This is a genomic window from Promicromonospora sp. CA-289599 (assembly GCF_050936155.1).
Lineage (GTDB): Bacteria > Actinomycetota > Actinomycetes > Actinomycetales > Cellulomonadaceae > Promicromonospora.
Genome location: NZ_JBNJNI010000001.1, coordinates 855,934 through 967,021 on the forward strand (window position 1 = coordinate 855,934; position 111,088 = coordinate 967,021).

Below are 111,088 nucleotides of genomic sequence, written 5' to 3' on the forward strand. Positions count from 1 at the left end.
CAGCTGACCTCGCCCTTGCCGAGGTAGAACCCTGGCGAAGCAGAACTGCAGCGCACCGACGATCGGTGCGCTGCAGTTCTGCTTCGCCAGGGTTCTACCTCGGCAGAGTCCTAACGCGGCCGGGTCTGCTCGGCTGCGGCGATCGCCTTCTCCAGCTCGGCCCGCAGCGGCCTGACCGCCTTCGAGTCCGGGTGCATCTCAAGTGCCCGCAGGTGCTGCCGGGCCTCGAGCACCCGGTCGGCCTCGAGCGCGGCGAGCACCAGGTGCTTGCCGACCACCGGCGAGTGCTCCTTGACACGCCAGTGCCCGATACCCAGTCCCAGGGCCTCCACGGGCATCCCCGCGTCCCGCAGGATTGCCAGGCCCTCCACCAGCGCTCGACCGTCGGGATCACGTTCGGCAGCCGTGGTGAACCGCCGGACGGCGCCGTCCGGGTCGTCGGAAAGCGACAGCCGACCCAGCTCGATCAGCGGGTACCAGCCGCGCGGATGCCCGGCCAGCTCCTCGGCCAGCGCCCAGACCGCGAGGTCCGCCTCGCGCTGCTTGGACTCGGGGATCTCGTCGGAGTCCCGCAACGGGTCCTCCAGCGTCGGGTCCTCGGCGGCACGGCGGCGCACGATCTCTGCCAGAGCGCCGAAGGCCTCTTCGTTGTTCGGATCGTCGGTCAGCTGGGCGCGCAGCGCGTCCTCGTGTCCCGCGTCCCCTCGTCGGGGCGCCGACGGCGACGGGCGGCGAGCGCCGACCGTGGACGCAGACAGGGGCCGACGGATGAGGCGGCGGAGCCGATGCATCAGGGCCATACCTCGACCCTACAGTTTTCCTCCCCTCCGCACTGGGATCACCCTGCCTTGAAAGTCCGTTTGTGGACTCCCCACAACTCGGACTCGTATGCTGCCGGGGTGCCAGCAACTCGACGGGGCGCGCGAACCAGCGCTCAGAAGACCGACCGGGAGGCCGGGCCGGCAGCCGACCGCGGCGGCAGCCAGGCCCCTGGCCAGGACGCCCCGACGCCCGTGACCTCGACGCCCGAGCCGGAGCCCGCCCCGGAGACTGCCGCGACCGACCCCGCCGGGTTCCCGATGAACCTCCAGCGGGTCCGCGAGGCCAGCGGCCTTCTCACCGCCGCCGCGATGCAGCGCCTGGACCAGGACCTCAACTGGTACCGCGAGCTCCCCGCCGAGGACCGCTCGTACGTGGGCCTCGTCGCGCAGGCCGGCATCAACGCCTTCACCTCCTGGTTCACCGACCCCGACCGGCCACCGCACGGCGTCAGCGAGATCTTCGCCGCGGCACCCACCGAGCTGACCCGCTCCATCTCGCTCCAGCACACCCTGCAGCTCGTGCGCGTGGTGGTCGACGTCGTCGAGACGCACTCCGACCGGATCGCCGCGCCCGGCGGCGAGCGCGACCTGCGTGAGGCGGTACTGCGCTACTCCCGCGAGGTCGCGTTCTCCGCGGCCGAGGTCTACGCCCGTGCCGCCGAGTGGCGCGGCGCCTGGGACGCCCGCCTCGAGGCCCTCGTGGTCGACGCGCTCGTGCGTGGCGACGGCGACGACTCCCTCCGCTCGCGCATCTCGGCCCTCGGATGGAGCGGCCGCGGCAACGCGCTCGTCGTCGTGGGCCTCGCCACCGAGGAACTCGACGAGATCCGCACCGCCGAGATCCGCCGCGTCGCCCGGCGCGCCGCGGGCGACGCCCTCGTCGGGATCCACGGCGACCGGCTCGTGCTCGTCCTCGGCGGCGAGGGCGACCTCGTCGCGGCCGCCACGTCGCTCCTGAGCCGCTTCGGCATGGGCCCGGTGGTGATCGGCACCCAGGTGCCCAGCCTGACCGACGCCGCCCGGTCGGCCCGGTCCGCGCTCGCGGGCCTGACCGCCGCACCGGCGTGGCCCCAGGCACCCCGCCCGGTCATGGCCGACGACCTCCTGCCGGAGCGCGTCCTGACCGGCGACTACACCGCCCGCGCCACGCTGATCGCCCAGGCTTTCACCCCGCTGCAGGACGCCGGTGGCGCCGTGCTGGAGACCCTGTCGGCCTACCTGGGCACCGGGCGGTCGCTGGAGGCCGCGGCGCGTCATCTGTACGTTCACCCCAACACGGTGCGCTACCGGCTCCGCAAGGTGTCGGAGATCACAGGGTGGGACCCGCTCGACGCCCGCGAGTCGTTCGTGCTGCAGGTGGCCCTGGCGCTGGGCCAGCTCGGCCGCGGCTGACCGACTTGTCCGGACTCTTCGCCGAGGTCAACTCCTTGTAGGTTCCCCACAAGGGGCCTCTACCAGGTTGGTACGGGTCGCGACGTCCCGCGAGCGCTCCGGGTTGGCAGAGTGGACGCGTGCTCGCCGTCGTATGCCCTGGACAGGGCTCTCAGACCCCCGGGATGCTCAGCGACTGGCTCGAGCTGCCCGGAACCGAACAACGCCTCGCCGCAGCGTCCGAGGCCTCGAACCTGGACCTGGTGGCGCACGGAACGACGTCGGACGCCGACACCATCCGCGACACCGCCGTGGCCCAGCCCCTGATCGTCACCACCTCGCTGCTCGCGCTGCGCGCGCTGCTGGACGGCCGTGCCGCCGCCGAGGTCGTCGACATCACCGCTGGTCACTCCGTCGGCGAGCTGTCTGCGGCCGCGGTGGCCGGCGCCCTGTCGGACGACGGCGCGGCCGGCCTGGTCGCACGCCGCGCCCGGGCGATGGCCACGGCGGCAGCCGCCGCGCCGTCGGGCATGAGCGCCGTCGTGGGCGGCGACCCCTCCGAAGTACTCGCCGCGATCGAGGCCGCGGGGCTGTGGCCCGCCAACGTCAACGGCGCGGGCCAGACCGTGGCGGCCGGCGCCCTGGAGGACCTCGCCAAGCTGGCCGAGAACCCGCCGACCCGCGCCCGGGTGATCCCGCTGCAGGTCGCCGGCGCTTTCCACACCCCGTTCATGGACGCGGCGCGCGCCGAGTTCGAGCCGGTGGCCCTCGGCTGGGACGCCGCCGACCCGACGCTGCCGTTCCTCGCCGACCTCGACGGCACCGCCTACACGGGCGGCGCCCACGGCCACGGCACCGGCGCCGACGTGCTGCGCAATATCGCGGGCCAGGTCACGGCCCCGGTGCGCTGGGACCTGATCATGACGAGCCTCGCCGAGCGCGGCGTGACCGGCCTGCTCGAGCTCGCCCCCGGCGGCGTCCTGACGGGCCTCGCCAAGCGCGGCCTCAAGGGCGTGGAGACCGTCGCGGTGAAGTCGCCCGCCGACCTCGATGCGGCCCGTGCGCTCATCGCGGCACACAGCACTGTCCTTTCCAGCGGCACGAGCGCGACCGGAGCAGACCAGTGACCATCCTCCAGCAGTCCCAGCCCACGCAGTTCTCGCGGATCCTCGCGATCGGCGGGGAGCGCGGCGAGCTCGTCGTGACCAACGACGACATCGCAGGCCCCATCGACTCCTCGGACGAGTGGATCCGCCAGCGCACCGGCATCGTCACGCGCCGCCGCGCGGGCGCCGACAAGGACGTGCTCGACCTGGCCGAGGCCGCGGCGAACAAGGCGCTGGAGGCCGCCGGCCTGACCGGCGCCGACATCGACGCGATCATCCTGTCGACGATCACGCACATGCACATGACGCCGTCGGGCGCCGCGATCCTCGCCGAGCGCATCGGCGCGACGCCGGCCGCCGCGTACGACGTCTCGGCCGCGTGCGCCGGCTACGCCTACGGCATCGGCCAGGCGGACGCCCTCGTGCGCTCGGGCCTGGCCCGGCACGTGCTGGTGATCGGCGCCGAGAAGCTCAGCGAGATCATCGACCCGACCGACCGCTCCATCTCGTTCCTGCTGGGCGACGGCGCGGGCGCCGCGATCGTCGGCCCGTCGGACACCCCGGGCATCGGCCCGACCGTATGGGGCTCGGACGGCGCCAAGGCCACCGCGATCCGTCAGACGCACTCCTGGACCGAGCTGCGCGAGGACCCCTCGCTCGGCTGGCCCACGCTGCGCCAGGACGGGCCTACCGTGTTCAAGTGGGCGAGCTTCCAGATGGCGCCCGTCGCGGAGAAGGCGATGGCCGAGGCAGGCGTGACCGCCGAGGACATCCAGGTCTTCATCCCGCACCAGGCCAACATGCGGATCATCGACCAGATGAAGAAGCAGCTCGGCCTGCCGGATACCGTGGTCATAGCGCGCGACATCGCCGAGACCGGCAACACGTCGGCGGCGTCGATCCCGTTGGCCGCAGAGCGCCTCCTCGCGGAAGGTCAGGCCAAGTCGGGCGACCTCGCCCTCCAGATCGGGTTCGGCGCGGGCCTCGTCTACGCCGCGCAGGTCGTGGTGCTGCCGTAGCCGTGTGCGACGGGTCGTGAGGAAATGACCCGTTGTGCAATCCGGTCGCGAGATACGCCAAGATCTGACCAGCAAGACTCCGGTGCCCGACGGCGCCGGTGACCGTTACGAAAGATAAGGAAGTCCCATGGCCAACACGGACCAGGAGATCCTCGAGGGCCTCGCCGAGATCGTTGCCGAGGAGACGGGCCTCGACAAGGCCGACGTCCTGCTCGAGAAGTCCTTCCAGGACGACCTCGACATCGACTCCCTGTCGATGATGACCATCGTCACGCACGCCGAGGACAAGTTCGAGGTTCGCATCCCGGACGAAGAGGTCAAGAACCTCTCGACCGTCGGCGACGCAGTGAGCTTCATCAAGGGCGCTCAGGCCTGAGCCGCCCCCCGACGGCGGTAGCGCGGCCCCTGTTCCACCGGGCCGATGCCGCCGTCGGGCACTCGCTGCCCACGAGGTAGCACCTTTTCGCACCTGCCCCCTTCGTCCCACCACTCCCGGGAGCATCATCATGTCCTCCGCACGCGAAGTCGTCGTCACCGGCCTCGGCGCCACCACACCCCTCGGCGGGGACGTGGCATCCACGTGGGAGGCCGCACTCGCCGGTGTGTCGGGTGCGCGCACCCTCGAGAACGACTGGGCAGAGAAGTACGGGATCCCCGTGACCTTCGCCGCCACCATCAAGGTGGACCCGGCAGAGGTGCTCTCCCGCCCCGAGACCAAGCGCATGGACCCGTCCGCGCAGTACGCGATAGTCGCGACGCGCGAGGCCTGGGCCGACGCGGGCAGCCCCGAGATCGACGGCGACCGGCTCGGCGCCGTGGTGTCGTCCGGCATCGGCGGCATCCAGACCATCCTGGACGGCTGGGACACGCTCCGTGAGCGCGGCGCACGGCGCATGCTGCCCATGACCGTCCCCATGCTCATGCCGAACTCCCCGTCGGCCTACGTGTCCCTCGAGCTGGGCGCCCGGGCCGGCACTCACGCGCTGGTGTCCGCGTGTGCCTCGGGCGCCGAGGCCGTGGGCTACGCCGTCGACATGATCCGCTCCGGCCGCGCCGACGTCGTGGTCGCCGGCGGCACCGAGGCGTCGATCCACCCGATGCCGCTCGGCGCGTTCGCGGCGTCGCGCACGCTCTCGCTCCGCAACGACGACCCGCAGCGCGCCTCGCGCCCCTACGACGTCGACCGCGACGGCTTCGTGCTCGGCGAGGGCGCGGCGGTCCTGGTGCTGGAGAGCGCCGAGCACGCCGCCGCCCGGGGAGCCCGTGTCTACGCCAAGGTCAGCGGTGTGGGCCTGTCGTCCGACGCTTACCACATCACCTCCCCCGACCCCGAGGGCAGGGGTCAGGTCGCGGCCATGCGCTTCGCGATGCAGGACGCCGGGGTGACCGCCGCCGACATCGTGCACGTCAACGCGCACGCCACCTCCACCAAGGTGGGCGACCTCACCGAGACGGCCTCCATCCGGACGCTGCTGGGTTCCGAGGCCGACCATGTGCTGCTCTCGGCGACGAAGTCCATGACGGGCCACCTGCTGGGTGGCGCGGGCGCCATCGAGTCGCTGTTCGCGGTCAAGGCGATCTCCGAGCGGCTCGCCCCGCCGACGATCAACGTGGACAACCCGGACCCGGAGCTGCAGGTGCCGCTCGTGCGCGACGAGCCGGCGAAGCTGCCCGGTGGCGACATCGCCGCCATCAACAACTCCTTCGGCTTCGGCGGGCACAACGTCGCCCTCGTGATCCAGAACAACTGACCCCAGCCGCGGGTCAAGCACGTGTCAGGCGCTCAGGTCACCCAGGTGACCTGAGCGTCTGACACGCGTGCGGTCGGTCGGGCCTGCCTCCGGTGGTCGAGCCTGTCGAGACCGAACGCCACGCGAGTCCGCCTGCCCGCGCCCCCTCCGTCTGACATGGGAGAATGTCCGCATGGCAATGCGTGAGATCCGTGTGGTTCCCGACCCAGTACTGCGCACCCCGTGCGACACCGTGACGACCATCGACGACCGCGTCCGCAGCTTGGTCGCGGACCTCGTCGACACGGTGGACGACGAGGGGCGTGCCGGACTGGCCGCCAACCAGATCGGCGTCTCGCTGCGGGCTTTCTCGTGGAACATCGAGGGCGAGATCGGTTACGTGATCAATCCGCGCATCGTCGAGCTGGGCGAGGAGCAGCAGGACGGCGGCGAGGGCTGCCTGTCCGTCCCGGGCCTCTGGTACCCCACCGTGCGGGCCAACTACGCCAAGGTCGAGGGCATCAACCTGGACGGCGAGCCGATCACCGTGGAGGGCACCGGGATCATGGCTCGCTGCCTCCAGCACGAGTGCGACCACCTGGACGGCATGGTCTATCTGGACCGTCTCCAGAAGGAGACGCGCCGCGCGGCGATGCGGGAGCTTCGCGCACGCCTGTGAGGGTCTGACGGCCCTGTTTGATACACGCCACGCCCTGTGGGATCAATCTCAAGAAAGTCCTAAGGGGCACTAGTGTTGGCGCGCCTTTTTAGGCAAGAATGTGCCGCACGAACTCGTCGTACCTGGTGATTCTTTCGATACCTGCACACCGTTTCGCCTCGCATCTCGTCGGCGGATCGGGCAGGATGTGGTCCGAAGCACCGCTGTGCAGCCGACCACAGCGTCACCGCCCTGGTGAGGACGTAGGGGAAGACGTACCTCGACCCAGGGAGGAAGACATGGCCGGTGTCATCACGCGGGGTGTGCTTTTTGTGCACTCGGCGCCTCGTGCCCTGTGCCCCCACATCGAGTGGGCCGCGGGGAACGTACTTGGCGTGCGCGTATCCATGGACTGGACCGCGCAGCCCGCGGGACGCAGTCTGTACCGTGCCGAATACTCGTGGCAGGGCCTGCAGGGCACGGGCGCCAAGCTCGCGTCCGCCCTACGTGGCTGGTCCCACCTCAGGTATGAGGTCACCGAGGACGCGAGCAACGGGGCCGACGGCGCACGCTGGTCGCACACCCCCGACCTCGGCATCTTCCACGCCATGACGGACGTACACGGCAACGTGGTGGTCCAGGAGGACCGCGTTCGTGCGGCCCTGGAGCTCGCTGACCCGCGTGCCATGCGGGACGCCCTCGACCTAGCCCTGGGCGCCGCATGGGACGACGAGCTCGAGCCGTTCCGCCACGCGGGCCTGGGCGCCCCGGTCCGCTGGCTCCACCAGGTCGGCTGACTACCAATCGACGAGAACGGGGTTGTGTTCGCCAGGAGTCCCCTGACGAACACAACCCCGTTCTCGTCCGCAGGTTGACCAGTGGTCAGCCCTTGACGCAGAGCACCGTGCGGAGCCGGGCCACGACCTCCACGAGGTCGGACTGCGCCGCGATCACCGCGTCGAGGTCCTTGTAGGCGCCAGGGATCTCGTCGAGCACTCCCCGGTCCTTGCGGCACTCGACACCCTCGGTCTGGGCGGCGAGGTCGTCGAGCGTGAACTCCCGCTTGGCCCGGGTCCTGGACATCCGCCGGCCTGCGCCGTGCGACGCCGACCAGTACGACTCCGGGTTGCCCAGGCCGCGCACCACGTACGAGCCGGTGCCCATGGACCCGGGGATGAGCCCCAGGTCGCCCTTACCGGCCCGAATGGCGCCCTTGCGGGTGACGATCAGCTCCTCGCCGTCGACCCGCTCGCGCGCCACGTAGTTGTGGTGCACGTTCACGCCCTCGTCGAAGGTGAGCTCGCGACCGCCGTCGGACATCGCCGCGAACTCGTCGCGGACCGCCTGGACGGTCAGGGCCATCATGACCGCGCGCGACCGGGCCGCGTACTCCTGGGCCCACCAGAGGTCGTTGAGGTACGCGTCCATCTCGGGCGTGCCGCCGAGGAACACGGCCAGTTCACGGTCGACGAGGCCCACGTTGTGCTCGAGACGCTTCGCGATGCCGACGTGGTGCTCCGCGAGCTCCTTGCCGATGTTGCGGGAGCCGGAGTGGAGCTGGAGCCACACCTGATCGGACGAATCCAGACATAGTTCTACAAAGTGATTGCCCCCACCCAGTGACCCGAGCTGCTTCCGCGCGCGCGTCTCGAGCTGACGGACCTTCGGGTCCAGCGTCTCGAACCTGTCCCAGAACGCCTGCTCGCCCCGCAGCCGCTCCTGGCCGCCCGAACCCTTCACGGGCCGCAGGCGGCGCAGGTCCACCTGCTCACCGTGGGAGTGGAACCCGACGGGAATAGCGGCCTCGATGCGCGCCCGGAGGCGGGAGAGGTCGTCCGGCAGGTCGGCGGCGGTGAGCGAGGTGCGGACGCCGATCATGCCGCAGCCGATGTCGACGCCGACGGCGTTCGGCGAGACGGCGTCGCGCATCGCGATGACGGAGCCGACGGTCGCACCCTTGCCGAGGTGGACGTCGGGCATCACGCGCACGCCGGCCACCCACGGCAGCGCCGAGATGTTCCGCAGCTGGTTCAGCGCGGCGTGGTCGACGTCGTGCTCGTGCGCCCACATGAGGGTCTGTGCCCGGGCGCCCGACAGGGCGACCGGGAAGTTCGAGGACATGGCAGTGCTCCAGTTCTTTGGGGTTGGCTCGCAGAACCTAAGGGCGGACGCCGAGGGTGCGCCAGGACATTTCCGCCCGCTGGTGTCCACGGCCGCGTGCGTGGGCCTGCATTCCCTGCCCGAGGCAGTAAGATCCTCCCGCGGCTTCGTGCTGCGGACCGGCCCCGTTAGCTCAGTTGGTCAGAGCAGGAGACTCATAATCTCTCGGTCACAGGTTCAAGTCCTGTACGGGGCACAAGAGGCCCGGAATCCCGCCGATTCCGGGCCTCTCTCTATCTGTCGGCACTGAGTGCACAAGAGCATTACTGGGCTCGTAAAAACGCCGACGGCTGCGGGTGGCTTCCTGGGATGCGTCGTCGCATTCTTCGGAAACCACCCGCAGCCGTCGGCCGCCCGTCAGGTCACAGGTTGACGGCGGTGCCTCCGATCGTCACCACGAGGCGCCCGTCGGACGCGAAGGACCAGTTGAGGGAACCGGAGTACTGCGAGCACCGGGACCCGTTCGAGCCGGCGTACCACTGGTTGCCGCCCGCGTCGTTGCCGATGATCCGGTCGTTCGACCCACTGTTGCAGGACGTGTTGTTCCGGAACGTCGAGGAGCCGCCGTCGAAGTTGAAGTTGCGTTCCGTGCTGCCGATGCTCAGGTTGTTCTCGACGGTCAGCGAGCCGAGGTTCCGGTTGTAGCCGAACCCGTGCTTGCCGTTGTCGAAGGCGATGCTGCGCTTCACGGTGTGGTTCACCGCGATGTCCTCGCCGCCGAGCTTGTAGCCGTTGCGGTCGCCGTTGCCGGCCTGGCCGCCGTTGGACAGGGTCCCGTTCTCGTACGAGAGCGAGTCCTCGATGGTGACCGCACCGATCGCACCGGTGTCGGACTTCGTGTACAGGTCCCAGCCGTCGTCGATGTTGTTGTGGGCTACGGTGTACCGGAAGACATTGCCGGAGCCCACGGTGAGCTTCGGCGCGAACCCGTCGGCGTCCTCACCGTCGGAGTCGACGTTGTCGTGCGACTCCGAGGACACGATGAGGTTGTTCGCGGGCCACTCGGCCCGGGGCGCCCCCGCGGTGTAGCGGGAGAGCTGGAGCCCCGAGTCACGGTTGTGCCGGGTCACCACCCGCTCGATGATGTTGTTGTCGCCACCGAGCAGGATTCCGTTATCGCCCGCACGCTCGACGACGATGCCGCGCAGGTGCCACCAGTCGCCGCCGATCGCGAGGCCGCGGTTGGCCGAGTCCTCGCTCTGCGCCGAGAAGTTCAGCACCGGCCGCTCGCCGGCGTACGCGAAGATCTCGGTGCGGTTGCCCGACAGGCCGTTCTTCCCCGGCGGGATCGCGATGGTCTGCGAGTAGTTGTAGGTGCCGCCACGCAGGTAGATCGTGCCGCCGGCGGCGATCCGGTTGATCGCCGACGTCAGCGTCGTCGGGTTCGCCAGGGTCCCCGCGGCGCTGTCCGTGCCACCGGGCGCCACGTACAGCGCGTCGGCGGTGGGCTCCTCGCCCGGTTCCTCCTCGTCCGGCGGATCGGTGGGGTCGCCGCCGCCCGCCGTCGTACCGGCATAGGTCTCGAACTCAGCCACCCGGGGCGTGCCGCTCGAGCTGGTGATCTCGAAGTTGATCTTGGTCAGCGAGGTCGCCGCGAAGCTGATGACCCCGGCACCACTGCCGGTGGCGAGGACTGCGCCGTTGCTGTTGTTGACGACGCGCCACGAGCCGATGTTGCCGACGGCGCCGGAGGCCTCCCGGATGTTGACGCTCGAGACCGTCTGCGCGGAACCCCACTTGACCGAGACACGTCCCGTTGAGCCCGAGGGCGACCAGTAGGTGCTGGCGTTGCCGTCGATCACGTTGCCGTAGCTGGTGCCGCTGGCCTTGCTGGAGCCGTCGGCGCCCGCGCCCAGGCTCAGGTTGGTTCCCGTGGGCGGATCCGTCGGGTCCGTCGGGTCAGTCGGGTCCGTGGGGTCCGTGGGGTCCGTCGGAGTCGGGTCCGGGTCGGGGTTCGTCGGCGTGCAGCTGCCGTCCGAGACCCGGTTGCCCTTGTTCGCGCCCGCCGTCTGGCTCACGACCGACGGCACGCAGTTCGCGGCGTCCATCGGGTAGGAGTAAGGGATGCTGACCGAGGTGTTCGACGTCGGGTTCGGGCCGGCCGGGTTGTTGTCGCCGCTGCGGGCGGACCACGTCACGTTGTCGAAGATGTTGCCGGCGACCTGCCAGTAGCCGGCCTGGTCGGTGTAGAACGTGCCGAGAACGTCCTTGGAGTCCTCGAAGTAGTTGTTGTCGACCTTCGCCCTGCCCCCGGCCCGCGAGTTGATGCCGGACTCCACGATGCCCGTGTAGTGGTTGTTGTAGACGTGCGCGATACCGCCACGCAGCAGCGGAACCCGGGAGTTCAGGTTCTGGTACAGGTTGTGGTGGTACGTGATGAAGCTGTTGGAGACGTCGCTCTCGCTGGAGCCGACCAGCCCGCCGCGCTCGGAGTTGCGCATGATGCTGTAGGAGAGCGTCACGTACTTGGTGTCGTTCTTCATGTCGAAGAGGCCGTCGTAGCCCTCCGACTCACCGCCCGAGGCGATCAGGTTGACGTGGTCGACCCAGACGTTCCGGACCCCGCTCTCCATGCCGATGGCGTCGCCGCCGTTGGACGTGGGCGAGCCCGACTTCTTGACGTTCTGCACCGTCACGTTCTGGATGATGATGTTGCTGGCCTCGCGGATGTGGATGCCGATCTGGTCGAAGACCGCGCCGCTCCCCACACCGATGATCGAGACGTTGCTGATCTGCTTGAGCTCGATCACGCCGTCGGAGGTGTTGCAGCTGCCGCCGGACACCTTGCTCGTGTTGCCGTGGTTGATGGTGCCCGAGACCTCGATGACGATCGGGGTGCTGCTGCTGGCGCGGTTGCACAGCGCCGTGTGGATCGCGGTCCCGGTGCTCGCCCGTACCGTCTGCCCGCCGGCTCCGCCGGTGGTGCCGCCGTTCTGGGTGGCGAAGCCCGTTGCGCTACCGGTGGCGGCGGCCGCGTCCGGGACCGACTGCGCGGTCACCCCGATCGTGACCGCGAGGGTCATGGCTGCCACCGCCGACAGGAGCTGCACTGCTCTTGGTCTTCTCATCGTCGTTGCCTCACGTTCGTCGTTGAAAGCGGGACGTTGCTGTGGTTCTTCGTGTGACGTGGAGCCCGGGGGCGCTCTCACCCCGACTCTGGAGCGATACGCCGGGTGATACTGACCCCACATGGGTAACCGGTTTCCCGGAACCTAGCAACCGGTTTCTCAGATGGCAACCCCTTGGGGCGTGCGATCTGGGAATCACCTGGAACTCAGTGGTGGGGCGTCACGGCCCTGCACGTACGAGGACCGACTCCCAGTGCCACGGCTCCGGCATCCGCCCGTTGGGCCCGGCCCAGTCCGGGTGGGTCCAGCCGTAGGTTTCGGCGTGCTGCTGGAGCCAGTTGTGCTGCTGGGTGCCGAACGCCTGGACCCCACCGCCGATGTCCACCGCGAGCCCCAGGCCGTGGGTGGAGCAGCCCGGCGGCGCGGCGGTCGGCGATGCCGGGTCGTACAGGGAGTCCTGCGACTCGTACGTGCGGTAGGACGAGTTGATCGTCAGGTGCTCGCCGAACGCCTCGCTGTAGGCGGCGTCGAGGTCGACGAGATCCTGCAGCACGTCGGCGCGCACGAGGTGCTCGGGCGCCCACGGGATCGCCGCCAGCGCGGAGCTCGGCACCTTGCCGCTGTCCGGGTCCCACACCTGGTCCGGCCAGGGGCAGGTGATCGCGTCCTGCGCGTCGGTCAGCGACTGCGTGGCGAGGGTGAGGACCGAGCGGTTCGTGCTCAGGTCGGTGGCGGCCTTCTCGAGCTGCGTCAGGTCCGCACCGGCGAGGGCGTCGCTCGCGGCGGCGTCGACGGCAGCGAGCGTGTCGAGGGCGGCCTGCAGCTGCCCGCGGACGACGTCGTCGACGCCCAGGCCCTCCGTCGCCGCGTGAACCTTCTCCGCGCGGGCCTGAGCGCTCGTGATGCCCGTGCGGGCCGCCTCGACCTGGCCGCGGGCGAACTCGACCATGGACGCCTCGACGGCGTCCGAAGCGGCCCCGAGGGAGTCCCGGGCGTCACCGGTCCCGGTCCGGAGCCGGGTGAGGACCGGTTCGGCCAGGACTGTCTCGGCCTCGGCGATCTGCGCGGAGAGGTCGTCGCGCGTCGTCTCCTCGGCGACCTTGCCGTCGGAGGCGACCAGGAGCTGCTTCGCCGTCGTGTTCTGGGTGGCGAGGTCCGCGGTCACCTCCGCGGCGTACCAGGCGAGACCGCCCCCGCCCATCGCGAGCACGACCGCGAGCGTCACGATGATGACCGTCCGCAGGCTCTGGCGACGGCGGACCTTTGCCTCGCGCCGCTCTCTCGCGGTCCCGCCGGGCCTCACGTCAGGGGGATCGACATGAGGCATGGTGTTCGTCGAGGTCACGAGGCCAGAACTTACGTCACTGAACGGGTGCGGGCTGACCGAGCAGCGGGTGAAGTATGGGATAAGTCGGACCCGGCCGAGCTTCCCGCGACCTGCCTCGTTCGTCTGCCCGGTCTGCGGCACTACGGTGGAGGCATGGGGTTCCGATCGTGGTTCGGGCACGGCCCGCAGCAGGCCGTCCGCCGCGCCGTCCACTCGCACCGCACCGGGCCGGTCCTGGCCCAGGCGGCGCTGGTCACGTCCACCGGCGAGGCGTGGGCGTTCGCGACGCGCGCCGAGCTGCTGATGATCTCCGCCCCCGAGGCGGTGAGCGGTCAGGACGACGCCGAGTCGCGGGGCGCGCCGTCCGTCGTCGTGCAGCGCGAGTGGTCCGACGTCGACCGGGCGACCTACGACACGGAGTCCAACGTCATCCAGGTGCACTGGGTCGACGGCGACGAGCCGACGCCCCTCCCCCTCGACGGCCGGCGCTCCGTGCTGCCGCAGGTGCTGCGCGAGCGGGTGCAGTGGTCGGTGGTGCTCGCGGAGCCGGTCAAGCTCCCGGGCGGGCGTTCCGCCCGCGTGGCGGTCCGACGTCGGGCGGACGGCGAGCTGTTCTCCCAGGTGATCGGCGGAGGCGACGTCGACCTGGCCGATCCGGGCACGGCCGGCGCGATCGACGCGGCCGAGGCCCGGGTGCGCAGCGCGGCGGGGCTACCTGCCTGAACCCGCGCGCAGGGTGGCCGGGTCGCCCTCAGGCAGCTTCTTGCGCCGCCGGGGCGCCCTGGGGGCGGTCTCGAGCGGCTCGGCGGTGAGGTCGGGCGTCCCCATCCGGACCGACAGGAACGGCCGGTTCGACGGCACGCCCTCCGGGGTCTCGAGGAGTCTGCGGGCGAGCACCAGCGCACCGTCCAGGGGCTCCCCCGCGGCGTCGACCACCTCGACGTCGGGGCGGACCTCGGTCACGTGCGACATGACCAGGGCGCGCAGCTCCGGGACCTTGGCCATGAGCTTGCCCGTCGTCGCGACCCGGGGCTCGACGCCCGGGTGGCTCAGCGCCGCGCGCAGGGTGTCCGCCAGGCCTCTCGCGGCCGCCGCGCGGATGGCGACGCTCGTGGGGTCGCCGGCCCGTGCCGCGGCCAGCACGCTTCGCGCGAACCCGGCCAGCAGGCTGAGGGCGTCCGGAGTGCTGTCGAGGGTGATCCCGTGCCGCTGACGGCCGAAGTGCCGCTCGGAGGCCCGCAGCAGGACCTGCGAGGCGCCGTCCTCGCGTCCGTCGCGAGCCTTGTTCGCGGCAGCGAGCCCCTCGCGGCCGATCCATCCGCCGCTGCCCTGGTCCCCGACCAGGTATCCCAGCCCGTCCGCGAGGTACCAGCGAGCGTACTCGTCGACGGCGACGCCGACCGCACCCGTGCCCACCACGAGCACGGCACCGCCACGCCCGCCGAGGGCGCCCAGGTGCGCCGTCACGGCGTCGGTCGACACGGCGGTCCGTTCGGTGCCCAGGCTCTGGGCGAGGACGTCGTGGAGAGCGTACGGATCCAGGCGACCGGCCCGGTCCATGGCCATCATGCCGCGGAGGCCCACGGCGGCAGCCGCGATGCGGGGCACTCCGGCACCGGCGTGTGCGGCGTCGAGCTCACGCATCAGGTCCTGGCAGAGCCCGCGGACGACGTCGGGGGCGTCGGAGCGCCCGTCCACGACATGGAGCGGCGGGCCTTCGACGCGGATGTGCGGTCGGCCGGGCCCAGGGCTCGCCACGGCGCGCGAACCCGTTCCGCCGAGGTCCAGGCCGACTACCCAGGTGTCCTCAGGCGGAGGATCGGTCACCCTCTGGGTGTCTGCTGCCCGCACCCGAAGATGGTGGCACAACACGGCGTCGAACGACATGGGAGATCCCTCGATCTCGGCCAGGATCGGCGTGTTGTCCGGCATGTCGACGGGGTGGGTCCGTCCGCCGACGCCGACGGGTCGCCGACCTGTGACCGAGCCCTCCGAAAACACGACAGGACTACCAGCCAGAACCTGTTAGAGTTTTCACCGGTCGCCCTCCCGGTGCACGGGACTGGGGCAGACGTATTCCCGCGTAGCTCAGCTGGCAGAGCATCCGACTGTTAATCGGACGGTCGTTGGTTCAAGTCCAACCGCGGGAGCCGGAACGAGGCCCTGAACACCCAGTTGACCTGGGAGTTCAGGGCCTCGCTGTTTCATTACCAGCCCTGGTCAGAACGGCTACCCGGCGGTCGAGGTCTCCACCCCTGGGCGGTCCGGGGGTTCGCGCGTCGTCGAGACTGCGTGAGTGGCTGTTCAGGGCTGGTGCCTGGCTCAGACGGTCGGGACGGTGCCGCCGTCGATCACGTACTCGGCGCCCACGATCGCCGAGGCGCGGTCCGAGACAAGGAACCCGACCAGGTCCGCGATCTCCTCGGTGTTCGCGAATCGTCCAAGGGGTACGCCGCCGAGGGAGTCGTAGATCGTCTGCTTGGCTGCTTCACGTGTGAGCCCGTTGCCCTCGGCGATCCGGTCCACGAACCGTTCGTAGGCTTCGGTCTCGATCCCGCCGGGGCTGATCGCGTTGACCCGTACGCCGCGCGGCGCGAGCTCGTTGGCAAGCCCCTTGCTGTACGTGCGCAGCGCGGCTTTCGCTGCTGCATAGGCCAAGGACGCGTCGTACAGGGGCAGCTCACGCTGGATCGAGGTGAAGTGCAGCACCACGCCCGAGCCCGCCCCGATCATCGTCGGGAGAAGAGCTCGATCCAGCCGTACTGCGCCAAGGAAGTTGAGGTTCAGCTCGGTGAGCCACTGGTCATCGGTGATGACCGCGAATCCACCGGACGGCGTCGACGCCCCTCCGACGACGTGCACCAGGATGTCGAGCGCGCCGGCCTCTGCGATGCGAGCGGCCACGGCGTCGGTGCCTTCTGCTGTCAGGATGTCTGCTTCGATGAACCGGTCAGGGTGCTCGTACCCGTCGGGCATGGTGCGCGCCGTCACGTACACGTCGGCACCCATCTCTCGCAGTCTGTCGGCGACGGCCTTGCCCGAGCCCTTCGAGCCGCCCGTGACCAGTGCGCGGCGACCGTCGAGACGATCGCGATCCGAGATAGACATCTCTCTCCTTGAAGTTCGAGGTGGTGCGGGTTCGGTCAGGCTGGGTGGTTGGCGATGACGAGTTCGGCGACGAGGCCGTCGCGCAGCGCGAACCGGTAGTCGAGCTTGGCGACGCCACCGGGGAAGGTGCCCTCCAGCCGCAGGGTGACCACCCAGTGGGTGTCGTCGACGCGGTGGGCGCCGACCTGCTCGGTCGTGTACTCGAACTCGGACCCGGCGTCCCGCAGGAACGCGTGGACCACCTCTCGTCCGCGGAAGGTCTGGTCCTGGTCGACGATCACCGCGTCCTCGGTGAGGAACGACGAGGCGGTGTCGGCGTCGTAGGCGATGTGCGCGGTGAGGAAGTCGCGCACGGTGGTCGGGAGCGGGTAGGACGGGATCTCGGTGTGCTGTGTCATGAGCCCACCGTGTGGCCTCGCGGCGCGGGAGGGTCAAGCGGTGGACTCTCCCCCAGGGGGAGCGTTCACAATGAGGGGGTGCTGACCATCGGGGAGTTCTCGCGGTTGACCCACTTGAGTGTGCGGACGCTGCGTCGGTATCACGAGGCGGCCCTGCTGGATCCCGCTGTGGTGGACGAGACCACCGGTTACCGCTACTACAGCGTCGAGCAGATCCCGACCGCGCAGGTCATCCACCGGCTGCGCGAGCTCGACGTTCCCCTGGGCGATGTGCAGCGGATCCTGCGGACCCCTGACCCGGGTGTCCGCGCGGCCCTGATCACGGACCATCTGCAACGCCTCGAGCACGAGCTCGACCGCACGCGGGCCGCGGTCGTGTCGCTGCGCCGCCTGCTCAGGCCCGATCCCGCGCCGATCGACGTCGAGCTGCGTGCGGAGCCCGCCCGGACGGTCGCGGCGGTGGAGGCCGTCGTCGGGCATGGTGACGTCGAGGCCTGGTTCGCAGGTGCGATGGCCGAACTGGAGGCGGCTGTCGGTACCGCCGCGACCGGGCCACCAGGCGGAACCTACGACAACGCCCTGTTCGAGCAGGAGCGCGGTCACGTGCTCGTCTACCTGCCGACCCCTGTGCCACCTCTTACCGGACGCGTGCACCCCGTGACCCTGCCGGCCGCGGAACTGGCCGTCACCACGCACGTCGGTGAGCACGACGGCGTCGAGGTCGCGTACGGCGAGCTCGGGAGATGGGTGGTGGAGAACGCGATGTCGGTGGCCGGACCGGTACGGGAGGTCTACGCCGTCGGCCCCCGTGACACGAGCGATCCCGCTGCATGGCGCACGGAGATCGGCTGGCCGGTCTTTCGTGTCACCTGAGGGCAACGCGCGAAGCCGATGCGCTACCGTGCGTCCCTGATGTCCAGCTCAGGAAGATCCGTGACCTCGACCGCCGTGCGCGACGACCTCGGGCTGCGGCCCCACGTCGAAGCCCTGGCGCACCTCCTCACGGCGCGCACGGCACCGCCGTCGTACGCCGTGGCCGTCCTGGGCGAGTGGGGCGGCGGCAAGTCCGCGTTCCTGCGGCGCCTGCAGATGCAGATCGAGGCGCGGGCCGCCTCGGGCGACCCGGAGGCTGTGGCGTCCGTGCGGGTCGTCCGGTGGAACGCCTGGGCACACGGTGAGAGCTCCGTGCTGGTCGGGATCGTCGCGAAGGTCGTCGCCGCGCTGCCCGGTGAGGACGTGAGAGGACGCCGTCGCGGGCCTCTCGACGCCAAGCTCCGGGCCCGGCGACGCACCGCGACGACGAACCGGGCCGAGCGCATGCGTGCGCGCGCCGTCCGGCTCGGCCGCCAGATCGGGACCGCCAAGGACGCGAGCTCCCTGGTCACCGCCCTGCACCAGGCCCGGGTGCTCCTCCTGCTGCCGTGGGCGCTGCTGCGCAGCGGGTGGCGCCAGGCGCTGCCGCTCGTGGTCGTGCTCGTGGTCGCCGGACTGGTCGCCGCCGGGCTGGCGCTGCTGCCCGTCGTCGCGCCCGACGTCGCAGCCTGGCTCGCCGAGTCGGGAACCTGGGTCAGCGGGCTGCTCGCCTCGTCGGGCGTCGTGGCGGCGCTGACGGCTCTCGTCGCCGGCTACCGCAGCCGTGTGGCCGAGCTGGACCCGGCACGCACCGGCGTGGTCGGCACGTTGTCGCAGCTCGTCCTCATGACGTTCGACCAGGAGCGGGCCAAGGCGGAGACGCGCCTCGCCGAGCTCGACGCCGACGACGCCATCGACGGTCTGTCCGCCCTCCTGCACGACGACGACCACCAGGACCGCCTGGAGCGCGCCCACGGGTTCGTCGGGAACCTGCGGGACGACCTCGGGACCTTCGCCGACCAGCTCGCCCAGGCCGAGGAGTACCTGCGGCGCCCTGGCGACACCGACGCCGACGGCCGGGTCGAGCGGATCGTGCTCCACGTCGACGACCTCGACCGATGCCCGCCCGACCGGGTCGTCGACGTGCTGCAGGCCGTCACGCTGCTGCTGTCGACGAGCCTGTTCGTCATCGTGGTGGCCGCCGACCCCCGGACCCTGCGGCACGCCCTCGAGCAGGACGCCGCGGCGGCCACGCACCTGGAAGGCCGCGCGGCCCGCGCGCTCGACCACCTCGACACCCTCTTCCAGGTGCCCTACGCGCTCCCTCGGCTCGTGCCCCCGGTCAGCGGCCGCTACCTGCTGCGGACCGCCGCCGACCAGGGTCTCCTACCGCACGACCTGGCTCTTGACCCGGGTGAGGACGACGCCTTGGCCGTGCGTCCGGCGTCGGGCACCCTGAGCGCCCAGGAGGCGGGGCTCCTCGCGCTGGTCTGCGAGGCCGTGACCACGCCGCGGGCGGCGAAGAAGCTGCTGACGCTGTACCAGCTGGTCCGGTACGCGACGGGGCCCGACGACGACCTGCGTCCCGCCGCCCTCCTGCTGGCCCTGCTCGTGGGCGCGCCGGAGCAGACCTCACAGCTTCTTCGCGAGCTCGACGACCACGCCGACGCGGTGCACCTCGCCGCCGCGATCGAGACCCTGGGCGCCAGGCACGCGGCCGCGGACCACGACCGGTGCGCCGCGTGCGCGGCCTGGCGGCGGATGCGCGACGTCACGGAGCGCGCGGTCGCCGCGGGCGTCCCCGCCGAGGTGGGCAGCCACCGGGTGTGGGCGCGGGAGGTGGCTCGGTTCAGCTTCCACCTGACGGAGCGGCACTGACCTGGCGAAACCTCGTCGCGAGGCGGTCGAACGCCGCCGCGAGCTCGTCTCCCTCGATCACCTCGATGTCGACGTCGAGCTGTGCGATCCACAGTGCGAGCTGGTCCGGGTCGTCGGCACCCAGCACTACACGGCACGTGGACTCGTCGGCCGCCTCGATGTCGACCGGGATCTGTATCTTCGCGGCGACCTCGGCGGCGGGGGCGTGCACGAGGATCCGGGCGCGATACTTCCAGGACCCCTTGCTGACGCGTCGGACGACGTACTCGACAACCTTGTCCTCCGGGATCACACGCGGCGCGAACCGCGCACCCGTCGGCGCGTGGAGAGCCATGCGGTCGACGCGGAAGACCCGCCAGTCGTCGCGGTCGAGATCCCAGGCGAGCAGGTACCAGAGCGGTCCCCAGCTCACCAGTCGCTGCGGCTCGGTATGGCGCGCCGCTTGGCTGCCCCCGGGCTTCGTGTACCCGAACCTGAGCCGTTCATGGCCGCGAATCGCGGCAGCAACTCCGCCGAGCACCGGGAGGTCGAGCGGCGGTTCGGCTCCCGGGACGGCGCTCGTCGCCTCACGTACCGCCTCGACGCGACGGCGCAGACGCGAGGGCAACACCTGCTCCAGCTTCGCGAGCGCGGTGAGCGACGTCTCCTCGACGCCGATCCCCCGGGTCGCGACCGCGCCGAGCCCGACCGCGACGGCGACCGCCTCGTCGTCGTCGAGCAGCAGCGGGGGCATCGCCGTCCCGGCGACCAGCCGGTACCCGCCCGCGACGCCGGGGCGCGCATCCACGGGATAGCCGAGCGACCGCAACTTGCCGATGTCGGCGCGCACGGTCCTCGTGCTCACATCGAGCCGGGCGGCGAGCTCGGAGCTCGTCCAGTCGCGCTTGAGCTGGAGCAACGACAAGAGCTCGAGCAGGCGGGCCGAGGTCTCCAACATGTTGTCGATGATTCCAGCAATCGCGGAAGCTAACCTGCCGCATTGCCTTGGATCGTCAGAGTCATGAACGAGAACAACGCACTCACACCCTTCCGCGTCGACATCCCGCAGGCCGACGTCGACGACCTGCGCAGCCGGCTGGCACGCACTCGCTGGCCGCTCCCGGTGCCGGGCCGGGACGACCGCACGGACTTCAGCCGCGGCATTCCCCAGGCCTACCTCACCGAGCTCGCCGAGTACTGGCGCGACGGATTCGACTGGCGCGCGCAGGAAGCGGCACTCAACGAGCACGAGCAGTTCACCACCGTCATGGACGGCCAGACGTTCCACGTCGTCCACGCGCGTTCGGCGAACCCCGAGGCGACGCCGCTGATCCTGTGCCACGGCTGGCCGGGCTCGTTCGTCGAGTACCAGCGTCTGATCCCGCTGCTGACCGACGACTTCCACGTGGTCATCCCGTCGCTGCCCGGGTTCGGGTTCTCAACCCCGCTGTCCGGGACCGGCTGGGAGCTGGCACGCACCGCCGAGGCGTACGCCGAGATCATGACGCGGCTCGGCTACGAGCGGTTCGCGGCCCACGGCACCGACATCGGGTCAGGCATCATCGGCCGGCTCGCTGCCATCTACCCGGAGCGCGTCATCGGCACGCATGTCGGCGCGGACGGCCGGTTGCTCGGGTTCGTCGGCGACAAGTTCCCGTACCCCGAGGGCCTGTCCGACGACGAGATCGCCCAGGTCGAGGCCGCACGAACCGAGATAGCAGCCGACCGCGGGTACCTCGAGATGCAGAACCACCGTCCCGACACGATCGGGGCCGCGCTCACCGACTCGCCCGTCGGTCAGCTCGCGTGGATCGCCGAGAAGTTCAGGACCAGGACCAGCGGCGGGTACAGGACGCCGGGCGAGTCGGTCGACCGTGACCAGCTCCTCACGAACGTCAGCCTCTACTGGTTCACGCGTGCCGGAGCGTCGAGCGCGCAGTTCTACTACGAGGGCGAGCACGCGGGGCTCGGCTGGGCCATGGCCGCCGACGTGCCATCAGGGTGGGCTGTGTTCGACACCCACCCCCTCGTGCGCCGCGCGATCGACCCGTGGAACGCGATGAGCCACTGGAGCGACTTCACCGAGGGCGGTCACTTCCCCGCGATGGAGGAGCCGAAGCTGCTCGCTGACGACATCCGCGCGTTCTTCCGCGGTATTTCCTGACCCGCGTCGGGGTCGGCCGGACCTCGAAGACCAACTCCAGGCTCGCAAGGTTTCAAGCCTGCTTCACTCCTGCCTCTTGACGAAGGCGAGCACGGCACGGACTATGGCCAGGTTCAGAGTTTTCGAGCAAAGGGAGACCGACATGCGCGCACGCTTCCTCGGCAAGGACCCGGAGTCGGACAACGACGGGTCGCCTACCCTGTTCGCGACCGACCGAACGGACCGCAAGACCTATATCGCCCAGGGCTGGCGAGTGGCCGACGAGCAGACCCTTGCCGACGTCGGCGAGATCCCCGACCACGAGACGATCATCGAGATCCCCGAGGACGTCATCAAGATGTGGGTCCTGCGCTACCAGGAGGAGCAGGGGGACCAGTCCTGAGCGAGCTGCTTCCGATCGGGCCCGAGTGGCGTGATCTGTTCGCCACGTTCGAGCACACGGCATATCGGCTGGAGCTTCGGGACCGCTACAACTCCCCCGACAACCAGAAGCCGGTTCGCGACTACACCACGACGGGCACGGCAGAACTCGGTTGGCTCGATCCTTGGCTCGACAAGGTCCGCGCCGCCTCAGCCGCTGGTCGCTCGTACCGGAGGGTTCGTGTTGTGTCGGCTCCGCTGACCGAGTACGCCCGGTACAGCCTGTGGGTCTCACAATTCAACGTCGAAGCCGGGGAAGACATCCGATACCTGCCCCGAAGCGACATCCCCGATAACCTGGTCGACTTCGACTACTGGCTGTTCGACTCCCGGACCGCCGCTCGGATGCACTTCGACCCCGAAGATGTCCTGCTTGGCTTCGACCTCGTCACCGATCCGCAGACGATCGTCGAGCTCAACTACTGGCGCGACGCCGCTTGGCACCACGCCGTCACGAGAGACGAATTTGCCACGCAACACCTCGATCAACGCTGACATCCGCGACGCCCGCAACGAGCTGGGCGCCCGACTGCGGGAACTGCGGCGAGCTGCTGGTCTCAACGGCCAGCAGCTCGCTGACGCTCTGTCCTGGCAAGGGTCAAAGGTCTCCAAGATCGAGCACGGCAACCAGACCCCGACCGATGACGACGTGCGGGCATGGTGTCGCACAGCCGGCGCCGAGCAGGAGGTCGAGTCCCTGCTCGCAGACCTGCACACGCTGGAGACACGGCACGCAGAGTGGCAACGGCAGGTGCGCGGTGGCCTCGCTCGGGTCCAGGAGTCGGTCGCCCAGCGTGAGTCGGCGACCCGGATCCTGCGCACCTTCCAGTCCACGTTCGTCCCTGGGCTGCTCCAGACACCTGGATACGCTCGGGCTCGCCTCGAGCAGAGCGCGAATGTCTGGGGCAGACGGGCCGACGTCAACGAGGCAGTCGCGGCCCGAATGGCCCGGCAGGCGGTCCTGTACGAACCAGGGCGAGGATTCCACTTCGTCATTGCCGAGTCGGTCCTGCTGTTCGCGCTCTGCCCGCCGGAGGCGATGCTGGCGCAGATCGATCGCCTCATGTCGCTGGCGATGCTCTCGAACGTGCGCCTCGGAGTCATCCCGTTCGATACGAGCTATGTCGTCGCGCCGACGCACGGGTTCTCGCTGCTGGACGATCGTCTCGTCACGGTCGAGACGTTCACAGCGGAACTCAACCTGGCACAGCCACAGGAGATCACGATGTATCGGAAGGTGTTCGACTCCATGGCCCTCGCGGCGGACTACGACCGCAAGGCGCGTACTCATCTCCACCGAGCCGCCGAACAGATCGAGCAACGGAACAACGCGCGCGAGCAACCTTGAGCAAAGACCTCGCCCCGGCCCGTCGGCGTCAATAATCTCCAACGCATGACCTCGACAGCGCCCCAGCCGATCGCCCAGACGATGGACGGCTTCGGCCCCCTCCTCATCGCGTGCGACATCGATGGGACCTTGCTTCGCACGGGGCGCCCGATCAGCGCCGAGGTGCACGACGCCGCCGTAGCAGTCACTGCCGCAGGCCACCACCTCGTCCTGGCGACCGGCCGGTCCCTGACCGGCGCCCTACCCGTTGCCGAACAGCTCGGCCTGGCGGACGCCTGGATCGTGAGCTCCAACGGAGCCGTGACCGCACGGGTCACGAACGGCACGGTCGAGATCGTCGAACGGCACGACCTCGACGCCGAGCCCGCCGTCCGCGTCGCCGTCGCAGCAGCGCCCGGTGTCCGGATCTCCGCCGAGATCGTCGGTGTCGGATACCGCATCAACATCCCGTTCCCCGACGGGGAGCTGAACGGCACCCAGTACGACGTGCTGGACCTCGAAGGACTCTGGGCCACCCCGACGCCCCGCCTGGCCCTGCACCAACCGGGGATCTACCGCATGGCACCCGCGCTACGTGCGCTCGGCCTCACCGCGATATCGACCCGGTCCGACTGGATCGACGTCACCGCCCGAGGCATCTCCAAGGCCACCGCGCTGGAGAAGGTGCGTACCGGGCTCGGCATCCAAGCCCACGCCACGATCGCGATCGGGGACGGCGAGAATGATCTCGAGATGCTGGCGTGGGCCACGGCGGGGTTCGCCATGGCCCACGCACCCGTGCCGGTGCTGGCCGCCGCCGACCACGTCACCGGCACCATCGACGACGACGGCGCCGCCACCGCACTCCGCTCACTGCTCACCTGACACCGCAGACGCGGCCCGAGGTGCCGACGGTCAGCAACCCGCCGCGAGCGCCCGCATGAGCCGCCCCGGATCCTCGGCGGCAGGTAAGTCGCTCACCTGTCCGTCACCGACCTCGATCACGCGCCACACCCCGTCGGACCGTAGTGCGAGGTCCGTGGTCACGAACGGGGCGCCCAGCGTACGTACGCTCGCGCCGACGGCATCGCACACCGCCGTCGGAACATCGACAGTGGTGCCGGCGGGCGCGTCAGGGTGCGGCGTGATCAGTACCGCCGATCCCGCGACCCACCAGATCCGCGCCTCCAGGCTGCGCCCGTCGCCGTCTTGCGTGAACTGCTCGAAGGCGCGCACGACGATCCCGCCGGCCAGGTCGTCCCCCTGCAGCTCGACCATCCTCCCGATCACGCGGGTGGCGGCCGTGACGTCGGCAAGGTCAGGGACGAAGCACGCCTCGTGCCATTCGTACTTGCGGGACTTCACGTAGTCCTTCACGACGCCCGGACCACCGCCCAGTGTTCTGGTCAGCGCTCCGACGTCCGCGATGGCCGGCATCCGGCCCGCCTCCCACGGCGACCAGACACTCGCGGGAGTCAGGTCCGCGAACGTGTTGTACCAGCCGGGCAGCTCGTGCGCAGACCGGTACGCCGCGGAGTCGGTAAGCAGTCGCACTCCGCGGGTGCCCAACCCGGCGTCGAGCAGTGAATATGCGGCGAACGGCATCATCCACCCTCGGTAGCAGGCGGCCTGTTCGCCGTCGGACGCCGGAATGCGACGTACTGCCGCCCGGACGTCGCCGCCGAGGAGCGCGTCGTGGTCCACCACCGCGACCTTCATGCCCGCCTGCCGCGCGGCGTCAGCCTCACGCATGAAGTGCTCATCCGGCACCCGCGGGGCGAGGGGGTCGGACGGGACCAGGAGCAGAGGCGAGGCCATGCGTGGACGGTACCGGCCTCCGCGCCCCTCGCACCGAACCAATATCCCCATGCAAATCGATTAGTTTCGCCCGGGGTCTTGACCTGGGCGGTGCGAGCGCTATCTTAAATCAGACATTGTATCGATTCAGGTCGATCCGATCTCCACTGGTCAGCAACGAGGCGACCAACTTTTCTGCAGGGCTCAAGGCCGGGGGCGACGCCGCTCCGATCCGGCGAGCGAGCCATCCCAACCGAAGGAGCATGCCGTGCCCTCTTCTTCCTACCGGCGAAGGAACCCTCTGCGATGGATCGCTGCCGCTCTCGGTGCGGTCCTCGTCCTGACGGTCCTTCCCGGACTAGCACCCACGGCCACCGCAGCCGTCATCCCAGGCAACTGGTACGCGATCTCCAACCAGCACTCCGGGCTCGCGGTCGGCATCACGGGCAGCTCGACGACGAACGGGGCCCTGGCACAGCTGCAGACCCGCACCGACGCGACCAACCAGCAGTTCCGCTTCATCGACGTCGGGAGCGGCTACTACCGCATCGAGACCCGGCACAGCGGTCAGGTGCTCGACGTCAGCGCGAAGAGCACCGCCAACGGCGCCGACGTCGTCCAGTGGCCGAACAACGGCGGCACCAACCAGCAGTGGCAGGTCAACGAGCAGTCCGACGGCTCCTACGAGATCGTCAACCGCAACTCCGGCAAGGCCCTCGACAACTGGGAAGGGGCCACCACTTCCGGCAGCCGCGTCTCGCAGTACACCCGTAGTGGCTCGGCCGTGCAGCGCTGGCGGCTGATCCCGATCGGCACCAGCCAGGCTGGTGACGGTTCGGTCACCGACTCGAACCTGCAGTACTACGGCCGCTGGGCGACCGACGGTTCATGGCGCACCATGGGCTGGGCCGGTGGCTACGTCGAGGCCGCCTTCACCGGCTCCTCGATCGGCGTCACCCTGCGGAACTCCATCGACATGTACTACTCGGTCGACGGCGCACCCGAGCAGTGGCGGCGGAACGTCTCTGGAAACGTCACGATCGCATCGGGTCTCGGCGGCGGCACGCACACCGTCCGCATCGGATTCCGCGAGCGGGCCGGGTCGTACAGAGGTGACCCGGCGTTCGGCGGCTTCCGCCTCGCCTCGGGTGGTGCGACGACGTCGATCGCGCGCCCGGCGAACTTCATCGAGTTCATCGGCGACTCGATCACCGTGGGCCAGCCCAACGGGAACCGGCCCTTCACCGCCTATCCGTACCTGGTGGGCGAGGACCTCAACGCGGGCCACACCCAGGTTGCCCAGGGCGGCGCCTGCCTGGTCAGCACCTCGGACGGCTGCTACGGAATGATGAACTGGTTCCGCCGCTCGTCGGCCTGGGTGAACAACGACGACTGGAACTTCTCGACCTACCAGGCCACCGCCGTAGTGATCAACCTGGGCACCAACGACATCGGGCACGGCGTCTCCACCGTCGACTTCAACCGGAACTACGTAGTGATGCTGGAACATGTCCGCCAGGCCTACCCGAACGCCCACATCTTCGCGATGGGCGTCTTCAGGAACCGGTACGTGACCGAGACGCGGAACGCGGTCCAGACGCGCGTCAACGCCGGGGACACCAGGGTCCACTTCGTCGACACGACCGGTTGGGTCGACCCGGCAACCGACACCAGCGACAACGTCCACCCGACCGATGCCGGCCACCGGAAGATCGCCAACCGGCTGATCCCGATCATCGACCAGTACATCTGACACGAGCGCGATTCCTCTGGTGGGCCTCGGCGACGGCGCCGAGGCCCACCACCCACCCACCTGGAGCACAGATGCGCAATCCCGAATCCTCCGGCCCGCTCGGTGCAGGACTCACCCGTCGGTCGCTGTTCGGTCTCGCGGCCGGAGCCGCCGCGGCTGCCGGCGGCCTCCTCACCGCCGCCCCTGCGTACGCGGCGTTCGTCCCCGGCACCTGGTACATCCTGCAGTCCCGCCACTCCGGCCTGGTCTTCCAGATCGAAGGCGGGTCGACGGCAACGGGCGCGAAACTGGTGCAGGGCACCCGCACCGACGCGACCCACCAGCAGTTCCGATTCGTCGACGCCGGTGGCGGCTACTACAAGATCCAGGCCCGCCACTCGAACATGCTGCTCGACGTCTCCGCCAGGAGCACCGCGAACGGTGCCGAAATCATCCAGTGGAGCGACACCGGCGGCACCAACCAGCAGTGGCAGATCCTCGACGACGGCACCTACCTGCGCTTCGTCAACCGTAACTCCGGCAAGGCCCTCGACGTGTGGGAGCGGTCCACCACCCCCGGCGCCCGCATCTCGCAGTACGACTCCAACGGCGGCGCCAACCAGCAGTGGCGAGCCCTCGCGGTGGGTGCGCCGCCGGCGGACGGGACGCCGACGATCTACATCGCCTCGGACTCGACCGCCCAGACCTACAACTCCGGGTACTACCCGCAGATGGGCTGGGGCCAGAAGCTCGCGAACTACTTCGACGCGAACACGACCGTGGCCAACCACGCCATCGGCGGGCGCTCGTCGCGCTCGTTCATCGAGCAGGGGCGCCTGAACACGATCCTCAACGCCATCCAGCCGGGCGACTACCTGTTCGTCCAGTTCGGGCACAACGACGCCAGCTCCGGCAACCCCGAGCGGTACACGTCGCCCACCGACTACAAGCGGTACCTGCGCGACAACTACATGGCCGGTGCGACCGCGCGCGGTGCCACACCCGTGCTGCTCACCCCGGTCTCACGGCGCGACTACGACTCGAACGGTCAGTTCCGGGTCTCGTTCCCCGACTACGTCAACAAGGTGTACGAGCTGGTCAACGAGACCGGCGTCGCGATGATCGACCTGTCGGCGCGCTCGCGGGCGTACCTCAACTCGATCGGTCCTGAGGCCGCCAAGGGCGTGTTCCTCCACACGAGCCGCGGCCAGTATCCGGCCTTCCCCAACGGGGTCGCCGACAACACGCACTTCCAGGAGCACGGCGCCGACCAGATGGCGCGCATCGTCTCCGAGGGTGCGGCAGCACTCCCCCTGCCGATCGCGGGCCACGTGCGATAGATATAGATAGAGCCGGGACGAGGCCCTGGATCCCCTTCCGCACCGGGGATCCAGGGCCTCGTCGTCTCCTGTCGGCAAGACTGGACCCATGCCGACGACGAGCGCGGGCCTCCTGCCCTACCGACGGCTGCCCGGCGGCGGGCTCGAGGTCCTGCTCGGCCATATGGGCGGACCGTTCTGGGCGCGCAAGGACGCGGGCGCCTGGACCCTGCTCAAGGGCGAGCTCGACCCCGACGAGGAACCCCACGCCGCGGCGCTGCGCGAGGCGAGCGAGGAGCTCGGGATGGCTCTGCCGCCGCCGTCAGCCCCCGATATCGAGCTCGGGGAGGTCCGGCAGCGCTCGGGCAAGAAGGTCCTCGCCTGGGCGCGCGCATGGCCCGAGGACGGGCCCGATCTCGCGCAGATCGCCGGCAACACCGTGGAGATCGAGTGGCCTCCGCGGTCGGGGCGGCGCATCGAGGTGCCCGAGATCGACCGCGTCGCCTGGCTCCCGCCCGACGACGCGCGACGTCTCGCGGTCAGCGCACAGGCCGCGTTCGTCGACCGGCTGGAGGAGGCGCTCGCCCCCCCCTGTGGATATCTGACGCTCCCCCTGGGGCGAGTGTCGGTGGTCCGAGGCAGCATCGGTACAGACAACCGATCTCCGAACGGTCGAGGTCGTCGGCCATCCAGGACCCGTTCGGCGCCGAACTCGTCCTGGCCCCGTTCGACCCGCCGGAGGGGTTCCTAGAGGCGGAGGAGCGGGCCGGGAAGGGCTGACCGGGCTCCCTCGATTATTGCTTCCTGTGCTTGAATGTAGCCTGGCTAGTTAAATCGACGAGGAGGGCACGTGCCGCCAGAGAGAGTCGTCCTGCTGGACGAGGACCGCGTGCCGGTCGGGACACAGCTCAAGCACCTCGTGCACACCGCGGAAACCCCGCTCCACCTGGCGTTCTCGTGCCACGTACTGAACGCTGAGGGCCAGGTGCTGGTCACCCGGCGGTCCCTCGGCAAGCGCGCCTGGCCAGGGGTGTGGACCAACTCCGTCTGCGGGCATCCGCAGCCGGACGAGCAGATGGAGGACGCCGTCGTCCGTCGCGCCCGGGACGAGCTCGGGCTGGCCGTTCGTGAGATCCGGTCCGCGCTGCCCGACTTCCGCTACCGAGCCACCGATGCCTCGGGAGTCGTGGAGAACGAGGTGTGTCCCGTCTACGTCGCGTTCGCCGACGAGGAGCCGGTGCCCAACCCGGACGAGGTGATGGACCTGCGCTGGGTGGACCCAGCCCGGCTGGGCAGCGCCCTGCGGGCGACGCCCTGGGCGTTCTCCCCGTGGTTCGTGGGCCAGGCACAAGACATGGAGCTCTACGCGCCGTCGGACACCGGGACGGCCCCCACCGAAGGAGCGCCGCGATGACCGAGACCCTCCCCCGTGAGGCGGTCGACACCGTCCTGGCCGAGTTCTTCGAGGACCGGATCAGGCGCGCCACCCCGCTCGCGGAGCACTACGCGCTGCTGTGGCGGCGGCTGGCGCGCTCCAGCGAGGGCGGCAAGCGTCTGCGGCCCCGCCTGCTGCTCGACACGCACCGGGCGCTGGGCGGCACGAACATCGAGGACGCGACGGTCGCCGCCGCCGCGTTCGAGCTGCTGCACACGGCCCTGCTGCTGCACGACGACGTCATCGACGGCGACCTCAGGCGGCGCGGCCGTCCCACCGTCACCGCCGAGTTCGCCGACGACGCGCTGACCAGCGGACTGCCGGAGCGGTCCGCGGCAGCCTGGGGGCAGGCGTCGGGAATCCTCGGCGGCGACCTGCTGCTCAGCGCCGCGCACTCCCTCGTCGCGCGGGTCCACGGGTCCGCACGCGAGGAGCTGACCGACATCGTCGAGGACTGCCTGTTCCACGCCGCCGCGGGCGAGCACGACGACGTCGCGTTCGGCCTGGGCACCGCCTCCGACTCCCCCGAGCAGCTGCTGCGGATGATGGAGAACAAGACCGGCGGCTACTCGTTCGCCGCACCGCTACGGGCCGGCGCCGCACTGGCGGGGGCGGACGACCGCACCAAGGCCGAGCTCGAACGGGTCGGGACGGCGCTCGGCGTGCTCTACCAGCTTCAGGACGACATGCTCGGCGTCTTCGGGGACGCCCACCGCACGGGCAAGAGCACCACCAGCGACCTGCGCGAACGCAAGCGGACCCTGCTCGTCGCGTTCGCCGAGGAGCACCCCGCCTGGAACGCGGTGCGGTACCTGTGGGGCGACCCGAACCTGGACGAGGCCGGCGCGGACCTGCTCCGCGACGCGCTGATCACCAGCGGCGCCCGCACGGGGATGTCGGAGCTCATCGAGACCAGGCGGGAAGAGGTCGCCGCCGCCATCGGCCGGACGGCGCTGCCCACCGGCCTCCAGCAGGACCTCACCGGCCTCGCCGACCAGCTCGCGGGGCGTGCGGCATGAACCCGTCCTCGTCCCTCGCGCTCTACACCGACACCGCCCACACCGCGGCGGCCCGCGTGCTCGGGGCCTACTCGACGTCGTTCAGCCTGGCCACCCGGCTGCTGCCGCCCGCCACCCGCGCGATGATCGAGGACATCTACGCGCTGGTGCGGGTGGCCGACGAGGTGGTGGACGGCCCGGCGCACGAGGCGGGCCTCGCACCCGCCGAGTGCCGCAGCACCCTCGACGGCCTCGAGACCGAGACGTACGCGGCGCTGCGGAGCGGGTTCAGCGCGAACATTGTGGTCCACGCCTTCGCCGACACGGCACGGACCGTCGGCATCGACGACTCGCTCGTGCGCCCCTTCTTCGCCTCCATGCGCCGCGACCTGGACCCGATGGCCGCGCTCAGCGTCGGCGAGTTCCACGCCTACGTGCACGGCTCCGCCGAGGTCGTCGGACTCATGTGCCTGCGCGCCTTCCTGCACGGCCACCCCGTCCTGCCCGCGACGCGCGCCGAGCTCGAGGAGGGCGCCCGCCGGCTCGGCGCGGCGTTCCAGAAGATCAACTTCCTGCGCGACCTCGGCGACGACGAGGACCGCCTGGGCCGCTCCTACTTTCCGGGCACGGGCCCGGACCACCTGGACGACGAGCACAAGGCAGTGATCATCAAGGACATCGACGCCGACCTGGCCGCCGCCCGCGCCGTCGTCCCGCTGCTTCCCGCGGGCCCGCGTCGGGCGACGGCGCTCGCCGCGGGCCTCTTCGCCGAGCTCAACGACCGGCTGCGGCACATCCCCGCCGCCGAGCTGCGCGGGCACCGGGTGTCCGTGCCGACGGCCGTCAAGCTGCGCATCGCCGCTACGGTCCTCGCCACCACGCATGGAGGACGGGCATGACCGGCGACCTTCGGGACCGGCGGGTCGTCGTCGTGGGCGGCGGTATCTCGGGCCTGGCGACCGCGGCCCTGCTCGCCCAGGACGGGGCGGAGGTCACGCTCCTGGAGGCCCGGTCGGAGCTCGGCGGCCGGGCCGGACGGTGGGAGCGCGACGGGTTCCGGTTCGACACCGGACCCTCCTGGTACCTGATGCCGGAGGTCTTCGACCACTTCTTCCGCATGCTCGGCACCAGCGCCCGCGAGGAGCTGGACCTGGTGCGGCTCGACCCGTCCTACCGGGTCTTCGTCGAGGGCGACCCCGAACCGTTCGACCTGCCCGCCGAGGGCGCCCGCGAGGCGCTGCTGGCGCTCGACCCGCCGTCCGCCCGGAAGCTGGACGCCTACCTCGACTCGGCGGGCGAGACCTACCGGATCGCCACCGAACGGTTCCTGTACGCGACGTACGCGTCGCTCGGGCCGCTGCTCGACCGGGACCTCGTGCGCCAGGCGCCACGCCTGGCGCGCCTGCTCGGGGAACCGCTGGACCACTTCATCGCGCGCCACACGACGGACGACCGGGTACGCCGCATCCTCGGTTATCCGGCGGTCTTCCTCGGCACGTCACCGAGCGCCGCGCCCAGCATGTACCACCTCATGAGCCACCTCGACGTGACCCAGGGCGTGCTGTACCCGCGCGGTGGCTTCGGCGCGGTGATCGACGCCGTCGCCCGTGTCGCCCAGCGCGCGGGCGCCAAGCTGCTCACCGGGCAGCGCGTGCAGCGGATCACGGTGGCGGACGGCGCGGTCAGCGGCGTCGAGGTCGACGACGGCACCGGCCGCACCCACCAGCTGGAGGCGGACGTCGTGGTGTCGACCGCCGACCTGCGCGTCACCGAGCACGAGCTGCTCGGCCCAGCGCACCGCAGCCACAGCGACCGCTGGTGGCAGCGGCGCGACCCCGGCCCGGGCGCCGTGCTGGCGCTCCTCGGGGTACGCGGCGAGCTCCCGGCGCTGGCCCACCACTCGCTGCTGTTCGCGCAGGACTGGCAGCGGGGGTTCGACGCGATCTTCGGCGACCACCGGTCCGTCCCGTCGCCGGCGTCGCTCTACGTCTGCCGCCCGAGCGCCACCGACGACGTCGCACCGCCCGGGCACGAGAACCTGTTCGTCCTGGTCCCGGTACCCGCCGACACCACGATGGGTGCGGGCGGCGTCGACGGCGCCGGGGACCCGGGCGTGGAGCAGGTGGCCGACCAGGCCATCGCCCAGATCGCGCAGTGGACCGGCACGCCCGACCTCGCCGAGCGCGTGGTGGTCCGGCGCACCATCGGCCCGGCCGACTTCGAGCGCGACCTCGGCGCCTGGCGCGGTGGCGCCCTCGGCCCCGGCCACACGCTGCGGCAGAGCGCGATGCTCCGCGGCAAGAACGTGTCCTCCCGCGTCGACAACCTTTTGTACGCCGGCGCGACGACCATCCCCGGGATCGGCCTGCCCATGTGCCTCATCAGCGCGGAGCTGGTGCTCAAACGGCTCCGCGGCGACACCAGCGCCGGCCCCCTGCGGGAGGACCGATGAGCTTCGCCTACCTCGCCGTGCTGCTGTTCTCGGCAGCCGGGGTGCTGCTTCTCGACGCCCGCCACCGGCTCTTCTGCTGGCGGTCGCCCCGGCGCGCGGCCGCCGTCCTCGCGGTCGGCACTGCGTTCTTCCTCGCGTGGGACCTCGCGGGCATCGGGCTCGGCGTGTTCTTCCACGGCACCGGCCAGTACATGACGGGGCTGATGCTGGCCCCCGAGCTACCGTTGGAGGAGCTCGTGTTCCTGCTGTTCCTGTGCGAACTCACGATGGTGCTCGTCCTGGGCGCGCAGCGCGTCCTGGAGCGCGCGGAGGCCCGGCCATGACCTACCTCCTGCTCGCGCTCGCCTTCCTCGCGCTCGCCACGATCGTCGCCCTCGTCGCGCGGCGGACGGCGCGGCGGTCCGGCAGGCCCACGGCCCGATGGCGCGCCCTCGCACTCGCCGCCGGCGCCCTCCTGCTCCTGACCGCCGTGTTCGACAACGTCATGATCGCGAGCGGGCTGTTCGCCTACGCGGACGCGCAGATCTCCGGGGCCCGGATCGGCCTGGCGCCCGTCGAGGACTTCTCCTACCCGCTGGCCGCCGTCATCCTGCTGCCGGCGCTGTGGTCCCTGTTCGGGGACAGGGTCGGGGACAAGGTCGGGAACAAGGTCGGAGGCCGCGATGATCGCTGACCTCGCACGCGCCTCACGGCCGCTGAGCTGGATCAACACCGCCTACCCGTTCGCGGCTGCCTACCTCCTGACCACGGGCGACGTCGACGCCTCGTTCGTCATCGGGACGCTGTTCTTCCTCGTGCCGTACAACCTCGCGCTCTACGGCATCAACGACGTGTTCGACTACGCGTCCGACCTGACCAACCCCCGCAAGGGCGGCGTGGAGGGCGCCCTGCTCCCGCCGGCACGGCACCGCGCCATCCTCGTCGCGTCCGTGGTCACCTGCGTCCCGTTCGTCGTGGCGCTCGTGCTGCTCGGCCCGCCGCTGTCCTGGGTGGCGCTCGCGGTGAGCCTGTTCGCGCTCGTCGCCTACTCCGCGCCGCCCTTCCGCTTCAAGGAGGTGCCGGTGCTCGACTCGCTGACCTCCAGCGTCCACTTCGTCAGCCCGGCGGTCTACGGGCTCACGCTGGCCCAGGCCTCCCCGACACCCGGGACGTACGCGGTGCTCGGCGCCTTCCTCCTGTGGGGCATGGCGAGCCACGCCTTCGGCGCGGTCCAGGACATCGTCCCCGACCGCGAGGGGCGCATCTCCTCGGTCGCCACCGCGCTCGGTGCCGCCCGCACGGTGCGCCTCGCCCTCGCCGCCTGGACCGCCGCCGGCCTCCTCATCGCGACGACGGGCTGGCCCGGCGCACTCGCCGGCCTTCTCGCGCTCCCCTACCTCGCCCTGGCGCTGCCCTACGCGCGGCTGCGTGACGAGGACTCCGCCCGGGCGAACGGCGGATGGCGGCACTTCCTCTGGGTCAACTACGCGGTGGGCACCGCAGTGACCATGATCCTCATCCTGTACGTCCTACGGAACGGAGGGCTGCCATGACGCTGGTCAAGCCGCTGACCTGGTCGAGCGTGGTCGCCTACCCGCGCGCCGAGGTCTTCGCCTGGCACGAGCGCCCCGGCGCGGTCCTGCGGCTCACGCCGCCGTGGGCACCGCTGCGGGTCGTCCGGGAGGCCACGTCCCTGGCCGACGGCGAAGCGGTGCTGGGCCTCCCCCTCGGGCTGCGCTGGGTGGCCCGGCACTCGGACTACGAGCCGCCGGAGCGGTTCGTCGACGAGCTGGTCTCCGCGCCGCTGCGCTGGGGCGTGCGGTGGCGGCACGTGCACGAGCTGCGCGACGAGGGCCTGCGCACCCGCATCACCGACACCGTGCACACCAACGTGCCGTCCGGAGCGCTGCGCGCCATGTTCGCCTACCGGCACCGGCAGCTCCGCATGGACCTGGCGGCCCAGGCCACCGCACGAAACAGCGGCGACCAGCCGATGGTCATCGCGATGACCGGCAGCAGCGGATTCGTCGGCAGCGCTCTGGCGCCGTTCCTGACCACCGCCGGCCACCGCGTGATCCGGCTGGTCCGCGGCCGACCGCACGGCCCCGACGAACGCCGCTGGGACCCGGCGGCCCCGGCCGACGACCTGCTCGCCGGCGTGGACGCGGTCATCCACCTCGCGGGCGCCTCGATCGCCGGCCGGTTCACGCCCGCGCACCGCGACGCGGTCCGCGACTCCCGGATCGGGCCCACCAGGGCGCTCGCCGAGCTGGCCGGACGCACCCCCGACGGACCGAAGGTGTTCGTCTCGGCCTCCGCGATCGGGTACTACGGCCCGGACCGCGGGGACGAGATGCTCGACGAGTCCGCCGCGCGAGGCGACGGCTTCCTCGCCGACCTGGTCGCCGACTGGGAGCAGGCGACCGTCGTCGCCGCCGACGCGGGGCTGCGGGTGGTCAACGTCCGCACCGGCCTGGTGCAGTCGCCGCGCGGCGGGACGCTGCGCCTGTTCTACCCGCTGTTCGCGGCCGGGCTGGGCGGCAGGCTCGGCGACGGCCAGATGTGGCAGTCGTGGATCGGCATCGACGACCTGGTGGACATCTACCACCGCGCGCTCTACGACGACGGGCTGTCGGGCCCGGTCAACGCCGTCGCACCCGAGCCGGTGCGGAACGCCGCCTACGCGAAGACCCTGGCCAGGGTGCTGCACCGGCCGGCGCTGCTGCCCGTGCCCGGCTTCGGTCCGCGGCTGCTGCTCGGTGCGGAGGGTGCGACCGAGCTCGCCGAGGCCAGCCAGCGGCTGTACCCGGCGGCCCTGCTCGGGCGCGGCCACCGGTTCCGGCACCCAACCCTCGAACCCGCCCTTCGTCACCTGCTCGGCAGGGACGGCCGCGGCTCGGGCTGATCAGGCCCCGGGTACCCAGTCCTGGTCGTCGCGCACCCACACCGCGCCGTCCGCACCTGGCCGGGCGTCGTCGGAGAGCCAGTAGGTCTCGTCGGGGTTCCATCCGGCGATGACGCTCGCGATGTCGTCCGCGACCGGGACGACGGTCCCGGCCGCGGTGAGGTACGCGGCGGCGGTGAGGTGGACGGCGTCATGGTCGACGGCGACCGCGGCCCAGTCGGGCAGCAGCCAGCGTCCGTAGCGCCCGGTGGTGCTGTACCAGTCGTGCCGCTTCTGCTCGGTCACCTCCAGCGGGTACGCGCGGCACAGCGCGGCCCACGCGTCGGAGCCGTCGATCTCGTAGACGCGAGCGTCGGCCGGCGCAGCTACCCGGTGCGTGACCGCGCGCTCCCAGCCCATGTCGTCCTCGACCAGCCAGACGCCGACGGGCCCGGACTCGCCGAGGCTCCTGGTGGTCCGGACGAGGTCCGACGGCGGGGACGACCACCACTCGCCGCTCCAGGACGCCTCCGGGTCGGCGAGCCGGTCCGCCCGGGCGCGCGCCTCCTGGACCGCGAGGTCGGCGCGCCACCGGGCCAGCCGGTCCGCCGCGAGCGGCCCCTGCTCCCCCTGGCCGCCCTCCCAGGTGACGGCGTGCTGGTCGGCGAGGTCGAGGGGCGCGCTCCACCAGTCGATGCCCGTCACCGAGCCGGCGACGTGCCGGGCGACGCGGCCCAGGGCGGCACGCACGACGGGCGTGCCGGCGAGGACGTCGCTGCCGTCGGGCTCCTGCCAGTAGCGGGCGTTGGCCACGGTGTCGGCGAACACACGCAACGTCGCACCCTGGTCGACGTCGGCGAGGCGGACCGTCTCCAGCAGGGACGCCACGGATTCGGCGGTCGCGGCCGGCGGCATCTCATGCGGGCCGGGACCGGAGGACGACACGAGCAGCTGGCCAGGGTCGGGGTCAAGGGCGTGGGCCGCCGACCACACCGCCAGCGCGAGCGGCGTATCGGTCGCGAAGCGGTCCGCGGGAAAGGCCTCGGCGGCCAGCGCGAGCTCCAGCAGGAACCGGCGCCCGCGCCATCCGTTCAGCAGCGCCTCTGGCGTGATCACCGGACACCGGCCGTTCTCCGGGACAGCTCCGGCACGCCGTCGCCGCTCAGGTCGTCGAGCACCGCGGGCCGGCCCGCCATCGCCAGGACGAGGGAGAGCAGCGGCCCGCCTACCTCGGGGCCGGAACCCGACCGGAAGTCGGCGTCTGTCGCGATGAGGCGCAGGCCCTTGACCAGCGACCGGCTGTTGACCGCGAAGTCCTTGGCGGCGAAGAACCGGGCGACCGCGAGGAGCCCGTCGGCGTCCGGCTCGTGCCGGAGCCCCAGCGGGCGGCGGATGTCCTCGGCGTGGACGACCAGCTCGCCCAGTCCCGCCGGGCTCTCCTTGCTGGGCAGGCCGATGGGGCCGGTCTCCGCGAAGCGTTCGAGCGTGGCCACCGGCGTCGCGCCGCGGAACTCCTCGAGGCGCCGCTGGTTGTGCACGTCGGTGTCGAACCGCGCGCCGACGATGCTGCGGATCCAGCCCCAGGTCGAGAGCATCGACGCGGCTCCGAGGTGCGCGACGACGTCCTCCACGTCCCACGTGCCGCACAGGGTCGGCGAGCGCCACTGCTCGGACGTCAACGTGCGCAGGTCGTCGAGGAGTGCCGAACGCTCACGGTCCTGGATCTCTGACAGGCTGGTCACGGTGCGACCTTACCGAGGTCGTGACCAGTTGCCGGGTCTGTCGCGCGATCGTCGGCCAGGTGACCGGCGGCAGGTCGTGGCCGATGCCGTCGAGGACCACCAGCTTCGCGCCGCGGATCTCGCGGGCGACGGCGCGGGCCGCCGACATCCGGATGAGCGGGTCGTCGGCGCCCTGCAGCACGAGGGTGGGTGCCTGGATCTGGCGCAGCCGTGCGCCCTGCCATCTCGCGTGCAGCTGGCGGCCGATCCCGGCCATGTCCCTGGGCCCGGTCTCCAGCCCGCGCACTATCCGTTCCAGGGCGGCGGTCTCGTCGCACGGGTTCGCGGGAGATGCCATCCGCTTGGCGATGGCCAGCGACGCTGCGACGTCGCCCGCGTGGCCCGCGGGGTGGCGTTTCGTCACGTTGCGTGCGACCAGCCCGAACCGCAGGTAGCGCAGGGCGCGGTACCCGACCGCGTCGCTCGGCGGGGCGTCGCACGAGACCAGCGCGCGCACCCGGTCCGGGTGGCGCAGCGCCACCCGTTGCGCGACGACGCCGCCCAGCGAGTGCCCGAACACCACCGCACGGTCCCAGCCGACGGCGTCGAGCACCGCGACGGCGTCGTCCGCCAGGTCCTCGGCCGTGTACGCGCCCGCCCCGGGGCGCAGCATGCGCCAGTGCCCGTGCCGCACGGTGTGGCTGAACCTGGTGGACGCGCCGGTGTCGCGCTGGTCGTAGCGGACGACGTCGAACCCCTGGTCCGCGAGGGCCTGGCAGAAGCCGTCCGGCCACCAGAAGCGGGAGATCGCGAGGCCCATCATGAGCAGGAGCGGGACGCCTCCGCGCTCCCCGAAGCGGTCGTAGGCGAGTTCGACGTCGCCGCTGCGCACGTACGTGGTCGGCGACCAGGTGTCTGTGTCGGTCACCCGAAACATTCTCGTCCGGGACCGTCCTGCTCGCCCGAGTTCGTGGCGCCGGCGGTGTGGTCAGTGCGTCAGCTTGAGCCCGATGACGCAGCCGATCAGGCCGAGGATCAGCAGGACGCGGACGACGGAGACGGGTTCGGCGCCGGTGGCCATGGCCCAGACGACGGTGGTCGCGGCCCCGATGCCCACCCAGACCGCGTAGGCGGTCCCGACGGGCAGGTCGCGCAGGGCGAACGCGAGGCCGCCCATGCTGGCGACGAGGGCCACCCCGAAGACGATGCTCGGCCCGACGTTGTGGAACCCGTCGGAACGGCTGAGGGCGGTGGCCCAGACGGCCTCGAGAAGGCCGGAGACGACAAGGACGATCCACGACATGATGTGCTCCTTGAGTTGCCGTCTTTTCGCACACCGGGTACGGCAACCCTCGTCCGGGGACCCGCTGGGTCCTGCTCCGATCTTCGCACAGGCTCGGTCCCCACGGCAGGTCGTCGCGCGGTGGTGTGGGCCACCCGCTGGTTGACTGTGCGCATGACGCGGATGCGGCGGGTGAGCCGGGTGCTGGACGGCCCGAACTGGGTGCGGTTCGGCACGGCCTTGCTGGTCGCCGCACTGGTGGGCCGGCTGCTCTCCCAGAACTCCGTGGCAGCCGCGCTGCTGGGCGGATGGGCGGGCGCCGGGCTGGTGTTCGTGACCTGGACCGCGCTGGTGATCGTCCCGATGGACCCGGAGGCGACCAGCAAGCACGCGGTGCGCGAGGAACCCGCGCGCACCGTCGCGCACCTGATAGTGCTGCTCGCGGCGGTGGCCAGCCTGGGCGGCGTCGCGGTGACGCTCGTGGGCGGTGTGCTGGGCAGCGGCGACGTCACGATGGCCACGGTGCTCGCCTCGGTGGTGGTCTCCTGGGCCTGCGTGCATACGGTGTTCGCGCTCCGCTACGCCCGTGCCTACTACACCGCCCCGGCCGGCGGGATCGACTTCCACCAGTCGGAGCCGCCCCGGTACACCGACTTCACCTACCTGGCGATCACCGTGGGCATGAGCTTCGCCGTCTCGGACACGGACCTCGCCTCCTCGGCGATGCGCCGGGTCGCCCAGGTCCACGCCCTGCTGGCCTACCTGTTCGGCACGGTGGTCGTCGCGCTGCTCATCAACCTGGTCGCGGGCCTGGCCGGCACCTGAGCCCGGAGGCGCCGCACCACCGCCGCTGCCGCCTCGCGGCCCGCGCGGTTGGCCCCGACCGTCGACTGCGACGGGCCGAAGCCGATGAGGTGCAGCCGCGGCTCGGTGGCCACCTGGGTGCCGGTCAGCGCGATGCCGCCCAGCTCGTTCCGCAGGCGCAGCGGGTCGAGGTGCGTCAGGTCGGCCTTGAACCCGGTGGCCCACAGGATGGTGTCCACCGGGGTGAAGGTGTTGTCCGCCTCGCGCACGCCCATGGGCTCGATGGCCTTGAACATCGGCCGGCGCTCCAGGACGCCGCGGGCCTTCGCCGCGAGCGCGTACGACGTCCAGCCCAGCCCCGTGTACGAGACGACGCTCCCCGTCGGCCGGCCCGCGGCGACGTCGGCCATGACCTTGGCGATGGTCTCGCGGCCCACCGTCTCGGGCTGGAACTCGCGGTCCAGGAAGACAGGCTCCCGGCGGGTGTACCAGCGGGTGGTGGCCACGCGGGAGATCTCCTCCAGGAGCTGGAGCGCGGAGATGCCGCCGCCGACCACCGCGACGCGCTGCCCGGCGAAGTCCTCGGCGCGGACGTAGTCGCGGGTGTGGAGCTGACGGCCCACGAACGTCTCCTGCCCCGGGTAGTGCGGCAGCACGGGGTTGGTCCACGTCCCTGTCGCGTTGACGACCGCCCGCGTGGTCCAGGAGCCCCGGTCGCTCGTCACGACGAGGTCGCCGTCCGGGTCGTCGTCGGCCAGGCGCACCGCCACCACGTGGACCGGCCGCAGGATCGGCAGCGCGAACTCCTGCTCGTAGCCGGCGAAGTACCGCGGGACGGCGGCGCGGCTCGCCTCCGTCGTGTCGACGGCGGGCTGGGTCAGGCCCGGCAGGTCGAAGATGCCGTTGACCGTGGCCATCCGCAGGGACTCCCAGCGGTGCTGCCAGGCGCCGCCCGGCGCGGGGCTGGCGTCCAGGACCACGTAGGTGCGTTCGGCGTCCGGCTGCTCGACGGCGCTCACGAAACCCCGGTGCCGCAGGTGGTACGCCGCCGAGAGACCGGCCTGCCCGCCGCCGATCACCACCACGGTCGCCCGGCGCAGTTCGTCGCTCACGCCCGGGACAACACCCATGACGGCCCAGATGTTTCCAGGGGTGATCGAATCGATTTTTCCGGTGGCCGCCGGCCTGCGTACGCTCGTGCCCATGTCGTTCCCCACGGGCTCCGGACCGCAACCCGCCGACCGGCGCGCCCGCGCCGCCGTCGCCGCGCTGTTCCTGACCAACGGCGCCCTGTTCGCGAACCTGGTCCCGCGCTACCCCGAGATCAAGGCCGCGCTCGGCCTGGACAACACCGTCTACGGTCTCGCCGTCGCGGCGTTCCCGGCCGGCGCGATTCTCGCCGGTCTCGGTGCGGGCTTCCTGGTCCGGAAGCTCGGCTCCGCGCAGGCGGCCGTGGCGGGGACCATCCTCACGGGTCTGGGCGTGCTGGCCGCGGGTGTCGCGCCGTCGTTCGGGCTGCTGGTGGCCGCCCTGCTCCTCGGCGGCGCCATGGACGCCGTCACCGACGTCGCGCAGAACGCCCACGGCCTGCGGGTGCAGCGCCGCTACGGGCGCTCGATCATCAACGGCTTCCACGCGGTGTGGTCCGTCGGCGCCGTGCTCGGCGGTTCCATGGGCGCCGCCGCGATCGCGCTCGGCCTGCCGCTCGGCGTGCACCTCGGCATCTCCACCGCCGTCTTCGTCACCGTCGCGCTCGTGGCGCTGCGGTTCCGGCTCCCCGGGCGCGACGACGAGGACGATGTCGCCGTGGCCACCGAGAGCCCCGCCGCCCTGAGGCGCCCCGGACTGAGCACGCGCACGCTGTTCGTCATCACCGCCCTGGTCCTGATCGCCGTCGGCGGCGCCCTCGTGGAGGACGCCGGCAGTTCCTGGGCCACGCTCTACCTCTCGGGCTCGCTCGGCGCCCCCGCCGCCCTGGCCGCCACGGGCTTCGTCGCGCTGGTCGGCGCCCAGTTCGTCGGGCGCATGCTCGGCGACCGCCTGGTGGACCGGTTCGGCCAGCGGACGGTCGCCCGGGCCGGAGGCGTCGTCATCGCGCTCGGCATGGGGCTGGCGCTCGCGTTCCCGACCGTGCCCGGCACCATCCTCGGCTTCGCCGCGGTCGGGCTCGGCAGCGCGACGCTGGTGCCCGCCGCCATGCACGAGGCCGACGAGCTACCGGGCCTGCGCGCCGGCACCGGCCTGACCGTCGTGTCCTGGCTGATGCGGCTCGGCTTCCTCGCCTCCCCGCCGCTGGTCGGGATGGTCGCCGACGCCGTCGGCCTGCGCTACGGCCTGCTGGTCGTGCCGATCGCCGGGCTGCTGGTCGTGCTGCTGGCGGGCGTCCTGCAGAACCAGCGGGGCACACCGGCCCGCTGAGCCCGCCCCGCGCTCAGCGGTGCCCCCGGGTGATCGCGTAGACCCGCACGTCCTCGGCCGGCACCGCCGCCCGCAGCCGAGCCGTGGCGTGGTCCCGCTGACCGGTCCACAGCTCGGTGACCTCGTACCGGCCGCCACCCAGGCCGAGGTCGCGCAGGGCGACGTCGGTGGTGCGGGCCGAGGCGCCGTAGTTGAACGCCGCGACGTAGGTGGTCCCGCCGTCGCGCAGCACGAACGTGTCGGCGGCGGTGAACCGGTCGGGGCCCGCCTGCACCGGGGCGAAGGACCGGCCGAGCTCGGCGATCCGGTTGATCCGCGGGTTCTGGAGCAGGTCGCGCGCCCGCTGCTTGATGACGGGGTGGCCGGTGGCGGTGAGGTCCTCGCTGACCTGGTAGACGCCCGTGATGACGGCGGACGTGACGCGCGCCCGGTTCTGCCCCTCGGGCCAGATGCTGGGGTACGGGTCCTGGAGCAGGTAGGCGTTCGCGTCGCCGTCGTACTCGTAGTTGCCGAACTGGACGTGGTCGCCGTCGTTGAAGGCGTAGACCTCGTCGAGCCACCAGCCGTACGTCAGGGAGTTGAGCAGGTACTCCGTGCTCTTCTGGTAGCGGTCGGGCTGGGTCGGGTGCCAGTTGTTCAGCGCGCCGTGCACGTCGCAGGAGATCCGGCGGGCGTGCGCGAACTCCGAGACGAACAGCGGCGAGATCGCCAGGTCGATGAACATGTCGTCGCCCACGTGGTCCACGACCTGCGCCATGCCCTGGCGGAACGCCTGCTGGCCGGTGTGCACCGACTCGTCGGACCAGCTGTCGGCCTCGACGTAGCCGTGGGTGAGGAAGTCGAGCTTGACGTAGCGCACGCCCAGCTCGCGGAACTTGCTCAGGGCGATCCGCGCGCGGTTCTGCACGCCGGGGTTGGTCGGGTCGAGCGCCCAGGCCCCGTCGATGTTCACCGGTACGCCGTTCACCTTCAGCGCCATCTCGCGGTACGTCTGGTTCTCGCACGTGTCGCAGAGCTTGGTGCCGCCGATGCGCTCGTCGAGCCCCTCCTTCCAGAAGTTGGCGAACGGCTGGAAGTAGAGGGCCGGCTCCTGGCCGCGGGCCTTGACGTCCGCGACGTACTGCTCGAGCTCCGCCCAGGAGGTGTCCGGGTCCTCGAACGAGTACTCGGGCGCCAGCATCTTGTCCCAGTACGAGTCCACGCCGACGTACGGGCCGTTGGCGGACCGCGTGTTCCGGAAGGCGGGCGTCTCCTCGGCGAGGAACTCGGAGACCTCGTCCATGACCGCGGCGTCGCCGCCGCGGGCGCCGAGGCCGCCCCAGCTGTTGAACCCGAACGGCGTGCCGTCCGACCACGTGCGCGACTGCGCCACCTGGGCCGCCGCGCGGCCGAACGTCTCCATGCCCTCGCGCCAGTCGGCGTAGTAGCCCACGAACATGCGCGGCGAGCTCACCGTTTCGCCGCTGACGTCGCCGTGCGGCTTGAGCTCGCGGTTGAACTGGTACCTGTTCAGGCCGTCTCCGTAGTCGTAGCTCCAGTCGGTCAGACCCGCGGCCGCCTGCAGCCGGTCTAGCCCGCCGTCGGCGTTCCCGTCGGCCACGACACCGGACTTCCAGGTGTCCCGGTCCAGCGAGCCGACCACGAGGCCGCGGCGCGAGACGTCGTCGATGAACGAGGTGACCTCGAAGCTGCGCTGCGCGGGGGTGACGTCCTGGATCGCGGGCGTCTCGTAACGGACCCAGTGGTCGTTGTCGAACGGCACCAGCACCATCCGGTTGTCGCCGTCGTGCCCGAGGTCCACCGATCCGGGCCGGTCGGTCATGACCGGCACCATCATCGACGTGGTGACCGGGCCGTCCGTGCCGGTGACGTCCAGCCGCACCGAGAACGAGCGGTCGCCGTCGAACACGAAGACCTGCCGCAGCGTGGGCAGCCCCGCCTTGGCACAGGTGACCGTGCGCGCGGCGGTGAGCCGGCAGGCGCCGTCGTACTGCTTGGTGGTGACGAACTCGTCGCCCAGGCGGACGCCGCTGTAGAAGCCGGTCACGGCCCGGTGGCGGCCCCACCGCGCGTCGGCGGTGCCGCTGGAGAGGGAGTAGTCGACGGTGACGTCGCCGCCGCGCAGCGTGACGTGCCTGCGGCCGGGGGCGGCGGGGGTCGGGTCGACGGGGACCGGGTCGGCCGCCGCCGGGTCGGTGAGCGCGTAGTCCTTCGCGGTCGCGCCGGCGACCACCACGCGGTCCAGGTCGGGGCCGAGCGAGCCGGCCGGCGCGGTCAGGGTGAGCCGGTTCTCGCCCGCGTGCAGGGGCAGGGTCACCGAGACGGTGCCCACGCGGTCCCAGCCGCCCGTGGACGCGACGGGCACGGCGACGGTGTCGCCGCCGTCGGGCGTCACGGTCAGGGCGCGGCTGTCGTCGCCGCTGAGGTAGTGCAGCGTGACGTCGTACGAGCCGGCCTCGGGTGCGAGGACGCCCGGCACCGACACGGTGGACGACGGGTCGATGCTGCCGACCTTGCCCTCGCCCGAGCAGGACGAGCAGCCGGAGCGGCTCGCGCCGTCCAGAACCACCTGCGTGGCCTCGGCCTCGATGGTTGCGGACCGGGTGTCGGACGGTCCGGCGGCGGCCGGCGGGGCATCGGACGCGGACAGGGTCGCGGCCGTCACGGGCGCTACACCGACGGTGCCGACGACGGCGAGGGCCAGGCCCACGGCGAGCCACGAACGGGCGGCTCTGCGGGTCCGGACGGGTTCGGACTTGACTGACATGGAGGCTCCTCCGGCGACGTTGCTGGGTGCCGCACACTCAACAGCCTTTTTTTGTTGCTGTCAATTAAGTCGCACGGCTAGAGTCGGCGCATGCCCGCCAGACCCCAGGCGCCGACGCTGAGCCCGGCCGGCACGCGTGTCCTGCAGCAGCTCGTCATGACCGGCGACGCGTCGCGCACCGCCCTGGCCACCGAAACGGGTCTCACGCCCGGCGCCATCACCCGGGCGGTGCGGCCGCTCCTGGAGGCCGGGCTGCTGGACGAGACCGGCGGCCGCGCGTCGACCGAGGGCGCGCTCGGCAGGCCCGCCACGGTGGTCACCGTGCGGACGGAGGCACACCTCGTGATCGGCATCAAGGTCACCGCCGACCGGATGTTCGGCGTGCTGTGCGACCTGCGGTGCCGCGTGCTGGACGAGCTCACCGTGCCCGTGGGCGACCACGGGCCCGAGGCCCTCGTCGCACAGGTCGCGGACCTCGTGGAGCGGCTGCGGGCCGGGCGCCCCGAGGTCGGCAGCGTCGGCCTGGCCGTGTCGGGCGACGTCGACGCCGCCTCGGGGCACGTTGCCTACTCACCGTTCCTGGGCTGGCACGACGTACCGCTCGGCCAGCAGGTCGCCCGGCGGACCGGCCTGGCGACCACCGTCGAGAACGACGTCCGCGCGCTGCTCACGGGCGAGCGCTGGTACGGCGTGGGGCGAGGGCTGTCCTCGCTCGCGCTCGTGACCGTCGGCACCGGCATCGGCTGCGCGCTGCTGGTCAACGGGCAGGTGGTGCACGGTAGCTTCGGCGTGGCCGGCGAGGTGGGGCACGTGCTCGTGGACCCCGAGGGCCCGCTGTGCCACTGCGGCAACCGGGGGTGCGTCGAGGCCATCGCGGGGTCCGCCTCGATCCTGGAGCGCATGGCGCAGGCCGGGTTCCCCGGTCTGGGCATCGGCGACGTCGCCGAGCTCGCCCGGTCCGGCCAGCCCGACGCCGTCCGGGTGCTCGCCGACGCCGGCAGCGCCGTCGGTACCGGGATCGCCACCATCGCCAACCTGCTCGGCGCCCAGCACATCGTCATCACGGGCGAGGCGATCGGCAGCACCCCGGAGCCCGCCGACGACGAGCGCGACTACGACGTCATGGACCCCCACGTGCGCGCCGCGTTCGAGCAGCGGGCCTTCGGGTCCGCGGCCCGCTCGGCCATCGAGCTGCGCCCCCTGCGGTTCGTCGACTGGGCGCGGGGCGCGGCGGCCTGCGCCGTCGAGGACTTCGTCACGCACTACGGCAGGTCGTGACGGGCACCGTCACCGCCCGTCCGCGCCAGGGTGGAACTCCCGCTCGTACGTCTCCGCGGCCTCGTCGACCACCGCCTGGTCGATGGTCGCGACAGGGGTCGTGCTGACCAGCAGCGGCTCGCAGTCCGGCCCCCGGCCCGCGACCTCGCCGGTCAGCACCCACGGGTACCGGTCGGGCGTCAGCAGATGGGCGTACTGGCACAGCTGCCGCGCCAGCCAGTGCTCGAGCTTCCGGTCCCACCACGGCTCGGGCGTCAGCGAGTTGACGCTGAGCCCGGGCAGCAGGCACCCACTCTCGTGGTCACGGCTCACGGTGGCTGCGTCGGCCACCGGTCCCCCGCTGAACCGGACGTAGAGCGGCGAAACCGCCTCGACCAGCTCCGCCACCTCGGCGAGCGAACGCACGTGCGGTACACCGGGCAGCCTCTCGGTCCCGTCCACTACGCAACACCTCCTCCTCCGGCGCTCCCCGCCATCCGGAAACGCAGGCCCAGGTGGTCCACGGTGGCGGGCAGCGGATCCCGGGCCAGGTACCGCCCGCGGGCCACACGCAGGTCCCGCGTCGCCAGCCGCGCCAGCAGGTGGCTCGCGACCAGGAGCACCACGTTCCGGCCGGGGCACGCGGCCGGACCGCCGCTGAACGGGACGAGCCCCCAGTCGCCGTCGTTGCGGCCGTCCAGCCACGCCTCCGGGACGAACGCGTCGGCGTGCGCCCGCCCGGCCGGGTCGCGGTGGAAGTACGAGCTGACGACGACGAACCCCGTGTGCGCGGGCAGGGTCCGCCGGCCCCAGGCCGTCGGGCCGGTGGACTCGCGCAGCACCACGAACGTCGTCGGCCACAGGCGTACCGACTCCAGCACGCAGGCCCGCGCGTAGGGCAGGAGCGCCGGTCCCCGCACCCCCTGCAACGACGCCGCCGGACCGCCCTGACCCGCCTCCACGAGCACGCGCTCGCGGACCTCGGGCCGGGCGGCGACCATCGCCAGCGCCCGCAGGGTCGCCGCGCCGGCGGCGTCAAACGCGAAGAGCCAGTGCGGCACCTGGCCGACCGCCGTCGCGGGGCCGCTCCGGTGGGCCGAGGCGGCGAGCGAGCCGGGCTCGGGCGCGCGCAGGTAGGACGCGATCCGGCGGTCCAGCTCCTCGCGGAGCCGCGTGCGTCTCGGGTGCAGCCACGACCAGTTGGCATCCCGCCGCAAGGCGTTGAGAATCGCCACGAGCTCACGGTCCCCGCGGGCCTTCGTGCCGAGCACCACCTCCAGCACGACGCCCCACCACGCCTCGTGGAAGGCGTAGGCGTCGAACCGCCCGGTGGTGTCGAGCTGCCGGTTCAGCTCCACCATGCCGCGGCGTACCGCGTCGACGAAGGCGGCACCGTCGTCGTGCACCGGCTGGTCCATCTGCAGCGCATGCTCGTTGAACGGCCGCCGGTGCCAGCGCTCGGTGGTGGACGAGATGAGCACACCCTCGGGCTGGAAGTGCGCGAGCGCACCGCGCTTCTCCTTCGTGGCCGGCGAGAAGGGCTCCGGCGAGTCCTCGAGCAGGCGGCGCACGTCCTCCCGCTCCGTGACCACGACGAACCGCCGCGGCCCGACGCCGAAGGCGAGCGGGGCGCGGTCGTGCCGTTCCCGCAGCCCGCCGAGGACGGCGCGCGCCGTACGGTCCGCCTGGTGCCGCTCCGCCCACGCGGTCGCACGCGGCCGACGGATGATCGCACCCTGGGCGACCAGCGGCGCGAGCACCTTGCCGACGACACGTGCGGCCTCTCCCGGGCTCAGGTCCACGGGCGTACGGTTGGCGGGCGTAGGGATGCCCGTACGGTGGGCGGGCATGCGGTCCGCGGGCGTCGGGCTCATGGCCGGCTCAGCGGTTCGGCGGTTCCTCGGAGATGTCTGCGAGCGCCGACGACGGGTCACGCTCGACGGCGAGGTCGCCGATCGAGACGATGCCGACCGCCATGTCGCCGTCGATCACCGGTACGCGCCGCACCGCGGCGTCGCGCATCACCTCGACGGCGGTGGCGACGGGGTCGCCGGGGCCGACGGTCACGAGCTGTTCGCTCGCGATCTCGCCGACCGTGGCGTCGAGGCCGCGCCCTTCGGCGAGGCCGCGGACCACGAGGTCCCGGTCGGTGATGATGCCGACGATCCTGGACCCGGACTCGACGATCAGTGCGCCGACGTCCCCCGAGGTCATCGCGCGGGCGGCTGCCTCGATCGTGTCTGTCGCGTCGACGCTGGTCGGCGCTGGGGTCATGACATCTGCGACTCTCTGAACCATGTCGCACTCCTCCCTCGGTAGGGCCGACGGCGGGCTGCTTCACCGACATGTCCACCATGCCCCGGTGGCCTGCCGCTCGCATGCCGGCTGTGCCGGCTGGGCTAGCTGGGCGGCGGCGGGACCGGCCGGGCCGCGAGCGCCGTCGCGACCGCGTGCAGGTTGTGCGCCATGAGGCGCCCGGTGCTGTGCGACCATTCGTGGCCGCGCTCGGTCTGGGGGTACTCGTCCCCGGGGCCGGGGCCCTGGTTCCAATAGGTCCAGGCCTGGCCGGGGATCGTGTACCCGATGTCGGCCAGCGCCCCGTTGATCTCGGAGATGACGTGGTGCGCGCCGTCCTCGTTGCCGGTGACGACCACTCCGGCCACCCGGTTGTAGGCGACGGGGGTGCCGTCGCCGGCCGTCTCGGAGAGCATCGCGTCCATGCGTTCGAGCATGCGCTGGGCCATGGACGACGGGTGTCCTACCCAGGTCGGCGTGACGACGACGAGGATCTGCGAGTCGAGGAGCCGCTCATGCACGCGGGGCCACTCGTCCCCCTCCCCCATGTCGGTCTGTACCCCGGGCAGGACGTCGAGGTCGACGAGCCGGACGTGCTCGACGGTGACGCCGCGCTCCTGGAGGGCGTCGGCGACGACCCCGGCGAGCGCCTCGGTGTTGGACGGTTCCGGAGACTTCTTGAGCGTGCAGCTGATGAACAGGGCTTTCATGGGATCTCCTGATCGGGTGGGTGGGTGGTGGTGGGTGGTCAGAGGCGCAGGGCGTCGGCGCCCCGGGCGAGGTCGACGATCAGGGCGCCGGCGACGAGGTAGGTCTGCTCGGACGAGCGCTGGGCCGTGCGGACGACGTCGCGGAGCCTTTCCACGGAGCGGTCGAGCCCGGCGACGGCGTCGGCCGCCTCGTCACGGGCGGCTCCGGCCGCTGCCTGGTCCGCGACGTCCCGGGTGACGGCGGCACGCAGGGCGGTGGCGAACGCCCGCAGGGTGGCGGCGAACTCGGGCCGGAGCCGCTGCCCGAGCGCCACCTCGCCGCGCCCGTCCCGTTCCCACTCGACAAGCAGGCGCACTATCTCGTCGACCACCTCGGCCGACGTGCCGAGGGCGCCGGCCCGGCGGGTCTGGGACGCGATCCAGTACTCGTTGCGCTTGTATCGCACGCGCAGGTTGGCCCGCGACGCCTCACGCGTCCGGGCGACGGCGGCACGGGCGCACTCGACGGTCGGCAGGAGCTGCTGACGGCGCTGCTCCCACTCGTCGGGATCGAGGGTCCCCCGGTCCTCGAGCCAGTTCGCCAGCAGCTCCACCTGCTCGGCCATCCCGTCCCGCAGCCGGCCGAGCGCCAGCTCCGACGGGGTGAGCGGCAGCGGTGGGAGCAGCAGGTTGACGGCGATCCCTATCGACGCGCCGACCAGGATCAGCCCGATGTACGAGCCGATGAACTCCATACCGTCGCCGTCCCCGCCGTTCCCGAGGATGAGCACGAAGATCGACGACATGACGGTCCAGCTGCCCATGTCGCCGAAGATCCGCCAGCCCACGCACAGCAGCGCCAGGCCCACCACCATCGCCAGCTCCACCAGCCCCGGCAGCGGCAGGAGGTGCACCGTCCGGGCGATGAGCGCGCCGACCAGCACCGCGGCGACCGACTGGAGGGACTCGCGCACGGAGCGCACCACCGTGCTGGTGGTGGCGAGCACGGCGCCGAGCGGCGCGTAGTACGGGTACTGAGAGAACGGCTCGGGGGCGAGGAGCCCGACGAACCAGGCGAGGCTGGCCGCGAAGGCACCCTTGACGGCCAGCGACCAGCGCGGGTGGCTCACCCAGGCGCGGTGCGCGGCCGAGAGCGCGCCGACCGGGCGGACCACCGCCAGCGGGAGCCGTTGGTCGGCCATCTCCCGGACCTGCGCGGCGCTCAATCGTTCGGCGCCGCGCCGGATATCTCGGCCAGCGCTGAGAACGGGTCGCGTTCGATCGCGAGGTCGCCGATCGAGATGATGCCCACCGCGTCGTCGCCGTCCATCACGGGGATGCGCCGGACGGCGGCGACCCGCATGAGCTCCACCGCCGTCTCCACGGGGACGCCGGGGCCTATCGAGAGCAGCTCCTCGCTCGCCACCTCGCCGACCATCGTCTCGAGGCCGAGCCCCTCGGCCAGGCCGCGGACCACGAGGTCTCGGTCGGTGACCATGCCGACGGTGGTCGGACCCGCCTGCACGACCAGCGCGCCCACGTCCTGGGCGGCCATCATGCGGGCGGCGGTCTCCAGCGTCTCGGACATGCCGATCGTGGTCGGTGCCGGGGTCATGACGTCTGCGACTGTCTGCTGAGCCATGTCTCGCTCCTTCCCTCGGGTCTGCTTGCCGGGCGTTCTTCACCGTGTCGTGCCGGTGCCCAGCTCGCATCCCGGGGCGGTCAGCCCAGCGGCTTCTCGAAGAACATCTCCGCATACGGGTTGTCCTGGCTGTACGGCGCGATCTCGCGGTAGCCGGCCCGGCTGTACATCGCGATCGCCTCGGTCAGCGCCCCGTTGGTGTCCAGCACGATGCGGGAGCAGCCCAGGCTCAGCGCCTCGCTCTCCAGCCGCCGGAGCAGTCGCGTGCCGAGGCCGGCGCCGCGCCAGCTCGACGCGACCCACATCCGCTTGATCTCGCCCGTCTCCGCGTCGAACCTCCGCACGCCGCCGCAGGCCACGGGGACGCCGTCGCTGGTCGCGACCACGAAGGCGCCGCCCGGCGCCCGCAGTGCGTCGGCGCCCTGCTGCGGCGGGTCGGGCACGAAGCCGCCCGAGAAGCGGCGGTCGAGCTCGGCGTAGTACTCCCCCAGCGCCGCGGTGGCCGCGTCGCTCACCGGGTCCACGACGCGCAGACGCACGGTCGCCGCGCGGATCAGCAGGTCGGCGGTGCCGAGCGCCTCGTCCAGCCGGGCGCGCTGTCGCTCGGTGAGCGGTTCGAGCAGCGTGCGCGCCTTCTGTTCGGAGCGCTCGTCCAGCTCCCGGTACGCCGTCCGCCCGACGGCGGTGAGCCGCACGATCCGCCGACGCCGGTCGGCCGGGTCGGGGCGCACCTCGACGAGCCCGTCGTCGGCCAGCCGGGACAGGAGCCGGGTCAGGTAGCCCGAGTCCAGATCGAGGCGCTCGCGCAGCTCCCGGACCGCCGCGCCGTCGGGCCCCACCTCGAAGAGGAGGCGGGATGCGCCGAGCGGCCGGCCCGTGCCGAGGAACGACTCCTCCAGAGCGCCGATGCGCTGGGTGTAGCTGCGGTTGAAACGACGGACGGTTTCGACGAGGGTCACATCTCTGACTTTAGTCAGAGATTGTGGGGACCGGAACCTGCCGGGTACCGCCCGCTACACCAGGCTGCCGGTGCAGATGCGCATGATCCGCCCACTGCTCAGCGGCTCGCCGTAGAGACGGACCTCGTCGATCGCACCGTTCCAGTGATCGGCCGGCGACCCTTCGACCTGAGAGCGACCTACCTGCACCGGGCCGCTCGCCAGCCAAGGCGATCCCGCGTACGCGGCAGTCCCGGACCCCGGGTCGACGACCGGGATGCCGGTGCCCTCCGGGTCGCGTCCGTCAGGGTCGACAGGCACAGGACACACGGACAGGCTCAGCTCGTTCGTCGACGTCTTGAACACCCCGGTGAGGTGCACCCACTCGCCGGCCGTCACCGGTCGGTCCGATGTGGCCAGCACCGAGCTGCCGCCGTCACCGGCGTACATCCGGAAGCCCCAGCAGGCCTGCAGCCCGTCGGGGCAGCCGTCCCCAGCCGAGAGCCGTTCCAACCGGAACCCCGAACCGACCTCGCCGTCCTGGCTGACCACGGTCTGCGAGTCCGGCGTGACGTCGTCGGCCCGCACGAACGCCGAGGCACTGAACCCCGAGCCGTCGAACATCCTCACCAGCGGCCCGTCCGTGGACGCCGCACCCGCAGGGGTTCCGTCGAACGTCAGCGCCTGGTCGTCCGGGCGGCTCTGGTTCAGCGCGAACGGCCCTGGGGTGCGACCCACCCCCTCCGACAGCCGCAAGGCGTTTCCTGACGCAGTCGCGTCAGGTGTGTAGACGTCGGTCGATCCCGGGATCGGTTCGAACTGGTCCATGTGCCAGCTCGCCGGTGACGCGGGGAAGTCCACCGTGACCGGGCTGAACCTGACGGCGCCGCCGTGGGCCTGCGCGGTGTCGGCCATCGCGGGCGCAGCCACGGGCGCTGCCAGGAGCAGAGCAAGCGCCGTACCGGCCACCCGCCGCGGCCGCAGAGCCGTTCCGAGGCCAAGCGATGTGCCACTCGACATGACTCTTCTGGCTACAGCTCGGACACTCATCACAGGGCCTCCCGACCGACGCGCGACCATTTGCCAGCGAACGACGGGGACCGCACCACTGCGGGCCATGCCATCGAGCTGATTGCCCGTGAGCCTTGTCTACGGCAATGCGTCGGTCAACGTGGACAAACGTCCAGGTCAGATGAATCGAACCGGCATAGCGGCCGTCGGTGATAGCTCAGCAGGGCAATTGATCTCGTTTTGCGCGGGCGAAATGAGACTCCTCGGTGAACATTCACCCGGATCGCAACTTCACCCGGTTCAACGCGAGGAGCCCTCTTGGCCGGGTGCGGCGCTCAAGTGGGGCAATGCGCGTCACCCCTCTCTCAGTTCGGCCAAGTGGACGCCCCCGTCCGTTAGCGTCGCCGGCGCAGGGACCACGAACAGAGCAACGGAGAACAACGATGCGAGCAGTGACTGTCGAGCGATTCGGCGACCCGAGCGGCATGACGGTGACGGACGCCCCCGCCCCGGTTCCCGGACCATGGCAGCTCGTGATCGAGACCCAGGCGATCGGGGTGGGCGGGGTCGACGCCGTCATCCGGCGCGGCACCCTCACCGGCTACGGCTTCACCGAAGGACTGATCCCCGGCGGCGAGGTCGCCGGCACGGTGACCTCGGTCGGGGCGGACGTCGACGGGTCCTGGCTGGGTCGCCGGGTATGGGCGTTCACGGGCGGCACCGGCGGCTACGTCGAGCATGCGGTCGTCCGGGCGGACGACGTCGTCGTGCTCCCCGAGGAGCTGTCGTCCATCGACGCGGTGACCTTCGGCAGCTCGGCGCCCGTGGCGCACTTCGCGCTCGCACACGCGCACTTCGTGTCCGGGGAGTCCGTCCTCGTGCGCGGCGCGGCGGGGAGCATCGGCATCGCGGTCGTGGAGCTCGCGGCACGGGGCGGCGCGAGCACGGTGGCGGTGACGACGTCGTCGGCCGAACGTGGCAGCCGGCTCCGCGACCTCGGGGCGACACACGTTCTCGACCGCACCGGCAGCGGGGACCCGGACGCCCCCGCGTTGTTCGACGTGGTCATCGACATCGTCGGCGGACCGGACACTCCCGAGTTCCTGGACCGGCTCGCGCCGAACGGGCGCCTGGTCGTGGTCGGCGCAGTCGCCGGGTTCCCGCCGCCCGACTTCGGCGCTCGACTCCTGAGCACGTTCCAGCAGTCCCGCTCGGTCGCGACGTTCAGCCTCGACACGGTGCCGACACCGGCGCTGGACGCCGCCCGGACCGAGCTGTTCGCCGCCGCCGTGCGGGGCGAGCTGCATGCCGTCGTGCACGACGTGCTGCCCCTGGCCCAGGCGGCCGAGGCGCACCGGCAGATGGATGCGGGCACGGTGTTCGGGCGGATCGTGCTGGTGCCCTGACGTCGGCCTGGTCGCGGCTCCTGCGGTTGACCGTGTGCCAAGGACACGGTTTCTACTGGGGGCATGGAAACCACTACTGACGCCGGCCCGCGGACCGCCCGGCCAGGCTGGCCCGAGATCCTGGTCGGGATCGCCGCGATGGCCCTGGTGGGATTCGGGCTGCCGTTCGCGACCCGCGGGCTGATCGACCTGACCAGCCCGGCGGGTGGCGCCGCTCTGGCGTGCCTCTCCGGCGTCGCGGGGCTCGCCGGGTTCGGCGCCGCGGCAGCCTTGCGACACCGCTCGTGGCAGGCGTTCGGCGTACGACGGACCAGCGCGCGCTGGCTGTGGATCGGCGTCGCGGGCGGTGTCGTGGCGCTGCTCGCCAAGGGTGTGCTCACCCCGCTCTTCGTCATGCTGACCGACGCCGAGACCGACACTCAGGCCGGCTACGCGGCTGGGGCGAGCAGCGGGGTGTGGCTCCTCGTGGTGACCGCGATCGGGCTGGTGGTGCTGACGCCGATCGGCGAGGAGTTCCTCTTCCGCGGCGTCGTGACCACCGGCCTGCTCCGGTACGGCCCGGTGCTCGCGACCGTCGGGAGCGCGACGATCTTCGCGCTGCTGCACGGGATCAACGTGGTGCTGCCCACCGCCTTCATCGTCGGGATCATCACCGCCGAGCTCCGACGGCGCAGCGACTCGGTCTGGCCGGGTGTGGTGGTGCACGCGCTCAACAACTCGATCACCGTGGTCGCCTATGCGCTCTTCCCGGGGATCGTGTGACCAGCTATCGCTCAGGTCCCGGATGCACCCAGGAGACGTCTGCCGGGCGGGCTCGCCGACGTGGCCGGCGGCCCGGGCCCGTGTTCCGGCCGGGCCGGTAGGCGATCGCGCCTCGGTCTGGACCGGGATGACAGCCGATCGAGTAGCGGCTTCGCGGGACGCGCCCGGGTGGGTCCACGCCGACGGCGGGGGTCCAGCCGGGTGCGCCGTCCGCGGCCTGGACCCTCACCGGGCGTGGCGGTTTGGGTGCGACGGCGACGTAGGTGTGCCCCGTCGGAGCAACCGTCTCGACCGCGTGCCGGCCCTCCACCTCGGTGGCCTCCTGCCGCCACCCCGGCGCCTGCTTGGCGTGATTGCAGCGCGCGCACAGGCCCTGACCGTTGCCCAGGCTGGTCTGACCGCCCTCGGCGAACGGCGTCACGTGGTCGATGTGCCGCACCGGGGCATCGCACCACGAGGTGGCGCAGATGCCCTGTTCACGGGCACGAAGCAGTGCGGAAAGTCCGGGCGGGTGGAACCGGGACACCGACGTGGTCGCCAGCAGGCGACCCCGCGGATCGACATAGATCGAGCGGAGCCAGGCCGCGTCGGCGTCGATCCCGTGCCCGGCGAGCTCGCGAGCGACCGGGGCCGGGACCGCGCCCACCCCCGCAGCAGCCCCCTCGACAACGACCGCCGGCTCCTGGCCGCCGGCGAGCAGCGTCTGGTCGGAGACCAGCAGGTTGATCGTGACGGGTACCTCGTCGGCCTTGCCCGGCTCACGGCCGGCGACCCGCTCGATCAGGACATCAGCCATGATCTGACCCGCGCCCCGCTCGTCACCGGCCGCCTTCGCCGCATCGGCGTGGGCCTTGAGCTGCGCGTACGCCTGAACACCCTGCGCCATCGGCACCAGCGCGGTCAGATAGACCATCAGATCCGGCGCCGGCCGCACCGAGACCCGCCGCTCCGAGACAGCCTTCGCGTTCCGCTTCACACAGGCATGCACGTCGAGCTCGCCCGCCAGCTCCTTGACCTGCGCGATCAGCCGCCGGGTACCCGTCCGGGCAAGTACGGCCAGGTTCGCAGGCCCGCAGATCCGCTCGTCGATCTGCGCCCGGTGCTCCACCGAGAGGTGCGCGGTCTCGCGCACCATGAGCGTCGCGCGCCACTGCGAGAGCACACCGGTGCGCAGCGCGTCGAAGGTGTACGGCATATCGGTGACCCACGCCCGAGCCGTGCCCAGGAACGCTCCTCCCGCATGCGGACTGAGCCGCATCGCCGGACCCACCTGGTTCGGCACACCACGACCCCGCCGCTCCGCCCGGATGCCCTGCCTCGCCTCGTCCGCCTTGGTGGCCTCCTCCAGCGCGACCGCCAGCCGACCTTGGGTCGCCGTCACCGTGTTCTTCACGGCCTCCAGCTCACCGAGCAGGTCCACCCACTCCGCCTGCGCCTCCTTCGAGACGGACGACGCCGTGTCGGTACCGCCTGGCAGGATCATGCCGGCCAGCACCTCACGCAGCGCCCGCACATCGGCCGCACGCAGCACCGCACCATCGCCAGAGGGCAGCACCGGCCCGCGGGGCTGGTCGCCCGCTCCAGATGCACCTCCGGCTGATGTCATGCCATCAACATATGGCACGCACGTTCGCATCGCGCGCTGAACGATGCCCGTACGCCGACGGCAGAACACGCACGCCCCAGGGCCACCCCCACGGGAGACCGCCCCCAGGCCACCATCGCCTAAGACCGCAACGCCGACTCCGGCACAACGGCCCGCCGAGCGGCCTCGGCAACGATGAGGTCCGCGGCCTCCTCCGCCGTCTGCTCCCCTGAGTCGAGCCACCACCCCAGGTCACCCAGCTCCCGCCGCTGGTTCCGCGCCAGCGGAGCGAAGTCGTAGTCCACCCGGGTCTCGACGGCGCGGGTCGCGTTCCGGTGCCGAGCCACCTCGAGAGGCGGGCACAGCACCACGAGCATCAACGGCCGCGACCGCAGGCGTCCGGCGATGAAGCGCAGTTCCTCCCGCGTCTCGACGACGGAGTCGGCGACCGGCGTGAACCCCGCCTCGGCGAAGTTGTCCGCCACCGAGCACAGGTTGATCATCCGGAGCCGCAGCTGATGCTGCCCGTCGGGCCCGGGGTTCCAGCACCCTTCCTCGTCGAGCATGTTCGCTCCGCCGCTGACGAGCATGATCCCGAACACGTCGCCGTCGACCCGCGCGGCCCGCGGCAGCCGCTCGGCCACCAGCTGCGACACGGTCGTCTTCCCAGCCCCGGGTGTGCCGGTGATCAGCAGGCAACCGGCCAGGGTCTCCGCAACGGTCATTCGGCCACCCTCGCAGCGCCGGCAAGGTTTTTAGCTCACGATGCCCGTGCGGCTTCTTCCGCGAGCAGGCGCCCGGCCAGCACGACGACGGCGGCGGCGGGCACCGCGGTCACGCGTGACCGGCCGCGGCCGGCGCGCTCGACGCCTCCCCGGCGCGGTGCCGCGAGCGGTAGGCCGAGACCTTGACCCGGTTACCGCACGTCCGCATGGCGCACCACTCGCGCCGATGACCGCGGGACCGGTCGAGGTAGACCTGCGTGCACTCGGGCCGCCCGCACTCGCGCAGCAGCGCCGCGTCCGGGCCACCCAGGATCTCGACGGCCTCACGCGCCACAGCCGCCATCCCCTGCGCGGCGGTACCCGAGCGCCGCGTACCGTCCGGACCCAGCTGCACCACCACGGGCGCCTGCGCGGCATGCCGGTTCAGGACGGTGACGGCGTCGCCGTCGGCGTCCAGGGGACACCCGGCGATCCGCGCCTCCACGAGCGAGTACACCGACTCGCGCAGCTCCAGCGCCGCGGCAAGGTCGGCGTCGTCAGCGCCGGGGGCGCCGTCGAACATCCCGGACTCCACGAACCAGTCGTCGAGCAGCTCGGGCGTGCCGAGCATCTCGGCGGGTACCGGATTGCGGCGGGCGCGCAGGGTGCCGAGGAAGTCCAGGGCGAGCGTCCCGCACGGGAAGGCGTGGTTCACGTAACCATTCTGACCGGTGACCGGCCGGGGAACAACCCCTTGTAACCATCTTGACAGGTTACTGAGTGCGTGCCACAGTCATTCCCACAGCAGTAACCGTTCAGACCGGTTACACCGTCGAAGGGAACATCATGGAGCTCAAGCTCGAGGTAGTCGTCCTGCCCGTCTCGGACGTGGACCGCGCCAAGGCCTTCTACGAGGGGCTCGGCTGGCGGCACGACGCCGACTTCTCGACCGAGCGCGGCCTGCGCGTCGTGCAGCTCACCCCGCCCGGATCTCCGACGTCGATCATCTTCGGCGAGCACCTGACCGACGCCGCCCCCGGCTCCGTCAGGGGCCTGCACCTGGTCGTCACGGACCTCGCCGCGGCCCGCGCGGAGCTCACCGAGCACGGCGCCGACGTCAGTGAGATCTGGCACGACGAGGACGGCGTCTTCCACTGGGCCGGCACCGTGCACCGGATCTCAGGCCCGCACCCCGAGCACGACAGCTACGCGTCCTTCGCCTCGTTCGCCGACCCCGACGGCAACGAGTGGGTGCTCCAGCAGGTCGTCAACCGCCTTCCGGGCCGCTGAGATGAACCCCGCACAGAACGAGATCCTGCTCGGCCTCCTCAAGCAGGCGGCCGCCGCGCACGGCGTCCACGAGCAGGAGGATCTGGGCGGCGTCTACGACGAGGCCTGGCCCGAGTGGTACGCCGAGCACATGACGCGCGCCCTCGCCGATCAGGGCCTCCGCATCGTCCCCGTCGACACCCGAGCAGGCGGCTGAGCGGGGACCAGAGCGAGCACAGCCACCACCACGCACAGCGCGGCGGTCGTCAGCAGCCCGGCGGAGAAGCTCGTCCCCGCCGCGACGAAACCGACCACCAGGGAGCCGAGCCCTGTCCCCGCGTCGAACCCGATGTTCCAGACGGCGGAGGCGACACTGCGGTCCCGGTCGGGCACGGCGGCGAAGGCGGCGACCAGGGTCAGGTTCTGCAGACTGCCGTAGGCGATGCCAACCACGGTCATACCTGCTACCAGGACGGCGGCGCCCGGGCCGCCGTCGGACAGGGACCAGGCGCACAGGGCGAGGCCACCGGCGCAGAGGACGAGCAGCGGCGGGACGAACCGGCGCGGCCCGAACCGGTCGGCCGGCCCGCCGACCAGCCAGCGCGACAGGGCCGCCGCGGCCGTGAAGCCCAGCAGCCCGAGCACGGCCACCGCCGCGCCGTGCCGGAACTGCGGGGCGAACGTGAGCAGCGCCCCGCCAGGAGTGGTGACGGCGAGCAGGACGAGCGAGGGCAGGACGAGCGCCAGGAGCACCCTCCCCCGTGCCTGCCGCGGTTCGGCGGCCGCGTCCCGGGCGGCGTCCTGCCGGGCGACGACGTCGAGCCGACGGCCCAGGGCCGCCGCGAACGGCACGGCGAGCGCGGGCAGGGCGCCGAGCACGAACACCACCCGGAAGTCGGCGGACTCGGCGATCCAGGCGGCGCTCGGCACGAGCATCAGCTGGGGGACGGCGACCGCGAGCCCGTAGACGCCGATCGCCCGCCCACGCCGGGAGGCGTCGACCAGCTCCGCGATGGCGCTCGCACCGCAGACCGTCACGATGGCGAACCCCGCGCCCCGGACGGCGGACACCGCCAGGATCCCGGCGAGCTGGTCGGTGAGCAGGAGCCCGAGCGAGGGCACGCCGAGCAGCAGCACCCCGGCGACGAGCGTGGTGCGCCAGCCCCACCGACGCAGCGCCCACGGCACCATCGTCTGGAAGGCGACGGTCGCGAGCATCAGGACGGCGTTGACCAGCCCGGCACCGCCCTCGTCGACGCCGCCACGGGTGGCCCACAGGGGCGCCGTCGGCAGCAGGAGGGCGTAGCCGGCGAAACCGAGCAGCGATACCCCGAGCAGCGCCCGCATGCCGGGGATCCGCAGGATGGGCTGCTGCTGCTCGGTCGGGGCGTGGCTCACGTGACCTCACCCTACGAGGTCGTCCGAGCCCCCGCGCACGCCCTCAGTCGCTCAGCCGCCGGTGGCGCTGGAGGCGGGCGAAGCCCTTGGCGTCGGACCGGGCGGACGGCGCCACCGCCCGCTCCAGGCGTTCCCGCACCTGTCCGACGTCGAGATGCATGCCGATGGCGACCAGCTCGCCGAAGCCGCCGTCGCCCGTGCCGGACGCCGCCCCGCCGACCCGCCTGCTGGTCACGTGCACCGACCGGCCCACGACGTTGACGACGTATCCGCGCAGGCTCCGGCCGGTGTCGACGACCACCCGACCCTTGATCCGGTACGCGCCGGGCGGCGGGTCCTCGAGCAGGTCGACCAGCGACCCGGGGCTGACCGGCCCGGACGCGGTGACCGTCACGGCGTCCGCGTGCTGGTGGTCGTGCTGGCGGCCGTCGCGCAGGAGCGCCGCGAGCGGAAGCTGGTCGGGCGGGTCCTCGGCGGACGCGGCGTCGTAGACCAGGGCGGGGTCCACGCGCCCGTGCGAGGTGCGCACCACCTGGGCCACGGGGTTGCGCTCGTGCACGCGGGCCTCGATGCGCGCGAGCGTCCGCTCGGCGTCCTCCGCGGACAGGCGGTCCGTCTTGTTCACGACGACGAGCGACGTCACCGAGTACCGCGCGGGCGCGCCGCCCCCGCGGTCGACGGTGCCGAAGTGCTCAACGGCGTCGACCACGTCGACCACTCCCCCGGGCCGCACCCGCTCGACGCCGCTGAACCGGATCATGCGGGACAGCGTCACGGGGTCGGCGATGCCGCTGGCCTCCACGATGACGACGTCCAGCCCGAGCCGCGGGCTGGTGAGCTTCTCAAGCGCGTCGTCGAGGCCGCCGGCGTCCTCCAGGCAGCACAGGCAGCCCCCCGCGATCGACTCCGGCTCGTCGATCTGGCCGGTGACCAGGCCCGCGTCGACGTTGACGTCGCCGAAGTCGTTGACCACTACACCGACCCGTGCCCCCGGTTGCTGCAGCAGGTGGTTGAGCAGCGTCGTCTTGCCCGCGCCGAGGTGGCCGGTCAGGGTCACCACGGGCACGCGCCAGGAGGCACCAGCCCTGCTCATCGCGCCTCCCTCCCGGTCCGACGGCGGTTCGGCGGCACCCGCGCGCCGCAGGTCAGATGATAACCGTTCTCATGACAGGGTTCGCCCCACGGAACCCTTGTCGCCCACAGCCGGAGCGTGTAGACCAGGCACCACATCGGCCCGATATGTCGGGTCCACCGGAGCGGAGTGCGGGATGCGGGCAGTCGTCTACGACGAGTACGGACCACCGGACGTGCTGCGGGTCGAGGAGATACCGAAGCCTGCTCCGGGGCCCGGCCAGGTGCTGGTCGAGGTAGCGGCGACGTCGGTCAACCTCTCCGACTGGGAGGGTCTGCACGGGACGCCGGCCTACGCGCGGTTCGGCGGGCTGCGCAGGCCGGGCCGGCGGGTCCTGGGCTCGGACATCGCCGGCTGGGTCGAGTCCGTCGGCTCCGACGTCACACGGTTCCGGCCGGGCGACGCGGTCTACGGCGACAACCTCACGCTCATGGGCGGCTTCGCCCGGTACGCGGTGGCGCCCGAGTCGGCCCTCGCACACAAGCCGGCGGCCCTGACGTTCGCCCAGGCGTCGACGCTGCCGCAGGCCGGCCCGATCGCAATCCAGGGCACCGCGGCGGCGGGCCCGGGCCGACGGGTGCTGATCAACGGCGCGGGCGGTGGCTCGGGCTCCTTCGCGATCCAGCTCGCCAGGAACGCCGGCGCGCACGTGACCGGTGTGGACAACGCCGGCAAGCTCGACCACATGCGGTCCCTCGGTGCCGACCGCGTCATCGACTACCGCAGCGAGGACTACACCCGGACCGGGCCCTACGACCTGGTGCTCGACCTCGTCGCCCACCGGTCCGTGCTCGCCTACCGCCGCGCGCTCGCGCCGGGCGGCCGGTACCTGTGCGTCGGCGGGCCCGTGCGGACGCTGCTGGAGATCCTGACCGCCGGCACCGTCACGGGCCTGCTGACCGGCCGCCGGATCCAGGTCCTGGCCGTGCGCCCGGGCCCCCAGCACTTCGAGCCGCTGGCCGATCAGTGCCTCGCCGGGCAGGTCGACATCCACATCGACCGCACCTACCCGCTCGACGAGGTCCCCCAGGCGCTGGCCTTCCACGGCGAGGGGCACGCCCTGGGCAAGGTGGTCATCGACATCGCGGGCCGCGCGCGGGAGTCGTGACCGGCCGGCCGTGCCCCCTGGCGGTCAGCGCTCGGGACGCCGCGCGACGGCCCAACGGAAGGCGTTCGTGAGCCGGTAGCCGCCGTCCGGCAGACGGAACGGTGCGGCGGCGTCGACGACGACGGGCGCGAGGTCCGCGATCGTCGACTCCTCCTCACCGAAGAGGATCCCGCGCACCAGATCCGTGTCGCCGCGCGCGGTCCACGCCACCGGCACGACGCCGGCGCCGAGCACGTCCCAGCCCGCGCCGCCCAGCACGCCGGCGAGTCCGCCCTCGACACGCAGTGGGCCGTCCTCGGGCGGTTCGTCGTCGTCGGCCGCGGCGAGCGCGACGTTGATCGCGTCCAGGTCGTTCCGCGCGCGCTCGGCCCACCCCGCCAGGCCGACGACGCCTCCCGGCGCCAGCACCCGGCGGGCCTCGGCGAGCGCCAGGTCCTGGTCCTCGGCGAACTGGAACGCGTTCACGGCGAGCACCACGTCGAAGGCGCCGTCGTCGAACGGGAGCCGCTCGAGGTCGCCGAGCCGCACGTCGACGCCGATCGCCCGCGCCCGGGCGAGCTCGGCCATCCGGGGCGCCGGGTCGACGCCGCTGGGCACCGCGCCCTGCTCCTGGAGGTGTTCCAGCAGCTCGCCGCTGCCGCAGCCGACGTCGAGCACTCGCGTGCCGTGCCCGATCCGGGCGGCGCGCAGCAGCGGCTCCCACGCGGGCCGCGCGAAGGTGCCCCAGTACCGGCCCCAGTCGTCGGCGACGGCGGACCAGGGGTCGTCCGGGCTGGTCGGCTGCATGCTCGGAGATTATCCGAACGCGACCGGTGTACCCGGTCCGGGTCAGATGGTGCGCGGCGCCTTGGCCAGGTTGGCGCGCAGCTCCTCGGCGTTCTGGCGGGACACGTAGGCGGGCCGGTCACGCTCGGCGCGCCAGGACTCGCTGAGCGGTCCGGCGCTCACGGTGTCGAAGCCTGCCTCGTCGTAGAACCGGGTCACGAGCTCGACGGCCTCCGGGTAGTCGCTCGCCGTCGCGAGGGCCCGGCGGTTCTCGGTCCCGGCCGGGGTGCCGTCCGTGGTGATGGTCGCGGCGGTGATCTGGTTGAACGCCTTGACGACCTTCGAGGTGGGCAGGTGCTCCTGCAGCAGGCCGGAGACCGTCGCCTCGCCGCGGTCGAGCACCTCGACACGGCCGTCGCGCTCCCAGTAGTAGTTGTTCGTGTCGAGCACGACCTTGCCCGCAAGGGGCTCGACCGGGATGTCGCGGTAGGACTTGAACGGCACGGAGACGACGGCGACGTCGGCCGCCTCGGCTGCCTCCTGGACCGTGGCCGCCCGGGCCTTGGGGCCCAGCTCCGCGACGAGGTCCGCGAGGGTCTCGGGACCGCGCGAGTTGGCGATCACCACCTCGTTGCCCTGCGCGATGGCGACGCGCGCCACCTGGCTGCCGATGTTTCCCGCTCCGATGATGCCGAAAGTAGTCATACAGTCGGCAACCCCAGGCATTCGTGGCGCATTCCGTCCACGCGCGGTCCCTACGTCACAAGCGTTCGTACGATGGCGTCCATGGCGAACGGCGATGCGGGATCCCACGGGCGGTCGTACCGGAAGGGTCCCGAGCGGCGCGCGCAGATCCTCCTCAGCGCGATGGGCCTGTTCGCCGAGCGCGGGGTGGGCGCCTCGCTGCGCGCCATCGGTGAGGCCATCGGCGTCTCGCACGCTGCCCTGCGGTACTACTTCGCCAACCGCGACGAGCTGCTCGTGGAGGTCTACCGGGCGCACGAGTCCCAGGTCCACGAGGCCGAGGCGCACGAACCGTCGGCACCCGAGGAGGTCTCGGCGGTCGCCATGATGGAGAAGAGCGCCGAGCGGAACCGTTCCATCCCCGGGCTGGTCGAGCTCTACGCGACGCTGACCACCGACGCCCTGCAGGGCGAGCAGCACCCGGCGACACGCGAGTTCGTCCAGGCGCGCTACCTGCGGGTCCGGGCGGATCTCGCCGAGCGGGTCCGGGCCGGTCAGCGGTCGGGCGCGATAGCCGCCGACGTCGACCCGGACGACGCCGCCGCGCTGGTCGTCGCAGCCTCCGACGGCCTGCAGCTGCAGTGGCTGCTGGCCCCCGGCGACGTCGACGTCCGCCGCTCGCTGGAGCTGCTGGAACGCCTCCTGCCGGGCCCTGGTGCGGGCGGGGCGGCCGAGGCCTGAGCGCTCGGCCGCCCTGGTGACCTACACCGGTGACGCGACTGTCGGGTCCCAGCCCTCCGGCAGCGGCGATACCGGCCCGACGGCGGAGTCGATCTCCACGGGCTTTCCGGCGTCCGCCGCATCCCGGACCGCGAGCAGGATGTCCAGCACGTGCGCGGCCACCGCCCCCGAGGCGCGTTCGGCGCCGCCGTCGCGGATCGAGCGCACCAGGTCGACCACCCCGGCGCCGCGGCCGAGCGCGGGGCCGACCGCCGGGAGCGCCGTCGGCTCGCCCGATCCGTAGCGCCACAGGGACGAGTCCCCGTCGAACCTGTTCGGGTCGGGCAGGACGATGGTGCCCTCGGTGCCGTTGATCTCGACGAGCCCGGCTCGGTCCAGGGCGTGCTGGAACGAGAACGTCGACTGTGCCGAACGACCGGGGCCGAACTCGATGAGCGCGGCGTGGTGCGTCGGCACCAGCACGTCGAACACCTCACCGGCCCGGGGTCCGCTGCCGATGGTGCGGGTCGGGCGGGACGTGGACGACACCGCCTGGACGCGGGTGGCGGACCCGAAGACGTGCACGAGGGTCGTCACGTAGTAGGGGCCCATGTCGAACAGCGGTCCCCCGCCGACCGCGAACAGGAAGTCGGGGCTCGGGTGCCAGGCCTCCGGGCCCGGCACGTGGAACATCGTGGTCGCGGTCAGTGGCTCCCCGATGTCACCGCGCGCGATCGCCCGCAGCGCCGTCTGGATGCCCGCGCCCAGCACGGTGTCGGGGGCGCACGCGACGCGCAGGCCGCGCGCCCCGGCGTCCGCCAGGAGGGCGGCCGCCGCGTCGTGGTCGAGGGCAAGCGGCTTCTCGCTCCACACGTGCTTGCCCGCGGCCAGGATGCGGTGCCCGACGTCGGCGTGCACCGCCGGGACGGTGAGGTTCACGACCACGTCGATGTCCTCGCGGGCCAGCAGCTCGTCCACGGTCCCCGAGGCCGGCACCCCGTACGCCTGGGCCTGCGCGGCGGCGCGCGCCTGGTCGAGGTCGGCGACGAACCGGACCTCGACGTCGGGGAACCGGGTCAGGTTCTCCAGGTACTGGGTCGAGATGTTGCCGGCGCCGATGATGCCGACGCCGGCCGCTCCGGGCCCGGTCACCGGTCGTTCTCCGCGAGCCAGGCGAACGACAGCGCGATGCCCGCGAACACGTCGCCGGCGTACGCGTCGAACTCGATCACGCGGGTCGCCCGGGGCGCGGCGGCCAGGATCGCCGGTACGTCCACCGCGCCGAAGCCCGCGGGCTGCTGGGCCTGGACGTCGCCGTCGAGCGTGCCGTCCTTGACGTGGATGAGGCGCACGCGGTCGCCGAACGCGCCCAGCAGCGCCGGGGTGTCGGCGCCGCCGACGCTCGCCCAGTAGGTGTCGACCTCGAGCACCACCGCCGGGTCCAGGTGCTCGACGAACAGCTCGAGAGCGTGCCTGCCCTCGATGCGGGTGCTCAGCTCCCAGGCGTGGTTGTGGTACCCGAACTCGAGGCCGCGCTCGGCGGCCAGCACCGCGAGCCCGTTGACGCGCTCGGCGAGCTCGGCCACCTGCTCCGCCGTCTGCCAGTGCTCCGCGGGGACGAACGGGTCGATCACCGTGGCCATGCCCAGCGTGGCCGCGGCGTCGAAGATCGCCTCGGGGGTGTCCGAGCCGAGCACGGGCGCGTGCCCCGACGGCGCGGTGATCCCCGCCTCAGCGAAGGCGCGGCCGTACTCCGCGGTGCGCTCGTGGAAGGCGTACGGCTCCACGTGCTCGAGCCCGATCTCGGCGAGGCGCGCCACGGCGCCGGCCAGGTCCTCGGCGACCGCGTCTTTGACCGAGTAGAGCTGTACTGAGGTGGTCGGCTTCGTCGTCGGCATGGAACTCCTTCGTTCGGCATGGTCAGCACGACGATCGTACCCAGAAATTCTTACAGTGGAAGATTTTTCTCGGAAGCCGCATGACTACCTGCTCGGCGTGGTCGCACCGCCATGGCTGCTCCAGATCGGGTTCTCCCGCACCAGTCCCGTCGCCGCGATGGCCATCATGTCCACGCTGCCCGTGACCAGCCATGTCACCGAGGTGCTCCAGGGCTCCGCGCAGGTCTCGTGGTCGCTGCTCCTGGCCGCCGCAGTGGTGGTGCTGGCGTTCTTCGCGAACCGGTCGGCGACCACCTTCGGGCACACCTGAGCACTCCGTTCAGGTACGGGCGGCAAAACACAAGGACAGGTCGGGTGTCATTCGGCAAGCAGGTGCCTCAGATAGGACCCGGGGTGGTTGAGGTACTGCCGCCAGTGGCCCACGATCTCCAGGTCGTCCCAGCTGGTGCGCTGGATACCGCCGTCGGACAGCTCCAGGATGTCCGCGCCGGGTGTGGAGGCCACGATCGGTGAGTGCGTGGCACAAATGACCTGCGCACCCGCGCCCAGCGACGAATGCAGAGCCGCGACGAGCTGCAGGCTCGCAGAGAACGACAGCGCAGCCTCGGGCTCGTCGAGCAGATACAGGCCCGGTTGGCTGAAGACCTCACGGAACACTGCGAGGTAGCCCTCGCCGTGGGACAGGGTCCGCAGGTCCTCCTGTGGATAACCAGGCACGATGATGTTGAACGAGGACACGAACTCCAGCAGGTCCAGGGCCGCCTCGGCCCGCAGGAAGTAGGACTGCTGGCGGTTACGACTGGAGTGAAACCGCTGGCCCTGAGCCGTGAGATCGAATGTGATCTTGCTGGCCAGGCTTCCAGGTTCGGGTCGGCGGTCCGGCTTGCCGCGTCCGCCGCGCGGGTTGATGCCCCACACCTCGGCAATAGCTTCGACCAGCGTGGACTTGCCCGACCCGTTCTCCCCGACCAGGAAGGTCAGCGGGCTCTTCAGCACCAGACCGTCGCTGGCTACCTGGCGGACGGCGGGGACGGTGAACGGCCATTCGTCCGCTTCGTCCGCGTCGGCGGTGATGTCGATGCGTTCGATCAGCACGAGCTCAGCGTCCCAGGACCTGATCGGCGAGGCGATGCAATGGTCCGACCATCTCGGTGTAGTCACCCTGCCGAGTCCGCGACAACATCCTGGCCACCGCCAGAAGCGTCGAACGACGGCCGTCCGGTGAGTCGAGGACTTCGCGGTGCTCGTTGTAGATCCGGTCTGCGACGTCGGGAACCAGGAGGCTGTGGCAGTACAGGGTCGCGACGTCGTACCCGAGTGGCGCCTGCCCCCACTGCTCCCAGTCCAGGATCACCAGATCTGGAGCGGTGAGGTTGGCCCAGTGCAGATCCGCGTGTGCTGTCTGCCAGTGGTCGACGACCGGGTCGATCCGCTCACCGAAGTACTCCCGCAGGCGTTGGGTCACGCGATCCTGCGTATACACAACCCGCTCGGTCGCCGTATGTGTCAGTGCCTGGAGAGACAGCGCCAGGTCACTGAACCACACAGCCTTGAACTCCGGTGCCGCGTGAAGCTCGGGCGTGGACGAGACCGAGAGCGGGTCGACCATCGACATGATCTCGACGCGGAACCACCGGTCGTCCTGATGTTCCTCGAAGGTGTCGAGGACCACCGGCTTCGGCACGCCAGTGATTACGTTCGCTGCGGCGTTTCCGGTCTAGAAGGCGCCGTCGACCCACTGCACCTGCTCGCTGACGACTCGGATCCAGCACCCAGAGCCGTCTGCGCGCGTGCCGGGCACGCCAAGAGTGCGGTCCAACCACCCGAATGACACCTGCCCCGCGGCCTTGCGCCCAAGGCGGTGCGCGGCCTGGCCGAGAAAGGCCAGCATCCGGTCGCGGTGTGCGGCGTCGGCCATGGTGTCGCCCATCGCTGTCACCCTACTCAGCCGTAATAGTTCGGCATGCATCCGCCACGCGGCTTGCAGGGACCGCCCTTGGGACCGCACAAGGGCTTGCACGCCGGGCTGTATGCCGGGCCGCACTCCGGGTCACAACGGTCCGGCATGCACTTGGGACTACAGCCGTCCGAAATGCCACGAGCCTCGAACGCTTCGCGGAGTGCGGTGGTTGTGTCGACGGCCACTCTGCCAGCAAGAACCTCGGCGAGCGCCGTGTCCTGCACGTTCCCGACCGGCATCCACCGGGTGAAGACGCATGGCCACACCTCCCCGGTGGCGCTGATGGCGATCACTCCGTCACCGCACCCGCCGCACAGCTCAGCCATCGACGCGTCGCGGTCACGGATACCGCGCCCGACCTGCCGCAGATGGTCGACACCAACCTCCGCCACCCCGAGAGCTTTCAGCTCTGCGGTAGCTGCCTGGACGTTCTGGTCGTCAAGCATCCCGATGATCCCGGCCCGCAACGGGATCCCGTGAGCCACAGCCTTCGTGATGTTCGCCCGGGTCCGGGCGTGCGTGTTCCGCTTCGTGATCAGCAGATGCTGTTTGGGGTCGTCGCTGTACCAGGAACATGCCAGCCGCACCCCCGGGCCGGGTGAACGTGTCCCACATCCGGGTCGAGACATGTACGAGGTTGGAGAACACCTCGACCTCCAAGCCGGACTCCAGGGCGTGTTCGACCAGGGTCGGGAGATCCGGGTGCAGGGTTGGCTCACCGCCGATGAACTGCACCATCCCCACCCCCAGAGCGGCGCACTGATCGATCACACGCCGCCAATCGGCGGTGGTCATGACTCCGTGAGTGCCGGCCGGCCCGGAATCGGCGTAGCAGTGCACGCACTCCAGCTGACACTTGCCCGTGACCTCCAGCCACACGAACTTGAGACCTGCGCCTTCGGACGGCGTGGCGGGAGTGGTCGTGATCGTCTCGGTCATCGTCATCTACCTCCAGATCGGGTGGTGCCTGCACGTGCGCCCGCAGAAGCAGGCTTGCGGCCGGGCGGCGGTGCTGGGCACCGCCCAGCCGCGAGTTCAGTGAGCCTGGACGGCGGTGGCGGGCGCTGCGCCCGCCCGGGTCCCGCCCGTGAGGTCCTCACGATCAGGCTGAGCGAGCGCATGCAGGATCAGTGCCGCACCGTCGTCCTCGACGTCCTTGGTCCCGTAGTTGGCGGAGAACCGGACCAGCGCAGATGCATTGCCCATCGCTATGCCCCGCTCAGCCCACGTCAGCATCGAGATGTCGTTCTCGCTGTCTCCGACGGCGACAGTCCGGCTCTTCGGGATGCCGAGCTCGCGGCGGATCGTCTCCAAAGCGGTCGCCTTGCTCACCCCGCCGGGTGTCACGTCGACCCAGTCCGGGCGAGTCCGCGTGGCGGTCATCCCGCCCGCGCGAATAGACGGGACAAGGTTCTGGGCGCCCGTACCGTAGATGGCCAGGCGCGGGGTTGCCTCGGCCCACAGGTCGTCGAGCCGGGCGACCTCGACCTGTGCGCCGCCGAGTTCCTGCGGCGGGAAGGGCTCCGAGACGTGGTAACCCACACCGACTATCTCGGCCGCTATCCGAAGGTCAGGACGGACGGCGGAAACGAGCTGCACGACGGCCTTGGCGTCAACCGTGTGTATCCCGACGACGTCGTATCCACCTCTGTTCAGTCGGACGACGACGCTGCCGTTCGAGGCAACGATCCAGCCGTCTGTGATTCCGAGGAGACGTGCTGCGTAGAGCGCTCCGGACAGGGAACGCCCCGTGGCGAGCACAAGCTCATGCCCGGCATGCAGGGCAGCCCGGATCCCAGCAAGAACGGCAGGGGTCGGGTCCTGGCCTGTCACGAGGAGAGTTCCGTCGATGTCGAGCGCCACCAGTCGCCGCGCGATCCGCGTGCCCGGCACGGACGCGGTCATCGGACTGATCCCACAGGCAGACACCTGGCGAACGCGAACCGGGTACCGCCGCGGTCCTGACGGTGATCAGTCGTCGCATCCCACTTCGCCACGGCTCCACTGTCATAGTGAACGTCCCTCGCGCTGGTCGTAGTCATCATGGCGGTTCCTTGGGTCGGTGGTGAGAAGTTCGACCAAGGTCGCATCCGATCGGGAGTGCAGACACCTGTTCAGCGGGCCACCGGCGAACGGATCTTTGGGTGTCTTGACCTGTGGTGATGGCCTCGCCCGCAGACATTGCCCATTGCGATGGGCAAAGAGGTTCCAGGATGGCTAAGGTTCGGATGTGGAAGGGCTACCTGCCGTGAGAACTCCGTCTGGACCGCCGCACGCACGCGCGAATCAACGCAAAGGAATCACTCCTCAAGCGCGAGGCAGAGAACTCGCCGCACAAGGAAAGAAGTTGTGGACCGAGTTGAGGTCCGTGAAGAACGCCGCAGTCGAGTTGATGGCCAGGTATCCAGATGTGCCCAGCTTGCAGGCGCACCGGTATGCGGCCGGATTGTCACAAGACCAGGCGGCTGGGCGCTACAACGACGTCACCGGAAACCAGACCAGCCTGGGCGGTACGACCATCAACGCCTGGGAGACGTGGGCCCGCGGCCGAGGACAGGGCTCACCGCCCTCGATGTCGAGCCTGCTCATCCTGTGCGCCGCCTACGGCAAAGGCCCCTTGGGCGTCGCCGAGGAGAGCATCAATCCGACAGAACTGATCGCCGAAGCCTACGAGCGGCTCACGGCCGAGGACCAACTCGCTCTGAAGCAGTTCGCCACCGACAAGCAAACGATCACAGGCGACGCATCAGCCCCGCTACCTGACACAGCACACAAGGATGTTCGCCCGGCGAGGGAACGGCAGGGCCAGATTGGCCAGGAGTTCATCTTGACGGTGCCCACCGTCGAGTACGGCAATCCTGATATCCAGGTGTTCAGCCTGCCCAATCCTCAGCCGGGGCGATTGCTCGACCTGACGTGGGAGACGTTTGGCCACGGCGTCCAGAGCCTGTCGCATCAGATCAAGAATCTCGGCAAGCGCCTCGACGCTGACATCTGCTTCGGGATCAACGAGGCCGGGCTGGTGATGGCGACATTCCTCGCCTCGTCCCGGTTCGCCCGATGCCCCATCGGCTACCTGCGCTGTAACAAGGTGAGCGACGGCGTGGTGCTCGATGGCGCCTCTTTCTTCCCCGATGTCAGAGACGCGCCGACCATCGTGATCTGCGACTTTGAGGTGAAGCACGCCGATGTGATCGGCTACATCGCACGACAGGTGCGCGCGAGGTACCCCCGAGCCGAGCTGTACTTCGCCGTGTTCGGGGCAATGACCAAGGACCGAGAGCTGGCGGTCGACAGCTTCGACGACCTGACCGGTGCGAAAATCATGCGCGCCGCAGACTTCGAGGCCGTGTTCATTGCCGCCACGATGAGCCCGCCGGGCATTGAGCCCCCACTTGAGTTGCGATAGCCGACTGGAGACGCCGTAGATGAGCAGCGAGATCCCGGTCCCGGAGTTGGCGGAGACCATTGCCGATCTGGTCAAGGCCACTATGGGCGAGATACGACCCCGCCTGGTCCAGGCCGCCCTGACCGGTCGTCGTGCGGAGAACAAGAACCTGCGCCACGAGGACAACTTCCTGTCCGACTACGACCTCTGGATGCACCAGCGCTATAAGGAGCTCCTCGCCGACGTCATCCCGTCGTTCATCTACGCCTCCGAGGAAGACGACCCCCAGGTCATCGGCGACGATCCCGACCCCGACCTATGCGTCCTGGTCGACCCCCTGGACACCAGCGAGCTGGCAGTGCGTGCCCTGCACGGTTACACCCACCTGATGGTCTACTCGCGGTCGTTGAGGCGGCCTGTCATCGCGATCGTCGGCGACATCTTCCACCACGTCCAGCTCTACCTCGCCATCCGCGACGACGACGGTTCGGACCGGGCGTTCCTGATCACGGCGGACGGCGATCGGCACGCCCTGGAGTCGCCGTCGAACGCTCGCCTCTCGCAGGCCTTGGTCACCAACTACCTGATGCGGCCGGCCGAGCGGTTCCAGCCCCTGGCACGACAGGAACGGTTTCTCGACCTCCTCAGCACCCCCGGCGAGGATGGGAGGGCGAAGGGACGGATCGGTGTCGACTTCGGCTCGATCAGCCTGTGCCACGTCGCTGCCGGGTTCACCGACGCGACCATGGAGATCGCCAAGGGCTTCGCCGTGTGGGACTTGTCGCCGGGGCACTACATCCTGCACGCGGCTGGAGGCTTCACCATCGACCTCGACGGAAACCCCATCGCACTCGACTACGGGCTAAACACCCTGGCCGAGATCAACAAAACCATGAGCCAACGGCGAAAGTTCATCGCCGCCGGCAACCACGCACTCGCCGAAGAGATCCGGAACGCGATCCGACTCTAGACCCCACGATGCCGAGGCCGTACCGACGAACAGAACCAGTTGCAGGCCCTCAAGTTGGCGCTCGCCTGGCGGATTCGGCACCACCGGTCGCTGACGACAGGTGGTCACCTGCCCTGCGGTCACCCGGGTGAAGTTGAGTCCTGTGCCAGATCGACCTCCCCGCGTCGTCCTAGGCTTCCCTTCATGGCTGACGCTGCGAAGCACGTCTTTATCTCGTATGTGCACGAAGACAGCCCTCGAGTGGACGAACTCTGCAAAGTCCTCACTGCGGCGCAGATTCCCTACTGGCGCGACCGGAAGGATCTCGGCCCTGGCGACGCTTGGAAGCAGAAGATTCGCAACGCCATCCAGAGCGGATCCCTCGTCTTCCTTGCCTGCTTCTCGGAACAATCGGTAGCAAAGGCGAAGTCGTACATGAACGAGGAACTCACGCTGGCGGCCGAAGAGCTGCGCCTACGTGCACCCGGCCGGCCGTGGCTCATCCCGCTTCGCCTCGACTCTGTCGAGATGCCGCAATGGGACTTGGGGGCTGGCCGAACTCTGGACGACTTTAACCGAGTCGACCTGTTTGGTGACGACTATGCCACGCAAGCCGTTCTATTGGCCACAGCAATCCATCGGTTGATGGGCGACGCCGCTCCAGACGAAGCAACAACGGCGGCTTCAGTACAAAGCGCTTCCGATCGTGAGCGGCCAGAGCGCCTCCGTCGAGCCACAAAGGAAATGCTTCCCGATCCATCGCGTCGGATCGCGCAGGACGACCTCATCAGTGGTGAAATGACGCGCGTTTTGAGCGCCATGCGTAACGAGACGTATTTTCCGACGCGGTTGACCGCAACGGAGGGTTCAGAGGCTATCACCGAGGTGGTAAGAACGGCCCAATCTTACTGGAGTTTGATCGCTCCCTTCTGCTGGTCGCTCCAGGTCGCCGCTCGGTGGGGCGAGCCTTCAGCTCTGGCACCCTGGAGTACTGCACTCCGCCGCCTCGGTACCGAGGCGGCGCAGGTGAAGAGTGGCCACACGATGCTGATTACTCTGCGCAATCTGCCGCTACTTGCGACTGTGTTCACAGCCGCACTGGCCGCAGCAAGCCAGGAACGCTGGCACAACCTGCGAACGCTGCTCGTGGACGTCACCGTGGCCACACCACGAGGTCCTCGAGCCGTCCCCCTCGTCAGGGCAACCGATCCCTACGAGCCATTCACGGATTTCGAGATGGTCCCGCACGCGCTCGCCCGAGCGGCAATCGAGCACGAGGATCCGGGAGAGGCCTTGGCAGCGTTCGGGGACGGACGTGCCACTAAATATCGCACGCCGGTCTCTGAATGGCTGCACCACATCCTTAAGCCAGTCTTCGCGGAACAACTCCCGGACGACCCCATATACGACACTCAGTTCGATCAGGCGGAAATACTCCTCGGATTGCTCGAACAAGACTTCGTGAACACGACCCGATCGGAAGATTCCCTGTGGGTTGGCGGTGCGCACTGGTTTGGGCGATCCACCTGGCGATCACGTTATAGTTCTGGCAACTCTCTTGAGACGCTCTCCGACCAACTCAAACACCAAGGCAACGCGTGGGGACCGCTCACCGCAGGTCTCTTTGGCGGTAGCCAAGACCGGGTACGGGTGGCCATCGAGGACTATCGCGGACTTTTCGAAAAGATCTCCGCAAGTCGCTGGTGACGAACTTCGAGCCACCAGCCGATCCGGCCGGTCTCGTCCAGGTGTGCCAACTGATGCGGCGCCGCACGGTCGAGGTTCGACTCGGCCCCGAGCAGCGGTTCGACGCCGATCGAGCGGTACGGCGCATCTTTGGGCCAGCCGCCGAGGTTGCGCCACACGACGAACGACACCGGCGCCGCGTATCCAGGCTCGACGCCCCAGGTGAGCGAGAGTCGGTCGGCGCCGTCCACTATGTCGACCCGGTCGGTCGCGACGACGGCGCAGCGGGCGGTCCCGTCGTCGGGGCCCAGGACGTCGAGCGGCACCCCGTCGCCGTCCGGCCAGGTGGACGGCACCGTCCGACCCCGCGCAGGCCACTCGACCACCAGCACGTCCGGTCGACCGGGCACCTCCAGCCGCGCGCCCGGACCGACGTCGAGCAGCATGTGCACCGCGTGCAGCACACTCGCGCCCGGCGGGCCATCGATCGCGTACCGCGCCCGCACGACGCCGTCGTCCGCGCTCAGCCGACGGCGCAGGGTGAGACCGCCGACCGAGACCGGCGCGACGTCGACACCCGGCTCGTCGTCGGCGGCGGACCACGGCCGCGACCACACCTCGCCGTGGTCGCTCGGGCCGTTGAGCGTCGGGAAGCACTCCTCGCCGCCGCCCGCGTCGACGAACGCGTCGCCCGGGGCGACGGCGGCGCGCTCGGCGTCGGGGATCCGCGGGTTGCGCCAGAGCCACTCGCGCTCGGGCGTGGCGAGCGACGTCCAGCGCCCGCCGAGCGCCAGGTCGGTTCGTACGGTCAGCGGCCGGGCCACGTCCGCGTCGGGCGCGGTCACACTCGGTTCAGTCACCCGCGCATCCTCACACCCGGTCCAGAATCACGACATCACAGTCCCGGTAGGCCCATCCGACGGCGAAGCCCTCGGTCCCGAGCTCCTTTCCGGTGAACGCTCTGGTCCCCACGTCGTCGCCGCGCAGCCGGTACCGGGCGTCCGGGTCCAGGTCACGGAGGTGCACGGTGAGATCGGCAGCGCCGGGCCGCCGCCATGCCAGCACGACGACGGAGTCCGCTCCCGTGTACTGCACCGCGCACGCCCCGTCCGCGGGAGAACCGTGCCGCCGCACCCGGCCGGTGTGCACCACGGACCGGACAGACCGGTACAGGGCCACCAGCGACGAGGCCCGGTCCCGCGTCGCCGCGTCCCACGCCAGGAGATCGGCGCCGATGCCGAGCACCCCCGCCATCGCGACGACGAACCGGAACTCCAGGCTCGCCGGCGCGCCGTCCCGGTCGCGGTCCAGCAGGTCCGGCAGGTCGGTGACCCACGAGCTCATCGTCCAGGCGGGCAGCACGCCCAGGAATCCGTGCTGGATCGCCAGCCGGTCGCGCGGCCCGGTCTCGTCGCTGGGCCAGACGACGTCGGTCCGCGCGAGCACCGCATGGTCGATCCGCCCGCCGCCCCCCGCGCACGCCTCGACCGTGACCCGCGGGAACTCGGCGCGCAGCGCGTCGAGGATCCGGTAGTAGGCCTGCGTGTGCCGCCAGGACCAGTCGTCGCCGCCGAGCACGCTCTGCCCGCCGTCGGCGATCGAGCGGTTCATGTCCCACTTGAGGTAGGTGATGTCGCCGTCGCCCAGCAGGCGGCGCAGCGTGCCCAGCACCCACTCCTCGACCTCGGGCCGGCCCAGGTTCAGCACGTACTGGTTGCGCAGCGTCTCCAAGGGCCGGCCGGCCACCTGGTGCGCCCACTCGGGGTGCGCGCGGTACAGGTCGCTGTCCGGGCTCACGGCCTCCGGCTCGACCCAGAGGCCGAACCGCATGCCGAGCGCGCGGACGCCGGCGGCGAGCGGGCCCAGGCCGTCCGGGTTCCGGTACAGGTCCACCTCCCAGTCGCCGAGCGCCGCGCGGTCGCTCGTGCGCCCGCGGAACCAACCGTCGTCGACCACGAAGACCTCGGCGCCGACCTCCCCGGCGGCCGCCGCGAGCTCGAGCTGGTGCTCCACGCGGACGTCGAACGTCGTGGCGAACCACGAGTTGTAGACGACCGGCCGGTGCTCGGGGCCGCGCGTGCGGGCCAGCGTCGCCTGGTAGGTGTGCCAGGCGTGCGCCAGGTCGTCGGCGTCACCCTCGACGCGTACCCCGGCGAGCGCCGGGGTGGTGAGCCGTTCCCCCGGGGCGAGGGTGAGGACGCCCGACTCGTCGTCCGGCCCGGCCGCGACCCGGACGTGGTCGGCGAAGGGGACGGCGTCGAGCGTCATCCGCCACGAGCCGCTCCACGCGAGCGCGACGCCGTACCGGACACCCGCGTCCGTTCCCGCGGGCACGACCGTCACCACCGGCGCATACGTGTGCGACGTGATGCCCTGCCGGCTGCCGATGCTCAGCGTCCCCGCGCCGAGTGTCGCCTCGAACGGCGTGAACTCCCGCGACCAGGCGCCACCCAGCAGGTTCACCGCCGCCCCTGCCACGGCCGGGATCGTGAACGCCCCGCCCCAGGCCCGGAGCAGCTCGATCGGCTGCTCCGAGGTGTTGTGCAGCTCCGCCCACTTCTCCACGACGTCGTGGGCGGGGTGGGTCCGCAGGTGCAGGCGCACGCCGAGGCCGAGCACCTCGTCGGCCAGCGGGCACACGAGGTGCGTGGCGCCGTCGTCGTCCCGTCCGAGCACTACCTCACCCGAGAGGACGAGCCGGGCGCCCCGCAGGCCGTCCGCCCGCCGGACCACGAGCTCGGCGCCGTGCACGTTGCGCGTGCCGAGCGCCGTCGCCTCCAGCGGGAGCAGGTCCAGGTCCGCCTCGAAGGACGACGTCGCCGCCACGGGCGCGGGTCCGTCGCCGCCGTCGGGCCCCCAGCCGACGGCGACCAGGCCTGCCCCGCGCGGTGCGAGCGCCACGGCGTACCGGCCCGACCGGGTCGGGAGCGTCCACGTCATTTGTTGGCCCCCACGAGAAGTCCGGACACGAACTGCTTCTGGAACATGAAGAAGACGATCGCCGTCGGGACGGCCGCCAGCAGCGATCCTGCCGCCACCACGTTCCACGCGCTCGCGTAGCCGCCCTGCAGGTTGAGCAGGGCCGCGGTGATCGGGAACTTCGACTCGGTGCGCAGCACCGTCATCGCCCAGATCAGGTCGTTGAAGATCCACGTCGTCGCCAGGGCCGCGAGCGCCGCCAGCGCCGGCCGGGACAGCGGCAGCACGATGCGCCAGAAGATGCCGCCGGGTCCGGCGCCGTCGAGCCGTGCGGCCTCGAAGACCTCGGTGGGCAGGCTGCGCATGAAGCCGTGCAGCACGAACGTGTAGAAGCCGATGCCGAACCCGACCTGCACGACGACGAGCGCGGTGCGCGTGTCGGCGATGCCGATGGCCTCGGTGATGGCCGCGACCGGGACGAGCAGGATCTGCGGCGGCAGGAGGTTTCCGGCGAGCATGGTGAGCAGGATGGTGCGGCGGCCGGGGATGTCGAACCGGCTGAGCGCGTAGGCGGCGACGGACGACAGCGCGAGGGAGGCGAAGACCGCCCACGCGGTGACGACGACGCTGTTGCCGAGCGCCTGGAGCACGCCGCCGTCGGTCAGTGCGGTGCCGAAGCCCTCGGTGCTGAACGACGCGGGGAGGGCGCCGAGGCCGCGGCTCGCGATGTCGTCGAAGGACCGGACGGCGACGAACAGGACGAACACGATGGGGCTCAGCCACAGGAGCGTCACCGGGATCATCGCGACGTGCAGCCACGGGGAGCGGGCAGGGCGTGCTGACATGTCAGTCCTCCGTCCGGGCCTGGCGGGCGAGGTAGGTGATGATGAAGCCGATCGCCAGGGCGAAGATGACCACGGCGATGGCCGAGGCGTAGCCGAGGTTCCCGGTGGTGAACGCCTGCTGGAACATGTAGGTGCTCAGCAGCTGGGTCTCGTTGTAGGGACCACCGCGCGTCATGGCCCAGACGATGTCGAAGGTGCGCAGCGAGTCGATGACGGTCACGGCGAAGACGACGGTGTTCACGCCGCGCAGCTGCGGCATGACGATGCGCCAGAACCGCTGCCACGCGTTGGCGCCGTCGACGGCGGCGGCCTCCTCGAGCGTCGGGTCGGTGCCCTTGAGACCGGCCAGGTACAGCACCATGATGTAGCCGACCTGGCGCCAGACGGCCGCGATCAGCACTGCCCACAGGGCGACGGCGGGGTCGGCGAGCCACTGGCGTTCCAGGTGCTCCAGCCCGATCAGGCCGAGCGTGCCGTTGATCGGCCCCTCCGGCGCGTACATGACGCGCCAGAACAGGCCGCTGACAGCGAGCGAGACGACCATGGGCAGGTAGATGGCGCTGCGGTACAGGCCGACCAGGGGTCCGGGCTTGTTCAGGGTGACGGCCAGGACGAGCCCGCCCACCACCGACAGGCCGCCGAAGCCGAGCACCCAGATCACGTTGTTCCGCAGGGCGGTCAGGAAGATCGGGTCGTCCGCCAGGTCGCGGAAGTTCTGCAGGCCGACGGGTTCCGCCAGGCCGATGCCGTCCCACCGGGTCAGGGCGAGCGAGAACGAGTTCGCGGCGGGCCAGAAGACCCAGAACAGCTCGAGCACGAACGGGACCAGCAGGAACACCCAGACCAGCAGCGGGACGCGCGCGAGCCGGGAGCGGCGGCGCGGCCTGCCGCTCCCGGCCCCGCCGCCCTGCCGCGTCGCGGCGACAGAGGTCTGGGCGCTCACGACGCGAAGACCCCCTCGGCCGCCGTCTGCCACTCGTCCAGGATGCTCTTCATCGAGTCGGGCTCGGCGAGGAACTTGGTCAGGGCGGTGTCGGCGGTGGCCTGGAGGGCGTCGGAGGAGTCACGGTTGAAGAACTGCGTGATCTCTTCGGTGCTGCTGAGCAGCTCGATGCCCTTCTGCACGAGCGGGCTGAAGGCGGACGTGTCGACGTCGGGCGACGTCGGCAGGTTGGCGGAGCCGGACTGCTCGATGAACTGCTGCTGCGACTCCGCCGAGGCGAGGTAGCTCAGCAGGTCGAGCGCGCCCTGGTGGTTGTCGCTCTTGGCGGCCGCGAAGAACCCGTCGGTCGGCGCCTCCTCCGCGGTGGGCACCGAGTCGTTGATGACCGGGACCGAGAAGAAGTCGAGGTCGTCCTGCTGGTCCTCGGGGAAGTAGGAGGTGACGAACGCCCCGACGAGGTACATCGCCGACTTGTCCTGGGCCATCGGCGTCGCGGCCTCCTGGGCCGAGTACGACACCATGTTCTTGTCGAAGTACGGGATGAGCCGCTTGTACTCCTCCATGACGGCGACGACCTCGGGGTCGTTGAACGCGTGCTCGCCGGCCAGCAGCTCCCGGTGGTACTGCGCGCCGTTGACCCGCAGGTTCAGGTAGTCGAACCAGCCCGACGCCATCCACGGCGTGGACGCCAGGCCGTTCGTCAGCGGGTTGATCCCCTGGCCCCGGAGGTTCTCGCACAGGGCGTGGAACTCGTCCCACGACGTCGGCGGCTCGACGCCCCACTTCTCGAACGACGACTTCTTGTAGAACACGCTCCACCAGTAGTAGTTGGTGGGCACGAAGATCTGCTTGCCGTCGGCACCCGACGAGAGGCCGCGCAGCGCGTCGGAGTACCCGGCGCACGCGCCGTCGCCCTCCCACAGCGGCGACACGTCGAGCAGCAGGCCCTCCTCGGCGTAGGACCGGGCGACCGACCCGGCGTACCAGCTCAGCACCTCGGGCGCGTCGCCGGAGCGCAGGTAGTTGGTCAGCTGCGCCCGGAACTGCTCGGTCGCCACCGAGTTCATGGTGACGTCGCCGCCCGGGTAGGCCTTGACGAGCGCCTCCAGCGCGGCCTTCGGGTCGGCGTCCTGGATCGAGTTCTGCAGGGTCACGACGCCGGTGCTCGCACCGCCACCGCCGCCACCACCGCTCGGCGTCGTACCCACGCACGCGGCCAGCAGGCTCGCGGCGCCCAGCGTCATGCCGCCCGCGAGCAGCTGGCGGCGGGTCAGTTCGAACATCCTGGTTCGCTCGGACATCTTGGTTCCTCCTTCGTGCGCCCTCGTTGGCGCACTGGTGAATTCGGTGCAGTGCATTCAGTGCACGGAAACGGGTAGGTCCGCATCCGTGGTCGGTCCGGCCGGTGTGGGTCCGTGCAGCAGCTCCGCGCCCCGGCGGGCGACGCCGTGCCGCAGATCGGCCGCATGCCGGGACGCCGCCAGCTCCGGCCGCCGCAGCAGGGTCTCGCCCGCCGCGGTGTCGTCGGCCAGGAGGGCGAGCTGCGCGTCCAGGAAGAGCACGCGCCGGTCGCGCACCCGTAGCGGGTCCTCCTCGAACAGCAGGAGGTCGGGCAGCGAGGTGGCGAAGTAGTCCACGCGGGGCACCTCGACGGCGTACCGGTCGCGGTAGGCGCGCAGCGACGCCGTCAGCTTGTCCCCCGCGTCGTGCTGCCCGGTGCGGCGCAGGGCGAGCACCGTCCAGAACGTCTGCTCACCGTGCTCCTGCGTGCTCATGTCGACGAAGTCGCCGCGCTGCGCCGCGGCGGTGCGCCACGCGTCGGCGGCGTCGCCGGTCTGCCCGGCGGCCGCGAGCGCGTCCCCGAGCAGCAGGTGCAGGTACGCGGTGCTGGCCAGCGGATGACGCGCCTCGCCGAGGTTGCGCGGCGGCGCGAGAGCCGCCCGCACGTGCTCGACGGCGGCGCGCGCCCGGGCGTCGGCGAGCGCGTCCAGCGCGAGCCGGGTGTGCGCCCGGTCCCAGGCCAGCAGGGCCTGGCCCTCGCCGCCCTCCCAGGGGTGGAGCCGGCGGCGGCCGAGGATCGTCACGGCCTGGTCGGCGCGCCCTTCGGTGATCATCAGGTGCAGCGTCTCGACGGCGAGGTCGTCGCGGTCGAGGGCGGCGGGGCCGCCGTCGTCGGATGACCATGCACTTGCTGCCAGATTCGATGCCTGGCTGGCAGCAGATGCATGGTCATCTGATGCCATCAGGGCGTCGAGCCGGGCCGCGGGGCTCGTGCCCGTGAGCGCCGCCAGCTGGTCGCTCTCGTACAGCAGCCGGGCGTCACCCGGCGCGGCGGCACGGGCCCGGACGTACGCGTCGCGGGCCGCGGTCAGGTCCCGCTCGTGGTTGACGGCGCCCAGGCCGATGTTCCGCCAGGCGACCGCGTCGTCCGGGTCCAGCGCCACCGCCGCCCGCCACAGGGCCAGGGCGTCCGCGCGGCGTCCGGCGGCGTAGGTCCAGTGGCCCAGCAGCGACCGGGCGACGGCGTCGCCGGGTTCGACGTCGGCCGCCTCCTGGAGCACCGCCGCGTCGGCGAGCCGACCGGGAAAGCACCAGGTCGCGTCGAGGGTGCGGGCCCGAGCCCGCTCCTCCGCGGCTTCGGCAGCACGGCCCGCGAGCCGCAGCACGTGCGCGCGGTGGTAGGCAAGCAGCGGCCGGACGGCGGTCTGGCCCGCCGGCCGGTGGTCCTCGCGGCGTTCGGCGTCGGCCAGGCAGGCCAGCGCGGCGTCGTGCTCCCCCACCCCGGCGAGCTCGATCGCGACGTCCAGGAGAGTCTGGGCGTCGCCGCTCGCGGGCAGCCCGTCCAGGTGCCGCAGCCAGGCGTCGAGCGGGTCGAGCGCGCGAGCCGCGGCCAGCGCGGAGGCCGCGGCCTCGGGCTGCCCCGCCCGGCGGTGGCACACCACCGCGAGCGCGAGCGCCTGCAGGTGGTCCGGCTCGGTGCGGCGCACGTCGGCCAGCCGGGCGAGGGCTTGCTCGTAGCGGCCCGCGCGCGCGTCGAGCCGGGCCATCCGGTAGCCGGCCGGGGCCCGCCAGGCCCGAGCCCAGGCGGCCTGCGCGTAGGCCTCGTAGGCGCCGGAGTCGTCGCCGAGCACCTCGCGCACCAGGCCCAGCAGGTAGACGGCGGTGGTGTCGCGGGGGCTGCGGTGCAGCCTGGTCAGGCGCCCGACGGCGCGTTCGAGGTGCTCGGCCGCCTCCGTGAAGCTGCCCGCGACGTAGGCGCGCCGCGCGAGACCGATCAGGCTGTCCGTCTGCCCGGGGTCCCGGCGCAGCGCCTCGTGCCAGTACGGCTCGGGGGCGCGGGTGGCGTGCCGGTACAGCTCGAGGTGCGCCGCGATCAGCGCCAGCTCCTCGACGCTGCCGACCTGCTCGGGCGCGGGCGGCTCCTCGGCGGGGGCGGGGGTCTCGACGGGCGCGTCGCTGGTCGAGCCCGTCGAGACCTCCTGCTCGTCCCAGGTGACCAGCACCCGCCCCTCGTGGGTCACCGTCACCGTGAGCGGCCCCGTCCCCGCGAGCAGGTCGTGCGTGAGCTGGACCGGGTGCGCCGGGTCGGCGTCCACGACGTCGGTCGCCAGGACGCGGTCGCCGTCCGACAGCGTCACCTCGATCCCCCGCAGGGGACGCGGCACGACGACGCCGGTCCGCGCCGTCGTGCCCGAGCGGGTCGTCAGCCGCTCCAGGCGGACGGCGGCGTCGAGGGTGGCCCGGTCCACCGGCCCGACCTCGCGGAACGGGTACCAGAACTGGGAGAACACCTTGGTCTCACCGGGGGCGAGGTGCGCGAAGTCAGGCTGGTTGTCCGTGAACACGCCGGCCATCAGCTCGACGTAGTGAGAGCCGTCGTCGGCCAGGTTCTCGTCCCAGGCGTGCCCGAACGGGGCGTTGCCCCAGGTCCACTGCTTCTTGCCGGGCGAGAGCGCGCGGTCCGCGACGTGCACGAAGCCGAGGCGGGTCGCGTGGTCGTACCCGCCGAAGAACTCCTCGTCACTGGCCAGGCACATGTACGACGTCGGCACCGGGATGTTGCGGTACCAGTCGAGCTGGTCGCCGGTGAGCCCGGCGCCGTCGGCGGCGGTGCGGACGTCCCCCGTCCGGGCGGGGTAGTCGACGCCGTAGTACGGCCGGTCGGCGTGCGGGAACGCCGTGATCGCGCGCCGCGCATGGTCGGCCACGTACGTGACATCGTGCGGGAAGAAGGACTGGTAGTCGTCGTCCACCTTGGCCGCGACGTTGGCCCACCACAGGAACGACTGCGGCAGCTCGGTGCGGTTGTAGAGCCGCACCGTCAGCTCCAGCACGGCGCTGTCGGGGCGCAGCCGCACGCCGTGCATGCCCTTCATCCGCGTGAACGGGTCGTGGTCGGAGCACCAGACGACGACGGCGCCGTCGGGCTCCTCCTCGATCTCGACGTCCACCGGGAGGTAGGTCGCCGGGCGGTGGTGCTGGGGCCAGTTGAGCTCGACGCCGCCCGCCACCCACGGGCCCGCCAGACCGACGAGCGCGGGCTTGATGACCGGGTTCGTCCAGAAGAAGTCCTGGCCGGTGCGGCGTTCCCGGGCCACGTGGATGCGCCCGCCGAGCTCCGGCAGCACCACCACGCGCAGCCACTCGTTCTCGAGGTGCACCGCGCGCCAGGCCCGCTGGTGGGGCTCGTCGGCGATCTGGTGGTGGAACGGGAGCGGGTACACCCGCCCCGACGAGCCCTGGTAGACCCGCCGGTCCAGGTACGCGGGAAACCTGTCGGGCGGCAGGGGTTCGTAGGTGGTCAGGGTGAGCGGCGCCTCCCAGGCGACCGCGGCCCGGCCGGCCAGGTCGTCGGGCCGGGCGGGAAGGTCGGGCAGGTCGGGCGCTGACTCCTCATCGAGCATGTGACCGACGGTACGAACCACCGGCCGACGCCGGAAGCGACGTATCGACTTAACTGCCTGGATGATCCGACGATCCGCGCCGGAATCCCCGGGCTGACGACGCCGGGCCGGTGGGGCTACGCTCCAGGAGTGCGAATCCGTGACGGCTTCCCCGGGCAGCGCCTCCGGGTGCTGCCGACCACCGTGGTCCGGGCCGCGGCGAAGGAAGGCCCCACGTCGCGCCTGCTGGTCACGGACGCGGGCTATTTTCCGCACGCTGCGAACCACGGCCGGGTGCGCAGGCACGGCGCGATCGGGACCATAGTCATCGTCGCCTCCGCCGGTCGCGGCTGGTGCCGCACCCCCGGTGGCCTGCACCGGATCTCGGCGACGGAGGCCCTGGTCATCCCGGCCGGGGTACCCCACGAGTACTGGGCCGACGACGACGATCCATGGACGATCTGGTGGATGCACGCCCGCGGCCCCGACGCGGGCGAGTTCGAGCGCGACCTCGCCGGGCGCGCCGGGCCCGACGACGTGGCGGTGGTCGAGGTGCACGACCTGGTCCGCGTCGTCGCCGACCTGGAACGCGTCGTCCAGGCGCTCGAGACGGACGAGACCTACCCCAGCCTGCTGCGCTGCGCGGGCGCCGCCTGGTCGGTGCTCGCCCAGATCACCGCGGACGCCGCCGCGGGCAGCCCGGTCCGGGGCGAGCCCGTCCGCGCCGCGCAGGAATACCTGCGCACGCACCTGGACACCGTGGTAGACGTGGCCGCGCTCGCCCGCCGGTTCGGCCTGAGCACCTCGCACTTCTCGGCCCGCTTCCGGGCCGCGACGGGCGGCGGCGTCGTCGAGTACGCCAAACGGCTGCGGATGGCGCGGGCGTGCGAGCTGCTGATCACGACCGAGCTGCCGGTCTCCGACATCGCGCGCTCCGTCGGCTACCCCGACCCGTTCTACTTCTCGCGCCAGTTCCGCAGCGTCCATTCCTGCAGCCCCACCGACTTCCGGCGCGGCATCCACGACCGCGAGCGCTGACGCCGGCGTCGGATCGTCCAGGTGGGTGCGTCGGCTTCTGCATTCCGTCCTGGCGGGGCGCGGGGTTTGCTGGGTGGGTTCCTCCTTCGGCGCACCGCCGAACCGACGACGACGTCAGGAGACCTGGATGTTCACCGTACGTACCTGGGCGGCGAGAGCGAGTGCCGCCCTGCTCACCACAGCGCTGGCCGCGACGGGGCTGGCTGCCACGTGGCCGGCGGCCGGCGCCGCAGCGGCCGCGCCCGGCCCCGCACCCGCCGTCGGCCAGCCGCCGTCGAGCCCGAGCCCCACGCCCTACCAGGGCTGGAACACCTACTACGGCCTGGGCGGGGACTTCGGCGCCGACGAGGTGCTGGACGTGGCCGACTTCCTGGTCTCGTCCGGTCTGGCGGAGGCGGGCTACGACATCGTGTGGCTCGACGGCGGCTGGCAGGCCGACGTCCCGCGCGGCGACGACGGCCGCCTCCAGGGCGACCCCGAGCGCTTCCCCGACGGCATGGCGGCGCTGGCCGACGCCATCCACGACCGCGGCCTGCGCGCCGGCATCTACACCGACGCCGGCCCGTACATCCCGGGGACCTGCGGCCTCGGGAGCGGCGGCCACTACCAGACCGACGCCGACACCTTCGCCGAGTGGGGGTACGACGCCGTCAAGGTCGACTTCCTGTGCGGCATCACCGCGGACCTGGACCCGCGAGAGGCGTTCACCGCCTTCGCGGAGGCGCTGCGGAACAACGGCTCCGGGCGGTCGATGATCTTCAACCTCTGCAACCCGGTGACCTCCCCCGACTGGGGCGACTACCCCGAGGAGCAGCAGTCGACCTGGTCCTGGACGTACGCGCCCGACATCGCGGAGTCCTGGCGCACCTACACGGACGTCGGGTTCGTGGGGCAGATCCAGTTCAAGGACGTGCTGCGCAACTTCGACGCCAACGCGCGGCACCCGGAGGTGGCGGGTCCGGGGCGGTTCAGCGACCCGGACTACCTGGGCCCGGAGCTCGGGATGACCACCGAAGAGTTCCGCACCCAGATGTCGCTCTGGACCATCGCGGCGGCGCCGCTGATCATCTCCAGCGACCCGCGCACGCTCGAGCAGGAGTCGATGGACATCCTGCTCGACGACGACGTGCTGGCCATCGACCAGGACCCGCTCGGCATCCAGGGCACCCGTGTCGGCGCGGCCGGCACCACCGAGACGTGGGCCAAGCCGCTGGCCGACGGCTCGGTCGCGATCGCGCTCCTGAACCGCGGCGACCGGCCCGCCGAGGTCTCGACCACCGCCCGCGACCTGGGTCTGCGCGGCCGGTCGTTCGCCGTCCTGGACACCTGGACGGACGCCCGCACGCAGTCGGCGGGGACGATCCGCGCCGCCGTCCCGGCACACGGCGCCGCCCTGCTGCGGGTCACGCCCACCCGGGCCGGCGGCGTCCCCCGTCTGGTCGCCGCCTCGCCGGCCTTCACGGCGGTCGGGTCCGACGACGTCGCGCCGACCACCGACCTGCTGGCCGCGGCCGGCGACCGGCTGACGACCGAGGTGACGCTGCACAACGACGGCAGCACCCCCGTGCGCCGTCCGGCCGTCTCGCTCACGGCGCCCGACGGCTGGACGGTCAGCCCCATGGGCCCGGCGCCGCGCCTGGTGCGCCCCGGGGGATCGGCGACCGTCACCTTCAGCGTCGACGTACCGGCGGGCACCAGCACCGGCGGCTACGACGTCACCGCGACGGTCGCGTACCGCGGCGCCCCCGCGGGCACGACGCCGCCGTCGCGCGTGACGGTCGCGCCCGCCACGCCCAGCGGGAGCGACGTAGTGCTGTCGCACCACCCGTGGGTGAGCGCGACCAGCGGGTGGATGGAGCCGGCCGTGGACAAGAGCGTGGGCGGCGGCTCGCCGCTCACGGTGGCGGGCACCGTGCACCCGACGGGGATCGGCGTCGCCAGCCCGTCCCAGATCCGGTACTACCTGGGCGGTTCGTGCACCCGGCTCACGGGCGGCGTCGGGATCGATGACGTGGTGAACAATGTCGGCCCGGAGGGCGGCACGGCGACGTTCGAGGTGGTCGGCGACGGCGAGACGCTCTGGTCGAGCGGCACCGTGACGCGGGGCGTGGAGACCTCGTTCGATATCGACGTCACCGGCATCCGAGACCTGACCCTCCGCGTGGGCGACGCGGCCGACGGCGGCTACAACGACCGAGCCGACTGGCTGTCGCCAACAACCACCTGCTGACCGATCGTTGAGTGCTGGATATTCGCCCTCTTTTGTGGCTCAGAAGGGCGAATATCCAGCACTCAACGTCAACGGCGCGTGTCAGTACGTTGCGCGGGGGGCGCGGGGCGGGGTGTAGCGGGTGAACGCCGCGTCCGTGTTGACGAAGATCGTCTCGAAGTTCTCGTCCCATGTCGCCACGACCTGGGTCTCCGCCGGCAGAGCGGCGGCAGACCTGCCCGTGGCGTGCGGGTTGAGCGGCGGCCAGACGCCGGTCCGTACGCGGTGCTCGAGGGCCTGAATCGCGACGATCTCCTCTGCCGCGGTCACCGTCGGGTGCCCGCCGCGCGCGACCCAGAGGTTGCGGACGTCCCCGCACTCGGCGCGGACGTGGTCGGTGTAGGAGCGGACGTCGGCCGCCGGAGCGCCGCCGTCGCCGGTGGCGTGCACCGTGAGGACCGGGACATCGAGATCGCCCGGGGACGTGTGCTCGGCCATCCGCGCCCGCGCGGCAGGATCGGCGTCGTACCGCGTCCCAGCGTCCAGGGCGTCGAGGTCCGCGCGGAGCTGGTCCTTGCCGAGCCCCGCGGCCTCGTACGCCGCCTCCACGGTCTGGCGTTCCGCGGACCGGCGGAACAGCTGGTGGTAGTCGACGTCGGCGTTCGTCGAGGGGTTCCCCCCGAACACCTCGGCGATGTGCGCCCGGTCCGCGGGCCCGTGCCCGTTGAGGTAGGCGTTCACCACCCACTCGCTCAGGGCCTGGGCGGCCTGCTGCGGGTCCTCCGGGCGCGGGCTCGCGAAGTCGAACCAGGCGGGGACCTGGACCAGCGATCCCGCGAGCGCCATGCGGGCGTTCGCCTCGGGGTCGCCCAGCGCCCCGTACGCGGCACCGGTCAGGGCGGCCTGCGAGGCCTCCGGGTCGGTCGGGTTCACGATCTCGACCGGGTTGCCGTTCTCGTCGACCAGATCGTCGAACAGGAGGGTCGTCGCCGCGTACTGCACGTCGAGGGCGGCGTCCCAGCCACCGAGCGGGTCAAATCCCGCGGACGTTCCGAGCACGCCGTCCACGCGCGGGTCCTGCTCCGCGTGCAGGGCCGCGATCGCGCCACCGAAGGACTGACCGTTCGTGAGCGTCGTGTCCGGCTCGCCGATCTCGTCGGCGAACCAGTCCAGGACCGCCTCCTGGTGGTCGACGGCGTCGGGCAGCGTGTAGCCGAATCCGTCGTCGCCGAACATCGAGCCGGCGAGCGCGTAGCCCTGACCGGTCAGCCACTCCTCAGCGCGTGGGTTGTTGGCGAGCTGGTCGGGGACCTCGAAGCCCAGCTCCGCGAACTGTGTGGGGAAGTAGCCGTGCGCGAACAGCACGAGGGTGCCGTTCCAGTCGTCGGGGACGACGGCCCGGTAGTCCGCGCCGTCGATCGTTCCGGTGTACTCGGCGACCTCGCCGGGCACCGCCTCCACGGCGACGGCCGGCAGGGCCGATGCCGTCACGATCAGGGCGAGGGCCGATGCCACGGCCGCCGGTCGTACATGCTTCATGGTGTCGCTCCTCGGTGAGCGGCACGCTCGCTGCGCGCCTCCTGCACAGTCCGACGATCGACCACCGGCGAACTCATCGCTGAGTGCTGGACTCAGGCAGCCGGCACCGGGGCTTCGTCGAGCAGCTCCAGCAGGTGCGGGGCGGGCGAGTCCTGCCGCTCCCCCGAGTTGGTGACGACGGAGACGACCCAGTCCGCCCCGCCGTCCGGCAGCAACGGGACGGCGACCAGCCGGGCCGCCTGCAGCTTGGCCGCGACGTGCCGCGGGACGAGCGCGACGCCGAGCCCGCGGTCGACCAGGTCGAGCAGCGTGTGCACGTCGTTGACGGTGCACCGCACCAGGCGGTGCACGCCGCGCGCGGCGAGGGCCTCGTCGTTCATCCGGCGGATCGCCCAGGAGGGGTGGAAGTCGATGAAGGTCTCGCCGCCGAGGTCGGCCCGGTCCACCGCCGGTCGGGACGCCAGCGGGTGCTCCGGCGGGCACAGGAGCACCACCGGCTCACGGCCCAGGACGGCGCGCGGCAGCACGCCCACATGGTCCGACGTCGCGACGAACGCGGCGTCGAGGTCGCCGTCGCGCACCCCGGCCAGCAGCTCGTGCGAGCCCGCCTGGGTGAACGCGATCTCCACGCGTGGGTAGCGGCGGTGGAAGCGTTCGAGCAGGGAGCCGACGTCGACGAAGCCGAGGCACTGCTCCGCCCCGACCCGCAGCGTCCCCGCAAGCTCGCGCGAGACCTGCACCACCGCGTCGCGAGCTTCCGTCGCGGAGGAGAGCATGGAACGGGCGAAGGGCAGCAGTGCCAGGCCGGCCTCGGTCGGCTCGACCTTGCGCGTGGTCCGCGTGAACAGCCTGGTGCCCAGCTCCACCTCGAGGTTACGGATCGCGGCGGACAGCCCGGACTGGGAGACGCCGGTGACCTCGGCGGCGCGGGTGAACTGCCGCTCGTCCGCGAGGGCGACCAGGTATTCCATCTGACGCAGTTCCATTAAACAGTACCAGTTCTAGGAATGATGATGAGGAGTTGTTGGACTTCTAGGTTATCGCTTCCTAGTCTCAGGCTCGAACCCGTTGCGACACTGAGGAGCAGCTCATGCAGCACCGCACCATCGGCGGCCGCGCCGTCTCCGCGATCGGCCTCGGCGGTATGCCGATGTCCATCGAGGGGCGTCCCGACCGCGACCGCTCGATCGCCACGATCCACGCCGCCCTCGACGCGGGCGTCACCCTCATCGACACCGCTGACGCCTACCACCTGCACGCGGACGAGGTGGGTCACAACGAGGAGCTCATCGCCGAGGGCCTGCGCACGTACGGCGGCGACACCTCCGACGTCCTGGTCGCCACCAAGGGCGGGCACCTGCGTCCCGGCGACGGTTCCTGGACCAAGGACGGCCGGCCCGAGTACCTCAAGGAGGCCGTGAAGGCGTCCGCCAAGCGGCTCGGGGTCGAGGCCATCGGCCTGTACCAGTTCCACCGGCCCGACCCGAACGTGCCCTACGGCGACTCGGTGGGCGCGATCCGCGACCTGCTCGACGACGGCGTCATCGAGATGGCCGGCATCTCCAACGCGGACCCGGGCCAGATCCGGCAGGCGCAGGACATCCTCGGCGGCCGCCTGGTCTCGGTCCAGAACCAGTTCTCGCCGCGGTTCCGCTCGTCGGAGCCCGAGCTCGACCTGTGCACCGAGCTGGGCATCGCGTTCCTGCCGTGGAGCCCGCTGGGCGGCATCTCGAACGCCGGCGAGCTCGCCACCCGCCACGCCGCCTTCGCCGAGGTCGCCGCCGACCACGGCGTGAGCCCCTACCAGGTGGTCCTGGCCTGGGAGCTGGCGCTGTCGCACGTCGTCGTACCGATCCCCGGGGCGTCGCGGCCCGCCAGCATCACCGACTCCGCGGCGGCGGCCGAGCTCGAGCTCACCGCCGACGAGGTGGCGCGGCTCTCCGCCGCCTGAGCCTCCCCCGACTTCCCACCCACAGGAGAGAATCCCCGTGAAGACCTTCACCCTGCCCGGGACCGACCTCACGGTCCCGAACGTCGTCCTCGGCCTCATGCGCATCCAGGAGAAGACGGACGAGGAGGTGCGCGACCTGGTCAGGACCGCACGTGACGCCGGCATCTCGTTCTTCGACCACGCCGACGTCTACGGCTCGGCCCTGCACGGCTGCGAGAAGCGGTTCGCCGAGGCGATGCGGCTGACGTCGTCCGAGCGCGAGCAGATGGTGCTCCAGACGAAGGCCGGCATCGTGCGCGAGGGGCCGTACTTCGACTTCTCGTACGAGCACATCATCGAGTCCGTGAACGGTTCGCTGGCCGCACTCGGCACGGACTACATCGACATCCTGCTGCTGCACCGACCGGACGCCCTCGTGGAGCCCGACGAGGTGGCGCGCGCGTTCGACGAGCTGTCGGCGTCGGGCAAGGTGCGCTCGTTCGGCGTCTCCAACCACACGCCGGGCCAGATCGAGCTGCTGCGCAAGTCGGTGTCCCAGCCGCTCGTCGCCAACCAGCTCCAGCTCTCGGTGACGCACGCGCCGCTCGTGGCGCAGGGCGTGGCCGCGAACATGCAAGGGTTGGACCAGTCCATCAGCCGTGACTCCGGCACCCTCGACTACTGCCGCCTCAACGACATCACCGTGCAGGCCTGGTCGCCGTTCCAGGCCGGGTTCTTCAACGGTGTGTTCCTCGGGTCGCCGGACTACCCCGAGCTGAACGCCGTGATCGACCGGCTCGCCAAGAAGTACGACGTGCCGGCCATCGCCGTCGCCACCGCCTGGATCACGCGCCACCCCGCGCAGATGCAGGTAGTGCTCGGTACGACCAGCCCCGAGCGGGTGGCGGGCGCGGCCCTCGGGTCCGACCTGCCGCTCACGCGCGCCGAGTGGTACGAGATGTTCCGCACCGCGGGCTACACCGTGCCGTGACGCCGGGAGCTGCGGTGTGTCGCGCGGCGTAGACGGCGTCTACCCCGCGCGACACACCGCGGCCGCTGGTCGAGCCGGCCAAGACCCCCGACTTTCGTTCGCGACAGCGACCGCCTCTGTCAGGGTGTGCCCATGACCGCCGACGCACCGAGCCCGCGCACGAACACGGCCGCCCGCGCCGGTGCCCTTCTCCTGACCGCCGCGCTGCTGCTGGCCGCGTCCGGACTGTTCGCCCTGCCGGCCGGGCTCTTCTCCCAGGCGTACTACACCGATACCTGGCACGTGATGGCTGGGGCAGCCCCCGCATCCGTGCTGCCCACACTGGTGCTCATGGCCGTCGCGGTGGCTCGCGGCTCGCGGACGTTCCTGCTGGTGATGACCGCCGGGGCAACGCTGCACCTCGCCGCCCTGACCGCCCTGGCCCTGGTCGCAGACGCGGGCCTCGACGACGCGGGCCCTGTCTGGTTCGGCCTCTGGACAGGCCCCGTCCAGCTCGGCCTTGCCCTGGTCGCGCTGGCCCTCGCCTGGTGGAACAGGGTGCGGGCAGGAAGCAGCCAGTGGGTGCCGCTCCTCCTGCTCGCCCTCGCGCCGCCCTTCGGCCAGTACATCAGTGGGGTCAGGTCGTCCTCGGACACCTTCTATCTCGGGCCGTGGGGACCGGTCCTGGCCGCCGCGCTGGCCGTCTCCTTATCGCTCACGATCCTCGCGGCAGGCCTCGTCTGCCTGCCCGGCCGTGAACCGCAGGTCTCCGGGGCCGTGCTCATCGTCCTCACCGGCTTCAGCCTGTTCGTCACCGACCTCGTGCTGGGCCGACCACCGCACCCGTACCGGCTCGCCGTCGTAGGGCTGGCCCTCTGCTGCGCCGTCGCCGGGATCGTGGCGAGGCAGGCACTCGGGGTGGACGACGACGCCGCCCTCGCTGATACGGAGGACACGGCGGGCCCGGTCCGGTTCGACGCCGGAGCGCCCGCCGCACCGTCGGACGCCACCGATAGAGAGTTCGTCACGACGTCGGACACCGCCGTCGTCGTCGTTCCCTCGCCGCCCGCAGCCGACGAGGGAACGGAAGGCGGTCCGGCCGACCCGTCCGGCCGGACCGGAGCGCTGACGCTCGCCGCCCTCACAGTGCTCGTGCTGACCGTCGCCCTGTACGTGCCGGAGCTGTTCGCGCACGGCCCCGGGATCCGGCCGGCTGCCGGCGGGATCCTCCTCCTGATGGAGTCTCTGGTCGACGCGTCCTTGCCGGCGGTGCTGGTACTGGCCGCCGGCGCGGCGACCCTCAGGTCTCGGCGAGCGTTGCGCACGGCGATCGTCAGCTCGGGCCTCCTGGTGATCGTCCTCCTGGTGAGCCGGACAGCGCTCGGCGGAACGGTCACGTTCGGGGAGACGTTGCCGTTCGTCGCGCTCGGCCTGTCCGGCGCGATCGCATGGACCGGAATGCTCCGGCCAGGGGCCCACGGCCTCGCGTGGCGCTGGACGGCGGTGGTCCCCCTGGTGCTCGCATCGCCGCCGCTCCGGATGCTCTTCGAGCCGGGCGTCACGATGCACGCCTGGAATCCGGCGTTCGTGCCCCAGCTCGTGCTGCCGATCCTGGTGTCCGGGCTCGGACCCTTGCTGGCGGCCGCCCTGTTCTGCTTCCCCCACCACCGCGCCCGGGTTGCCGGGGCAGTGCTGCTGGGCCTGGTCGCGATCGCCGCCATGATCGGCACGCTGCAGGACGCCGTTTTCGGCCTGCGGGTCCTGACCGCGCTCAACCTGCTGCAGGTCGGTGGCTACGCCGCGTCCGCCGTCCTGGTCGTGAGCGCGACCCTTGCGCCTAGAGCGGGCAGGTAGTCGCAAGGATCGCGCCGACGACCAAGAGTGCTAGACCGGTGTGATGGGCGTTCGCGTGGTGGGGGTCGGCAGCCGGAAGTCCACGTCCGCGCAGTTGTAGAACGCCTCCGGGCTGTCCGACCGGGTCCAGATCGAGTAGATGATGTGGTACCCGCTCTTGTCCGGGAGCGTGACGTCCCAGTAGTACTCGTCGCCCTGCGGCCCACCGGGGCGCAGGGGCGGGTTCGTCACCTCGTCGAATGGCACGGGCTCGAGGTCGTCCCACGCGAGCGGCTGGGACGGGTCCCAGCCGTCCTTGGTGATGTACTGCGTCCACGTGCCGGGGTGCTTGGCCCAGGCGTTGTACGAGACCGTGATGGTCCGGCCGGGTTCGAGCGTCGTCGTCGGCCACTGGGTGCCCGGCTCGCGGAACGCGGAGAACGACTCCTGCGGACCGCACAGGTTGCCGTCCGGGATGACCTCCTGGTGGTTCCCGTCCGCGTTGCTGAGCAGGTTGCCGAACCAGTTGTAGAACGGGTAGTTCCCGTTCACGGCCAGCGCGTTCTGGCACATCGGGTTCTGCGGGTTCACGTCGCCGCCCTGCCCGTTCTGGATGCCGTCCACGTAGCACGCGTAGGTGCGGGTGGCCGGGTAGGTGAGTCCGCCGTGCGCATTGGCGGCGGGCGGGTTGGGTTGCGCGACGACGATCGCCGCCGCCGCGAGCAGGACCAGCACGGCGGCCAGTGCCGTCGCCCGGACCCGGCCGAGTGTGTTGTAGAGCGTCATGTCCGGCTCCTTCGTCGGTGCTCCGAGTGATCAGGTCGTTCGATCCTCGGAGCCCGACGACGGCAGGACAATGCTCCGTATCGTTTAAGCGATATCGTTTAAGCGACGTCGTTTAAGCGACACAGGTCCAAGCGATACGGGTCAGGGCCGCACGTTGTGGTTCGACGCGAACAGGTTGCCCGGGTCGTACGCCCGCTTCACGTCGCGCAGCCGCTCCAGCGTCGCCTCGGGGTAGGCGTTGCGCACGTCCTGCTCCGTGGCGGTCCCCATGAAGTTGACATAGCCCCGCCCGCTGACGCCGAGGGCCCTAGCGGCCGACGCCACCCACTCGCTCGCCGCGGGCAGCGCCTCGGCGGTCGGTGCGCCCTTGTAGACGGTGACCATGAAGGCCGGGTCCCGGTGCGCGAAGGCCGTCGCCGCCGGGTCGACCCGCCCGATCGCGCCGCCCATGGCACGGATGTTCAGGGCTGCAGGACCGCCCGCGGTGGACACCGCGTCGATGGCGGCCGCGGCCCAGGCCTCGTCCGGCGACCACGCCCCCGAACCGAGGAACCCGCTCCGGGCGTCGCCCACCGCGCCGGACGGCGGGCCGCCGGCGCCCTCGAACATCGCCGGGTACGGCATCTCCTGGACGCCGTCGAGCACCGGCCCGAGCGCGCGCAGCGGGGCGAGCACCTCCCCCGCCTCGCCGGCGGCGCCCGAGTGGACCAGCAGCGCCATGACGACGGGCTTGCCGTGCAGCTCGACCGGAACCATGGGCGCGGGCGGGGCGGTCATCACGTTCACCATGCCCGCGAACTCGTCCGGACCCTCGGCGAACGCCCGGAGGACGGTGGCGAGCGCGGCCGGCGTCGGCTCCCACATCATCATCCCGCCGGTGATCGTGCCGATCTCGCGCAGGCGCAGGTCCAGGCGGGTCACGACGCCGAAGTTGCCGCCCCCACCGCGCAGCGCCCAGTAGAGGTCGGGGTTCTCGTCGGCGTTCGCCTGCACCACGCGGCCGTCCGCGAGCACGACCTCGGCGCCCAGCAGGTTGTCGACGGTGAGGCCGTCGTGCCGGCTGAGGAAGCCGATACCGCCCCCGAGCGTGATGCCGCCGACGCCGACGGTGCCCGTGTCGCCGAACCCGGTGGCCAGCCCGTGCGCTCCGGCCGCCGCCGTGTACGCACCGGCGAGCACGCCGCCCTGCGCGCGCCCGACGCGGGCCTCCGCGTCGATCTCCACGCCGTCCATGAGGCGCAGGTCGAGCACGAGGCCGCCGTCGACCAAGCCGTGTCGTGCCTGGTGGTGTCCGCCGCCGCGCACCGCGAGCGGCAGGCCGGTCTCGCGCGCCACCGCGAGCGCCGCAACCACCTCTTCCGTGGTCCGGACACGCGCGATCGCGGCCGGGGTCCGTTCCGGGCCGCCGACGAACACGGTCGCGACCTCGACGAACTCCGCCGACGCCGGGGTGAGCAGGCGGTCGCCGAGCGCGTCCGCGAGGGGTGCCAGGGCGCTGGCGAGCGCGTCGGCAGAGAGCTGTGTGCTGGGTACTTGCGTGGCCATCGTCGAGCCTCCGGGTGGGGTGCTGAGGTACTTCCCGCCACTAACGTTAGACATCTAAGCATTAGCCGTCAATGCATTTTCCGGTCAGCCGAACTACCCTTCGACCATGCGACCAAGCGGGCTGCCCGACGACCAACCAGGCGGCACGGACAACGGGGCGGGGCCGAGCCGACCCGGGCCGCTCCCCGTCGTGCCCACGATGTGGCAGTCCGTGCAGCGGGTGATGCGGGCGTTCGACGCGCTGCTGTCCGAGCACGGCGGCAGCTGGCAGGTCTGGCACATCCTCCTCGCCCTGCACCAGGGCACACCGGCCACCCAGCGCGAGCTCGCCCACGCCGTCGGTATCCGGGAGGCCACCCTGACGCACCACCTGCGCGGCATGGAGGACCGCGGGCTCGTGATCCGCACCCGTGAGGAGTCGAACCGTCGGGTGCAGCGCATCGAGGTCACCGAGGCGGGCGAGACGCTCTACAAGGGGCTCAAGTCGGCGGCGATCACGTTCGACAGGACCCTGCGGCGCGCGATCGGCGCGGACGAGGCCGACGTCAGCGCCTTTCTGGACACGATCGGCCGTATCGCCGAGTCGGTGCCCGACCGCGGGAACGGACCGGTCCCGGAGGGCTGGCCGGGCAACCGCCCGAAGTAGCGCCGGGGCCGCGCGCACCGGGAATAGACGCTGCCTCAGGCAACTTTATATGTGTCGTGCTGCACACCCGGGAGCCCCAGACATGAGCGCACCATCCGCCGGAACCGCCGAGGTGCGGCTCGGCCTGCGCGGCGATCGCGGCCCGATCCTCGGGGCGCTGATGCTCTCCACGGCGCTGGTGGCCCTGGACGTCACGATCCTGGCGACGGCGTCGACGACGGTCGCGCGCGAGCTCGGCGCGTTCGAGCAGGTCCCCTGGCTGTTCTCGGCGTACACGCTGGCGCAGGCCGTGACCGTGCCCCTGTACGGACGCCTGGCCGACGTGTTCGGGCGCAAGCGCGTGATGATGGTCGGGATCGGCCTGTTCCTGCTCGGCTCGGTGCTGTGCGCCGTCGCCTGGAGCATGCCCGCGCTCATCTGGTTCCGCGTGCTGCAGGGCCTGGGCGCCGGCGCGATCATGCCGATGTCGATGACGATCGCGGGCGACATCTACACCCTCGCCGAACGCGCCAAGATCCAGGGCTACCTCGCGAGCGTGTGGGCCGCCTCGTCGGTGCTCGGCCCGACCCTCGGCGGCCTGTTCAGCCAGTTCGTGAGCTGGCGCTGGATCTTCTGGGTCAACGTGCCGATCGCCGCCGTGGCGGCGGTGGTGCTCTGGCGCAGGTTCCACGAGAAGGAGCGCGAGGGCGAGCGCGAACCCATCGACTACCTCGGCGCCGCGCTGCTGACCGGTGGTAGCACGGCGCTGGTGCTGGGCCTGCTCGAGGGCGGGCACGCCTGGGCCTGGGCCTCGCCGCAGTCGGTGGGGATGTTCGTCGCCTCGGCGGTGCTGCTCGCGGCGTTCGCCGTCGTCTCCCACAGGAACGCGCACCCGATCTTCGACCTGGGGCTGCTGCGCCGCCGGGTGGTCAGCGCGTCGACGGCGGCCGGGCTCACCATCGGCGTCATCACGCTGGGCCTGTCCACGTACGTGCCGATCTACGCGCAGGGCGTGCTCGGCGTCGGGCCGCTCGTGGCCGGGTTCTCGCTGGCGGCACTGCTGGTCGGCTGGCCCCTTGCGGCGACCCTGTCGGGCCGGATCTACCTGTCCATCGGGTTCCGCTGGACCGCCGTCATCGGCGCGGGGATCGTCCTGACGGGGTCCCTGCTCACGCTCGGCCTCGGCCCCGGGTCGGAGGTGTGGCACATCTCGGCGGCGGTGTTCGTGATCGGCCTGGGGATGGGCTTCGTGGCCGTGCCGACGCTGCTGGCCGCGCAGCACAGCGTGGGCTGGAACGAGCGCGGCGCGGTGACCGCCACCAACATGTTCGCCCGGTCGATCGGGCAGGCGGTCGGCGTGGCCGCGCTGGGCGCCGTGGTGAACGCGGTGACCACCGTCGGCGCGGACGGCATCCCCGAGGGCCCCGGCCTGGCGCACGCGATGCACCTGGTGTTCTGGTGCGTCGTCGGCTGTGCGGCGGTGATGGCAGTGACCGTGCTGCTGCTCCCCCGCGACAACCCGCGGGACGCCCAGCCGTCATCGTGACATGGCTTGACTTCATGTCGACATGAACTCCGATCCTGGGGCAGTACCGCACGACACCCCAGGAGACGGAGCCCATCCATGACCGCACCAGTACCGTCGAACCCCTATGACGCCGTCGTGGTCGGCGGCGGCCCCGCCGGGCTGCAGGCCGCGCTCACGCTCGGCCGCATGCACCGGCGGACCCTGCTGCTCGACTCCGGCGAGTACCGCAACGCGCCCGCCGAGCACCTGCACAACTTCGTGACGCGGGACGGCACGCCGCCCGCCGAGTTCCGGGCCGCGGCCCGCGCCGAGCTCGCCGCCTACGCGACGGTGACGGTCCGGGAGACCGCGGCGTCCGCCGTCGTGCAGGACGGCGCAGGCTTCCGGGTAGAGCTGGGCGCCGGGGGCGCCCACGGGCCGGAGACCCTGGCCGCCCGCGCGATGGTGCTCGCGACCGGCATGCGCGACACGCTCCCGGCGATCCCCGGGCTGGAGCCGCTGTTCGGCACCGTCGCCGCCGTCTGCCCGTACTGCCACGGGCACGAGCTGAGCGGCAAGCATGTAGCGGTGCTCGGTAGCGGGCCGCACGTCGCCCGGGTCGCGTTCCTGCTGGAGCGCATCGCGAGCCGCCTGACGGTCCTGACGGACGGCGCCGGCCTCGAGCCAGGCATCCGCGCGCAGCTCGACGGCGCGGAGGTCGCCGTCCGCCCCGAGCCCGTCAAGGAGCTGAGCCGCAGCGCCACCGGTGCCACAGTGTCGTTCGCCGAGGGTCCCGACGAGGAGGTGGGCGGCGTCTTCGTCGCGGCCGGGTTCGCCCAGCGTGCGCCGTTCGCGGAGCAGCTCGGTCTGCGGATGCTGGCGTCGGGCGCCGCCGAGATCGACGCGATGGGCCGCACGAGCGTGCCCGGCGTGTTCGCCGCGGGCGACATGGCGCACACCGCGGCCCTGCCGATGCCCATGGCGTCGGTGCTCACGGCGGCATCATCGGGCCTGGTAGCCGCCGCCGCGCTCGACGGCGACCTGCTGGCGAGCGACCACCCCAACTGACCCTCGTTGAGTGCTGGATATCTGCCCTCCTGAGGCCCCTGGAAGGGCAGATACCCAGCACTCAACGGGTGGGGGTCAGGCGTTCGTGGACTCGCGGAGGGTGCGGCGTTCGGCCTCGATCGCCAGGAGCTCGGCGAACGCGGCCTGGTAGGTCTCCGCGTCCGAGGGGTCCAGGCGCTGCAGGCGGCTCCGGGCGTCGGCGACGCGCCGCATCAGTCCCATGTCGAGCACGCGATTCACCACACCCCCGACGAACGCGGGGACGGCCGCCTCGCGGTCCTCCGGAAGTGACGCCACGGACAGCTGCGTGACGACGCCGGCCACCGTCTCCGAGGCCTGCTCCAGCACGGCCCCGACCCACTGCGCCGCGGAGACGTCGCGCCCAGCCGCCGCTCCCCCGGACGCCCGGATCGCCGCGTGCACGGCCCGCCAGGCAGGCACGGAGAACGCGTCCTCGCCCAGCGCGTCGAAGGACGCCGGCACGTGCTGCGGGTACTGCAGGACGGCGACCAGGGCGAGCCGCTCGTCGCGGGCCACGGGGTCCCGCGGGTCGGGGGCAGGCAGCTGCTGCACGCCGCCCGTCGCCGGACGCTCGTCCGGACCGGTCGGCCCACCGGGCCGCGTCCCGCCGGCACGTGCCCCGTCGGCTCCCGGCGCGCCGGAGGACCGGCGATCGCCGTCCTGCCCGCCGGGTGCGCGGCGCAGCGACGGGGTGGACGCGACGCGGGCGACCTCGCGCCGCATCTCCTCGATCTCGGTCCCGATCCACCCCGCGACCTCGCGCGTGTAGCCATCCTGCTGGCTGCGGTCGCGGATCCCGGCGATCTCCGGCGCCGCCGCTCGTACCGCGGAGACACGGCCCTCGACGGTGTTCAGGTCGAACTGCTTGATCTTGGCCTGGATCACGAACGCGAACAGGGGCTTGCGTCCGTCGACCAGCGCCCGCACCGCCTCCGGGCCGTTGGCCATGCGCAGGTCGCACGGGTCCATGCCGCCGTCCGCGACGGCGACGTACGTCTGCGCGAAGAACCGCTGGTCCTCGCCGTAGGCCCGCTCGGCGGCCTTCTGGCCCGCCGCGTCACCGTCGAACGTGAAGATGATCTCGCCGCCCACGGTCCCGCCGGACGCGAGCTGCATGCCGCCACCCGCCGTCGTGTCACCGAGCAGGCGCCGCACCACCTTGGCGTGGTCGCCCCCGAACGCGGTACCGCACGTGGCCACCGCCGTCGTCACGCCCGACAGGTGCGCGGCCATGACGTCCGTGTACCCCTCGACCACCACCACGCGCTTGCCCTTGGCGATCTCCCGCTTGGCGAGGTCGATCCCGTACAGCACGTGCGACTTCTTGTAGAGGCTCGTCTCGGGGGTGTTGAGGTACTTGGGGCCCTGGTCGTCCTCGAACAGGCGGCGCGCGCCGAAGCCGATCACCGCGCCCGTCACGTCCCGGATGGGCCACATGACCCGGCCGCGGAACCGGTCGTAGATGCCGCGCTGACCCTGCGACATCAGTCCGCTCGCGACGAGCTCGGCCTGCGTGAAGCCACGGCCCTGGAGGTGACGCTGCAGCGCGTCCCAGCCCTTGGGGGCGAACCCGACGCCGAACAGCTCGGCGTCCGACCGGTCGAAGCTGCGCTCGGCGAGGAAGGTACGCGCCGCGGCGGCGTCCGGCCCCATGAGCTGCTCGGCGTAGAACTCGGCGGCGACCCTGTTGGCCTCCAGCAGGCGCTGCCGCTTGCCGGGCTCCTCGCGCGGACGGGCGGAGCCGCCCTCCTCGTAGCGCAGCTGCACGCCGGTCTTGCCCGCGAGGTACTCGACGGCCTCGGTGAAGCTCAGGGCGTCCATCTTCATGACGAACTCGATGACGTCGCCGCCCTCACCACAGCCGAAGCAGTGGTACCGCCCGACGCTGGGCCGCACGTTGAAGCTGGGGCTGCGCTCGTCGTGGAAGGGGCACAGACCCACCAGTGCGCCGACCCCGGCGGGCTTGAGGGTCACGTGCGCCGAGACGATCTCGTCGATCCGCGCGCGTTCGCGGACCTGGTCCACATCCTCGCGTCTGATCAGCCCGGCCACGCTCCGAAGTCTATGCTGGCGCGCCGACATGGAAGGCCGCCGTCCACACCCCCCGAGTTGTCAGACCCACAGGTCAGTCGGGTGACCTGTGCGTCTGACAGGTCGGGAGCTCAGCCGGCCAGGGCTGTCGCGCAGGTTCGGGCGTACTCGCCCGGGGCCACGCCGACCGCGCGTACGAAGTCCCCCGTGAAGTGCGCCTGGTCGTAGTAGCCGACGGCGGACGCGAGCCCCGCCAGGTCCAGCGCCGGATCGCGGCCCAGCATCTCGGCGGCGAGATGCACCCGGTGCCGCTGCAGCACCCACTTGGGGCTCACCCCGACCCAGTCGGCGAACAGCCGCTGCAGCGAGCGCGGGGTCGTGCCGAGCCGTGCCGCGAGCGTGGCGACGGTCGTTCCGGGCACCGCGTCGGCGATGACCGCGAAGGCCCCGCGGAGTGCCGCGAGCGCGGCAGTGGAACGTGGCGTCCGTGTCCGCTCGGCGGCGACCTGGAGCAGCGGGGTGACGGTCCGGACGGCGTCGTCGGGACGGCCGGCCCTGGCCTGGCCGATCGCCTCGGCGCCGGCCAGGTCCGCCGTCGGGCCCAGAAAGTCCGCCGGCCCGACGGCGCCCCGCTCGCCCGGGTCCGTCAGCCCGAGCAGCGCGCGGTAGCCACCCGGGCGCAGCTTGGTGCCGACCACTCCGCCGGAGCCCGCCAGGGTGCGCCGGTCGACGGCGGCCGAGGGCATCGCATAGACGAGGAACCCGGTGTCCTCCGCGACGACATGGCCCACCGGGTGGGGCACCACTGCCTGCGTGAACGTGGCGCCGGGCGGCAGGTCCCAGGTGATCACCCAGTGCCAGTCGACGATGTCTGCGAGGTCCGGAGCCGGGTCGACGCGCGCGAGCGTGAACCCGTCCCGGGCGCGCGCGGGGTTCACGATGCCGAGCGTCGGCCCGGCCTCGAGCGCCTGCGTGACGGCGGGGTCGCCGTCGAACAGCTGTCGCATTCTTCCAAGACTGGCACAGGCGGGCCGCGGAAGCATCGGTCACATGAAGAACTCAGCCCTGCACCCCAACATCTCCGTGCGCGACGCCCGCGCGGCCATCGACTTCTACGAGGCCGCGCTCGGCGCCGAGACCCTCGACGTGATCACGGCGGGCGACGCCGTGATCCACTCCGACCTGGTCCTGCGGTCCGCCGCGGGCGAGTCGACGTTCACCGTCGCCGCCGCGTTCCCGCCGGACTCCGTGGCCCCGGAGGTCGGCGCACCCACGCACGCGAGCTTCACCATCCCGGTGGAGGACACCGACGCCGCCTACGCGCGGGCGATGGCGGCGGGCGCGAGCAGCCTGACCGAGCCGGCCGACTGGTTCGAGGGGTTCCGGCAGGCGGCGGTCCGCTGCCCGTTCGGCCACCGCTGGTACTTCGTCACGGTCGCCGATTCGGTGACCCCGGAAGACGTCCAGCAGGCGAGCGACGCCTGGGTAGCGGCCGGCGACTGACCATGCAGTTGCTGCCAGACGGAGCCCTCGTCTGGCAGCAACTGCATGGTCAAGTCTCGGGGCGTGTTCGGTTTGCCGGGGTAGCGAGGTTCGGTACGCTTTGCCCCGACCCGAGGAGGAAAGTCAGGAACATGGGAATCCGGTATCGCAAGCGGCTGTCGCTCGGCCCGCTCAAGTTCAACATCACGCAGCGGGGCCTGTCGTCCATGAGCTTCAAGATCGGTCCGTGGACCTGGAACTCGAGGACGAAGAAGCACTCCTTGAACCTCCCCGGTGGCCTGAGCTGGTACAGCAACAACAAGTAGCCGTCAGGTAGCACCGCCGCGGCGGAGGCCGGGCCGAGCGGCCCGCCTCCGCGGCAGCCGGCACAGCGCCTGGCACAAGCCCTCGCACAGCCGCCAGCAGGCCGCGATTCCGGGGATGTCGGCCAGCGTGGCTAGAGTGGCCAGCGTGGAGCAAGCCCTCGGGAAGAGCATCCCGCCGTCGTACAGCGCGCAGGACGTCGAGCGCTGGGTGACCGAACCGCCCAAGTCGCAGGCCCGGACCCCGTTCGAACGTGACCGCGGGCGCGTGGTCCACTCGTCCGCGCTGCGCCGCCTGGGCGCGAAGACCCAGGTGCTCGGCGCCGGGCACGACGACTTCGTGCGCACCCGGCTGACCCACTCCCTCGAGGTCGCACAGGTGGGCCGCGGCATGGGCCGGTCCCTGGGCTGCGACCCCGACGTCGTCGACACCGCCTGCCTCACCCACGACCTCGGGCACCCGCCGTTCGGGCACAACGGCGAGAACGCGCTCGCCGAGATCGCGCGGCCGGTCGGCGGCTTCGAGGGCAATGCCCAGACCCTGCGCCTCCTGACCCGGCTCGAGCCCAAGGTCCTGGCCGACGACGGCTCCCCCGCCGGCCTCAACCTGACCCGCGCGAGCCTCGACGCGAGCGTCAAGTACCCGTGGGCGTACGGGGCAGGGCCGGCCCGCCCCGACGGCACGGCAAGCCGGAAGTTCGGCGTCTACACCGACGACCTGCCGGTCTTCGAATGGCTCCGCAAGGACGCGCCGGACGGCGTGAAGTGCCTCGAGGCCCAGGTCATGGACCTCGCCGACGACATCAGCTACTCGGTGCACGACGTCGAGGACGGCGTGGTCGCCGGCCGCATCGACCTGGACCTCATGGCGCAGGCCGAGGAGCGGTCGCGCGTGGCCGGGTACGTGCGCGACTGGTACGGCGAGTGGTATACGGAGGACGCGATCGACGCGGCGATCGGGCGGCTGCAGGACTACCTGCGCGGCGAGGGTCACCTGGTGCGCGCCTACGACGGGTCGCGCCGCTCGCTGGCCTCCCTCAAGGACATGACGAGCCAGCTCATCGGCCGGTTCATCGGCGCGGCGATCACGGCCACGCGGGCCGTGTACGGCGAGGGACCGCTCACGCGGTACGCGGCGCGGCTCGTCGTGCCCGCCGAGACCGAGCACGAGATCCTCGCACTCAAGGGCATCGCGGTCACCTATGTCATGGCGCCGCGCGGCCAGGAGCCCCGCTACCTGCGGGAACGGGAGATCCTGGCCGACCTGGTCGGCGTGCTCGCCGACCGCGCCCCCGACGAGCTGGAGCCGCCGTTCGCCGCGGACTGGCGGGCAGCGTCCGACGACGCCGCCCGCCTGCGCGTGGTGGTCGACCAGGTCTCGTGCCTCACGGACCTGTCGGCCATCGCGCTGCACCGCCGCCTGGTGACGCCGGCCTCCTGAGACGAACCGGCTACCAGCGCACGCCCAGGCCGTCGACGAACGCCCTGAACCGACCCGCGACGACCTGGTGGTCGTTGGCGGAGAAGTGGTAGTGGCAGCCCTGGAAGTCCAGGCCGTTGCTGTCGAGGAACCAGTACCGGACCCGGCTGTCGCCCGCGCCGTTGCGCTCCTGGACCACGCGCTGCACGTCGTTCGCGAACGTGCCCGAGCCGACGGCCACGATGGTCGTGTCGCTGCCGTAGCGGTTCCGCAGCTTCTGCACGAACTGGCCGTACGCGGTGCGGTAGGCGGCGGCGAGCTGATCTTGCGTGGTCCACTGCTCGCCGGGGTTGAGGGCGGTCGAGAAGTCGTTGGTGCCGAGGTAGACCACGACGAGCCGCGGCCGCCAGGTGCCGGGGTTCCAGACGTCGCCGGGCACGTGCAGCAGCGCCCGGTCGTAGTAGGCGCGATAGTGGTTGCCCGGGTCACCGCCGTTGTAGTTGCGCACCATCCCCTTGCCGGAGAACGCGTTGACCTGGTAGTCGGCGCCCAGCCCGCGCGCCGTCAGCGCGCCGTAGCTGCGGTCGGTGTTGGTGGTGCGACTCACCTGGTCGCCGGTGCAGTCCCTGCTGCCCGACGTGTTGCCGTAGCCGACGGTCAGCGAGTCACCGATGAACTCGATCTGCCGGCCGCGGGCCGCCGGCCTGCTGAGGATCGCGCCGCCCGAGGCGGCGACGAACCCGCCGAACTCGCTGCCCACCCACTGGCTCTCGTTGCGCTTCACGAGCCGTACGGTGTGCTCTGCGTTGCGCAGGCCGTTCACCCACCGGGTGGTCCGCCCCGGCTTCACGAAGGTGGCGACCGTGGCGCCGTCGATCTGGACGTCGTAGTCGGCGGCCGAGTCGTTGAGCACGATCCCCACCCCGGTCCCGCGGAAGCGGCCCTCGAAGTAGACACCCGGCCAGCTGTACAGGAGGCTGTCGCCGCTGACCTTCACGCGGCCGGCGGTGTGCGCCTGCGTAGCTGCACTGTCCGACGTCGAGGTGGTGGCTGGGTCGGCCGTGGCGGCCCGGGCCGCGTCGGTGGGCGGGATCGCGGTGATCGCGACGGCGACGGCGAACACACCCGCGGCGAGGGCGCGCCAGCTCTGTGTGAGACGCCTCCTGCCACGTCGGTCGGCGGTAGCGGTTCTGGTTCCCCCTGCTGACAACGCTTCCATCCTGGCTCCTGATAGTCGGCGGGCGTCTTTGACCTGCGAGCCGGATCCTGCTCGATAGCCGGGCACCGGGTCAAGGACCGGGACAGGACTTAACTGTTTCGCGCGCCCGCCGACCAGCGCGTCATCCCTTGACCGACCCCGCCGTCAGGCCGCCGACGATGTACTTCTGCAGGAACAGGAACAGCGCCAGCACCGGTACCGCCGAGATCACGGCGCCCGCGGTGAACAGGCCCCAGTTGGCGTCCTGCAGCGACGACACCCAGCCGTAGAGGCCGACGGCGAGCGTCCAGTTCTCCTCCGACTGCAGCAGCACGCGCGCGATGATGAACTCGCCGAACGTGCTGATGAAGCTGAGCAGCCCGACCACCGCGAGGATCGGCGCCGTCAGGCGCAGCACGATGGTCCAGTAGATCTGCGCGTGCGAGGCGCCGTCGATCTTCGCGGCCTCGTCGATCTCCCGCGGCACCGTGTTGAAGAACCCGTACATGAGGAACGTGTTCACGCCCAGCGCGCCGCCGAGGTACACGCAGATCAGGGACAGCTTGGAGTCCAGGCCCAGCACCGGCACGACGTTGCCCAGCGAGATGAGCAGCAGGAAGATCGCCACGAACGCGAGCATCTGGGGAAACATCTGGATCACGAGCAGGGCGGTGAGCCCGACCCGGCGGCCGCTGAACCGGAAGCGCGAGAAGGCGTAGGCCGCCGCGGCGCCCATGAGCACCGTCCCGACGCCGGTCGCGACGGCCACCACGAGGGTGTTGCCCATCCAGGTCCAGAACTTCGTGCCGCCGAGCGCCACGTAGTTGGCGCCCGACACCGAGGCGAAGAGATCGTTCGAGCCGGTGAGCGTGCCGCCGTCGGCCAGGGAGGCCGAGACGACGTAGACCAGCGGGAAGCCCGCGTAGACGACCGCGAGCACGCCGACCAGGTGGCGCCAGCCGAGGTCGGAGAACCAGCGGCCAGGGGTGGTGCGGCGGGCCAGCGCGACCCGGCGGGGCGGGGCCGCAGGGCGGGCGGGGGGAATCGTCGTGCTCATCAGGCGATCTCCTCGAGCGAGCGGGTGCGCCGGAACGCGAGGGCGGAGATGGTGGCCACCACCACGAAGATGACGATCGACAGCGCGCTGGCCAGGCCGTAGTCCTTCGCCGCGGTCCCGTCGAGCCCGGAGACGGAGTAGACCATCGAGATCAGGATGTCGGTGTGCCCGAGCGGCACCGAGGCGTCGTCGAACCGCGGCCCGCCGCCGGTGAGCATGTAGATCAGCGTGAAGTTGTTGAAGTTGAACGCGAAGCTCGAGATGAGCAGGGGCGCCGTCGCGACCAGGAGCAGCGGCAGCGTGATGGACCGCCAGGTGCGCCACCGGCCCGCGCCGTCGATCTTCGCGGCCTCCAGCACGTCGCCCGGCAGCGACTGCAGCGCGCCCGTGCAGATGAGGAACATGTAGGGGAAGCCGAGCCACAGGTTCACGCCCAGCACCGCGAGCTTCGCTAGCACCGGGTCGGTGAGCCACGGGATCGTCGCCCCGCCGAGCAGCACCTCGTTGACGAACCCGTACGACCGGTTGAGCAGCCCCGACCACAGCAGGGCCGCGAGGAACCCGGGGATCGCGTACGGGAGGATCACGAGCGTGCGGTAGATCCGCCGTCCGCGCAGGCGCGCGTCGTTGAACGCGATCGCCAGGAACAGGCCGAGCAGGAACGTGGACGCGACCGAGATCACCGCGAAGGCGAACGTCCACAGCAGGATCTTGCCGAACGGCCCCGCGTACCGGTCGTCGCCGAACGCGGTGACGAAGTTGTCCAGCCCCACGAGCACGCGCCAGCCCACCGGCAGGGTGGTCCCGTCGGCGGCCTCGAACTGGCCGTCGTCGTTGGGCGTGTACGTCACGCCGCTCGTCGTGTCGGTCATGGTGTCGGACGCAGCGGAGTACGTCAGCGTGGAGGTGAAGACGTAGCCCGTGCGGGCGTCCTGCGTGCGGACCGAGCCGTCGTTCGGGTCCTCGGAGACGGGCACCCGCAGGTCGGTGACCTCCTGCTGGCGCTCCAGGACCGCCGCGTACTCCAGCACCTCGTACCCGGGCAGCGCGGTGACCCGGCCGGCCTCGACCGAGGCGCCGTCCACCACCGCGAGCGGCTCCTCGGCGGTGCCCGCCTCGACCACACCCTCTGGTGAGACGATCGCGAAGCCAAGCGTGCCGCCGTCGGCCACCACCGTCAGGGGCGACGACGGCGAGCCCTCCACGCGGCGCTCGTTCTGCACCAGCAGGGCCTCGATCGCCTGCTCCTTGGTGCTGTTGTGCCCGTCGCCGTAGTTGGTGAACGCGACGTAGCCGGTGTAGGCCACCACGTAGACCTGGTAGACGAGCAGGAAGGCGAGACCCGGCAGGATGTACTTCAGGGGCAGCGCGCGCTTGGAGAAGTAGGCCCAGTTCGCCACGAGCAGCAGCGCCACCATCGCGGCGAGCAGGCCCCACGAGTCGGCGCTCCACGCGGCCAGCACGGCGTAGACGCCCAGGGCGTCGACCAGCGCGATCAGGGCGAGCTTGACGAGAAACCCGGGGCTCCAGCCGGTCCGACCGGAGCCCCGGATCGCGGGCGACGACATCAGCCGATCTCACCCTGGATGTCGGCGACCATCTTGTCCCAGCCCTCGGCCGGGTCGGACTTGCCGGAGATGATCGCGGCCTCGGTGACGCCCCAGTACGCCCACACGGCGCCCATCTCGGGGAGCGACGGCATCGGGACGGCGTCGGCGCCCACCTCACGGAAGCCGGCGGTGATCGGGTCCTCGGAGGCGGTGTCGGCGGCCGCGATCAGGGCCGGCGGACGGTCGCCCGCCTCGTAGAGCGCGAGCTGCGCCTCGGGGGTCGCCATGTGGTTGACCAGGAAGTCGTTGGCGAGCAGCGCGTTCTCGCTCTGCGCGCTCACGTAGAAGCCGGCCACGCCCACGAACGGCTGCGCGGGCTCCCCACCCGCGCTTGGGATCGGGTCGATCGCCAGGTCGAGGTCGCCGAACGACTCCAGCATCCACGGGCCGCCCACGATGTACGGCGACTCGCCCTTGGCGAAGGCCGCCAGCGCGATGTCGTAGGTGACGTCGGTGCTCAGCACGCCGGCCTCACCCTGCTCGGCCAGCCACTCCGCGAACTTCGTGCCGCCCTCGCCGCCGAGCGCGAGCTCGGGCTGGTACGAGCCGTCAGCGTTCTGCTCGAAGACCGGGGCGCCGAACGACGTCTGCAGCGGGTAGAACGTGTAGGGGTCGCCCTCGGTCGAGGTCTGGATCAGCAGCGGGTACTTCGTGCCGGCGTCCTTGCCGGACGCGATCGCGTCGTCCCAGGTGGAGGGCGCCTCAGGAGCGAGCTCCGTGTTGCGGATGAGCGCGATGTTCTCCACGGCGTAGGGCAGGCCGTAGACCTGACCGTCCTGCGTGAAGGCCGAGACCGAGACCGGCTCGAACGCGTCGGCCGTGTCGCCGAGCTCGATCGGGGCCACGACGCCGTTGGTCGTGAGCTCACCCAGCCAGTCGTGCGCGCCGACGGTGACGTCCGGGCCCTTGCCCGTGGGCACCTGGGCCAGGAAGTCGGGGCGGATGTCCTCGAAGTTCTTCAGCACCACCTCCACCTCGGCGCCCGTGGACTCCTCGAAGCCGGCGGCCGCGTCCTCGACGGCGGCCTGGCGGGTCTCGTCGACCCAGACGGTCAGGGTGGCGCCTGTCCCGTCCGGTGCCGCGGACGACTCCTCGCCCGCTGGTTCCTCTGCGCCGCCCGAGCAGGCGGCCAACGCCAGCGTCGCGGTCAGCGCAGCGGCGGTCAGGATGCTCCGTCGCATCGTCACTCCCGGTGGTTCGCGGCCCGACGTCGGGCCTGGTTTGGATGCCACGAACCGTAAGGCCGGACTGTACGATCTTGCAAGGCGTTGCGATAAAGTTTCAGCAACGCTTGCAGTCCCGTTCCCGACACCGGCGCGATCACTCAGCACGAAGGAGGCGCATGTCACTTAGGCTGCCAGGCGTGCGCACCCGACTGACCGACCTCGCCGAGCAAGCAGGGGTCTCCACCGCGACCGTGTCGCGCGTGCTCAACGGCAAGCCCGGCGTGGCCGGCGAGACGCGTCAGGCGGTGCTCGCCGCCCTCGACGTGCTCGGCTACGAGCGGCCGTCCGCGCTGCGCGCCCGGCCCGCAGGCCTCATCGGCCTCGTGGTCCCTGAGCTCTCCAACCCGGTGTTCCCCGCGTTCGCGCAGGCCATCGAGTCGCAGCTCGCCTCGCGCGGCTACACGCCGCTGCTCTGCACGCAGTCGCCGGGCGGCACCACCGAGGACGAGTACGTCGAGACGCTGATCGACCACTCGGTGGACGGCATCGTCTTCGTGTCCGGCAAGCATGCCGACACCCGGGCATCCACCGAGCGCTACCAGCGGCTGCGCGGGCGCGGCCTGCCGATAGTGCTGATCAACGGGTACGCCGCGGGTATCGACGCCCCGTTCGTCTCGCCCGACGACGCCGCCAGCGTCGAGCTCTCGGTCCGCCATCTGGTCGCGCTGGGCCACCGCAGCATCGGCATGGCGATCGGCCCCGACCGGTTCGTACCGGCCAAGCGCAAGATCGAGGCGTTCGCCGCGCAGCTCGTGCGGCACGGCCTCGCGGCCTCCGAGCAGGAGGCGCGTGAGCACGTGGCGCTGACCCTCTACACGCTGGAGGGCGGCCAGGCGGCGGCCGGCGACCTGATCGACAGCGGGCACACCGCCGTCGTCTGCGGATCGGACCTGATGGCGCTCGGCGCCATCCGCGCCGCCCACTCTCGCGGCCTGTCCGTGCCCGACGACGTGAGCGTCGTGGGGTACGACGACTCCCCGCTCGTCGCGTTCACCGACCCGCCGCTGACGACGGTGCGCCAGCCGGTCGCCGACATGGCGCACGCCGCCGTCAGCGCCCTGCTCACCGAGATCCACGGGGAACGCGCGCCCCGCTCGGAGCTCCTCTTCACCCCAGAACTTGTGGTCCGCGGGTCGACGGGCGCAGCTCCCCGCCCCTGAAGTTCGCTGTGGGCGTGGCCGTTCGGGGTTGATTCTCCCGTACGCTTGCTGCAAGCGTTACATCCGACATACCCCCGAACTTCGAGGACGCGACACGTGACCCGCACCCCCCTGCTGACCATCGACGACCTCTCCGCCGGGCCCCTCGTCCACACACCCGCCGCAAGCGGCGAGTGGTGGCGCGACGCGGTGATCTACCAGGTGTACCCGCGCTCGTTCGCGGACGGCAACGGCGACGGGATCGGCGACCTGCCGGGCGTCACCGCCAAGTTGGACCACCTGAAGCAGCTGGGGGTCGACGCCGTCTGGCTGAGCCCCTTCTACCGCTCCCCCCAGAAGGACGCGGGCTACGACGTCGCCGACTACCGCGACATCGACCCGCTCTTCGGCACGCTCGCGGACTTCGACGAGATGCTCGCCGGAGCCCACGAGCGGGACTTGCGGATCATCGTGGACCTGGTGCCCAACCACTCCTCCGACCAGCACGTCTGGTTCCAGGAGGCGCTGGCCGCGGCTCCCGGCTCGGCGGCGCGCGAGCGCTACATGTTCCGCGACGGCCGCGGCCCGGCCGGGGACGAGCCGCCGAACAACTGGCAGTCGATCTTCGGCGGCCCGGCCTGGACCCGCCTGACCCCGCGCTCAGATGACGGCCCTCTCGGGCCCCAGTGGTTCCTGCACCTGTTCGACACCTCGCAGCCGG

At 71.4% G+C, this 111,088-nt stretch carries 106 protein-coding genes, 2 tRNA genes, 1 pseudogene and 1 riboswitch (2 of these 110 running past the window's edge); of the genes and pseudogenes, 55 read left to right on the plus strand and 54 right to left on the minus strand.

Features of this window, described 5'->3' with window-relative positions; genetic code table 11:
- Positions 1–7, plus strand: partial view of a pyruvate dehydrogenase (acetyl-transferring), homodimeric type gene (gene aceE, locus ACQEVI_RS03720; RefSeq protein WP_432894826.1) — the end only. Its footprint begins 2,744 nt before the window's first position; the window shows 7 of its 2,751 coding nt (coding positions 2,745–2,751); its start codon lies beyond the left edge, outside the window; it ends in the stop codon at positions 5–7.
- Positions 8–110: 103 nt separating this feature from the next.
- Here aceE and ACQEVI_RS03725 read toward each other — a convergent pair whose 3' ends face one another.
- On the minus strand, positions 111–800 hold the full coding sequence (locus tag ACQEVI_RS03725) for a hypothetical protein (protein WP_432894828.1): 690 nt from the start codon (positions 798–800) through the stop codon (positions 111–113).
- A gap of 99 nt (positions 801–899) precedes the next feature.
- On the opposite strand from ACQEVI_RS03725, the gene ACQEVI_RS03730 reads away from it, so the two are divergent.
- The 7 genes from ACQEVI_RS03730 (at position 900) to ACQEVI_RS03760 (ending at position 7,502) form a co-directional block, all read left to right on the plus strand.
- Positions 900–2,213 (plus strand): PucR family transcriptional regulator, encoded by a 1,314-nt coding sequence (locus tag ACQEVI_RS03730; RefSeq protein ID WP_432894830.1) that lies wholly within the window; start codon positions 900–902, stop codon positions 2,211–2,213.
- Between the two features lie 119 nt (positions 2,214–2,332).
- Entirely contained in the window at positions 2,333–3,319 is a 987-nt protein-coding gene (locus tag ACQEVI_RS03735; RefSeq protein WP_432894832.1) for an ACP S-malonyltransferase, read from the plus strand.
- A complete protein-coding gene (locus ACQEVI_RS03740) occupies positions 3,316–4,317 on the plus strand; it encodes a beta-ketoacyl-ACP synthase III (RefSeq protein WP_432894834.1) in 1,002 nt (333 codons plus the stop codon). The genes ACQEVI_RS03735 and ACQEVI_RS03740 overlap by 4 nt, the downstream gene beginning before the upstream one ends.
- A 127-nt stretch (positions 4,318–4,444) precedes the next feature.
- A complete protein-coding gene (locus tag ACQEVI_RS03745) occupies positions 4,445–4,693 on the plus strand; it encodes an acyl carrier protein (protein WP_116676165.1) in 249 nt (82 codons plus the stop codon).
- A 130-nt stretch (positions 4,694–4,823) separates the two neighbouring features.
- Positions 4,824–6,068 carry a beta-ketoacyl-ACP synthase II gene (gene fabF, locus ACQEVI_RS03750; RefSeq protein WP_432894837.1) on the plus strand — a complete coding sequence of 415 codons (1,245 nt, stop codon included), beginning with the start codon at positions 4,824–4,826 and terminating at the stop codon, positions 6,066–6,068.
- Between the two features lie 172 nt (positions 6,069–6,240).
- On the plus strand, positions 6,241–6,726 hold the full coding sequence (gene def / locus ACQEVI_RS03755; RefSeq protein WP_419706221.1) for a peptide deformylase: 486 nt from the start codon (positions 6,241–6,243) through the stop codon (positions 6,724–6,726).
- 278 nt (positions 6,727–7,004) lie between these two features.
- The gene (locus tag ACQEVI_RS03760) at positions 7,005–7,502 is read left to right on the plus strand and encodes a DUF3145 domain-containing protein (RefSeq protein ID WP_432894839.1); all 498 of its coding nucleotides are present in this window, start codon (positions 7,005–7,007) and stop codon (positions 7,500–7,502) included.
- A gap of 85 nt (positions 7,503–7,587) precedes the next feature.
- Here the strand turns inward: ACQEVI_RS03760 and ACQEVI_RS03765 are convergent, their stop codons facing one another.
- Entirely contained in the window at positions 7,588–8,826 is a 1,239-nt protein-coding gene (locus ACQEVI_RS03765; protein WP_432894841.1) for an RtcB family protein, read from the minus strand.
- A gap of 161 nt (positions 8,827–8,987) precedes the next feature.
- Here ACQEVI_RS03765 and ACQEVI_RS03770 point away from each other — a divergent pair.
- A tRNA-Ile gene (locus ACQEVI_RS03770) sits at positions 8,988–9,061 on the plus strand.
- Positions 9,062–9,227: 166 nt separating this feature from the next.
- Here the strand turns inward: ACQEVI_RS03770 and ACQEVI_RS03775 are convergent.
- Positions 9,228–11,933 carry a pectate lyase family protein gene (locus ACQEVI_RS03775; protein ID WP_432894843.1) on the minus strand — a complete coding sequence of 902 codons (2,706 nt, stop codon included), beginning with the start codon at positions 11,931–11,933 and terminating at the stop codon, positions 9,228–9,230.
- Between the two features lie 220 nt (positions 11,934–12,153).
- Positions 12,154–13,158 (minus strand): M15 family metallopeptidase, encoded by a 1,005-nt coding sequence (locus ACQEVI_RS03780; protein WP_432894845.1) that lies wholly within the window; start codon positions 13,156–13,158, stop codon positions 12,154–12,156.
- A 255-nt stretch (positions 13,159–13,413) separates the two neighbouring features.
- On the opposite strand from ACQEVI_RS03780, the gene ACQEVI_RS03785 reads away from it, so the two are divergent.
- Positions 13,414–13,983, plus strand: a complete 570-nt coding sequence (locus tag ACQEVI_RS03785; RefSeq protein WP_432894847.1) for a hypothetical protein — start codon at positions 13,414–13,416, stop codon at positions 13,981–13,983.
- Here ACQEVI_RS03785 and ACQEVI_RS03790 read toward each other — a convergent pair.
- Positions 13,972–15,192, minus strand: coding sequence for an N-acetylglucosamine kinase (locus tag ACQEVI_RS03790; protein WP_432894849.1), 1,221 nt, complete (start codon positions 15,190–15,192; stop codon positions 13,972–13,974). The genes ACQEVI_RS03785 and ACQEVI_RS03790 overlap by 12 nt on opposite strands.
- A gap of 145 nt (positions 15,193–15,337) precedes the next feature.
- Between ACQEVI_RS03790 and ACQEVI_RS03795 the strand changes: the two genes are divergently transcribed.
- Positions 15,338–15,410, plus strand: a tRNA-Asn gene (locus ACQEVI_RS03795).
- Positions 15,411–15,582: 172 nt separating this feature from the next.
- Here the strand turns inward: ACQEVI_RS03795 and ACQEVI_RS03800 are convergent.
- The gene (locus ACQEVI_RS03800; RefSeq protein WP_432894851.1) at positions 15,583–16,368 is read right to left on the minus strand and encodes an SDR family oxidoreductase; all 786 of its coding nucleotides are present in this window, start codon (positions 16,366–16,368) and stop codon (positions 15,583–15,585) included.
- Positions 16,369–16,403: 35 nt separating this feature from the next.
- Positions 16,404–16,766 carry a nuclear transport factor 2 family protein gene (locus ACQEVI_RS03805; RefSeq protein WP_432894853.1) on the minus strand — a complete coding sequence of 121 codons (363 nt, stop codon included), beginning with the start codon at positions 16,764–16,766 and terminating at the stop codon, positions 16,404–16,406.
- Between the two features lie 78 nt (positions 16,767–16,844).
- On the opposite strand from ACQEVI_RS03805, the gene ACQEVI_RS03810 reads away from it, so the two are divergent.
- Positions 16,845–17,639, plus strand: coding sequence for a MerR family transcriptional regulator (locus ACQEVI_RS03810; protein ID WP_432894855.1), 795 nt, complete (start codon positions 16,845–16,847; stop codon positions 17,637–17,639).
- A 60-nt stretch (positions 17,640–17,699) separates the two neighbouring features.
- The gene (locus tag ACQEVI_RS03815; RefSeq protein WP_432894857.1) at positions 17,700–19,496 is read left to right on the plus strand and encodes a P-loop NTPase fold protein; all 1,797 of its coding nucleotides are present in this window, start codon (positions 17,700–17,702) and stop codon (positions 19,494–19,496) included.
- Here the strand turns inward: ACQEVI_RS03815 and ACQEVI_RS03820 are convergent.
- On the minus strand, positions 19,468–20,433 hold the full coding sequence (locus tag ACQEVI_RS03820) for a helix-turn-helix transcriptional regulator (RefSeq protein WP_432894859.1): 966 nt from the start codon (positions 20,431–20,433) through the stop codon (positions 19,468–19,470). The genes ACQEVI_RS03815 and ACQEVI_RS03820 overlap by 29 nt on opposite strands.
- A gap of 63 nt (positions 20,434–20,496) precedes the next feature.
- Between ACQEVI_RS03820 and ACQEVI_RS03825 the strand changes: the two genes are divergently transcribed.
- From ACQEVI_RS03825 to ACQEVI_RS03845, 5 genes are all read left to right on the plus strand, one after another.
- The gene (locus ACQEVI_RS03825; RefSeq protein WP_432894862.1) at positions 20,497–21,639 is read left to right on the plus strand and encodes an epoxide hydrolase family protein; all 1,143 of its coding nucleotides are present in this window, start codon (positions 20,497–20,499) and stop codon (positions 21,637–21,639) included.
- Positions 21,640–21,781: 142 nt separating this feature from the next.
- Positions 21,782–22,021, plus strand: coding sequence for a hypothetical protein (locus ACQEVI_RS03830; protein WP_432894864.1), 240 nt, complete (start codon positions 21,782–21,784; stop codon positions 22,019–22,021).
- The gene (locus ACQEVI_RS03835) at positions 21,979–22,554 is read left to right on the plus strand and encodes a DUF6879 family protein (RefSeq protein ID WP_432894866.1); all 576 of its coding nucleotides are present in this window, start codon (positions 21,979–21,981) and stop codon (positions 22,552–22,554) included. Before ACQEVI_RS03830 ends, ACQEVI_RS03835 begins: the two co-directional genes overlap by 43 nt.
- Positions 22,526–23,407: a helix-turn-helix domain-containing protein gene (locus tag ACQEVI_RS03840; RefSeq protein WP_432894868.1), complete on the plus strand. Its 882-nt coding sequence runs from the start codon at positions 22,526–22,528 to the stop codon at positions 23,405–23,407. The genes ACQEVI_RS03835 and ACQEVI_RS03840 overlap by 29 nt, the downstream gene beginning before the upstream one ends.
- Positions 23,408–23,452: 45 nt before the next feature.
- Positions 23,453–24,271, plus strand: coding sequence for an HAD family hydrolase (locus ACQEVI_RS03845; protein ID WP_432894870.1), 819 nt, complete (start codon positions 23,453–23,455; stop codon positions 24,269–24,271).
- Positions 24,272–24,301: 30 nt separating this feature from the next.
- Here ACQEVI_RS03845 and ACQEVI_RS03850 read toward each other — a convergent pair whose 3' ends face one another.
- Positions 24,302–25,204: an ATP-grasp domain-containing protein gene (locus ACQEVI_RS03850; protein WP_432894872.1), complete on the minus strand. Its 903-nt coding sequence runs from the start codon at positions 25,202–25,204 to the stop codon at positions 24,302–24,304.
- Positions 25,205–25,451: 247 nt separating this feature from the next.
- Here ACQEVI_RS03850 and ACQEVI_RS03855 point away from each other — a divergent pair, with 247 nt between their 5' ends.
- The 11 genes and pseudogenes from ACQEVI_RS03855 (at position 25,452) to ACQEVI_RS03905 (ending at position 36,003) form a co-directional block, all read left to right on the plus strand.
- Complete coding sequence (locus ACQEVI_RS03855; RefSeq protein ID WP_432894874.1) at positions 25,452–26,936, plus strand: RICIN domain-containing protein; 1,485 nt, start codon at positions 25,452–25,454, stop codon at positions 26,934–26,936.
- A gap of 71 nt (positions 26,937–27,007) precedes the next feature.
- Complete coding sequence (locus ACQEVI_RS03860) at positions 27,008–28,255, plus strand: RICIN domain-containing protein (protein WP_432894876.1); 1,248 nt, start codon at positions 27,008–27,010, stop codon at positions 28,253–28,255.
- A gap of 88 nt (positions 28,256–28,343) precedes the next feature.
- Positions 28,344–28,985, plus strand: a complete 642-nt coding sequence (locus ACQEVI_RS03865) for an NUDIX domain-containing protein (RefSeq protein ID WP_432894879.1) — start codon at positions 28,344–28,346, stop codon at positions 28,983–28,985.
- Between the two features lie 99 nt (positions 28,986–29,084).
- On the plus strand, positions 29,085–29,648 hold the full coding sequence (gene idi, locus ACQEVI_RS03870; protein WP_432894881.1) for an isopentenyl-diphosphate Delta-isomerase: 564 nt from the start codon (positions 29,085–29,087) through the stop codon (positions 29,646–29,648).
- Complete coding sequence (locus ACQEVI_RS03875; RefSeq protein ID WP_432894883.1) at positions 29,645–30,688, plus strand: polyprenyl synthetase family protein; 1,044 nt, start codon at positions 29,645–29,647, stop codon at positions 30,686–30,688. The genes idi and ACQEVI_RS03875 overlap by 4 nt, the downstream gene beginning before the upstream one ends.
- On the plus strand, positions 30,685–31,566 hold the full coding sequence (locus tag ACQEVI_RS03880; RefSeq protein WP_432894885.1) for a phytoene/squalene synthase family protein: 882 nt from the start codon (positions 30,685–30,687) through the stop codon (positions 31,564–31,566). The genes ACQEVI_RS03875 and ACQEVI_RS03880 overlap by 4 nt, the downstream gene beginning before the upstream one ends.
- Positions 31,521–33,119: pseudogene (crtI, locus tag ACQEVI_RS03885) on the plus strand (phytoene desaturase family protein); the annotation flags it as partial. The gene ACQEVI_RS03880 and the pseudogene crtI, both read left to right, overlap by 46 nt.
- Complete coding sequence (locus ACQEVI_RS03890; RefSeq protein WP_432894888.1) at positions 33,116–33,442, plus strand: lycopene cyclase domain-containing protein; 327 nt, start codon at positions 33,116–33,118, stop codon at positions 33,440–33,442. The pseudogene crtI and the gene ACQEVI_RS03890, both read left to right, overlap by 4 nt.
- Positions 33,439–33,792 carry a lycopene cyclase domain-containing protein gene (locus ACQEVI_RS03895; protein ID WP_432894890.1) on the plus strand — a complete coding sequence of 118 codons (354 nt, stop codon included), beginning with the start codon at positions 33,439–33,441 and terminating at the stop codon, positions 33,790–33,792. The genes ACQEVI_RS03890 and ACQEVI_RS03895 overlap by 4 nt, the downstream gene beginning before the upstream one ends.
- A complete protein-coding gene (locus tag ACQEVI_RS03900) occupies positions 33,782–34,651 on the plus strand; it encodes a prenyltransferase (RefSeq protein ID WP_432894893.1) in 870 nt (289 codons plus the stop codon). Before ACQEVI_RS03895 ends, ACQEVI_RS03900 begins: the two co-directional genes overlap by 11 nt.
- Complete coding sequence (locus ACQEVI_RS03905) at positions 34,648–36,003, plus strand: TIGR01777 family oxidoreductase (protein ID WP_432894895.1); 1,356 nt, start codon at positions 34,648–34,650, stop codon at positions 36,001–36,003. The genes ACQEVI_RS03900 and ACQEVI_RS03905 overlap by 4 nt, the downstream gene beginning before the upstream one ends.
- On the opposite strand, the gene ACQEVI_RS03910 is transcribed toward ACQEVI_RS03905, so the two are convergent.
- The 4 genes from ACQEVI_RS03910 to ACQEVI_RS03925 are packed head-to-tail and all read right to left on the minus strand — an operon-like array spanning position 36,004 to position 39,006.
- A complete protein-coding gene (locus ACQEVI_RS03910) occupies positions 36,004–37,098 on the minus strand; it encodes a hypothetical protein (RefSeq protein WP_432894896.1) in 1,095 nt (364 codons plus the stop codon).
- Entirely contained in the window at positions 37,095–37,724 is a 630-nt protein-coding gene (locus ACQEVI_RS03915) for a maleylpyruvate isomerase family mycothiol-dependent enzyme (RefSeq protein WP_432894898.1), read from the minus strand. Before ACQEVI_RS03915 ends, ACQEVI_RS03910 begins: the two co-directional genes overlap by 4 nt.
- Positions 37,693–38,631, minus strand: coding sequence for an alpha/beta fold hydrolase (locus ACQEVI_RS03920; protein ID WP_432894900.1), 939 nt, complete (start codon positions 38,629–38,631; stop codon positions 37,693–37,695). The genes ACQEVI_RS03915 and ACQEVI_RS03920 overlap by 32 nt, the downstream gene beginning before the upstream one ends.
- A 60-nt stretch (positions 38,632–38,691) precedes the next feature.
- On the minus strand, positions 38,692–39,006 hold the full coding sequence (locus tag ACQEVI_RS03925) for a DMT family transporter (protein ID WP_419706184.1): 315 nt from the start codon (positions 39,004–39,006) through the stop codon (positions 38,692–38,694).
- 12 nt (positions 39,007–39,018) lie between these two features.
- Positions 39,019–39,081: riboswitch (guanidine-III (ykkC-III) riboswitch) on the minus strand.
- A 78-nt stretch (positions 39,082–39,159) separates the two neighbouring features.
- On the opposite strand from ACQEVI_RS03925, the gene ACQEVI_RS03930 reads away from it, so the two are divergent.
- The gene (locus ACQEVI_RS03930; protein ID WP_432894902.1) at positions 39,160–39,810 is read left to right on the plus strand and encodes a DUF1345 domain-containing protein; all 651 of its coding nucleotides are present in this window, start codon (positions 39,160–39,162) and stop codon (positions 39,808–39,810) included.
- On the opposite strand, the gene ACQEVI_RS03935 is transcribed toward ACQEVI_RS03930, so the two are convergent.
- Complete coding sequence (locus ACQEVI_RS03935; RefSeq protein ID WP_432894904.1) at positions 39,744–40,919, minus strand: NAD(P)-binding domain-containing protein; 1,176 nt, start codon at positions 40,917–40,919, stop codon at positions 39,744–39,746. The genes ACQEVI_RS03930 and ACQEVI_RS03935 overlap by 67 nt on opposite strands.
- Positions 40,920–40,992: 73 nt before the next feature.
- On the opposite strand from ACQEVI_RS03935, the gene ACQEVI_RS03940 reads away from it, so the two are divergent.
- Positions 40,993–42,207, plus strand: a complete 1,215-nt coding sequence (locus tag ACQEVI_RS03940; protein WP_432894906.1) for an MFS transporter — start codon at positions 40,993–40,995, stop codon at positions 42,205–42,207.
- A 13-nt stretch (positions 42,208–42,220) separates the two neighbouring features.
- Here ACQEVI_RS03940 and ACQEVI_RS03945 read toward each other — a convergent pair whose 3' ends face one another.
- Positions 42,221–44,974, minus strand: coding sequence for a hypothetical protein (locus ACQEVI_RS03945; RefSeq protein WP_432894908.1), 2,754 nt, complete (start codon positions 44,972–44,974; stop codon positions 42,221–42,223).
- Between the two features lie 90 nt (positions 44,975–45,064).
- On the opposite strand from ACQEVI_RS03945, the gene ACQEVI_RS03950 reads away from it, so the two are divergent.
- The gene (locus ACQEVI_RS03950) at positions 45,065–46,252 is read left to right on the plus strand and encodes an ROK family protein (RefSeq protein WP_432894910.1); all 1,188 of its coding nucleotides are present in this window, start codon (positions 45,065–45,067) and stop codon (positions 46,250–46,252) included.
- Positions 46,253–46,261: 9 nt separating this feature from the next.
- Here ACQEVI_RS03950 and ACQEVI_RS03955 read toward each other — a convergent pair whose 3' ends face one another.
- The 8 genes from ACQEVI_RS03955 to ACQEVI_RS03990 all read right to left on the minus strand — a co-directional run bounded on the left by ACQEVI_RS03955 (position 46,262) and on the right by ACQEVI_RS03990 (position 52,725).
- The gene (locus tag ACQEVI_RS03955; protein ID WP_432894912.1) at positions 46,262–46,693 is read right to left on the minus strand and encodes a DUF6098 family protein; all 432 of its coding nucleotides are present in this window, start codon (positions 46,691–46,693) and stop codon (positions 46,262–46,264) included.
- Positions 46,693–48,105: a cytochrome P450 gene (locus tag ACQEVI_RS03960; RefSeq protein ID WP_432894915.1), complete on the minus strand. Its 1,413-nt coding sequence runs from the start codon at positions 48,103–48,105 to the stop codon at positions 46,693–46,695. The genes ACQEVI_RS03955 and ACQEVI_RS03960 overlap by 1 nt, the downstream gene beginning before the upstream one ends.
- 7 nt (positions 48,106–48,112) lie before the next feature.
- The gene (locus ACQEVI_RS03965; RefSeq protein ID WP_432894917.1) at positions 48,113–48,529 is read right to left on the minus strand and encodes a CBS domain-containing protein; all 417 of its coding nucleotides are present in this window, start codon (positions 48,527–48,529) and stop codon (positions 48,113–48,115) included.
- Positions 48,530–48,630: 101 nt separating this feature from the next.
- The gene (locus ACQEVI_RS03970; RefSeq protein ID WP_432894920.1) at positions 48,631–49,236 is read right to left on the minus strand and encodes a flavodoxin family protein; all 606 of its coding nucleotides are present in this window, start codon (positions 49,234–49,236) and stop codon (positions 48,631–48,633) included.
- A gap of 38 nt (positions 49,237–49,274) precedes the next feature.
- Positions 49,275–50,417, minus strand: a complete 1,143-nt coding sequence (locus ACQEVI_RS03975) for an FUSC family protein (RefSeq protein WP_432894922.1) — start codon at positions 50,415–50,417, stop codon at positions 49,275–49,277.
- A gap of 20 nt (positions 50,418–50,437) precedes the next feature.
- Positions 50,438–50,857, minus strand: a complete 420-nt coding sequence (locus tag ACQEVI_RS03980; protein WP_432894924.1) for a CBS domain-containing protein — start codon at positions 50,855–50,857, stop codon at positions 50,438–50,440.
- A gap of 80 nt (positions 50,858–50,937) precedes the next feature.
- Positions 50,938–51,816 carry a bifunctional helix-turn-helix transcriptional regulator/GNAT family N-acetyltransferase gene (locus tag ACQEVI_RS03985; RefSeq protein WP_432894926.1) on the minus strand — a complete coding sequence of 293 codons (879 nt, stop codon included), beginning with the start codon at positions 51,814–51,816 and terminating at the stop codon, positions 50,938–50,940.
- A 54-nt stretch (positions 51,817–51,870) separates the two neighbouring features.
- Entirely contained in the window at positions 51,871–52,725 is an 855-nt protein-coding gene (locus tag ACQEVI_RS03990; protein WP_432894929.1) for a LamG domain-containing protein, read from the minus strand.
- A gap of 524 nt (positions 52,726–53,249) precedes the next feature.
- Between ACQEVI_RS03990 and ACQEVI_RS03995 the strand changes: the two genes are divergently transcribed.
- A complete protein-coding gene (locus ACQEVI_RS03995; RefSeq protein WP_432894931.1) occupies positions 53,250–54,212 on the plus strand; it encodes a zinc-binding dehydrogenase in 963 nt (320 codons plus the stop codon).
- Positions 54,213–54,275: 63 nt separating this feature from the next.
- Positions 54,276–54,974: a lysostaphin resistance A-like protein gene (locus ACQEVI_RS04000; protein ID WP_432894933.1), complete on the plus strand. Its 699-nt coding sequence runs from the start codon at positions 54,276–54,278 to the stop codon at positions 54,972–54,974.
- A gap of 4 nt (positions 54,975–54,978) precedes the next feature.
- Here the strand turns inward: ACQEVI_RS04000 and ACQEVI_RS04005 are convergent, their stop codons facing one another.
- The 3 genes from ACQEVI_RS04005 to ACQEVI_RS04015 form a co-directional block, all read right to left on the minus strand.
- On the minus strand, positions 54,979–56,457 hold the full coding sequence (locus ACQEVI_RS04005; protein WP_432905785.1) for an HNH endonuclease: 1,479 nt from the start codon (positions 56,455–56,457) through the stop codon (positions 54,979–54,981).
- 242 nt (positions 56,458–56,699) lie between these two features.
- Entirely contained in the window at positions 56,700–57,284 is a 585-nt protein-coding gene (locus tag ACQEVI_RS04010; protein ID WP_432894935.1) for an AAA family ATPase, read from the minus strand.
- Positions 57,285–57,393: 109 nt separating this feature from the next.
- Positions 57,394–57,978, minus strand: a complete 585-nt coding sequence (locus ACQEVI_RS04015; protein WP_432894937.1) for a CGNR zinc finger domain-containing protein — start codon at positions 57,976–57,978, stop codon at positions 57,394–57,396.
- A 131-nt stretch (positions 57,979–58,109) separates the two neighbouring features.
- On the opposite strand from ACQEVI_RS04015, the gene ACQEVI_RS04020 reads away from it, so the two are divergent.
- Positions 58,110–58,553: a VOC family protein gene (locus ACQEVI_RS04020; RefSeq protein WP_432894939.1), complete on the plus strand. Its 444-nt coding sequence runs from the start codon at positions 58,110–58,112 to the stop codon at positions 58,551–58,553.
- A 1-nt stretch (position 58,554) separates the two neighbouring features.
- Entirely contained in the window at positions 58,555–58,749 is a 195-nt protein-coding gene (locus tag ACQEVI_RS04025) for a hypothetical protein (RefSeq protein WP_432894941.1), read from the plus strand.
- On the opposite strand, the gene ACQEVI_RS04030 is transcribed toward ACQEVI_RS04025, so the two are convergent.
- Positions 58,704–59,930 (minus strand): MFS transporter, encoded by a 1,227-nt coding sequence (locus ACQEVI_RS04030; RefSeq protein WP_432894943.1) that lies wholly within the window; start codon positions 59,928–59,930, stop codon positions 58,704–58,706. The two genes, ACQEVI_RS04025 and ACQEVI_RS04030, sit on opposite strands and share 46 nt — an antisense overlap.
- Before the next feature lie 43 nt (positions 59,931–59,973).
- Complete coding sequence (locus ACQEVI_RS04035; protein WP_432894945.1) at positions 59,974–61,023, minus strand: CobW family GTP-binding protein; 1,050 nt, start codon at positions 61,021–61,023, stop codon at positions 59,974–59,976.
- A gap of 175 nt (positions 61,024–61,198) precedes the next feature.
- Between ACQEVI_RS04035 and ACQEVI_RS04040 the strand changes: the two genes are divergently transcribed.
- Positions 61,199–62,170, plus strand: a complete 972-nt coding sequence (locus ACQEVI_RS04040) for an NAD(P)-dependent alcohol dehydrogenase (RefSeq protein WP_432894947.1) — start codon at positions 61,199–61,201, stop codon at positions 62,168–62,170.
- A 24-nt stretch (positions 62,171–62,194) separates the two neighbouring features.
- Here ACQEVI_RS04040 and ACQEVI_RS04045 read toward each other — a convergent pair whose 3' ends face one another.
- A complete protein-coding gene (locus tag ACQEVI_RS04045) occupies positions 62,195–62,956 on the minus strand; it encodes a class I SAM-dependent methyltransferase (RefSeq protein WP_432894949.1) in 762 nt (253 codons plus the stop codon).
- A 42-nt stretch (positions 62,957–62,998) separates the two neighbouring features.
- Entirely contained in the window at positions 62,999–63,640 is a 642-nt protein-coding gene (locus tag ACQEVI_RS04050; RefSeq protein ID WP_432894951.1) for an NADPH-dependent F420 reductase, read from the minus strand.
- Between the two features lie 81 nt (positions 63,641–63,721).
- On the opposite strand from ACQEVI_RS04050, the gene ACQEVI_RS04055 reads away from it, so the two are divergent.
- A complete protein-coding gene (locus ACQEVI_RS04055) occupies positions 63,722–64,360 on the plus strand; it encodes a TetR/AcrR family transcriptional regulator (RefSeq protein ID WP_432894954.1) in 639 nt (212 codons plus the stop codon).
- A 21-nt stretch (positions 64,361–64,381) separates the two neighbouring features.
- On the opposite strand, the gene ACQEVI_RS04060 is transcribed toward ACQEVI_RS04055, so the two are convergent.
- Complete coding sequence (locus tag ACQEVI_RS04060; RefSeq protein WP_432894956.1) at positions 64,382–65,491, minus strand: Gfo/Idh/MocA family protein; 1,110 nt, start codon at positions 65,489–65,491, stop codon at positions 64,382–64,384.
- A complete protein-coding gene (locus ACQEVI_RS04065) occupies positions 65,488–66,237 on the minus strand; it encodes a sugar phosphate isomerase/epimerase family protein (RefSeq protein ID WP_432894958.1) in 750 nt (249 codons plus the stop codon). Before ACQEVI_RS04065 ends, ACQEVI_RS04060 begins: the two co-directional genes overlap by 4 nt.
- A gap of 55 nt (positions 66,238–66,292) precedes the next feature.
- Between ACQEVI_RS04065 and ACQEVI_RS04070 the strand changes: the two genes are divergently transcribed.
- On the plus strand, positions 66,293–66,547 hold the full coding sequence (locus tag ACQEVI_RS04070) for a hypothetical protein (RefSeq protein WP_432894960.1): 255 nt from the start codon (positions 66,293–66,295) through the stop codon (positions 66,545–66,547).
- A 47-nt stretch (positions 66,548–66,594) separates the two neighbouring features.
- Here the strand turns inward: ACQEVI_RS04070 and ACQEVI_RS04075 are convergent, their stop codons facing one another.
- The 6 genes from ACQEVI_RS04075 to ACQEVI_RS04100 form a co-directional block, all read right to left on the minus strand.
- Positions 66,595–67,332 carry an ATP-binding cassette domain-containing protein gene (locus ACQEVI_RS04075; RefSeq protein ID WP_432894962.1) on the minus strand — a complete coding sequence of 246 codons (738 nt, stop codon included), beginning with the start codon at positions 67,330–67,332 and terminating at the stop codon, positions 66,595–66,597.
- A gap of 4 nt (positions 67,333–67,336) precedes the next feature.
- Positions 67,337–67,921, minus strand: a complete 585-nt coding sequence (locus ACQEVI_RS04080; protein WP_432894964.1) for a hypothetical protein — start codon at positions 67,919–67,921, stop codon at positions 67,337–67,339.
- A gap of 33 nt (positions 67,922–67,954) precedes the next feature.
- On the minus strand, positions 67,955–68,167 hold the full coding sequence (locus ACQEVI_RS04085) for a hypothetical protein (protein ID WP_432894967.1): 213 nt from the start codon (positions 68,165–68,167) through the stop codon (positions 67,955–67,957).
- Between the two features lie 14 nt (positions 68,168–68,181).
- Positions 68,182–68,643, minus strand: a complete 462-nt coding sequence (locus tag ACQEVI_RS04090) for an SPASM domain-containing protein (RefSeq protein ID WP_432894969.1) — start codon at positions 68,641–68,643, stop codon at positions 68,182–68,184.
- The gene (locus ACQEVI_RS04095) at positions 68,636–69,136 is read right to left on the minus strand and encodes a radical SAM protein (RefSeq protein WP_432894971.1); all 501 of its coding nucleotides are present in this window, start codon (positions 69,134–69,136) and stop codon (positions 68,636–68,638) included. The genes ACQEVI_RS04090 and ACQEVI_RS04095 overlap by 8 nt, the downstream gene beginning before the upstream one ends.
- A 96-nt stretch (positions 69,137–69,232) precedes the next feature.
- Complete coding sequence (locus tag ACQEVI_RS04100; protein ID WP_432894973.1) at positions 69,233–70,102, minus strand: HAD family hydrolase; 870 nt, start codon at positions 70,100–70,102, stop codon at positions 69,233–69,235.
- Positions 70,103–70,565: 463 nt separating this feature from the next.
- Between ACQEVI_RS04100 and ACQEVI_RS04105 the strand changes: the two genes are divergently transcribed.
- The 3 genes from ACQEVI_RS04105 to ACQEVI_RS04115 all read left to right on the plus strand — a co-directional run bounded on the left by ACQEVI_RS04105 (position 70,566) and on the right by ACQEVI_RS04115 (position 74,241).
- The gene (locus ACQEVI_RS04105; protein ID WP_432894975.1) at positions 70,566–71,606 is read left to right on the plus strand and encodes a helix-turn-helix domain-containing protein; all 1,041 of its coding nucleotides are present in this window, start codon (positions 70,566–70,568) and stop codon (positions 71,604–71,606) included.
- 19 nt (positions 71,607–71,625) lie between these two features.
- Positions 71,626–72,555 carry an inositol monophosphatase family protein gene (locus ACQEVI_RS04110; RefSeq protein WP_432894977.1) on the plus strand — a complete coding sequence of 310 codons (930 nt, stop codon included), beginning with the start codon at positions 71,626–71,628 and terminating at the stop codon, positions 72,553–72,555.
- A 183-nt stretch (positions 72,556–72,738) separates the two neighbouring features.
- A complete protein-coding gene (locus ACQEVI_RS04115; protein WP_432894979.1) occupies positions 72,739–74,241 on the plus strand; it encodes a toll/interleukin-1 receptor domain-containing protein in 1,503 nt (500 codons plus the stop codon).
- Here ACQEVI_RS04115 and ACQEVI_RS04120 read toward each other — a convergent pair.
- From ACQEVI_RS04120 to ACQEVI_RS04145, 6 genes are read right to left on the minus strand one after another with little or no spacing between them, the layout of a single operon-like run.
- Complete coding sequence (locus ACQEVI_RS04120) at positions 74,199–75,080, minus strand: hypothetical protein (protein WP_432894981.1); 882 nt, start codon at positions 75,078–75,080, stop codon at positions 74,199–74,201. The two genes, ACQEVI_RS04115 and ACQEVI_RS04120, sit on opposite strands and share 43 nt — an antisense overlap.
- Before the next feature lie 10 nt (positions 75,081–75,090).
- Positions 75,091–77,160 carry an alpha-galactosidase gene (locus ACQEVI_RS04125; RefSeq protein WP_432894983.1) on the minus strand — a complete coding sequence of 690 codons (2,070 nt, stop codon included), beginning with the start codon at positions 77,158–77,160 and terminating at the stop codon, positions 75,091–75,093.
- Positions 77,157–77,984 (minus strand): carbohydrate ABC transporter permease, encoded by an 828-nt coding sequence (locus ACQEVI_RS04130; RefSeq protein ID WP_432894985.1) that lies wholly within the window; start codon positions 77,982–77,984, stop codon positions 77,157–77,159. Before ACQEVI_RS04130 ends, ACQEVI_RS04125 begins: the two co-directional genes overlap by 4 nt.
- A gap of 1 nt (position 77,985) precedes the next feature.
- The gene (locus ACQEVI_RS04135) at positions 77,986–78,927 is read right to left on the minus strand and encodes a carbohydrate ABC transporter permease (protein WP_432894987.1); all 942 of its coding nucleotides are present in this window, start codon (positions 78,925–78,927) and stop codon (positions 77,986–77,988) included.
- Entirely contained in the window at positions 78,924–80,228 is a 1,305-nt protein-coding gene (locus tag ACQEVI_RS04140) for an ABC transporter substrate-binding protein (RefSeq protein WP_432894989.1), read from the minus strand. The genes ACQEVI_RS04135 and ACQEVI_RS04140 overlap by 4 nt, the downstream gene beginning before the upstream one ends.
- A 57-nt stretch (positions 80,229–80,285) precedes the next feature.
- A complete protein-coding gene (locus ACQEVI_RS04145) occupies positions 80,286–83,831 on the minus strand; it encodes a DUF5107 domain-containing protein (RefSeq protein WP_432894991.1) in 3,546 nt (1,181 codons plus the stop codon).
- A 129-nt stretch (positions 83,832–83,960) separates the two neighbouring features.
- Here ACQEVI_RS04145 and ACQEVI_RS04150 point away from each other — a divergent pair, with 129 nt between their 5' ends.
- Positions 83,961–84,848, plus strand: a complete 888-nt coding sequence (locus ACQEVI_RS04150; protein ID WP_432894993.1) for a helix-turn-helix domain-containing protein — start codon at positions 83,961–83,963, stop codon at positions 84,846–84,848.
- 127 nt (positions 84,849–84,975) lie between these two features.
- Positions 84,976–87,078 (plus strand): NPCBM/NEW2 domain-containing protein, encoded by a 2,103-nt coding sequence (locus tag ACQEVI_RS04155; protein WP_432894995.1) that lies wholly within the window; start codon positions 84,976–84,978, stop codon positions 87,076–87,078.
- Positions 87,079–87,159: 81 nt separating this feature from the next.
- Here ACQEVI_RS04155 and ACQEVI_RS04160 read toward each other — a convergent pair whose 3' ends face one another.
- Positions 87,160–88,596 (minus strand): hypothetical protein, encoded by a 1,437-nt coding sequence (locus ACQEVI_RS04160; RefSeq protein WP_432894997.1) that lies wholly within the window; start codon positions 88,594–88,596, stop codon positions 87,160–87,162.
- A 92-nt stretch (positions 88,597–88,688) separates the two neighbouring features.
- Entirely contained in the window at positions 88,689–89,567 is an 879-nt protein-coding gene (locus tag ACQEVI_RS04165; RefSeq protein WP_432894999.1) for a LysR family transcriptional regulator, read from the minus strand.
- A 119-nt stretch (positions 89,568–89,686) separates the two neighbouring features.
- Here ACQEVI_RS04165 and ACQEVI_RS04170 point away from each other — a divergent pair, with 119 nt between their 5' ends.
- The 3 genes from ACQEVI_RS04170 to ACQEVI_RS04180 all read left to right on the plus strand — a co-directional run bounded on the left by ACQEVI_RS04170 (position 89,687) and on the right by ACQEVI_RS04180 (position 93,350).
- Positions 89,687–90,547 (plus strand): aldo/keto reductase, encoded by an 861-nt coding sequence (locus tag ACQEVI_RS04170; RefSeq protein WP_432895001.1) that lies wholly within the window; start codon positions 89,687–89,689, stop codon positions 90,545–90,547.
- Positions 90,548–90,584: 37 nt separating this feature from the next.
- Positions 90,585–91,517, plus strand: coding sequence for an aldo/keto reductase (locus ACQEVI_RS04175; RefSeq protein ID WP_432895003.1), 933 nt, complete (start codon positions 90,585–90,587; stop codon positions 91,515–91,517).
- A 132-nt stretch (positions 91,518–91,649) separates the two neighbouring features.
- On the plus strand, positions 91,650–93,350 hold the full coding sequence (locus ACQEVI_RS04180) for a hypothetical protein (protein ID WP_432895005.1): 1,701 nt from the start codon (positions 91,650–91,652) through the stop codon (positions 93,348–93,350).
- 30 nt (positions 93,351–93,380) lie between these two features.
- On the opposite strand, the gene ACQEVI_RS04185 is transcribed toward ACQEVI_RS04180, so the two are convergent.
- Positions 93,381–94,115, minus strand: coding sequence for a lytic polysaccharide monooxygenase auxiliary activity family 9 protein (locus ACQEVI_RS04185; protein WP_432895007.1), 735 nt, complete (start codon positions 94,113–94,115; stop codon positions 93,381–93,383).
- Between the two features lie 141 nt (positions 94,116–94,256).
- Positions 94,257–95,660 (minus strand): FAD-binding oxidoreductase, encoded by a 1,404-nt coding sequence (locus ACQEVI_RS04190; protein WP_432895009.1) that lies wholly within the window; start codon positions 95,658–95,660, stop codon positions 94,257–94,259.
- Between the two features lie 106 nt (positions 95,661–95,766).
- Between ACQEVI_RS04190 and ACQEVI_RS04195 the strand changes: the two genes are divergently transcribed.
- From ACQEVI_RS04195 to ACQEVI_RS04205, 3 genes are all read left to right on the plus strand, one after another.
- Entirely contained in the window at positions 95,767–96,306 is a 540-nt protein-coding gene (locus ACQEVI_RS04195) for a MarR family winged helix-turn-helix transcriptional regulator (RefSeq protein ID WP_432895011.1), read from the plus strand.
- Between the two features lie 82 nt (positions 96,307–96,388).
- Positions 96,389–97,831 carry an MDR family MFS transporter gene (locus ACQEVI_RS04200; protein ID WP_432895013.1) on the plus strand — a complete coding sequence of 481 codons (1,443 nt, stop codon included), beginning with the start codon at positions 96,389–96,391 and terminating at the stop codon, positions 97,829–97,831.
- Positions 97,832–97,909: 78 nt separating this feature from the next.
- The gene (locus tag ACQEVI_RS04205) at positions 97,910–98,860 is read left to right on the plus strand and encodes an NAD(P)/FAD-dependent oxidoreductase (protein ID WP_432895015.1); all 951 of its coding nucleotides are present in this window, start codon (positions 97,910–97,912) and stop codon (positions 98,858–98,860) included.
- Positions 98,861–98,935: 75 nt separating this feature from the next.
- On the opposite strand, the gene dnaG is transcribed toward ACQEVI_RS04205, so the two are convergent.
- Together dnaG and ACQEVI_RS04215 are read right to left on the minus strand one after the other, a co-directional pair.
- Complete coding sequence (gene dnaG, locus ACQEVI_RS04210; protein ID WP_432895017.1) at positions 98,936–100,933, minus strand: DNA primase; 1,998 nt, start codon at positions 100,931–100,933, stop codon at positions 98,936–98,938.
- A 110-nt stretch (positions 100,934–101,043) separates the two neighbouring features.
- Positions 101,044–101,919: a helix-turn-helix domain-containing protein gene (locus tag ACQEVI_RS04215; RefSeq protein ID WP_432895019.1), complete on the minus strand. Its 876-nt coding sequence runs from the start codon at positions 101,917–101,919 to the stop codon at positions 101,044–101,046.
- A gap of 43 nt (positions 101,920–101,962) precedes the next feature.
- On the opposite strand from ACQEVI_RS04215, the gene ACQEVI_RS04220 reads away from it, so the two are divergent.
- The 3 genes from ACQEVI_RS04220 (at position 101,963) to ACQEVI_RS04230 (ending at position 104,158) form a co-directional block, all read left to right on the plus strand.
- Positions 101,963–102,415 (plus strand): VOC family protein, encoded by a 453-nt coding sequence (locus tag ACQEVI_RS04220; RefSeq protein ID WP_432895021.1) that lies wholly within the window; start codon positions 101,963–101,965, stop codon positions 102,413–102,415.
- Between the two features lie 131 nt (positions 102,416–102,546).
- Positions 102,547–102,720, plus strand: a complete 174-nt coding sequence (locus ACQEVI_RS04225) for a DUF4236 domain-containing protein (protein WP_432895023.1) — start codon at positions 102,547–102,549, stop codon at positions 102,718–102,720.
- 136 nt (positions 102,721–102,856) lie between these two features.
- The gene (locus ACQEVI_RS04230; protein ID WP_432895025.1) at positions 102,857–104,158 is read left to right on the plus strand and encodes a deoxyguanosinetriphosphate triphosphohydrolase; all 1,302 of its coding nucleotides are present in this window, start codon (positions 102,857–102,859) and stop codon (positions 104,156–104,158) included.
- 10 nt (positions 104,159–104,168) lie between these two features.
- Here the strand turns inward: ACQEVI_RS04230 and ACQEVI_RS04235 are convergent, their stop codons facing one another.
- The 4 genes from ACQEVI_RS04235 to ACQEVI_RS04250 form a co-directional block, all read right to left on the minus strand.
- Positions 104,169–105,356, minus strand: a complete 1,188-nt coding sequence (locus ACQEVI_RS04235) for an SGNH/GDSL hydrolase family protein (protein ID WP_432895027.1) — start codon at positions 105,354–105,356, stop codon at positions 104,169–104,171.
- Positions 105,357–105,477: 121 nt separating this feature from the next.
- Positions 105,478–106,392, minus strand: a complete 915-nt coding sequence (locus tag ACQEVI_RS04240) for a sugar ABC transporter permease (protein WP_432895029.1) — start codon at positions 106,390–106,392, stop codon at positions 105,478–105,480.
- A complete protein-coding gene (locus ACQEVI_RS04245; protein ID WP_432895032.1) occupies positions 106,392–107,960 on the minus strand; it encodes an ABC transporter permease subunit in 1,569 nt (522 codons plus the stop codon). The genes ACQEVI_RS04240 and ACQEVI_RS04245 overlap by 1 nt, the downstream gene beginning before the upstream one ends.
- A complete protein-coding gene (locus tag ACQEVI_RS04250; RefSeq protein ID WP_432895034.1) occupies positions 107,960–109,183 on the minus strand; it encodes a sugar ABC transporter substrate-binding protein in 1,224 nt (407 codons plus the stop codon). Before ACQEVI_RS04250 ends, ACQEVI_RS04245 begins: the two co-directional genes overlap by 1 nt.
- A gap of 161 nt (positions 109,184–109,344) precedes the next feature.
- Between ACQEVI_RS04250 and ACQEVI_RS04255 the strand changes: the two genes are divergently transcribed.
- Both ACQEVI_RS04255 and ACQEVI_RS04260 read left to right on the plus strand, forming a co-directional pair.
- Complete coding sequence (locus tag ACQEVI_RS04255; RefSeq protein ID WP_432895036.1) at positions 109,345–110,388, plus strand: LacI family DNA-binding transcriptional regulator; 1,044 nt, start codon at positions 109,345–109,347, stop codon at positions 110,386–110,388.
- A 96-nt stretch (positions 110,389–110,484) separates the two neighbouring features.
- Positions 110,485–111,088, plus strand: partial view of a glycoside hydrolase family 13 protein gene (locus tag ACQEVI_RS04260; RefSeq protein WP_432895038.1) — the 5' end (the start) only. It continues 1,172 nt past the right edge of the window; the window shows 604 of its 1,776 coding nt (coding positions 1–604); the start codon lies at positions 110,485–110,487; its stop codon lies off the right edge, out of view.

What these genes read in the sequence shown, in the direction of transcription:
- ACQEVI_RS03725 (WP_432894828.1), bottom strand. Translation starts at nt 800, where the DNA reads ATGGCCCTGATGCATCGGCTCCGCCGCCTCATCCGTCGGCCCCTGTCT.
- ACQEVI_RS03825 (WP_432894862.1), top strand. Translation starts at nt 20,497, where the DNA reads ATGAACGAGAACAACGCACTCACACCCTTCCGCGTCGACATCCCGCAG.
- ACQEVI_RS03935 (WP_432894904.1), bottom strand. Translation starts at nt 40,919, where the DNA reads ATGGGTGTTGTCCCGGGCGTGAGCGACGAACTGCGCCGGGCGACCGTG.
- ACQEVI_RS04245 (WP_432895032.1), bottom strand. Translation starts at nt 107,960, where the DNA reads ATGTCGTCGCCCGCGATCCGGGGCTCCGGTCGGACCGGCTGGAGCCCC.
- ACQEVI_RS04010 (WP_432894935.1), bottom strand. Translation starts at nt 57,284, where the DNA reads ATGACCGTTGCGGAGACCCTGGCCGGTTGCCTGCTGATCACCGGCACA.
- ACQEVI_RS04155 (WP_432894995.1), top strand. Translation starts at nt 84,976, where the DNA reads ATGTTCACCGTACGTACCTGGGCGGCGAGAGCGAGTGCCGCCCTGCTC.
- ACQEVI_RS03830 (WP_432894864.1), top strand. Translation starts at nt 21,782, where the DNA reads ATGCGCGCACGCTTCCTCGGCAAGGACCCGGAGTCGGACAACGACGGG.
- ACQEVI_RS04040 (WP_432894947.1), top strand. Translation starts at nt 61,199, where the DNA reads ATGCGGGCAGTCGTCTACGACGAGTACGGACCACCGGACGTGCTGCGG.
- ACQEVI_RS03845 (WP_432894870.1), top strand. Translation starts at nt 23,453, where the DNA reads ATGACCTCGACAGCGCCCCAGCCGATCGCCCAGACGATGGACGGCTTC.
- ACQEVI_RS04200 (WP_432895013.1), top strand. Translation starts at nt 96,389, where the DNA reads ATGAGCGCACCATCCGCCGGAACCGCCGAGGTGCGGCTCGGCCTGCGC.
- ACQEVI_RS03880 (WP_432894885.1), top strand. Translation starts at nt 30,685, where the DNA reads ATGAACCCGTCCTCGTCCCTCGCGCTCTACACCGACACCGCCCACACC.
- ACQEVI_RS03850 (WP_432894872.1), bottom strand. Translation starts at nt 25,204, where the DNA reads ATGGCCTCGCCTCTGCTCCTGGTCCCGTCCGACCCCCTCGCCCCGCGG.
- ACQEVI_RS04115 (WP_432894979.1), top strand. Translation starts at nt 72,739, where the DNA reads ATGGCTGACGCTGCGAAGCACGTCTTTATCTCGTATGTGCACGAAGAC.
- ACQEVI_RS03745 (WP_116676165.1), top strand. Translation starts at nt 4,445, where the DNA reads ATGGCCAACACGGACCAGGAGATCCTCGAGGGCCTCGCCGAGATCGTT.
- ACQEVI_RS03760 (WP_432894839.1), top strand. Translation starts at nt 7,005, where the DNA reads ATGGCCGGTGTCATCACGCGGGGTGTGCTTTTTGTGCACTCGGCGCCT.
- ACQEVI_RS04050 (WP_432894951.1), bottom strand. Translation starts at nt 63,640, where the DNA reads ATGACTACTTTCGGCATCATCGGAGCGGGAAACATCGGCAGCCAGGTG.
- ACQEVI_RS04205 (WP_432895015.1), top strand. Translation starts at nt 97,910, where the DNA reads ATGACCGCACCAGTACCGTCGAACCCCTATGACGCCGTCGTGGTCGGC.
- ACQEVI_RS03900 (WP_432894893.1), top strand. Translation starts at nt 33,782, where the DNA reads ATGATCGCTGACCTCGCACGCGCCTCACGGCCGCTGAGCTGGATCAAC.
- ACQEVI_RS03890 (WP_432894888.1), top strand. Translation starts at nt 33,116, where the DNA reads ATGAGCTTCGCCTACCTCGCCGTGCTGCTGTTCTCGGCAGCCGGGGTG.
- ACQEVI_RS04000 (WP_432894933.1), top strand. Translation starts at nt 54,276, where the DNA reads ATGGAAACCACTACTGACGCCGGCCCGCGGACCGCCCGGCCAGGCTGG.
- ACQEVI_RS03785 (WP_432894847.1), top strand. Translation starts at nt 13,414, where the DNA reads ATGGGGTTCCGATCGTGGTTCGGGCACGGCCCGCAGCAGGCCGTCCGC.
- ACQEVI_RS04215 (WP_432895019.1), bottom strand. Translation starts at nt 101,919, where the DNA reads ATGCGACAGCTGTTCGACGGCGACCCCGCCGTCACGCAGGCGCTCGAG.
- ACQEVI_RS04085 (WP_432894967.1), bottom strand. Translation starts at nt 68,167, where the DNA reads ATGGGCGACACCATGGCCGACGCCGCACACCGCGACCGGATGCTGGCC.
- ACQEVI_RS04180 (WP_432895005.1), top strand. Translation starts at nt 91,650, where the DNA reads ATGACCGCCGACGCACCGAGCCCGCGCACGAACACGGCCGCCCGCGCC.
- ACQEVI_RS03790 (WP_432894849.1), bottom strand. Translation starts at nt 15,192, where the DNA reads ATGCCGGACAACACGCCGATCCTGGCCGAGATCGAGGGATCTCCCATG.
- ACQEVI_RS03930 (WP_432894902.1), top strand. Translation starts at nt 39,160, where the DNA reads ATGACGCGGATGCGGCGGGTGAGCCGGGTGCTGGACGGCCCGAACTGG.
- ACQEVI_RS03820 (WP_432894859.1), bottom strand. Translation starts at nt 20,433, where the DNA reads ATGTTGGAGACCTCGGCCCGCCTGCTCGAGCTCTTGTCGTTGCTCCAG.
- ACQEVI_RS04065 (WP_432894958.1), bottom strand. Translation starts at nt 66,237, where the DNA reads ATGCCGACGACGAAGCCGACCACCTCAGTACAGCTCTACTCGGTCAAA.
- ACQEVI_RS03800 (WP_432894851.1), bottom strand. Translation starts at nt 16,368, where the DNA reads ATGTCTATCTCGGATCGCGATCGTCTCGACGGTCGCCGCGCACTGGTC.
- ACQEVI_RS03960 (WP_432894915.1), bottom strand. Translation starts at nt 48,105, where the DNA reads ATGAGCCCGACGCCCGCGGACCGCATGCCCGCCCACCGTACGGGCATC.
- ACQEVI_RS03965 (WP_432894917.1), bottom strand. Translation starts at nt 48,529, where the DNA reads ATGGTTCAGAGAGTCGCAGATGTCATGACCCCAGCGCCGACCAGCGTC.
- ACQEVI_RS03980 (WP_432894924.1), bottom strand. Translation starts at nt 50,857, where the DNA reads ATGGCTCAGCAGACAGTCGCAGACGTCATGACCCCGGCACCGACCACG.
- ACQEVI_RS03945 (WP_432894908.1), bottom strand. Translation starts at nt 44,974, where the DNA reads ATGTCAGTCAAGTCCGAACCCGTCCGGACCCGCAGAGCCGCCCGTTCG.
- ACQEVI_RS04170 (WP_432895001.1), top strand. Translation starts at nt 89,687, where the DNA reads ATGCAGCACCGCACCATCGGCGGCCGCGCCGTCTCCGCGATCGGCCTC.
- ACQEVI_RS04130 (WP_432894985.1), bottom strand. Translation starts at nt 77,984, where the DNA reads ATGTCAGCACGCCCTGCCCGCTCCCCGTGGCTGCACGTCGCGATGATC.
- ACQEVI_RS04005 (WP_432905785.1), bottom strand. Translation starts at nt 56,457, where the DNA reads ATGATCCTGCCAGGCGGTACCGACACGGCGTCGTCCGTCTCGAAGGAG.
- ACQEVI_RS04190 (WP_432895009.1), bottom strand. Translation starts at nt 95,660, where the DNA reads ATGGCCACGCAAGTACCCAGCACACAGCTCTCTGCCGACGCGCTCGCC.
- ACQEVI_RS03860 (WP_432894876.1), top strand. Translation starts at nt 27,008, where the DNA reads ATGCGCAATCCCGAATCCTCCGGCCCGCTCGGTGCAGGACTCACCCGT.
- ACQEVI_RS03975 (WP_432894922.1), bottom strand. Translation starts at nt 50,417, where the DNA reads ATGGCCGACCAACGGCTCCCGCTGGCGGTGGTCCGCCCGGTCGGCGCG.
- ACQEVI_RS04225 (WP_432895023.1), top strand. Translation starts at nt 102,547, where the DNA reads ATGGGAATCCGGTATCGCAAGCGGCTGTCGCTCGGCCCGCTCAAGTTC.
- ACQEVI_RS03970 (WP_432894920.1), bottom strand. Translation starts at nt 49,236, where the DNA reads ATGAAAGCCCTGTTCATCAGCTGCACGCTCAAGAAGTCTCCGGAACCG.
- ACQEVI_RS04185 (WP_432895007.1), bottom strand. Translation starts at nt 94,115, where the DNA reads ATGACGCTCTACAACACACTCGGCCGGGTCCGGGCGACGGCACTGGCC.
- ACQEVI_RS03805 (WP_432894853.1), bottom strand. Translation starts at nt 16,766, where the DNA reads ATGACACAGCACACCGAGATCCCGTCCTACCCGCTCCCGACCACCGTG.
- ACQEVI_RS04055 (WP_432894954.1), top strand. Translation starts at nt 63,722, where the DNA reads ATGGCGAACGGCGATGCGGGATCCCACGGGCGGTCGTACCGGAAGGGT.
- ACQEVI_RS03895 (WP_432894890.1), top strand. Translation starts at nt 33,439, where the DNA reads ATGACCTACCTCCTGCTCGCGCTCGCCTTCCTCGCGCTCGCCACGATC.
- ACQEVI_RS04250 (WP_432895034.1), bottom strand. Translation starts at nt 109,183, where the DNA reads ATGCGACGGAGCATCCTGACCGCCGCTGCGCTGACCGCGACGCTGGCG.
- def (WP_419706221.1), top strand. Translation starts at nt 6,241, where the DNA reads ATGGCAATGCGTGAGATCCGTGTGGTTCCCGACCCAGTACTGCGCACC.
- ACQEVI_RS04240 (WP_432895029.1), bottom strand. Translation starts at nt 106,392, where the DNA reads ATGAGCACGACGATTCCCCCCGCCCGCCCTGCGGCCCCGCCCCGCCGG.
- fabF (WP_432894837.1), top strand. Translation starts at nt 4,824, where the DNA reads ATGTCCTCCGCACGCGAAGTCGTCGTCACCGGCCTCGGCGCCACCACA.
- ACQEVI_RS04110 (WP_432894977.1), top strand. Translation starts at nt 71,626, where the DNA reads ATGAGCAGCGAGATCCCGGTCCCGGAGTTGGCGGAGACCATTGCCGAT.
- ACQEVI_RS03995 (WP_432894931.1), top strand. Translation starts at nt 53,250, where the DNA reads ATGCGAGCAGTGACTGTCGAGCGATTCGGCGACCCGAGCGGCATGACG.
- ACQEVI_RS03950 (WP_432894910.1), top strand. Translation starts at nt 45,065, where the DNA reads ATGCCCGCCAGACCCCAGGCGCCGACGCTGAGCCCGGCCGGCACGCGT.
- ACQEVI_RS03775 (WP_432894843.1), bottom strand. Translation starts at nt 11,933, where the DNA reads ATGAGAAGACCAAGAGCAGTGCAGCTCCTGTCGGCGGTGGCAGCCATG.
- ACQEVI_RS04195 (WP_432895011.1), top strand. Translation starts at nt 95,767, where the DNA reads ATGCGACCAAGCGGGCTGCCCGACGACCAACCAGGCGGCACGGACAAC.
- ACQEVI_RS04100 (WP_432894973.1), bottom strand. Translation starts at nt 70,102, where the DNA reads ATGACCGCGTCCGTGCCGGGCACGCGGATCGCGCGGCGACTGGTGGCG.
- ACQEVI_RS04125 (WP_432894983.1), bottom strand. Translation starts at nt 77,160, where the DNA reads ATGACGTGGACGCTCCCGACCCGGTCGGGCCGGTACGCCGTGGCGCTC.
- ACQEVI_RS03925 (WP_419706184.1), bottom strand. Translation starts at nt 39,006, where the DNA reads ATGTCGTGGATCGTCCTTGTCGTCTCCGGCCTTCTCGAGGCCGTCTGG.
- ACQEVI_RS04165 (WP_432894999.1), bottom strand. Translation starts at nt 89,567, where the DNA reads ATGGAATACCTGGTCGCCCTCGCGGACGAGCGGCAGTTCACCCGCGCC.
- ACQEVI_RS04090 (WP_432894969.1), bottom strand. Translation starts at nt 68,643, where the DNA reads ATGCTTGACGACCAGAACGTCCAGGCAGCTACCGCAGAGCTGAAAGCT.
- ACQEVI_RS04255 (WP_432895036.1), top strand. Translation starts at nt 109,345, where the DNA reads ATGTCACTTAGGCTGCCAGGCGTGCGCACCCGACTGACCGACCTCGCC.
- ACQEVI_RS03865 (WP_432894879.1), top strand. Translation starts at nt 28,344, where the DNA reads ATGCCGACGACGAGCGCGGGCCTCCTGCCCTACCGACGGCTGCCCGGC.
- ACQEVI_RS03875 (WP_432894883.1), top strand. Translation starts at nt 29,645, where the DNA reads ATGACCGAGACCCTCCCCCGTGAGGCGGTCGACACCGTCCTGGCCGAG.
- ACQEVI_RS04095 (WP_432894971.1), bottom strand. Translation starts at nt 69,136, where the DNA reads ATGACCGAGACGATCACGACCACTCCCGCCACGCCGTCCGAAGGCGCA.
- ACQEVI_RS04220 (WP_432895021.1), top strand. Translation starts at nt 101,963, where the DNA reads ATGAAGAACTCAGCCCTGCACCCCAACATCTCCGTGCGCGACGCCCGC.
- ACQEVI_RS04035 (WP_432894945.1), bottom strand. Translation starts at nt 61,023, where the DNA reads ATGAGCAGGGCTGGTGCCTCCTGGCGCGTGCCCGTGGTGACCCTGACC.
- ACQEVI_RS04045 (WP_432894949.1), bottom strand. Translation starts at nt 62,956, where the DNA reads ATGCAGCCGACCAGCCCGGACGACCCCTGGTCCGCCGTCGCCGACGAC.
- ACQEVI_RS04140 (WP_432894989.1), bottom strand. Translation starts at nt 80,228, where the DNA reads ATGTCCGAGCGAACCAGGATGTTCGAACTGACCCGCCGCCAGCTGCTC.
- ACQEVI_RS04160 (WP_432894997.1), bottom strand. Translation starts at nt 88,596, where the DNA reads ATGAAGCATGTACGACCGGCGGCCGTGGCATCGGCCCTCGCCCTGATC.
- ACQEVI_RS03765 (WP_432894841.1), bottom strand. Translation starts at nt 8,826, where the DNA reads ATGTCCTCGAACTTCCCGGTCGCCCTGTCGGGCGCCCGGGCACAGACC.
- ACQEVI_RS03940 (WP_432894906.1), top strand. Translation starts at nt 40,993, where the DNA reads ATGTCGTTCCCCACGGGCTCCGGACCGCAACCCGCCGACCGGCGCGCC.
- ACQEVI_RS03905 (WP_432894895.1), top strand. Translation starts at nt 34,648, where the DNA reads ATGACGCTGGTCAAGCCGCTGACCTGGTCGAGCGTGGTCGCCTACCCG.
- ACQEVI_RS04145 (WP_432894991.1), bottom strand. Translation starts at nt 83,831, where the DNA reads ATGCTCGATGAGGAGTCAGCGCCCGACCTGCCCGACCTTCCCGCCCGG.
- ACQEVI_RS04020 (WP_432894939.1), top strand. Translation starts at nt 58,110, where the DNA reads ATGGAGCTCAAGCTCGAGGTAGTCGTCCTGCCCGTCTCGGACGTGGAC.
- ACQEVI_RS04235 (WP_432895027.1), bottom strand. Translation starts at nt 105,356, where the DNA reads ATGGAAGCGTTGTCAGCAGGGGGAACCAGAACCGCTACCGCCGACCGA.
- ACQEVI_RS04025 (WP_432894941.1), top strand. Translation starts at nt 58,555, where the DNA reads ATGAACCCCGCACAGAACGAGATCCTGCTCGGCCTCCTCAAGCAGGCG.